Raw genomic sequence first — 113,932 nt, 5'->3', positions numbered from 1 at the left:
CTCGGCGGGCGGGCCGAGTGCTAGGTGAGCACCGACGTCGTGATTTCAGTCAGTTCAACCACTGCGGGACGTGCGGTCGTGCTCTTGATGGCCACTGCCTGCCCGCTTTTGGCCGACTCCAGCACCGATTCCATGACGTCCAGGGCATGGAAGGCCAGTTGACCGCCGGCGCGGGGTTCCTGCCCGGCGGGCGTTGCTGCGAGGTCGGCAATCCCGAAGCCACGGCCCGAGTCCACGTAGCCGGCCGAGACGGGGAGCGTCTCCCATTCCTCCGCGCCGAGTGCGAACAACTGCACCTCGCCGTCGAAGTGATTGGGGTCAGGCACGATCAGCGAACCCGTTTCCCCATGGATCTCAATGTTTGGGCTCTTGGTCTTCACGGCGTCGAAGCTCATGAACAGGGTGGATAGTGCACCGGAGGCATGGACCAGAACCCCCGTGACGTGCGAGTCGATGTCCACCGGGACTTTTTGGCCTTCCCGCGGGCCTGAACCGATGGTGCGTTCGGTTCGGGTGTGGCTGGCAGCGCCCACCACCGAAACCACGGGCCCCAGCAAGGTGACCAGCGCGGAGACGTAGTAGGGACCCATGTCCAGCAAGGGTCCACCTCCTGGCTGGTAGTAGAAATCGGGGTTGGGGTGCCAGCGCTCATGGCCCGGTGTGGCCATGGTGGCTGTTGCGGAAACAGGCGAACCGATCAGTCCGTCGTCGATCGCCTTGCGGGCTGTCTGAATTCCCGTGCCCAGCACGGTGTCCGGCGCGCAACCCACACTAACTCCGGCCGCGGCGGCAGCGGCCAGTACCTGTCGGGCCTCTGCCGTGGTGGCAGCCAGCGGCTTTTCACCGTAGACCGACTTGCCTGCTGCGATGGCCCTGAGTGCGATGTCCGCATGGGCGGCCGGGATGGTCAGGTTCAGGACGAGGTCAACGTCGTCCGCGGCCAGGAGCTCGTCCACGCTCAGCGCACGGACGCCCTGGTACGAGTCAGCGACGGCCTGCGCCCGTGATGGATCAAGGTCCGCGACCGCCACCAGGTTGATCGAATCGAGCCTTCGGAAGTTGGTCAGGTACTGGGCGATGATTGCCCCGCAGCCGACGACTCCCACGGTAAGCGGCTTGGCCTCATTTATCGGGATGCCCACAGCATGCCCCTTTCAATGATGGTGCGGACGTTGCTGTCCTCGAGAATTTCAACCCGGTGGCCCGGCGTGCAGACAAAAATCTTGCCGTTGCCCCATTGACGGGTCCAGATGGCCGGCGATGTGACTTCGCGATTCCACGGGTCCCACTCGCGGACCTTCTGGGTAGTGGTGGCCAGGACGTCGATGTAGTCATCGGACAGGACCCAGTACTGCTCCGTGACGAGGTCGAAGTCGCCGATTCCCTGCGTGATGGGATGCCCGGATGCAGCCGGGAGCATGTTGACCGTGTAGGGAACGTAGTTATCGGACTGCTCGCCGATCCGCTCGTCGGCGTGCTTGCCCGGGTGGCAGGCGAACTGGCCGCCGATCAGGTGCAGGTAGTCCGAATTGTTGCGGTAGGAATCAGCGATCCCGCCGTGCCATCCGGCCAGGCCTGTGCCATTTTCAACGGCAGCGCGAAGTCCCTCGAACTCATCCTTCTCAATGGTGGTCATGGTCATGCATTGCACGATCAGGTCCACGCCGGCCATATAGTCGGAGTCGGCGTAAATCTTGGGGGATTCCTCCACACGGACGTCGTAGCCGTTGTCCTTCAGGTAGGGAATGAAAAGCTCTGTGGCTTCCGTCGGTTGGTGTCCGTCCCAGCCGCCGCGAACCACCAGCGCTGTCTTGTTGTTGCTTGTCATGGTTTCCTTCGTTTCGGGCGTATTCATGTCTGTCACACGTTTTGCCAGCGGCTTGCGTTGCCTGCACTGGCCTCCACTGCGGCCAGGACTTTTTGCACCTGCAAAGCGTCAGCGAACGACGGCGAGGGCTGCTCGCCTGCGCCGATGGCAGTCACGAGGTCCACCACCTGATGCGTGAAGCCGTGCTCGTAGCCGAGGCCGTGACCGGTAGGCCACCAATTGCCGGTGTAGGGGTGGGACGGCTCCGTGACCATGATTTTTCGGAAGCCCGCGTCGGGTTCCAAAGCGGAATCGTAGAACTGAAGGGAGTTCATGTCCTCAAAATCGAACGCAATGGACCCCTTGGTGCCGTTGAGTTCCAAGCGCATGGCGTTTTTACGTCCCAAGGCGAATCGGGTGGCTTCGAAGATACCGATGGGCCCGGAGGCGCTGCCGACGCGAGAGCCTGCGTCAGCGCCGTCGTCGTGCTTGGCCTCAAAACGGGCGGTGAACAGGGCGGCGTCGTCCACGGTCACGGGACCACGCGGACCGTCAGCGCCACCGTGACCGCCCAAGCCTACAAAATCGCCTCCCACGGGGCGCTCCTTCACGAAGGTCTCCAGCAGCGCCGAGACCCCGGTGATGTTGAGCCCGGTGATCCATTGTGCCGCATCGATGCTGTGCGCGCCGATGTCACCGAGTGAGCCGGAGCCCGACTTGGACTTATCCAGTCGCCAGGTCAGTGGCGCATCGGCGTCGCTCAACCAGTCTTGAAGGTACTGGGCGCGCACGTGTCGGATCTCGCCCAAACGGCCATCGTCCACCATACGCTTGGCCAGTGCCAGGGCAGGCGTGCGTCGGTAACTGAAGCCGCACATGGAGAACACACCCCGTTCGGTTGCGTCTTGAGCCACCAGTGTCATCTTTTCGGCTTCCTCCACTGAGTTGGCCAACGGCTTTTCGCACAGGACGTGTTTGCCGGCTTCGAGCGCTGCAATGGCTATTTCCGCATGGGTGTTGCCGGGGGTGCAGATGTCGATCAGGTCGATGTCGTCGCGCTCAATGAGGCGGCGCCAATCAGTCTCGGTGGAGGCCCAGCCATATTTGCCGGCCGCTGCCTGCACGCCTTCCGCGTTTCGGCCCGCCACGGCGGTCAATTCCGGAGCGAGTGGAAGGTCGAAGAAGCGCGGCGCGGTCCGCCACGCGTGGGAGTGCGCGGCACCCATGAAGGCATAGCCCACCATGCCCACACGCAGGAGTCGAGGAGCTGTCATCGGGGAGTCCTTTCTGGTTGTGTGGGTATCCCGTTACTTGCTGAAGCCCGCGGTGAGGCCACTGAGCAACTGCCGACGTGCCACCACGTAGATCACCAGCAGCGGGAGCGTAGCCAGGACCACGGAGGCGAGCACCGCCGGGATGTTGACGCTGAATTCACCTTGGAAGGTCCACAGTGACAACGGCAGCACCCGGGTGTCGGGGCTTTGCGTAAGAATCAGCGGGAACAGGAACCCGTTCCACACGTGTAGTGCGTTATAGATGCCTACCGTGATGACAGCAGGTTTGGTCATGGGTAAAGCGAGCCGCCACATCATGGCCCAGTCCGAGCAACCGTCCAGCCTCATCGACTCAAACAGCTCGTTGGGGACATCCCGCATGAAGTTGGACAGGATGAGCACCGATACCGGGATCGCGAACGCAATGGAGGGCAGGATCAGTGCCAACAGGGTGTCGTACATGTGGGCCTTGGTGATCATCCAGTAGATCGGGATGATGGTTGCGTGCAGCGGAATGGCCAGGCCCAGGAGGAAGACGTTGTTGGTCCAGCTAAGGAACCCTCCCTTGCCCCGCACAATGGCGTAGGCGGCCATGAAAGCGACAAAAAGTGCCGGAACCACGCTGCCAACGGTGACGATGAGGCTGTTGGTGAAGTACTTGGCGAAGTCGTTCTCCAGGACCAGCTTGTAGTTGTCCAGGGTCGGCTCGGATGGAGGCAGCATCGGGTTTGACGTGAAGAACCCTGCCTGGTTCTTCAGGCTGGTGATCACCACGTAGTACACCGGCACAATAATGATCGCCAGCCAGAGCCAGCCGCCCAGGCCACCCAGGAAGTTCGGCCGGGAACGGCCGGTTCCTGGAGGCCGACGGCGGGTTGTCACCGGTTGGGGCGGGGCCGCCGGCGTTGTGGGGAGTTGGGTTGTGGAAGCCATTACGCACCTTCCAATTGGCTGGCGTTGCGGTTCTTGCCGCCGAGTCGTTGCAGGAACAGTGCCAGGGCGAGGCCGATGACAACGAGGATCACGCCAAGGGCGCTCGCCGCTCCCATGTCGTTGGCTTTGAAGCCGGTGAGGTACATGTGCAGTGGCAGCAGCCTGGTGGAGTAGCCCGGTCCGCCGGCCGTCAGCACGAAGACCAGGTCGAAGTAGGCGAGGGAACCCACCACCATGAGGGTGGAGGAGGTGATCATGGTGTACTTCAGCTGCGGCAGGGTGATGTTGAAGAACTGCTGGACACGGCCGGCACCATCAATCTGTGCGGCCTCGTACAGCGAAGCAGGGATCTGCCGGACGCCGCCTTGATAGATCAGGGTGTGGAACGGCACGAACTGCCAGGCAATCACGAAGACCACCACGAACAGAACCAGATCCGAATTGCCCAGCCAGTCCTGGGCCAGGATTGGCAGTCCCAGGCCAGGGCCGAGGCCGAAGTTCGGATCCAGCAGCGCCTTGAAAGCAATGGCCACTGCCGCGGAGGACAGGAGCAGGGGCACGAAGTAGAGGACAGCCAGTGCCGCACGGTACTTCTGGTTGGCGGCTGTGAAGACACCGAGCAGAAGGCTGATGGGTGCTTGGACAATGAACGAGAAGAACATGATCTTGGCCGTCACCAACAATGCGTTACCGGTGACCGGATCGGCCAGGACCGTGTTCCAGCTGGAGAGCCCGTCGAGTTTGATTTCGCCCAGGCCGTCCCAGCGGGTGAAGCTGAGGAACAGGACTCCCAGGAGCGGGAGAATAGCGAAGAGCATGAAGAACGCGAGGGCAGGGACGGCCAGCCAACCCGACGGACCCTTTTCCAGGGTCCGCCGGGTGCCGCGCTTGGCGCCCACTGCCCGCTGTGGAGTCGTAATTGCGGACACAGGATTACTTCCCGATCGTTGCGTTCATGGTGGAAGCAAACTGCTCCGGCGTGATCTTCTTCAGGAAGATCTGGTCAAGGTTGGCCAGCATGGCATCTCCCTGTGCGGGGCTGAGCGCCTGGTCCCAGGACAGCGTGAAGTCCGGGGCGTCCTTGGCCATGCCATATACGTAGGTCAGGAAGTCCTTGTCGGGGGAGGCGGCGAGTTTGTCTTCGATGCCCGTGACCACGGGTACGGCTCCTGAGTCGATCAGGCTTTGAACGTTCTCATCATTGAACATTCCGTCTTTCACATACGCCAGGGCTGTCTTCTTCTGGTCCTCGGTGGCCTTGGACGAGACGGACCAGAAGTTGGACGGGTTGCCCACCACGTTCGCCGGGTCACCCTTGCCGCCCTCGACCGTGGGGAAGGGGGTGTAACCGAGCTTGCCGCTGGAGACGAAGTCGGCCGCGTCCTTCTTCATGCCCTGGTAGATCCAGCTTCCCTGCAGAATCATGGCGGCCTTGCCGGTGTACAGCAGGGCCTGGTCCGCGTTGCTGTCAGCGGCAATCGAGGAGAAGCCGTTGATAAAGCCACCGGCGTTTACCAGTTCCTGGATTTTGGTCAGTGCCTCGATCACTGCGGGATCGGACCAAGCGTCAGGCTTGTTGGCTGCAATATTGGCGAAGACCTCAGGGCCGCCGATACGGTCCACAAGGTATTCAAGCCACATCAGGTCCGGCCACTTGGACTGTCCGCCCAGGGAGAAGGGCGCCACGCCGGCAGCCTTGAACTTTGGTACGAGCGCCATGAGCTCATCCCAGGTCTTGGGCGGTTCTGCTCCGATCTTCTCGAAGACTTCCTTGTTGTAGTAGAGGACTACGGGCTGCACCTTGTTGTTGGGCAATGCGTAGGTCTTGCCGTCGATCACACCGCTCTCGAGGATGGAGGGAAGGTAGCGGCTTTGGACGTCGGGGTTTTCTTTGAGGAATCCCGTCAGATCATCCACCTGGCCGGCATCGACGTAGGACTTGAGAACCCCGCCGCCCCAGCCGTAGACCAGGGTGGGCCCCTGGCCGGCGCCGACGGCGGTGCGGACCTTGGTCTTGTAGGCGTCGTTGGCGAAGAAGTCGAGCTTGATGGCGGTGTCCGGGTGTGACTTGTTCCAGGAGTCAACGGATGCTTGGAACACTGGCTGGTCTCCACCGGTGAGTCCCCACATGGTTGCCGAGTCCGCCGAGGCTCCCGTTCCGGCCGGACCCGAGGACCCGCAGGCTACGAGCGAGATCGACAATGCGGCTGCAGAAACGGCCATTCCGGCGGTGAGCAACTTGAGATTATTCATGTGCAGTTTCCATTCGTCCTTCGGGCTCGACGCTGATTGCCCGGTTGTGCGTGTAAAAAGCCACACTCCGTGGTGAGGAGATCGACTGCGATCATCCAAATCCGTTAGAGTTTCGAAATATTTCGAACATCCTTTCGGAAGTGCCAACCAAACTTAGCCGTGACCTGCATCACCGTCAAGACGTTTATTCGCTCATTATGAAGAGTTTTAATGCGTCATTGACGAATGGGCGTGTGATCGAGGAGACTGCAATGAACCGAAATATTTCGAAAGCAGGAACGTTGTGGAACGAGATCTCCGCCCCTCCAAGCTCACCCTGGCCGCGGTAGCAGCTGAAGTTGGTGTCTCCGCGCCCACAGTTTCCAAGGTTGTCAACGGCCGCGAGGACGTGGCAGAAGCCACCCGTGCCAGGGTCTTGGCAGCATTGCAGCGCACCGGCTACAAATCGCCGTTACAACGCAAAAGCATCCCCGAACACCGTGCGGTGGAAGTCGTCTTCGACTCCCTGAATTCGGCGTACGGGGTGGAAGTCCTCAACGGTGTGATGGAGCACGCGGCAGTATCGGACATGGAAGTGATCCTCTCCATCACAGGTCGGCAGGCCGGCTCTCCGCTGGGGCCCGAAGGACGGGCGCAGCGCCTGGTGGACGAGGGCCGTGCCGGCATGATTGTAGTGACCTCGGCCTTCGGTTCCGCTCAGTTGGAAGCGTTCAAGCGTCGCCGGATTCCCATCGTGGTGGTGGATCCGCTCAATCCGCCGCCCGCAGACGTCTTCAGTGTTGGCGCCAGTAATTGGGCAGGCGGCAAAGCTGCGGCATCCCACCTGCTGGAGTTGGGGCATCGAAGAATTGCCTATATTGGTGGTCCCTCCACGGCGGAATGCAGCCAGGCCCGCCTGCACGGTTACATGGCTGCCCTCATGGCAGAGGGCGTGGCCGTGGAGGATGAGTACATTTCCGATGGTCCGTTCAGGCCCGAAAATGGAGTGCGCGCCATGAAGGCCTTGCTGGCACTGGACGATCCGCCCACGGCGATCTTCGCCGCCAGTGACAGCATCGCGCTGGGGGTGCTCGCTGAAGCACGGCGCCAGAATGTGCGCATTCCGGAGGAAATGAGTTTGGTCGGCTTTGACGGCACCCACCAAGCGGAGGAATCCGTGCCACGGCTGACATCGGTGTCCCAACCGCTGCAAGAGATGGGGCGCTCAGCCTTAAGTTTCATCCTCCGCCAGAAAAACGGCGAGGAAATCGACTCGCGAAGGGTGGAATTGGCCACGCACCTCGTAGTCCGCGAATCCACAGCTCCGCCTCGGGCGTCGAGCGCTAGGGCAGGCGCCGCCGTCGGGGACTAAGCGAGAGTGGCGGGACCGCGTCATACAGCAGCACCCGCACCCAACGTTCGCCGGACTCGCGGAACTCTGCACGGCTGGCGAAACGGTAAAGGTAGCTGCGCGCCCGCACCCAACGGGGGCGCTCGCCGTCGAACGGGTCGTGGCGCAGCAGTCCAAGCGTTGCCTGGTCGGCTTCCAGCAGCTTGCCCAGGAACGCGTAAAACCAGTCCTCGTGGACGGTTCGCAGCGGCAGGAACCACATGAGCCAATCCAGGCGCAGATGATAGGGCGCCCATTGCGGCGGGAGCCTGCGAACATCGCCGGGCTTGCCCTTGAAGCCATACTCAAACCAGTGTTCCTCAGCGGCGTCCGGCTCCTCCGCCAGTGTCCCCTCCACTACGATCTCGATCCGCTGCTTGGTCACCGTCCCGAAAGCGCCGTAAGCGTTCACCAGGCGCCATCGGTTGAAACTGGCGTTCATCAACTGCTGACTGGAGAAGAGGTTGAGGAGCGGCCTGTAGCTGAACACGAGCAACAAAACGGTGACAAGCACGACGACGGCCAGCCACCACGCCGGGGTTTGGGCGCCTCGGTGCCACTCCAGTGGTATGAACGGAAAGACCGCATGGGCAACGGGGTCGCTGACCGCAGCAAAGGCCAGGATGATCGCCACCCAATTCAGCCACGCAAAGTTCCCTGTTGCCACCAACCACAGCTGCGTCACGATGATGACCCCGGCTGCAATGCTGGCCAGCGGCTGCGGCCCGAACAGGAAGAACGGCACCACCAGCTGCGCAAAATGATTTCCCACCACTTCCACCTTGTGCAACGGACGCGGCAGGAGGTGCGCCTGCCTGCTGAGGGGGCCGGGCATCGGCTGTGTTTCGTGGTGATAGAACATGGCTGTCATATCTCGCCATTCACGGCCGCCCCGGATCTTGATCATGCCCGCACCGAATTCAAGTCGGAAGACCAACCACAGAATGAGGATAAGGATAGTAGTGGGCGGCGGCGTCTGATCCGAGCCGAGGAACGCCACCACGAATCCGGCCTCCAACAGCAGGATTTCCCAGCCAAACCCATAGAACGTCTGGCCGACGTTGACGATGGACATATAGAGGAACCAGAGGGCAAGGAACGCCATCATGGGCAGCCACGGAGGGCCGGTTTGGGGGAGGCCAATGACCAGTAGGACGGACACGGCAATACCTGTCCAGCACACGGCCCTGAGCAGCGCGTCGGTGTAACGCCACAGGAACAGAGTGGGCCTGGCCAGTTTGCGGGCCATATCCAGGAAAGCCGGGACCGGCAGCAGTCCGCGTTCGCCCAGGAGCGCCGGAAACTGGTTCAACGTGGAGAGGAACGCAATGGCGTAGAGCACGGCTATGCCGCGCTGCAGCACCTGCCGGGCAAACTCGTAGTCCCGCGCATCGAACCAGGACAGCCATTCCACGATTCCACGGTACGCGCGGGAGAGTGGTGGTCAAGCGGTACCGGTTTTCCACTTACGCCCGAGTTCGTTCGCGGCCCCCGGCGGCGACTGGGATACTTAAGCAATGCAGCCGCGCAAGATCGTCATCCTCGGGTCCACCGGTTCCATCGGCACACAAGCGATTGACGTCGTAGACGCTGCCCCGCACCGTTTCGAGGTGGTGGCTCTCAGCGCAGGCGGCGGGAACCTTGACCTCCTCGCACGGCAGGCAGTCCACACGGGGGCGCAAGCCGTAGGCATTGCCCAGGGTGATCCGGCAGCCCTGAGGCAATTGATCAACGCCGCGGCAGCCGCTGCGGGCGTGCTGAACTTCACTCCGGAGATCTTTGTCGGTCCCGACGCCTCAACAGTCATCGCGGCCATTGACTGCGACGTCGTCCTGAACGGCATCACCGGTTCCATCGGATTGGCCCCAACCTTGGCCGCGCTCGGTACGGGAGCCACGCTGGCACTTGCGAACAAGGAATCGCTGATTGTCGGCGGCGCCCTGGTCAAAGCCGCCTCCGGCCCCGGCCAGATTGTCCCCGTCGACTCCGAGCACTCCGCCATCGCCCAGTGCCTCCGTTCGGGCACGGACCAGGAAGTCGAAAAGCTGATTCTGACGGCGTCCGGCGGACCCTTCAGGGGCCGCACTCGAGAACAACTTCACAATGTCACTCCCCAGGAGGCGCTCGCCCACCCCACGTGGGATATGGGCCTCATGGTCACCACAAACTCAGCCAGCCTGGTCAATAAGGGCCTTGAAGTGATTGAGGCTCACCTGCTGTTCGACGTTCCCCTGGACAGGATCGACGTCGTGGTCCACCCGCAGTCTGTGGTCCACTCCATGGTCCAGTTCGTGGACGGATCCATCATTGCCCAGGCCTCGCCCCCGGACATGCGGCTGCCCATCGCGCTCGGGTTGGGCTGGCCGGACCGCGTCCCCCGCGCTGCCCGGGCCTGCGACTGGACCCAGGCAACCAGCTGGACCTTTGAACCCTTGGACACCGTGGCATTCCCGGCCGTGGACCTGGCCAAGGACGCAGCCAAGCAGGGGAGTACTTTCCCTGCAGTGTTCAACGCCGCCAACGAGGAAGCCGTGGAGGCCTTCCACGCCGGACGCATCCGCTTTACGGACATTGTGGATACCGTTGAGTCCGTCCTCAGCGAACATTCAGGCTCCTCCGAGCTAACGGTGGAGTCCGTGTTGAATGCTGAGAAGTGGGCACGTGCCCGCACCCTTGATCGTTTAGCCAGCAGCGCCCTGTAGCTCACAACCCTTACGGAAGCAGTCCCACCGGCATGAGTCCCGTCCTTCTCTTCATTCTCGGAGTCATCTTCGTCGCTATCGGCGTTGCTGTTTCCATTGCGCTCCACGAGGTGGGCCATCTGGTTCCTGCCAAACTGTTCAAAGTGCGCGTCACCAAGTACATGATCGGCTTTGGACCCACCCTATGGTCCAGGAAGAAGGGCGAAACCGAGTACGGCTTCAAGGCGCTTCCGCTGGGCGGCTACGTGTCCATGATCGGCATGTACCCGCCGAACAAGGAGGACGGCGCCGTCCGACCCTCCAGCACAGGCATGTTCCAGACTCTCGCCACTGAGGCACGCTCCATGGCACACGAGGAAGTGGGACCCGGAGACGAAAACCGCGTCTTCTACAAGCTCCCCGTCTGGAAGAAGATCATCGTGATGCTTGGCGGACCGGCCATGAACATGCTGATCGGGTTGATATTGCTGGCTGTCCTGCTCATGGGTTTCGGCATGGCCACGGCCACCACCACCATTGCGGACGTTTCCAAATGCCAGGTAGCCGCAGGGGAAACCGTGGACCCGGACTCCGCCGATTGCAAACTGACTCCGGCCGCGGCAGCCGGCCTCCAGCCGAACGACACCATTACGTCCTTTGATGGAAAAGCCGTTACCAGCTGGGACGAACTCACCAGCTGGATCCGTGCGTCCGCCGGAAAAGAGGTTCCCATAACTGTGGAGCGCAGTGGATCCACCGTGGAAACCACCGTGACGCCCGTACTCTCTTCGCGGCCGGTGGTCGGCGCCGACGGCAGGCCTGAGCAGGACGCCAACGGGGTGCTGAAATACCAGGAAGTCGGGTTCCTTGGGATCGGCGCCCAAAGCGAGCTGGTGCCCCAACCGGCGTCGGCCGTCTTGCCCATGGCCGGAGAGAACATCAAGCAGATTTCCGGTGTGATCTTCAACCTGCCCGCCAGGGTGGTGGGGGTTGCGAAAGCAGCTTTCAGTGAAGAGCCCCGCGATCCGAACGGGCCTATCAGCGTGGTGGGAGTGGGCAGGGTAGCCGGCGAAGTCGCGGCCATGGAACAAGTACCCATGCAAGCCCGCATCGGCACCCTGATCGGGTTGCTTGCAGGCCTCAACTTTGCCCTCGCCATCTTCAACCTCATACCTCTCCTGCCCCTCGACGGCGGCCATGTAGCCGGCGCGCTCTACGAAGGGGCACGACGCCGGGTGGCTAAGTTGCTGGGCAAACCGGACCCGGGCGCGTTCGACATCGCCAAGCTGTTGCCGGCTACTTATGTGGTCGCAGCGCTGCTGATGGCTATGGGCGCACTCCTGATCTACGCGGACATCGTGAAGCCCGTGAACATTTTCGGCTGAGCTGTGAACATTTTCAGCTGAGCCGTGAACATTTTCAGCAGAGCAGGCGGGATAGGCTAGCCCCATGACTGTTTTCGCTGTTGAGTATGTATACGTCGCCGATTCCGGCACCCTCCGCGATGAAGCCCGCCCCGCACACCGTGCCTGGCTCGGCGATCTGGCCGAGGAAGGCAAACTGCTTGCCAGTGGGCCTTACGGTGACGGCGCCGGCGCTCTGCTGATCTTCAAGTCCGCTGACGAGGCCGAACTCAATGAACTCCTCAAGCAGGATCCGTTCGCTGAAGCCGGAGTAATCGCCGGGATCCGCACCACGGAATGGGCCCCCAATACCGGCGTCCTGGCAGCCCACGCGTCCTAGTCCGGACGTCCTCCACCACAACGATCCACCCCAACCCAAGGAGTCCACGTGACCTCGGTCAGCCTGGGAATGCCAGCAGCCCCACCCCCCGTCCTTGCCCCGCGCCGTAAGACGCGGCAGATCAAGGTAGGGTCCGTTGGCGTCGGTTCCGACTCGCCCATCAGCGTGCAGTCCATGACCACCACCCCCACCACGGACATCAACGCCACCCTCCAGCAGATTGCCGAACTGACGGCCTCCGGCTGTGACATCGTTCGCGTTGCCTGCCCGTCTGCCGACGATGCCGAGGCATTGCCTATCATTGCCCGCAAGTCCCAGATTCCCGTGATCGCGGACATCCACTTCCAGCCGAAGTACGTGTTCGCCGCCATCGAAGCCGGATGCGCCGCGGTTCGCGTCAACCCGGGCAATATCCGTAAGTTCGACGACCAGGTCAAGGAAATCGCTGCTGCGGCCCGAGACCATGGCACGTCCATCCGGATCGGCGTCAACGCAGGCTCACTTGAACCCGGCATCATGAAGAAGTACGGCAAGGCCACTCCGGAGGCGCTCGTTGAGTCAGCCGTCTGGGAAGCCTCGCTGTTCGAAGAGCACGGATTCCACGACTTCAAGATCTCCGTCAAGCACAACGATCCTGTGATCATGGTGGCCGCGTACGAGATGCTTGCCGAGAAGGGCGACTGGCCCTTGCACCTCGGTGTGACAGAGGCCGGGCCGGCATTCCAGGGCACCATCAAGTCGGCAACGGCTTTCGGTGCACTCCTGTCCCGGGGCATCGGTGACACCATCCGTGTTTCCCTCTCGGCCCCGCCGGTGGAGGAGATCAAGGTGGGCAACCAGATCCTGCAGTCCTTGAACCTGCGCCCGCGCAAGCTCGAGATCGTCTCCTGCCCATCCTGCGGCCGTGCACAGGTGGATGTGTACACGCTGGCCGAGCAGGTAACCGCAGGTTTGGAAGGCATGGAGATTCCTTTGCGCGTAGCCGTCATGGGTTGCGTCGTCAACGGACCCGGTGAGGCCCGCGAAGCGGACCTCGGCGTCGCCTCCGGTAACGGCAAGGGCCAGATTTTCGTGAAGGGTGAAGTCATCAAGACTGTTCCTGAGAGCGAAATTGTTGAGACACTGATCGAAGAGGCCATGCGCATCGCCGAAGAGATGGGGGAGGCCGATGGCGAAGATGCTGTCAAGGGTAGCCCCGTGGTTAGCGTCTCGTAACGAGAACGGCTTGGGAGTCAGGGTGCTCGGCAGTGCCGACACCCTGGCTCTCCGCGCCTTGGCCAGGGAAGACGTGGTGGCAAACGTCTTCATCCTGGCCCACTTGGAAAGTACAGGGACAGCGGCGCCCACCAGCGGCGGTGCCTGCATTTTTGGAGTTTTCGACGGCGCCACCCTCCTTGGTGGGTGCTGGGCTGGAGCCAATCTGGTCCCCGTGCAACTCGATCCCGGCCTCGCCGGTTATGTGGCCACTGCAGCCCACGAAACGGGTCGTCGCTACGCGTCCATCTTTGGGCCGGCGGAAACAGTCATGGCCCTCTACGCGCGGTTTGAACAATTGGGTCATAGCGCCCATGAAGTCCGCTCCCGGCAACCGCTTCTCACCATTTCAGATCCACCGGTCATCGGCGCCAATCCCGCCCTGACATTTGGCACCATGGCGGACTTCGATCGCATCCTGCCCGCCTGCGCGGCAATGTTCGAAGAAGAAGTCGGCTACTCACCCTTCCTCGGAGGGCAGGAGTTCTACAGCAGGCGTGTCGCCGGCCTTATCCGTGAGGGCCACTCGCTGGTCCACATAGATGCAGACGGCACTGTGGTCTTCAAAGCCGAACTCGGGGCAGTCACGCAGGACGTCACCCAAGTCCAAGGCGTCTGGATGAACCCGGAGCTACGGGGGCGTGGCCAAAGCAGTGGTTACATGGCCGCCGTCGTAAATCTCTCGCGAACCTTCGCCCCCGTGACCAGCCTTTATGTGAACGACTACAACGCCAAAGCCCGTGCCACCTATGAACGGGTCGGCTTCGAACAAGTGGGCACGTTCGCAACGGTCCTGTTTTAGGCGCTGCGCAGTTTTGCCGCATGACGTCCACTCATCAAGTACCCCAACTGACTGGCAGTTGTAGCTCTTTTCAGCGCTGGGAAGAGCCACAAAGGCAAGCTACTCGGGGAAGTCAAGGTTCCCCGTGAGGTAGCGCTGAATGTTTGGTGCCACGTAGCGGACCACGTCTTCCTGATCTGCCGATGCCAGGGGCTCGAGCCGGATCACGTAGCGGACCAGCATCAGTCCCACTACTTGCGTTGCCACAAGGTTGCCGCGCACACGTACTTCTTCGGCAGTTCCGGGCAGCCCTGCCATGATCCTGGACAGGATGGTGCGGTTTACCATTTCGCGCATGAGTGCCGTCTTGGCGTCGGAGCCGATGGTTCCGCGGAAGAAGGCCACCAGCCCGTGCTGTGCCGGGCTTTCCCACAGCCGCAGTACAGCCCGGACAATCGCCTCCGCCCGCACGGCCGGGTCCAGGGTCTCGACGCCGGCAAGAACCTCGGCCGGGTCGGCGGGCAACTCCACGCTGGCAGCAAAGAGCTCGTCCTTGCTCCCGAAAAAGTGGTGCACCATGGCCGCATCCACGGAAGACTCCCTGGCGACCTGGCGCAGGCTTGTTCCTTCAAATCCCTGCTCAGCGAACAGTTTCCGTGCCGCTGCGAGGATGGCTTCGCGTGAATGATCCCCTGCGCTTCGGCGGCCCCGACGCGCTTGCGGGAGGCTCATCGGGTTTGCCGCCGAAGAGTCAGCGACGCCAGGACCAGGACCCCAACAACAATTCCGCCCATGATCAGGGCGTCCTGCCACATCGCAGCGGTGGCGTCGGCGTTTTCCGCGATCTCCTTCAGCGCATCCACTGAGAACGTGAGCGGCAAAACGCTTGATATCGCTTCCAGGACCTCGTTCATATCGGCCCGAGCGACGAACAAACCGCACAACAGGATCTGCGGTACCACCACCACGGGCATGAACTGCACGGCTTGGAACTCGGTGCGGGCAAACGCGGAACACAACAACCCCAGGGCGACGCCGAGGACGGCATTGATAACAGCGATCATCACCACGAAGCCGGGACTTCCTTTGATGTCGAGGTCGAAAATCCAGTAAGCCACAGCCGTCGCTATCAAGGACTGCAGGGTGGCCATGATTGAGAAGGCCAAGGCATAACCGAACAGCAGATCTGCCTTGTGGATGGGTGTGGTGAGGAGGCGCTCGAGGGTCCCGGAGGTGCGTTCCCGCAGCATGGTGATGGAGGTGACCAGGAACATCACTACGAAGGGGAAGATGGCCAACATCATCAGGCCCACGCGATCGAAAGTACGCGGGAGTCCTGGTGGGAGGGTTTCGTTCTCGAAGAGGAAATAGACCGCCGTCAACAGCAGCGCGGGGACCACCAGGATCAGTGCGACGCTCCGGTGGTCATGCCGCAGTTGCCCCAGGACCCGGGCGGTCGTGGCAAGTGTCATGCGGAGATTCATGGTGTCACCTGGCTTTCTTCCTGGCCCCGATCAGCGCCAATGGTGCCGGCTTCAGCAGCTTTGATGATGGTCAGGAAGGCACGCTCCAGATCGTGGCTCCGGCCGCGTTCGGCTAGTTCGGCAGGAGACAGTTGTGCCAGCAGGAGTCCGTCCCGCAGCAGCAGCAGTGACGAACAGTGTGATGCTTCCTCCATGACGTGGCTGGATATCAGCAGGGTTGTTCCGGCGTCAGCCATGGCCGCGAAACGTTCCCACAGTTCGGCGCGGAGTACTGGATCCAGCCCCACAGTGGGCTCGTCAAGAATGAGTAGTTGTGGATGGGCCACCAGCGCGCATGCGAGGGAAACACGGCTGAATTGTCCGCCGGACAGGTCCGCCGCCTTTTGTCGGGCAAACTCTTGAAGTCCGACGGCGGCAATCGCCTCCGCGGCGTCTGCCGCCGTCGCGCCGTGCATGGCGCCGAAGTACCGAACGTTCGCTTCGACGCTGAGGTCGCCGTAGACGCTGGCGCCCTGGGTGACGTATCCGACGTCGTGCCTGAGCGGTGCGCTCCCTGCTGGCCGGCCGAGGACGGTGACGGTTCCCTGAGTAATCCGCTGGACGCCGACGATAGCGCGCATGAGCGTTGTCTTGCCGCTGCCGGAGGGGCCCAAAAGTCCGGTGATTCGTCCGGCATCAATTCTGAAGTCCAGGCCTCGGAGGATCCTGGTACGTGAACGCGAGACATGCAGTCCCGTTGCCTCGATCGCCGCTGGAAGGGGTGTCATACGGGCCTCCGATGGCTCCATTAATTCACCAAGTGATGAATTAAAAGTAGATCGGTCCAACATGCTGGTCAAGGGTCGGAACCCCGGCAGCGCAGGCAATCCTTGAAAATGTGTCAGCTATCACATAGGTTCTTCCCAAGCCGTGTCGTTGGGGTGCGGGTGGTACAGGGGGAATCATGACCAAGACCTTCAAGGGCGCCTTTGGCGGCCATACCATCCGTATGTTCGGCAGTGACCAATGCCTCCCAGTCGCAGGTGATCACGTTCCGCTGGAGGGAACGGCGATCTAGTCTCCGGACAGAGTCTGCGGCCGGCCGGCCGCTGAGCCACGCCATCGCAGGATGACCAGCCGGTTGCGGCCAGGGGCTTCCAACCGCGATGGCGTGGCTCTTCTGTGTTTCAGCTACCCGGAAGCCGGGCGCCCCGTTCAAGCGGCCCTGCTGTCAGCCGGTAGATTAGTAGGCAGTTGTTTTTGCCACATCTGCCATAGAAACGGATACGTACCCGTGGTCCTTCGCCTTTCCCAGCTGTTCCTGCGCACCCTGCGTGAAGATCCCGTCGACGCCGAGGTCGCAAGCCACAAGCTCCTGGTCCGCGCCGGTTACATTCGCCGCGCTGCGCCCGGCATCTACACGTGGCTACCGCTGGGGCTGAGCGTCCTCCGGAAGGTAGAGGACATCATCCGCCAGGAAATGTCCGCCATCGGGGCCCAGGAAGTCCACTTCCCGGCGCTGCTTCCCCGCGAGCCTTATGAGGCCACCAACCGTTGGACCGAATACGGTGAGGGCCTGTTCCGCCTCCAGGACCGCAAGGGTGCGGACTACCTCCTCGCCCCTACGCACGAGGAAATGTTCACGCTCCTGGTCAAGGACCTGTACTCCTCGTACAAGGACCTTCCTCTGAGCCTCTACCAGATCCAGAACAAATACCGCGACGAAGCACGTCCGCGGGCAGGACTCCTCCGTGGCCGCGAGTTCATCATGAAGGACTCCTACTCGTTCGACATTGACGACGCCGGCTTGGACGCAAGCTACGCCGCCCACCGCGGTGCCTACCTTAAGATCTTCGCGCGCCTCGGCCTGGAAGTCGTTCCTGTTGCTGCCACTGCCGGTGCCATGGGCGGGTCCAGGAGCGAGGAATTCCTGTTCCCCACCGAGATCGGCGAGGACACGTTCGTGCGCTCTGCCGGCGGCTACTACGCCAACGTCGAAGCCGTCACCACCGTGGTTCCGGACGAGATCGACTTCAGCAACGCTCCGGCCGCCGAGGTCCTGGACACCCCGAACACCCCCACCATTGATACTTTGGTGGACGCCGCCAACCAGCTGGCTTCACGCAGCAAGGCCGACGGCGGTCCCTGGACTGCCGCTGACACGCTTAAGAACGTTGTCCTGGCTGTCACGCTACCCACGGGTGAGCGCCAGATCGTGGTGATCGGCGTCCCCGGCGACCGCGGAGTGGACCTCAAGCGCGTGGAAGCCAACATCGGCGCCCACCTGCCTATCGGCGGTGAAATCGGACTCGAAGCTGCCAACGAGGAAGACCTCAAGAAGCTGCCATGGCTGGTCAAGGGCTACATCGGGCCCGGCCTGTCCCTCGATGAGCCTGTCCTTGGCCTTGAAGGATCCTCCAAGGTGCTCTTCCTGGTGGATCCCCGCGTCGTCTCCGGCACCAGTTGGGTTACCGGAGCCAACGCTGAAGGCAAGCACGTCTTCGGACTTGTGGCCGGCCGCGACTTTGCCTGGGACGGTGTCATCGAGAGCACCGAAGTTCGTGCAGGCGACCCCGCCCCCGACGGCTCAGGACCCTTGGAAACCGCGCGTGGCATCGAAATGGGCCACATCTTCCAACTGGGCCGCAAGTATGCGGCAGCCCTGGACCTGAAGGTCCTGGACCAGAACGGCAAGCAGCAGGTGGTCACCATGGGCTCCTACGGCGTGGGTGTGACGCGTGCCGTCGCAGCTTTGGCCGAAGCGAACCATGACGACCGCGGCCTCGTATGGCCGCGTTCCGTGGCCCCGGCACATGTCCACGTCGTGGCCGTCGGCCGTGGCGATGAGATCTTCGAAGCCGCTGAAAAGCTCTCCGCAGAGCTTGAAGCTGCCGGGCTTGACGTCATTTTCGATGACCGTCCCAAGGTATCTCCCGGCGTGAAGTTCGGTGACGCCGAACTGGTAGGCGTACCCACCATCTTGGCCGTCGGCCGCGGCCTCGTTGACGGCGTGGTTGAAATCAAGGACCGCCGCAGTGGCGAAGCCGAGAACATTTCGGTGGACAAAGCCGTGGACTACGTGGTCAACGCTGTACGAAACCGGTGATTTCAGGCTTCGAATCCATCCAGCTCACCACGCTCATCCTGATTGTGGTGGCTGGATTCGCAGCCGGCTGGGTTGACGCCGTCGTCGGGGGCGGGGGACTGATCCAGCTCCCCGCCCTGTTGCTGGTTCCCGGCATTACGCCGGTCCAGGCTTTGGCCACGAACAAGATGGGGTCCATCTTCGGCACTACCACCAGCGCGGTCACGTTCTACCGTCGCGTGGGACCGGATCTCAGGACCGCGATTCCCATGGCGATCATCGCCTTGGCCGGGAGCTTCGGAGGGGCCATACTCGCCGCATCCCTTCCGGCCACCGTTTTCAAGCCCATCATTGTGGTGGCTTTGATCGCCGTGGCAGTATTCACCGCTTTGCGTCCCAGCGCCGGCGAGCTGACGGCGCTGCGCCACGACGGCCATAAGCACTATGTGGTGGCGTGCGTCATCGGCGCAGTCATCGGTTTCTACGACGGCCTGATCGGTCCCGGTACTGGCTCTTTCCTGGTGATTGCCCTCGTTTCGGCGATGGGCTATGCCTTCCTCGAGGCCAGCGCCAAGGCGAAAATCGTCAACATGGCCACCAATGCCGGAGCCTTGATCTTCTTCCTTCCACACGGCTCATTGCTCTGGGGTGTTGGGCTGGTCCTTGGCCTGGCAAACATGGCGGGCGGCTACCTCGGAGCGAGAACCGCGGTGGCCAAGGGAAGCAAATTCGTGCGTCTCGTTTTCCTGATCGTGGTAGCGGCACTGATCATCAAACTTGGCATGGACGTCTGGAATGAGAACTTCGCAGCCTGGAACGTAACGTAGTCAGATGAAGCTGCCGTTGGCGTTGGCCAACGTCCTCAAACCGCGGACGACGGCGTGTGGCACCAAAGCGCTCGACGCCGGGTTGTCGGGGGAGGCGTGATTCGTCACGTGGATGTCGAAGGTCCCCAGGCTCGTCTCGGCCACCACGTGATGGGACGTTTGCTTGGCTGCCGGGTCGGCAATCAGTACGGCCTCCACCACCTCCCAGTTGCCCGCGGCCAAGGCCAGCGCGGACACCACGTTGGTGGATTTGGGGAAAGCCCTGATCAATTCGGCGGGACCACCCCGCAGGAGCTCCACCGGCCGGGTGGCGGCAAGAATCCCGTCCTTGGCTTCGCCATCCATCCATGGCTGTACCAAGGCTGCAGGCAATTTCCGCGATTCCACGGTGATGCGGTGGATGGTTCCCCCTGCAGAGGCTGCGGTGATCGCATCCAGTCCGCCCAGCGCACCGGTTGTCAGAAATGTTCGGCCAGGGCCGCCGTCGAGCAGTGTTTTCCTCAAGGAGGCCTCACACAAGGCTCCGACCGAGGTGACCAGCAGGTCCTTTCCGGCCGAAACAATCCGGGGACCGAATTCGGCAACGGCTCCAACTCCGGCGCACTCCACCACCACATCAGCCAGGTCCATGGCTTCTTCGAAACTGAAGCCTGTCCCTGCATCACCATGGGGCACCACTCCGGTGAGTTTGACGCCGGGGGCGGTCCCGGCGTCGAGCAGTTCCGCCACTCGTGATCCGATGGCACCCGAGCCAATCAGCGCGACTGTGAGGACCATGCTGTCAGGCCGCTCCGCCGGGATCGGGAAGATCATGCGCGCGGGGCAATCCGTCCAGCGTGCTGCCGGCCAGGGTGCTGGCGACCCACAGGGAACGGGCAAGGTCGCCGCCGTGTCCGGGTTTCGCGGCGTACCACAAAGCGTTCTGCACTTCGCGGGCGATGCTCCACTGCCGGGCAACCTCCGGATCCAATCCAGCGGCTTGGCTGAAGTCATGGCATCGCTCCAGCATCCCGGCCTCGGGATCCGTCCGCGGGAGGTCGTGCATGCGGTTCCACAGAATGGGGGCCACAGCGAACTCGGCCTCGCCGATCTGTGGCTGAGGATCTATGGCCAGATAATCTCCTCGGAGCGAAGTGTCCGGTAGGGTGGCAAGGATATTCATGAAGTGAAGGTCCGTATGCACCAAGACATCCGTACCTGACCGGCGTCCCACGGCTCCGCGGGTCTGGCACACCTCCAATGCGGCCTCAAGCAGCCACCTGGGGAAGGGGCGTTCCAGGCGCTCCCACTCGGCAGGGAGTTCATCGCTCCACCGCTCGGCGGTTGCAGCAACGTGGTCCAAAGCCCGCCACTCAAGTCGGTCATCGGGCTGGATCGAGAGCTCGCGCATGAGGGCGCCCCACACGTCCCTGGCTTCGTCCAAGGGGGTGTCCTGTAGCCAACGCGAGGCATCCAGACGTTCCAGGAGCATGGAGCAACGTGCGTCGTCGGAGGCCAGGAGACGGACCGCACCGCGGCCGTCCCACAGTGCCAGGGCGTGGCGCTCCACCAGTGCTTCTTCATGGGGGAAGGCGATCTTCAGGGCTGCGGGTGTGCCATTCCGAAGAACAGGAACCACCAAGGCTCCATGACCGTTCCAAGGCTCAGCGCCTGGCGCAAGGTCCACCGAGAGCTGCCAGCGGTCCAGAGCCACGGAGATAAGCCCTGGGAGGCTGGCCAGCCAATCCCTGCCCGCGGAGTCGCGGTTGTACCGGGCGTGGAGGTCGCCCGGAATGGGAATCATCGCGTGAAGGGTCACGCCAACAGCCTAACTCCGTGTCAACGCGAGCCCCTTAGAAAACGCCGCTCGCCCCCAAGAGGGTTCCTATCGAGAATGTTGCGGCCAGCGCCAAAGCGCCGCCGAACACCACCCGGACAGCGGCGGGGAAGCGGGAAGCACCGCCGATCCATGCACCAACCGCACCGGTGATTGCCAAGGCCAGCAGGACAGCAACGAACGTCAAAGGCACTCGCAACTCCGGGGGAGGCAGCAGAATGGCCAACATGGGAAGTGCTGCTCCCAAGGTGAATGCCACAGCGGAAGCCAGGGCGGCGTTCCAAGGGCTGACGATGTCATCTTCCTGGATGTTGAGCTCGGCCGAGAGGTGGGCGGCCAACGCGTCATGTTCGGTCAGTTCCTCGGCGACTGCCCGGGCTGTCTTGGCGCTGAGTCCTTTGGACTCGTAGATCGCGGCCAACTCGTTGAGTTCGTCCTCCGGCTGCTCCGCCAGTTCACGCTTTTCCTTCTCTATCAGCGCTTTCTGGGTGTCGCTTTGGCTACTGACGGAGACGTATTCACCCAAAGCCATGGAGATGGCGCCACCTACCAGTCCCGCGGTGCCGGCAGCAAGGATACTGCCCGTGCTGGTGGTGGCGCCTGCTACGCCCACCACGATCGCGGCGACGGACACGATGCCATCATTGGCGCCCAGGACTCCGGCCCGCAACCAGTTCAACCGGTGGGCCAGATCATCCCTGTGGGGTTCGTTCTCATGCGTGGTGGCAGTTTCCGTCGAAGCCATGCATCAAGCCAAGCACTGCCGGTCCGCGCTGACCAGCATGGCTAGGCTGGCCTATCCCCCGGTAAACCGCCGTTATCAGCCGTTATCAGCTGTTATCCGCCGTTGGAAGTGGGCATCGGCAGCGATGGCAGCTCGTCGGCGTCGAGCATCAATCCCGGCAGTGCAGGCAGCGGCGCACCCCAGGCCGTGCTTCTGCGGGCAGCGGCCAGGAGGCCTTCAACGGCCCAGGCCCGGGTCTCCTCGGTAGACAAGGCGACAAGGTCACCGAATCGGGGCAGGGAGGCAAGTTCCACGGAACCCAGGAAAGTAGCCGGGCCTTGGGAGAACTCTTCAGGCAACCCGTAGCCGGCCTCGCTGGGAGGCACATCTGCGCAGTTGGCGCTGGTGAGTGATTCTGCCTGCTCGAGGAGTGCCTCGTGCTCTTGTAAATACTTGGCAGCGGCCGCCGAAGTGGAGTTGTCCAGGCGTTTGAGCGCCACCTGGTAAACGTAGATTGCTTCGTGCTGCGAGCGAACCATTGCCGCCAGGGCGGTGTCGGTTGTCGCTGACGTCGGCTGCGGGGTGGGGCTGGCTGATGGGCAAGAGGCCGCCAACGGTGTCGCCTCAGGAGCTTTGGTGTTCGACGCAGTTGCCTGCGGTGGCAGAGGCAATTGCCATTCCGTGGCCAGCCTTTCAGCCTGCAGCAGCTGGGCTGATCCGACGGCGGCAAGCAGGCGGGCGATCCCGCCGTCGGCCTTGCGGGCGTCGTCCAGGCGTTCGCGGCCGCTGCCGGCCAGCCCGGTCAAGAACGAGGCGCGGCTGGTTGGCGTGGTTGCGCTGATTGATGTAGTTGCATTGGCCTGAACTGCCGCTGCCGGCCCGCCGGACGCGGTGGCATTGGATGCTGCGCCATCAGGGATAAGCAGGGCCTGCGCGTGGGTTGTCAGCAAAGTCACAGCGTTGCCGAGCGCCGGCTTTCCGGCGTCAGGAGCCGCTGTGTCCGCTAACCAGGCGGCTGCTTCCCGTAGCAACAGAGCGTCCTCCATGGCTGCAAGGCGGGCGGTCTCGGAGTAGGGGACGTCCGGGGGAGAGGCGGAATCACGGGGAATAAGCACCATTCCGGTGCCGGCGACAAGCAGCGCCACCACGGCAACCAGTAGAACCCGGCCCCAGGGTTGTCTTCGTCGTTTTTCGCTTGTCTGCCCGTTCACAACAGACCATGGTGTCACGTGGACGGGGAACTCCGTGCACCATGTTCCCCGGAAAATCGTTAGGCTAGTAGTCACAACAACATCTATCGGGAGGCGGCGGGCAACGTGAGTGACTCGGAAGCCACGACTTCAACAGACCGTTCTGAATCGAACTCAACGGCCACCATCCACAACCCGGAAGAGAGCAGGCTCAAGGCGCTGCTCGAACCGGCTGTCCTTGCCAGCAGGCTGTACCTCGAGGATGTTTCCATCCACGTTGCCGGTTCACACCGCACGGTCCACGTCGTCGTGGACCTTCCGCAGGAAGAGACCGGGGGCGTCAGCCTTGACGCCATCGCGGAGGTCTCGCGCGGACTGTCCGACATTTTGGACAACGATCCCCATGACGACGGCCGTCCGTACGATCTCGAGGTTTCTTCCCCTGGAGTCGGCCGACCCCTTACTGAACCGCGTCACTGGCACCGGGCCCGCGGACGCATGGTCAGGGTCAACGTCATCCAAGGGGACAACCTCTTGGGGCGCATCGCCTCTGTGGGGGACGACGCCGTGACGCTCATCCCGGAACACGAGGTCAAAAAGGGCATGAAGCCCAAGCAGGGCGAACCCATCACTATTCCTTTCGACAGGATCCGCCAAGGAAAAGTCGAGATTGAATTCAGCCACCTCCACGAGGCTGCGCTGGAAGACGAGCACAACGGACCTTCCGAGGAGGCCTAATGGATATTGACATGAGCGCACTGAGACTCCTGGAGCGTGAGCGTGAAATCCCGCTGGATCTCCTGATTCCCACCATCGAGCAAGCGCTGCTGGTGGCGTACCACAAGACGCCCGGTGCCTTTGAGAAGGCCCGTGCTGAACTGGACCGCAAGAGCGGTCACGTGACCATCTGGGCCACTGAAATTGACGACGACGGCGAGCCCATCGGGGAGTTCGAGGACACCCCGGCCGGTTTCGGCCGCATCGCTGCCAGCACGGCCCGCCAGATCATTCTGCAGCGCCTTCGCGACGTGGAAGATGACAACGTGCTGGGCGAGTTCAAGGGCCGTGAAGGCGAGCTCGTGGCCGGCATGATCCAGCAGGGCAACAACCCCCACATGATCCAGGTCAACCTTGGATCCGTGGAGGCATTGCTGCCGCCGCCCGAGCAGGTTCCGGGCGAAAAGTACCTCCATGGAAGCCGTTTGCGCGCCTTCGTGGTGGATGTACACCGCGGCGCGAAGGGACCGTCCATCACGTTGTCCCGCTCGCACCCCGGCTTGGTCCGGAAGCTGTTCGAAATGGAAGTCCCGGAAATCGCGGACCACTCCGTGGAGATCGTTGCGCTGGCACGCGAAGCCGGTCACCGTACCAAGATCGCCGTCAAGGCAAATACTCCCGGCGTCAATGCCAAGGGTGCCTGCATCGGTGAAATGGGTTCCCGTGTCCGGGCAGTCATGACTGAACTCAACGACGAAAAGATCGACATCGTCGACTTCAGCGATGACCCCGCGACCTTTATCGCCAATTCGTTGTCGCCCTCGCGAGTGAATTCCGTCACTATCACCGACGAATCCACCCGTTCGGCCCGCGTGGTTGTGCCTGATTACCAGCTTTCGCTCGCGATCGGCAAGGAAGGCCAGAACGCACGGCTCGCTGCCAAGCTGACCGGCTGGCGTATCGATATCGTCTCGGACGCTGCTCCGGCCAAGACGGACTAGCGGTTCAACCGGCGGCTCGCGCCGCCGGTTCCGCGCCGCGCTGGCGGCGTACTTGGTTTCGGGAGACCGGGGCCGGGGGGCTAGACTAGATGGAACCGGGCTTACGTCCGGTATCCGCGCGCTTTGGCGTGCCTCAGCTGCATCCGCAGGACAGGGGCCCGTCGGGTGCCAGTAGCGTAAGGCAGGTTGGACACGTCGTGGCTGAACTGCTTGAACATGGCCATGGGCCTGTTCGCACGTGCATCGGATGCCGGAAGCAAGGCTCCCGGTCCGAGCTTATCCGGCTGGTCGCCCAAGGCGGCGGTTCGTCCGCTGTCCTGGTCGATGTTCGACGTCGGATGGCCGGCAGGGGCGCGTGGCTGCACCCCAGCGAAAAGTGCTTGGCATTGGCGATCAAGCGGCGAGCTTTTGGAAGGGCCCTTGCGGGTGCATCCGATGCAGGCGCCGTAGAACGATTCCTGATGCCCGGTACGCCACTTGTGGAGGCCCAGGCCGCCGCAGGAAAACCGTCCAAACCTGAAAGCGGGTCAGAAAACTGATGGAAACCCGATGAGTTCCCAGCGATGAGTGCGTAACGATGACAACTTTGTTGCGCTCTGCAATGGGCCTTTCAATCGCGCAAGCGGCGAAGGCCCGCAGTAAGAAGTAGACGGTTCGTGCCTGGCTCGGTGCGGACCGAGACAGGAGAAATGTGGCCAAGGTCCGCGTACATGAGCTCGCCAAAGAGCTCGGTATTACTTCCAAAGATGCAGTAACCAAACTGCAGGAATTGGGCGAATTCGTTCGCTCAGCCTCTTCAACCATTGAGGCCCCCGTCGTGAAGAAGCTTCGCGACGCCTACCCGGGTGCCGGCGCTGCCAAGGCCGCCGCTCCCGCTGCAGCCCCTAAAGCACCCGCAGCATCCCGTCCGGCAGCTCCGGCGCCGGGTCCTGCAGCGCCGAAGGCCCCGGCCCCGGCGCCTGCAGCTCCCGCTCCGGCAGCTCCGGCCGCCGCTGCTCCGGCGGCCCCCGCCGCCGCTTCACCGGCTGCCCCGGCAGCCCCCGCAGCTCCTGCTGCGTCCACCCCGGTCTCGGCCAAGCCCGGTGCCCGTCCTGCTCCCAAGGCAGAGACTCCGGCTCCGGCGCGTCAAGGTGGTCAGGCTCCGCGTCCCGGCGGTCCCCGTCCGGGTAACAACCCGTTTGCTACGTCCCAGGGCATGCCCCGCGGCCGTGGTGGCGATGGAGATCGTCCGCCCCGTCCGGGTAACAACCCGTTTGCACCGTCCCAGGGCATGCCCCGAGGCGAACGCCGCAATGACGGCGAACGCCCCGGTGGTCCGCGTCCCGCGGCCGGAGCAGGCGGACCCCGTCCCGCAGCAGGTACCGGTGGTCCCCGTCCGGGCGCACCGCGTCCCGGTGCACCTCGTCCGGGCGCACCGCGTCCCGCCGGCGGTCCCGGTGCTGGAAACCGTCCTACTCCAGGCATGATGCCCAACCGCACTGAGCGTCCGGCTCCCGGTGGCGCAGGCCGTCCGGGTGGCGCAGGCCGTCCCGGTGGCGGACCCGGTCGTCCCGGTGGTGCACCTGGTGCAGGTACCGGTGGCGGAGCTCCCGCCGGCGGTGGCTTCGGCAAGGGTGGCCGCGGTCGCGGTGGCACCCAGGGTGCCTTCGGCAAGGGCGGCGCCGGTCGTGGCAAGCAGCGCAAGTCGAAGCGTGCAAAGCGCCAGGAACTGGAGCAGATGAGTGCTCCGTCGCTGGGCGGCGTATCAGTACCCCGCGGTGACGGCGAGACCATCATCCGCCTGCGTCGTGGCTCGTCCATCACGGACTTTGCCGAGAAGATTGATGCGAACCCCGCATCGCTGGTGACCGTGCTGTTCCACCTCGGTGAAATGGCAACGGCTACGCAGTCCCTGGACGAAGACACCTTTGGCCTGCTTGGCGCCGAACTCGGTTACAAGCTCCAGGTTGTTTCCCCCGAGGATGAAGAGCGCGAGCTGCTGGACCAGTTCGACATCAACATCCAGGATGAACTCGACGCCGAAGGCGACGACGTTCTCGAGGCCCGCGCACCGGTTGTCACCGTTATGGGTCACGTTGACCACGGTAAGACCCGTCTTTTGGATGCCATCCGCAACTCGAACGTTGTGGCCGGCGAGCACGGTGGCATCACCCAGCACATTGGTGCTTACCAGATCAGCCACGTCCACGAGGGCACGGCCCGCGATATCACCTTCATTGACACCCCCGGTCACGAGGCCTTCACGGCCATGCGTGCACGTGGTGCCAAGGTCACCGATATCGCGATCCTGGTTGTCGCAGCCGACGACGGCGTCATGCCGCAGACGGTGGAAGCGCTCAACCACGCTCAGGCAGCCAACGTGCCGATCGTCGTCGCAGTGAACAAGATCGACAAGGAAGGCGCCAACCCTGACAAGGTCAAGGGCCAGCTGACCGAGTACGGTCTGGTTCCGGAAGAATATGGTGGCGACACCATGTTCGTTGAGGTCTCTGCACGCCAGAACCTCAACATCGACGAACTGATCGACGCCGTCCTGCTGACCGCGGATGCCGCACTGGATCTGCGCGCCAACCCGGACAAGGACGCTCGAGGCATTGCCATCGAAGCGAACCTGGACAAGGGCCGCGGTGCTGTTGCAACCGTCCTGGTTCAGTCCGGAACGCTGGCAGTGGGCGACACGATTGTGGCCGGTACGGCTCACGGCCGCGTCCGCGCCATGTTCGACGAGAACGGTGAGGCACTCGATGTCGCACTGCCGTCCCGTCCGGTCCAGGTCCTTGGCCTTTCCAACGTGCCGCGTGCAGGTGACACCTTCCTGGTGACCCCTGACGAGCGTACGGCCCGCCAGATCGCTGAGAAGCGTGAAGCTGCCGACCGCAACGCCGCACTGGCCAAGCGTCGCAAGCGCATCAGCCTGGAAGACTTCGACCAGGCCGTTGCCGAAGGCAAGATCGACACCCTCAACCTCATCCTCAAGGGTGACGTGTCCGGTGCCGTGGAAGCCCTCGAAGACGCCTTGCTCAAGATCGACGTCGGAGACGACGACGTTCAGCTCCGTGTCATCCACCGCGGTGTTGGTGCCATCACGCAGAACGACGTCAACCTCGCCACGGTGGACAACGCCATCATCATTGGCTTCAACGTCAAGCCGGCCGAGCGCGTTGCTGAACTGGCTGACCGCGAAGGCGTGGATATGCGCTTCTACTCGGTCATCTACGCAGCAATCGATGACATCGAGATGGCTCTCAAGGGCATGCTCAAGCCGGAATACGAAGAAGTCCAGCTCGGTACCGCCGAGGTTCGCGAAGTCTTCCGTTCTTCCAAGTTCGGAAACATCGCCGGCTCGATCGTCCGCACGGGCATCATCCGCCGTAACACCAAGGCACGTGTCAGCCGCGACGGCAAGGTCATCGGTGACAACCTCACCGTTGAGACGCTCAAGCGCTTCAAGGATGACGCCACCGAAGTCCGTACCGACTTCGAGTGTGGTATCGGTCTTGGCTCCTTCAATGACATCACTGAAGGCGACATCATCGAGACCTTCGAAATGCGCGAAAAGCCGCGCAGCTAGGTTCCGTTTGGAACGGGTCCGTCGGGTAGCCCCGGCGGACCCGTTCCGTCCCTTTTTCTACTTTCCAGGAGGAAGTCATGGCTGATCCCGCACGCGCTGCCAAGCTGGCACAGCGGATAAAGGTGGTCGTCGCTGAGGCCCTCGGGCGACGGGTCAAGGATCCGCGCGTCGAGTCCATCACGGTCACGGACGCCCGCGTCACCAACGACCTTCAGCACGCCACCATCTACTACACCGTCTTTGGTGACGACGTAGCACAGGCCGATGCCGCCAGGGCGCTGGAGAAGGCCAAGGGTGTCCTGCGGCAGGAAGTCGGCCGCAACATCACAGTTCGCCTCACTCCCACCCTCGAGTTCGTGGCTGACCAGATTCCGGTCAATGCCTCCAACCTTGAGGAGTTGCTCCGTGAAGCCAAGCGTCGCGACGCAGAGGTAGCCGCTTTGGCTGCCCGCGCCAAGCACGCCGGCGAGGCAGACCCCTACAAGGGCGATTCCCCGGAGGACATCGAAGAGGACGATTTCGACGAAGAGGACACTGACCTCTCCGGAGACAACGAACTCGACGAAGACGCCCACCGCTAGTTTTCTACAGCAAATGCCCCTAATGAGCCTTCTTAGGGGCATTTGCTGCATTCAAACTCGCTATGATCGGGAGCATGTCGGTGCACAGTGCTCAGCAACGTGATGAATACCTGAACCTGGCCATCAAGCTGGCCGTGCAGAACGTTTCCGACGGCGGCGGCCCTTTCGGCGCCGTCGTGGTCACCCCGGACGGAACTGTCCACGAGGGAGTCAACCGGGTCACTCGGGACCACGACCCCACGGCACACGCGGAAGTAGTGGCGATTCGTCGGGCCGCCGCGGCAATGAAGAGGTTCGACCTCACAGGTTCGGTCCTCTATGCCAGCTGCGAGCCTTGCCCGCTGTGCCTATCCGCCACGCTCTGGGCCCGGATAGGTCACGTCTATTTCGCTGCAGACAGGCATGGCGCTGCAAGGGCAGGCTTTGACGACGCTGTTTTCTATGAGTATTTCGCGGGCGCCCGGCCGGAACTGCTGCCCGTGGAGCATGCCGGGTTGGCCGGTTCCGATGAACCCTTCGACGCTTGGCGGAACCACGCACGCCGCACAGCCTACTGAGGGTCCGCCAAGACTAAACCTTGGCCGGGAGGCGGTTGACGCCGTCGAGCAGGTTTTGTTGTTCGCCGCAGAGGGCGATCCTGATCCATCCCTCGCCGATCGAACCGAATGCCGTACCCGGAGCGAAAGACACACCAGAGTCAGCCAGGAAGGCCCGCACCCACGCCCTCACGTCCCCGCCGCTCACGTGCGAGACGTCAGCCCAAAGGTAGAACGCCCCTTGGGCGCCCAGGAACGGAATTCCCTTCTTTGCCAGCACAGCTGAAGCTGCATCCCGATTACTCCGGTAATGGTCGCGCGCCTGGGAAACATAATCCTGTGGTCCCGTCAGGGCAGCCACGGCGGCGTACTGCGAAGGAGAAGCGACGCAGGACACGATGGACTCCATCACGTTGTTCATCTTCCGCTCCAGGCCTGGCGGGCAGATCAACGCCCCGATGCGCAGACCCGTCAACCCGTAGGTTTTGGACAGCGTCAAGGATGTGAAGACCCGGGCTTCGCCGGGGACATCGCTGTCGAAACGGGCAGGACTGACATGGGGGACATCGAAGGTAAAGGCTTCGTAGCACTCGTCCGAGATGATCCAGAGGTCGTGGTGGACGGCCAGTTCCAGCAGTTGGCGGGTGGTTTCCTCGCTGAACACGGCTCCCAGGGGATTGGACGGCGAGTTCATCATCAGCACCCTGGTCCTGGGCGTGATGAGGGCCTCGATGTCCTCAATGCGGGGCTGGAAGTCGTTCTGCGGGTAGAGCGGATACTGAACAGGCACGGCGTGCAGCAGCCTGCTGGTCATGGCGAAGGTGGGGTAGCCGGGGTTCGGGATCAGAATCTCGTCGCCGGGGGAGAGGAGGAGGCTCATGGCAAAATGCAACCCCTGCTGGGCGCCGTCCACAACGTAGACGCGTTCCGCGCCGATATTGACGCTTTGCTGCTCCCGGAAGCGCGTGGCAAAGGCTTCACGGAGGGCCGGAATCCCGGCGTTGGGTGTGTAGTTGGTCTCATCACGGTCCAGGCACTCAATGCCGGCGTCGAGGACGTGACGGGGTAGGGCGAAGCCCGGTTCGCCGATGCTCAGGACGATTGCTCCGGGGGTGGACCAAGCAGCTTCGGTGATCTCGCGGATCTGGTTCACGGGGACGTCTCGGACGTGGGCGGCAAGCTCAGGCATGGGAGCCATCCTAGCCACCCATATACTGGTAAGCGTGCTTTCCGGACTGGTAATCGTTGACAAACCGCAGGGATGGACCAGCCATGATGTGGTTGGCCGGATGCGGCGGCTGGCCGGCACCCGGAAAGTGGGCCACGCGGGCACCCTTGATCCCATGGCAACCGGGGTCTTGGTGCTGGGTATCAACAAGGCCACGCGCCTGCTGACCTACATCGTGGGAACGTCCAAGACCTACACCGCCACCATCAGGCTGGGCGAAACCACCATCACCGATGACGCCGAGGGTGAGGTTACGGAAGCCCGCAACGCGGCGGAGATTACCGACGACGCCGTCGCTGCCGGTGTTGCCGCGCTCACCGGACCCATCCAGCAGGTTCCCAGCAGCGTTAGCGCCATCAAAGTCAACGGCGAACGCTCCTACGCCCGCGTCCGCTCGGGCGAAGAGGTCAAGCTTGCTGCCCGTCCGGTCACCATCCACCGCTTCGACATCCACTCCATCACCAGGATCGACGGCGGCAGGGTAGTCGACGTCGATGTCACCGTTGAATGTTCTTCCGGCACGTACATCAGGGCGTTGGCCCGGGACCTGGGCAACGCCTTGGGCGTCGGCGGGCACCTCACAGCGTTGCGCAGGACCCAGGTTGGCCCCTACTCCCTTGACCAAGCCCGCACGCTGGAGGATCTGGCAGAAGAGCTCGAGGTTCTGGAGATGTCCTTGGCAGCACGTGCACTGATGCCCAATCGGGAGCTGAGCGAAGAAGAAACCACGGAGATCTCCTTCGGCCGCCGTATCACTGCCGGGCCGGCAGCGGGAACGCCCGAGGCGGCCACGGCCGAAAAGCCTGCCGCCGCCTTCGCGCCGTCGGGCGAACTGGTGGCATTGTTGGCAGATGCCGGCAGCTTCGCGAAACCCGTGCTGGTTTTTGCGCCGGGAACTGGAACCGGGCAGGCAAAATAAGCATGGACGGATACTTTTACGCCATCCTCATCGTCGGACTGGTGTCCACGGTCATGTGCATCGTGGCCGGCTTGATGAAGAAAGCCCCGAACGACCCCACCATCTTCTCCGTTCTTGCAGTTGAGCTTGTACTCGTGGTGTATCTGGTGGGTTCGATCGTCCGGGTAGCCATGGGAGAGCAGATGGCCGGTGAACCCTGGGAGTTTTGGGGCTACCTCATCGTTGCCCTGATGATTCCTCTGGGCGCGGTCTATTGGGCCATCCTTGAACGGACCCGCTGGAGCAACTTCGTCCTTGCGGCCGTGGGCGTTACCGTGCTGGTGATGGCGGCCCGCATGAACCAGATCTGGTACTGACCATGAAGGAAGAACACAAAGTGACTGGAACCGAGACCAACCCGGCGAACCGGCAACCGCAGCAGAAGGACACCCGGAACACGGGGCCCGGGCGCTTGTTGATTGCGGTTTATGCCGTGTTCGCGTTGTCGGCAACGGCACGTGCCGGCTACCAGATCGCCACCAAGTTCGCGGAAGCCCCCTTGGCGCACATACTGTCGGCGTTCGCCGCCGTCGTTTACATAGTGGCCACCATTTCGCTCGCGAAGCCGGGCCGTACCTGGTTCAAGGTTTCCGTTGCCGCCGTGCTCACTGAACTGGTGGGGGTGCTGGTGGTAGGAGCGATCAGCCTCTTCGATCCCGTTGCTTTCCCGCACGACACCGTGTGGTCCCTTTTTGGCCGCGGTTATGGCTTCGTCCCGCTGGTCCTGCCGATCCTGGGCCTTCTGTGGCTCAACAAGCGCCGACCGTCCTGAGCCAAACACCCCAGCGGGTAACCTTAGAATGTTCCGGCGCCGGGAGGTTGTCGGACACAACGAACATCTGCAGTAAAAGGCGAGGTTGATGGTCCACATCTGGAACGATCCCACCGAAGTCCCCAAGGACTTCGGACCTACTGTCGTTACCATCGGGAACTTTGACGGCGTCCATCGTGGCCACCAGCATGTCCTGTCGCAGTTGACGGGCGCGGCCAGGCGTCACAACATACCGTCGGTTGCCGTGACGTTCGATCCCCACCCCGCCCAGGTGCACAGGCCGGACTCCGCCCCGGAACTCATCATGGGGCTTCAGGACAAACTGGAGGCCCTCGGCGATACCGGTGTGGATGCCGTACTGGTGATGAAGTACACCCTGGACCTCGCTGCGATGACGCCGTTGGAGTTTGTCCGCGAGGTCCTTCTTGAAGGGCTTCATGCCGCACACCTCGTTGTAGGGCACGATCTCCGTTTCGGTGCAGGCAATGCAGGCGATGTCGTGACCATGCAGGAACTGGGTGATCAACTCGGGTTTGGTGTGCAGGTCGTCAACGAATACGGCGCGGGAGGCTTCCCGGTCCACGACGACGGCGATGCCGACCGCCGCTGTTCCTCCACCTGGGTGAGGGAGGCTTTGTCCGAAGGAGACGTTGTCACCGCTGCCGCAGTGCTGGGCCGGCCCCACCGCATGCGCGGGGAAGTGGTGCATGGGGCTGCCCGTGGGCGGGATCTCGGATTCCCCACGGCAAACCTTTCCCACGACTCCACCGGTTATGTCCCGGCTGACGGCATCTACGCCGGGTGGCTGATCGACCAGGCCGGCACGCGATGGCCCGCCGCCATCTCCGTTGGTTCCAACCCCACGTTCGATGGCGTCAGCCGACAGGTTGAGGCCCACGTGATCGACCGTCCCGAAGAGAACGTGGAAGATTTCGACCTCTACGGGCAGATCGTCGCCGTCGAATTTACGCAACGGCTGCGGGGCATGGTGGCTTACCGGGGACCGGAAGCGCTGGTCGAACAAATGTGCCTGGACGTAGCCCAGGCGCACGAGCTGTTGACCCGGCACTAGGGGCATTTCGACAACACTGCTGACGTGCCGGTAAACTGATAAGTGGATCCGGCTGCAGTCCGTGGCGGCTGGACCTGTTTTTGTGTACGGCAACGTACCAAGGGCAACCCGTCAGCGAGGCGCTGCACCGGGAGGCACGGCACAACTCTAGGAGTTCACGTGGCACTTGACGCCGCTGTAAAGCAGTCCATCATCAAGGAATACGCAACCTCTGAAGGCGACACCGGTTCGCCCGAGGTCCAGGTTGCAGTCCTGACCCAGCGGATCAAGGATCTGACTGAGCACATGAAGGAGCACAAGCACGACTTCCACACCCAGCGCGGTCTGCTGGCCATGGTTGGTCGTCGCAAGCGCATGCTTTCCTACCTGAAGAACACTGACATCGCCCGCTACCGTGCGCTCATCGAGCGTCTCGGCCTGCGCCGCTAGTCTGCCTTTAGGGGCGGCCCGCTCCTTGCGGGAGCGGGCCGCCTTCTTCACCAACAACTAAAAACAGGAATCAACCGCATCGCGCATTCGCGGTCCTCGGTAGTGATTCCCGGGAAACCATCTGTGACGATGCCGCCCGTGGATCTCGATCGATGACCGGGTGTCGTACAGGCCAGGAAAAAAGAAGAGGCCTGGGTTGATGCGGCGGACTTCCGCTAACAGAAACGGAGGTGACTCTCTATGGAGGGTCCCGAAATCCAGTTCTCCGAAGCCATTATCGACAACGGTCGTTTCGGCAAGCGCGTCATTCGCTTCGAAACCGGCCGCCTTGCCAAGCAGGCAGCCGGCGCGTCCATGGTCTACATCGACGAAGACACCGCACTGCTCTCGGCAACCACCGCAGGCAAGCAGCCGCGCGAAGGTTTCGACTTCTTCCCGCTGACGGTCGATGTCGAAGAGCGTATGTACGCTGCCGGCCGTATCCCGGGTTCGTTCTTCCGCCGCGAAGGCCGTCCCTCCACGGAAGCCATCCTGGCTTGCCGCCTGATGGACCGCCCGCTGCGCCCGGCCTTCGTCAAGGGCCTGCGCAACGAGGTCCAGATCGTGGTCACCGTTCTGGCCATCAACCCTGATGAGCTCTACGACGTCGTCGCCATCAACGCTTCCTCGATGTCCACCCAGCTGTCCGGCCTCCCGTTCTCCGGCCCGATCGGTGGCGTCCGCGTTGCCCTCATCGCCGACGAACAGGGTTCGCAGTGGGTTGCTTTCCCGAAGCACTCCCAGCTTGAGAACGCCGTGTTCAACATGGTTGTTGCCGGCCGCATCGCCGGTGACGACGTCGCCATCATGATGGTTGAAGCCGAAGCCACGGACAACTCCTGGAACCTCATCAAGGAACAGGGTGCAACCGCTCCCACCGAAGAGGTTGTTTCCGAGGGCCTCGAGGCTGCCAAGCCGTTCATCAAGGCACTCTGTGAAGCACAGGCAGACCTGGCAGCCCGCGCTGCCAAGCCCACGGTTGAGTTCCCGGTATTCCTGGACTACCAGGACGACGTCTACGCCGCTGTTGAAGCCGCTGCCGCTGACAAGCTGGCCGCTGTCTTCCAGATTGCTGACAAGCAGGACCGCGACAACGCCTCAGACGAGCTCAAGGACGAGGTCCTTGGCGCCCTTGCCGGCCAGTTCGAGGGTCGCGAAAAGGAGCTGTCCGCTGCTTTCCGCTCGGTCACCAAGCACGTTGTGCGCCAGCGTATCCTCAAGGACCAGGTCCGCATCGACGGACGTGGCCTGACGGACATCCGCCAGCTGACCGCCGAGGTAGAGGTTCTGCCCCGCGTTCACGGTTCCGCAATCTTCGAGCGCGGCGAAACCCAGATCATGGGTGTCACCACGCTGAACATGCTCAAGATGGAGCAGCAGATCGATTCGTTGTCGCCGGTAACGCGCAAGCGCTACATGCACAACTACAACTTCCCGCCGTACTCCACCGGTGAAACCGGCCGCGTCGGTTCCCCGAAGCGCCGCGAAATCGGCCACGGCGCCCTCGCTGAGCGCGCCTTGGTACCGGTTCTGCCCACCCGTGAAGAGTTCCCGTACGCCATCCGCCAGGTATCCGAGGCACTCGGTTCCAACGGTTCGACGTCCATGGGTTCGGTCTGTGCCTCCACCCTCTCCATGCTTAATGCCGGTGTTCCGCTGAAGGCAGCTGTTGCAGGTATCGCCATGGGCCTGGTGTCCGACCAGGTTGACGGCCAGACCCGCTACGCAGCCCTCACCGACATCCTCGGTGCCGAAGACGCATTCGGTGACATGGACTTCAAGGTTGCCGGTACGTCCGAGTTCGTCACGGCCATCCAGCTGGACACCAAGCTCGACGGCATCCCCGCTTCCGTGCTGGCAGCAGCACTGAAGCAGGCCCGTGAAGCCCGCCTGCACATCCTCGAGGTCATCAACGCAGCGATCGACACCCCGGACGAGCTCTCCGAGTTCGCACCGCGCGTTATCGCCGTTAAGATCCCTGTGGACAAGATCGGCGAGGTCATTGGCCCCAAGGGCAAGATGATCAACCAGATCCAGGAAGACACGGGCGCGGACATCTCCATTGAAGATGACGGCACTGTCTACATCGGCGCCACCAACGGTCCGTCTGCAGACGCAGCACGTTCCGCAATCAACGCCATCGCCAACCCGCAGGTTCCGGAAATCGGCGAGCGCTACCTGGGTACGGTCGTCAAGACCACCACCTTCGGTGCTTTCGTTTCCCTGACCCCGGGCAAGGACGGCCTGCTGCACATCTCCGAGCTCCGCAAGCTGGCCAACGGCAAGCGCGTAGACAACGTTGATGACGTCGTCTCCGTGGGCCAGAAGGTCCAGGTTGAGATCACCAAGATCGATGACCGCGGAAAGCTTTCCCTCTCCCCGGTTGTTGCCGAGGAAGAAGGAGCAGCCTCCGAGGACGCTCCGGCCGAGGTCGTTCAAGAGTCCGCAGAGTAGTCTGTAAGCAGTACACCCGGCAGGGCCGGTGGGCTTGAAAAAGCTCCACCGGCCCTTCCGGCCTTAACCCGAAAACCTTGAAAGGCCTTGATGACTGTCGTACCCCTGCCACTGGAGCAAACCCTTCCCGGTGGCGAACTGATCCATGGTGCCGAGGGCGGTTCCGTCGTGCGGCGCTCCGTCCTTCCGGGCGGCGTGCGCGTCCTGACCGAGGCGATGCCCGGCCAGCGTTCGGCCACCATCGGCTTCTGGGTGGCAGTGGGTTCACGCGATGAAGCGGACGGCCAGCACGGTTCCACACATTTCCTCGAGCACCTGCTGTTCAAGGGCACCAAGCGGCGCACAGCCCTGGAGATCGCCTCGGCGTTTGACGAGGTGGGCGGTGAATCCAACGCGGCAACGGCCAAGGAAAGCACCTGCTACTTCGCCCGGGTCCTTGACACGGATCTTCCCATGGCGATTGATGTCATTGCGGACATGATCACGGGCGCGGTGCTCGATCCTGCCGAATTGGAGCAGGAACGCGACGTCATCCTTGAGGAAATCGCCATGGACAGCGATGACCCCACGGACGTCGCACACGAAAAGTTCGTAGCAGCTGTGCTCGGCAACCACCCCTTGGCGCGCCCCATCGGGGGAACGCCCGACGCCATCAAGGCCGTGGCAAGGGACTCGGTGTGGGCGCACTATCAGCGCTACTACCGCCCGGAAGAACTGGTCATCACCGCTGCCGGCGGACTGGATCACGACGTCGTCTGCCAACTTGTGCTCGATGCCCTGAAGGCGGCGGGCTGGCAGCTTGACGCAGAGGCCGCGCCAGTGAACCGCAGGGGTACTGACCGGGCGGTTATCACGGGCACCTCAGGACTGCACGTGGTCAAGCGTCCCGTGGAGCAGGCCAACATCATTATGGGGTGCCCGACGATCGTTGCTACGGATGACCGCCGGTTCGTCATGAGCGTGCTGAACGCCGTACTGGGCGGCGGAATGTCCTCCCGCCTGTTCCAGGAAATCCGTGAGAAGCGCGGCCTCGTGTACTCCACCTACTCATTCACTGCAGCGTACGCGGACGCCGGATACTTCGGCATGTACGCCGGTTGCACGCCTTCCAAGGTTCGCCAGGTGTTGGAACTCCTGGGCCTTGAGCTGGATAAGCTCGCCAAGGAAGGCATCACCGACGAAGAGCTTCGAAAGGCCGTGGGACAGCTCAGCGGCGGGATTGTCCTTGCGCTTGAGGACACCGGCTCGCGGATGTCGCGGCTTGGCCGGGCAGAACTGGTGTCGGGAGAATTCCAGGACATCGACGAGACCCTGGCCCGCATCAAGGCGGTCACGGTGGAAGACGTTCAGGAACTTGCCCGCGAACTCGCAGCGGCGCCCCGAACCATTACCGTTGTTGGCCCGTTCGAGGAATCCGAAACCTTCGGCCTTTAGGTTCACGTCCGGAATCTCTGGACTCCCGCACTGTAAACAGGGCAGCATGATCACACGATGATGCTGCCCTGACTACATTGGAGACCTGATGGATCTGCCTTCAAGCGGCCATGCTGCGGAGATGCTGCGGGATTTCATCGGTCACTGGCGGGGCATCACGGAGATCGCTGCGTCCCCTTGGGGAACGGCGAGGACTGCTGAGGCCGAAGCGGTGTTTACCAAGGCCGCGGGCGGCTATGCGGTGGTCCAGAGCTACAGGCACCGCGAAGCCGACGGCACGCATTTCGAAGGCCATGGCATGTTCACCGTGGACCGCGACCACGGCGACACACTCTGGTACTACGTGGACAGCATGGGCCGGCCGCCGGCCAGCCCCGTCCGGGGAACCTGGCATGGAGGAACCCTGACACTGGACCGGAGAACGTCCGACGGCGTAGCAAGGCATACGTTCCGCGTTGAAGACAACGTATTGGTGCACACCGCTGACTTGAGGCTGGAGGGAACCGCCGAGTTCAGCCCATTGTTGAAGAGCGTGTTCCGGAAGGCATGACCCTGTAGGCACGCCTGACCAGTACTAGTGCAGGCGTCCCAGCATGTCCTCGGCTTTTTCGAGGCTCTCGAAGTCCAGTTCCACAACACCCCCCGGAGTCTTCTGCGGGCCTGCTGACGCGGAAATGCCGGACACCGGAACCGGCTCTGTCCCGGTCTATGTCCTAGCCCCCGGCGAAAGGGGGGAGGACGTCAATGACGTCCTCACTTCCCAGGGGAGCCGTACGATCCCGGACAGCCACCTCATTGCGGAGGAAACTGCTGCGGGCCACGATCCTGGCGAGTGGTGGGGTGCCTTCGGGAGGCAGCGGACGTTCGACGGCGAGGGCAGCTTCCAGCAGCGCTTCAAGGCTGGTGCCTTCCGGGAGGACGTGGAGTTCTTCCTCGACCCCGGCGGCCGCGCGTGCGGCAGCGAAGTAACGGACAAGCAAGGGTTCAGCCTCCGATTGCGCTCATGCTGCGGTCCGGCTGGACGAAGTCCGCGGCGCCGAGACCGGTGTGGTCCATGCCGTGTGCTTTGGGCTTGACCCACATGGCATCCTGCCACCGCGATGCCAGTTCCTCATCCGTGGCGCCCTCACGGAGGAGGCCCAGAAGATCGAATTCTTCGCGGGAGAAGAGGCAGCTCATGATCTTGCCTTCAGCGGTAATGCGGGTACGGCGGCAGTCAGAGCAGAACGGCTCAGTGACCGAGGCGATGATACCCACTGTACCGAGGACCGGACCAGTGGCAGCGCCCGTTGCCGCATCCCGGCGTCGTACTTCAAAGCGTTCGGCCGGAGCGCCGTCCCTCTCGCGGGGGTCGGCGCCGAGCACGAAGTCGCGGGAGAGCAGTTCACGAATTTCGGCAGCGGTGATCATGTTGCGCCGGGTCCATCCGTGGTCGGCATCCAAGGGCATTTGCTCGATGAAGCGGAGCTCGTAGCCGCGGCCCAACGCCCAGGCCAGCAGATCCGGCGATTCGGCGTCGTTAATCCCACGCATCAGGACAGCATTCAGTTTCACAGGGCCCAAACCGGCTGCCCAGGCGGCATCCACGCCTGCCAGGACGCGGTCCAGGAAGGGGCGTCGGGTGAGCTTGGTAAAGGTCTCCTCGTGCAGGGAGTCGAGCGAGACGTTGATGCGGGTCAGGCCCGCAGCCTTCAGCGCCGCTGCCTTCTTATCCAGTCCCACACCATTGGTGGTCATGGAAATAGGGAGGTCCGGGTGGTCGTCCCGGATGCCGGCAATTATGTCCACCAAATCGGCGCGGACCAAGGGTTCGCCGCCGGTAAGCCGGAGCTCCCGTACGCCCAGGGCGTTGACGCCGACGCCCACAATGCGGATGATTTCGTCCTTGGTCATCACGGCTTGTTTCGAGAGCCATTCGAGCCCCTCGGCCGGCATGCAGTAGGTGCAGCGAAGATTGCACTTGTCCGTCAGGGACAGGCGCATATCCGTGGCGCGCCGACCATAGCGGTCCCACAGCCCGGCGGGCGTACCCGCGGGACGTGCGGGCGGAATTGCCGCGCCGCTTTCCGTGCTGCCCACGGCTCCGCCCGAAGGGGGAACCGGCATGCCCAGCTGAACACTCATAAATTCAGGCTACGCCACCATGGCTGAATCAGTGACACCGATTACAGTCATACAGTTCTTACGGATTCCATACACTTGTGCCCTTGGTGCCCGGATCAGGTGCTGAGTACCGTCAGCAAACCTATGCTGAAAGCGTGACCACCAATACGGCATCATCAGCGGAGCCCGGAAACCGTCGCATCCTCTTGGTAGAGGATGAACAAACCATTGCCGACGTCGTCAGGGACTACTTGCTGAAGGCGGGCTTCCAAGTGGACACGGCGGGGGACGGCTTCACCGCCCTTGGCTTGGCAGCCACGCGCCAACCCGATCTTGTGATCCTGGACCGCATGCTGCCGGGCCTGGACGGTGTTGAAGTGTGCCGCCGGCTCCGCCAAACCATGAGCGTGCCCGTCATCATGGTCACGGCCTTGGGCAGCGAAGACGACCGGATTCTCGGATTGGAGATGGGAGCGGACGACTACGTCACCAAACCCTTCTCACCCCGGGAACTGGTCCTACGCGTGAAGTCGGTATTGCGCCGGAGCATCAAGGAATTCACGCCGGAACCGCCAATTGAAGCAGCAGGACTCGAACTCGATCCCGCCTCACGGACCGTCACGCATCGTGGTGTTCCCCTGGCCCTCACGGTCCGGGAATTCGATCTCCTGGCTTTCATGATGCGAAGGCCCAACCAGGTCTTCAGCCGGGAAGAACTTATCAAGGCCGTGTGGGGCTGGGATTTCGGCGACCTGTCCACAGTCACGGTCCACGTCCGGCGGCTTCGGGAGAAAATCGAAACCAACCCCACCAAACCCGAACTGCTCAAGACCGTATGGGGCGTCGGCTACCGCTTCGACGGCAGGCGATCGGACCACGGCAGTGGATCGGACGCCGGCCACGTCAGCCTGGACCCTAAGGAGGGTGAGGATGGAGGGCAGTGAGCTGTGGACCATCCTCGCGTGGGTCCTGTTCTGGGCGGTCCTCATCGGGGCCGCCACGTGGGTTCTTCTCCGGCTCCTTCGCCGCGCCTCAATACTTGCCCAGATCTGCCTGGTAGTGGTAGCCACCGTTGCTGTGCTGGTGGCTGGCATGGTCAGCGCTTTCAATGCGATGTTCATATCCGCAAGGGACCTCGAAGTCATGTGGTACATCCTGGCAACTGCCTCGGCTGTTGCCGTTGCGCTCTCCCTCATGCTCGGTGCCGGAGTCTCCCGGAACGCGGCCCGGCTGGTTGACGCCGCCCGGCGCCTGGGGCGTGGCGAAACACTGGAACACACCGTTGCGGAGGGGCGGGGAAGCGCTCCAGCCATGACATCCGAGCTCGCGGAACTGGCTCAGGAACTCGAGGCCAGCAGCCGGAGACTTGCCGAATCCCGGGAACGGGAAGCGGCCATTGAGACTGCCCGGCGCGAGCTGGTGTCGTGGATATCCCACGATCTCCGGACACCCTTGGCCAGCATGCGCGCCATGACTGAAGCCCTTGAGGACGGCATGGCATCAGATGTGCAGGGCTACTACCGAAAGATCATCGGGCAGACCGAACAAATGACGGCGATGGTCAACGACCTCTCGGAACTGTCCAAGATCCAAGCAGGAACCCTACGCCTGCGCGCTGAACCCCTGGACCTCTACGACCTCGTCAGCGACGCACTCTCGGACCTCGCGCCCCTGGCAGCGAAACGTGGCATCAGGCTCGACGGCGGCGGGGACCGTGAGTGCATGGCCGTAGCCGACGGACCAAGCCTCGCCCGGGCCGTGCGGAACATACTCCTCAACGCCATCATCTACAGCACGCCGGACAGTGAAGTCCACATCAGCGTTGGACGGGAAAGCGCTGGACGGGAGAGTGCTGGAGGGGACAGCGTTGGGCAGAACGCCGGAAACACAGTCATCGCAGTACACGATCAATGCGGCGGCATTCCGGACGAGGACCTACCACACTTGTTTGAAACCGGCTGGCAGAAAGACCCCGCCCGCCGCACCAGCGAAGCATTCCAAGGCAGCTACAGCGGCGCCGGGATCGGACTTAGCATGGTGGCCGGCATCGTCAAAGCCCATGGGGGATGGGTCACCGTGGACAACGTCGACGGCGGTTGCCGCTTTGCGTTGTCACTCCCCGCTGGAGCACCCCCATCGGAGTCATCCAGCCCTGCGATGCCTCCCCATCAATCCGTCTCAACTGATAACCGCCCTGGAGGCACGTCATGAGTACGCTCGCGCCCGGCACCACCAAGCAGCGACGCCCCATGGGGAAGCCTGCGCCGTGGGCTGCTGCCGCCGGGGTGGCCGCCGGCGCCGCCGGGATCGCGGCAGGCGAACTGACGGCCGGCCTCCTGAGCCCCTTGGTTTCTCCGGTCACGGCCCTTGGTGGAGCGGTGATCGACGCCGTGCCGCCGGTGGTCAAGGACCTGGCGGTGCAGCTATTCGGTACCGCGGACAAGATCGTGCTGGTTGCTTGCATCGTAGGTGTGGCAGGGATTCTGGCAGCGCTGGCCGGCATCCTGGAGCGCCGCCGCAGCGGTTGGGGCCTGGCACTCGCTGGACTGGCAGGCGCGGCGGGTCTGACCGCCGTCGTGACCCGCGCGCAGGCCGGCCCCCAAGCGGCAATTGCACCCATTGTCGCTGCGATCGTCACTATGATGCTCCTGCGAACGCTCGTGCGTCGGCTTGCCATATGGGCTCCCTCGGAAGAAACTCCCGGCCGGGGGGAAGCACCATTGGCCCGGCGAAGCTTCCTGAACGCCTTGGCTGGAACCTCCCTTGCCGCCGTGGTGGCCGGAACAGTGACCGCCGTCCTCACCAGGGCCACAGCCGTGGCGTCCGGTTTCCGGGGCTCCATGACCCTCCCGGAACCTGCCACACCGCTGCAAGCCATCCCGGCGAATGCGTCCCTGTCCGTGGATGGCATCAGCCCTTTGGTTACCCCGAATGCCGATTTCTACAGGATTGACACTGCATTGACCGTTCCGGCCATCGACCCTCCTGCATGGAAACTGAAAGTCACCGGCATGGTGGAACGCGAGATTGAAATCGACTTCGCCGCCCTCCTCGCCAAGCCCATGACTGAACGCCATATCACCATCGCCTGCGTGTCCAACAATGTAGGTGGGGACCTCATCGGCAACGCCCTCTGGCTTGGGTGGCCTGTGAGGGAACTCCTGGCGATGGCAGGGCCCAAAGCCGGGGCGGACATGGTCCTGTCCACCAGTAATGACGGCTGGACGGCCAGCACTCCCTTGGAGGCCCTCACCGATGAGCGTGATGCACTCCTGGCCGTAGGCATGAACGGTGAGCCTCTTCCCCTGGAGCACGGATTCCCTGTCCGGATGATCGTGCCGGGACTGTACGGCTTCGTCTCGGCCACCAAATGGCTCACAGAACTGAAAGTCACACGCTTTGCCGACGACACCGCGTATTGGACTCCCCGAGGCTGGAGCGATCGTGGGCCCATCAAGACGCAATCGCGCATCGATGTCCCCCGAAGTGGCCGAAACGTACAAGCCGGCACGGTTCAATTCGGCGGTGTGGCGTGGGCCCAGCACCGGGGCATCAACCGCGTGGAGCTCCGCGTCAATCGAGGACCATGGCAGCAGGCTGCGCTGGCCGGCGCAATCTCCACCGATACCTGGTACCAGTGGCAGCTGGGCATCGACCTGACTGCAGGCGAGTACGAGGTTCAGGTCCGGGCCACCGATTCCACGGGTACACCCCAGACCGAAGACAAGGCGCCGGTAGCCCCAGATGGCGCCACGGGCTATCACACCATCAACGTCAAGGTGGGCTGAGGCCCTAGTCTGGGTACGTCCGGAGAATTCCCCGGAACCCAGCGTGTCCACACAGGAGGATGTCCGTGCCCAGATCTGTTGCAGCCCACCGCCAGGCAGTAGTGGAACTGCTGACCGGCGTCCTTGCGGGCAAAGGGAACATCACCCTGCCACTGCTGGAGGCGCTGGGTAAGGCGCTCGCCGTCGATGTTCACGCGCCACTCTCCTTGCCCCCGTTCGCCAACTCCCAAATGGACGGGTTCGCCGTCCGCTCAGCAGAAATTCCCGACGGCGGCGCGGAGCTGAGGGTAGTGGAGCCAGTCCCCGCCGGCGCTGCGCCGGCAGCACTCAAGCCCGGCTGCGCCGCCCCGATCATGACCGGGGCCATGATCCCGGAGGGGGCTGACGCCGTCGTGCCCATTGAAAAGGCGACGCCGAACACTTTCCCGGACCCTGCCGCAGCGGATGCCACAGTCCGGCTGCCTCCCGTCACTCCCGGCACCTATGTGCGGGACAGTGGCAGCGACATTGGGAAGGGCGCACTGGCGCTGCCCGCCGGTACCAGGATGGGCCCCGCACAGTTGGGGCTTTTGGCGGCGTTGGGACTAACAACAGTGGAAGTCCGCGAACCCTGGAGCGTCCTCTTGGTCACAACCGGCGATGAGGTAGTGGAACCGGGGGAAGAACTCACGGCCGGCAGGATTTTCGATTCCAACGGGACACTGCTCGAAGCCTCCATGCGACAAGCCGGCCTGGATGTAGTCCGCACCGGAATTTCCGGTGACGATCCTTCCAGGCTGCTCGAGGTTCTCCGCCGTCATACGGTGCCAGGGGATGGTCGCGTAGATCTCATCGTTACCACCGGCGGAGTGAGTAAGGGCGCCTACGAAGTTGTCCGTCAAGCCATGGCGAACCAAGCAGTGGATTTCCTGCCGGTGGCCATGCAGCCCGGTGGGCCGCAGGGACTGGGCGCCTTTGAGGGTGTTCCTTTCCTTGGTTTTCCGGGAAATCCCGTCAGTTGCCTGGTCTCGTTTGAGATGTTTCTCCGGCCGGCCCTTTCACAGGTATTGGGAACGCCCGCGCCAAGGCCGGTGCTGAGGGCGCGCCTTGCTGAAGCGCTGGGCTCGCCGGACGGCAAGCACCAGATCCGTCGTGGGACCGTGGCCGCGGACGGAACAGTCCGGATGGAAGGTGGCGCGGGTTCGCACCTGGTCCATGCCTTGGCCCGGGCAAACGCCCTTGTGCAGATCCCCGGCGACGTCACGGAACTCGCACAAGGGGACGAGGTGGAAGTATGGATGCTGTGAAGCAAACTCCCGCGACTACAGAACACGGCGGCGGCCTGACCCACCTCAGGCAGGACGGTACTGCCCAGATGGTGGACGTCTCCGAAAAAGCCGTCACCACCCGGGTTGCAACTGCCGCGGCCACTGTCCGCAGCACTCCCGAGGTACTGGCCCTGCTTGGCGCCGGCGAACTGCCCAAGGGCGATGCCCTCGCCGTGGCGCGCGTAGCAGGAATCATGGCGGCGAAGAAGACGCCCGAGCTGATTCCGCTGTGCCATCCACTGCCGATTTCCAAGGTCACGGTGGACTTCGATCTGCGCACTGACTCGGTTAGAATCCTGGCCACCGTCAAGACCCGGGGTGTGACCGGCGTCGAAATGGAAGCACTGACGGCGGCATCGGTGGCGGCCTTGAGCGTTTACGACATGATCAAGGCCGTGGACAAGCACGCAGTGCTGACCGATATCCGCGTGCTGGCCAAGAGCGGCGGGAAAAGCGGCGACTGGGACATCTCCGGAGAAGCAACCGAAGGGGAGGCGGGCGCATGAGCGCATGCGAGCCTAATACGCCGCGAAAGGCCGGCGTCGTCATCGCCTCAACCCGCGCAGCCGCAGGCGTGTACGCCGACGAAACGGGCCCGATCATTCTCGATTGGCTCAGCGAGCATGGATTCGATACTTTCCCCACCATGGTGGTGCCCGACGGGGAGCCGGTTGGCGCTGCCCTGAGGGCGCTGCTGACACAGGAACCCGCCGTGGTCATCACCAGTGGCGGAACAGGACTTAGCCCCGACGACCGGACACCCGAAATGACTCTGCCGCTCCTTGAACGCGAGATTCCGGGCATCATGGAGGGCATCCGGCGCGCCGGTGCCGCCAAGACCCCCATGGCCATGCTGAGCCGTGGACACGCCGGGGCAGCGGGGAAGACGTTTGTCATCAACCTGCCCGGCTCCCCGAAGGGCGTCATGGACGGCTTGGCTGTCCTGGACCCTGTGATCGGGCACCTCTGCGAGCAATTGGAAGGAAGCCATGGGCACTGAAACAAATTTTGAGGTGGTCAGCGCTGTCCTCAGCGCCGAGCCCATTTCCGTGGACCAAGCCATCAGGGCTGTCGAATCGGAGACCGCCGGGGCAGTGGTCAGCTTCAGTGGCGTCGTTCGAAACCACGACGCCGGCAAGGCAGTGGACCGGCTGAGCTACAGTGCGCACCCCACGGCGCATCAGGTGATGTCAGAGGTCGTGGCGCAGTTGGTGGCCGAGCACTCCGGGGAAGCTGCACAACCCGTTCGCATTTGGGCTGCCCACCGGATCGGCATGCTGGAGATCGGTGATCCCGCCCTGGTATGTGCGGTGGCTGCTGCCCACCGCGGCCAAGCATTCGCTGTGTGTTCGGAGCTCGTGAACCGGGTCAAGGAACAGGTCCCCATTTGGAAGGAACAGTTCTTCACTGACGGCACCGTGGAGTGGGTCGGAGCAGGGGAGTAGGCCGGAGTAATGGTTCCTGCCGGGCTCCGGCACGGCGGTAGTGTTAACGGCATGACCGAACAACTTGCTGTTGCAGTGCTGGGCGCCCAAGGGCGTATGGGAATTGAAGCCGTTAAGGCTGTTGACGCCGCCGAAGACATGGAGCTCGTAGCCGCTCTGGGCCGCGGCGATTCCCTGGAGAAACTGCTCGACGCCGGTGCACAGTACGTTGTAGACCTCACCGTTCCGGACATCACTGAAACCAACGTCCGATTCGCCGTGGAGCATGGTATCCACGCCGTTGTAGGTACCACTGGTTGGGATGACCGCCGGCTTGATTCCTTGCGGAGCCTCTTGGAGCAGAAGCCGGACACCGGTGTGCTGGTCGCCCCGAACTTCGCCCTCGGATCGGTGCTCGCCTCCGCCTTCGCCGCGAAGGCGGCGCAGTATTTCGAGTCTGTGGAAATCATCGAATTGCACCATCCCGACAAGGTGGATGCTCCGTCCGGAACGGCAGTGCGTACGGCGCAGCTGATCGCTGAAGCCCGCCAGGAGGCCGGGGTCCCGGCGAGCCCGGATGCCACTGAAACCTCAATGGACGGAGCCCGGGGCTGCGACGTGGACGGGGTTCGTGTGCACAGCGTTCGCCTCCGTGGCCTGGTGGCTCATCAGGAAGTGCTTCTCGGCGGTCCCGGTGAGCAGCTGACGTTACGTCATGATTCCTTCGACCGTGCCTCCTTCATGCCCGGCGTCCTGCTGGGGCTCCGGAGAGTTGCAGCAAACCCCGGCCTCACTGTGGGCTTGGACGGCTACATGGACCTGGGGCTCTAGCACCATGGGTAACTTCTGGACTTCGCTGAAGAAGAACCGCACCAAAATTTGGGTCGGGGCCATCACCCTGCTGCTGGTGCTTTACCTGGTGGTTTCCGTGCAGCGCTCGTTCCTCTTGCTCGGTGACCCCAACTGGGTAGCTAAGGGGATCGGGGCGGCTTACCTGGTGCTGCCAGTGGTTGGAGCATGGGCCCTGATTCGCGAGCTTCTTTTTGGTGCCCGTACCGAGCAGATGGCCAAGGTGTTGGAGGCTGAGGGCGGATTGCCGGTGGATGACCTTCCGCGCACCCCGGGCGGGCGCATTGTCCGCGCGGCCGCTGACGCGGAGTTTGAGAAGTACCGCGCTGAGGCCGAGGCTGCTCCGGAGGACTGGCGTTCCTGGTTCCGACTGAGCTGCGCCTACGATGCCTCAGGCGATCGCAAACGTGCTCGTGAGTCCATGCGTGACGCCGTGAAGCTCTTCCGTTCTCAGCCCACTGCAGCAGGCCGGTGACGGCCCACGCCTGATGCTGTGTGGGTAACCCATTCCAGCGGCCCGCGGCGCCGGAGTATGGCGAAACAGGCGCCGATCGCGACGGCCGTGAGTGCCTGGGCCCAGTACATTCCTTCGTTCGTCCACCCCGCCGGCAAGGGTTGGTTGGTGAAGCTGGAGACAACCCACACGTGCGCTGAATAGAGGCTCAGGGTTATGGCCCCCGGGCCGCTCAGCAGGATCAGGAAGTTGACCTTGATCCGTTCAGCCAGGGCGCCAAGAATAAGGAACAATCCCACTACGGCCGCCGCCACACCGCCGCTATGGAGTAAGTCCAGGGTGGTTCCTGCATGTGGGGCCGCCGTGGCCAGCCACCACCAGGATCCTGTCTGTTCCAGGCCGGTGACATTGACCTGAAGCATGCTCTCCAACGGATATCCCCTGGTAACGGGGAGGAGTGAAAGTGCTGCCCGTCCGCCCCACGCCTCCATGGCCAGGATTCCAACGACTTTTGCCAAGACGGCCACAGCGATTCCGTATGTCAGCAGCAGCACCTTGACCCTCGCCGTCGTCAGCGCCAGCCTGCCGATCACCAGTCCGATCAGCAGATACGAGATCCACTGGAACACCGGGTAGTAGCCGGTGAAGAAGAGGTCGGCCAGGAGGCGTGCAGGGGTCCCTACATCCTCCCAGTTGGGGTTGTGACCCAACTGCAGGGGAGGATTGGCGTCCAGAAGCAGAGGCCTGACCAGAAATGCCAACACCGGGGAGATGAGGATCCAACCAAGCGCCCAGAGGCAGAGCGTTTTGAGCCGGAGCCCGAGGAAAGGCAGGATGCACAGGAACAGGACGGCGTAATGGACCAGGATGATGGCGACGTTGACATCCAGGCCTCCCAGTATCAGTCCAACGACGGCGATCACCAAGGCGCGCATGGCGACTCCACCTCGTGCCGCCCATAGTTCGGTGCCGCTGCGGGGCTCCTGCTTGCCGGTGCTGAGCGCTAACCCGATGCCGGCAAGCACGGCGAAGAGGGCTGCCGACCGTCCTGAAAACACCAATCCAACAACCGTTGGTTCCCACTGCGGGGAGGGGCCGAACGTGGGCATCAAGTGCGTGGCCATCATTCCCAGCAAGGCGGCACCCCTGGCGGCATCTATCCCCGTAAGCCGGGAGGAGACCGGTCGGCCGTCGGGTGCTTTCCGCGTCGGGGCCGTCTCTTGCGAAGTCATGCAGCGATCGTCTCATAAGCCTTTGTGCGATGAATGTGATGTGACACAAACCCCTTGTATTCGAATATATGTTCGAATAGCATTGCCGCATGAACGATGTCCCAAAGCCGCCCGAAGGCCTTCAAGGACCCATGAAGGCGATGAGCCCCGGCGTGGTCGATTTCCTGTTCAGGCAGCTCGTGGCCGGCGAGCCTCCGGAAGACACCCACTGGCGCCGTGAAGGTACCTCCTTGGCTGAGCAAGTACCGGGAGCCGAGCTGGCCCGCCGGTTATCCGAGACGGACCTGGCATCGTTGACGCCTCTTGAACTCTTTGACTATGTCCGTGCCTCGCAGCGCCTGGTGGCGTGGGCGGAGCAACTCAAGGAGCGGGCGGTGGCGCATTACTGTGCGGAGGAGCCCGCGCGGGCTCCAAGACCCGCGTGAGGGTTGCCGAATAAGATGCGGGGTAAGCCAGCCACCCCAAACGGCCCGGCATCCCGTTGACGTTGGAGCGGTTCCGCCTTGGCCGCTACGGCTCGACCACCGCTGAATGAGGACCACCACGCGGGACTCATTCTTCCAACACGGCCGTCACAGGGTAACGTTTTTCGTATGTCTGACTTGCGCGCCCCCGTTCCCGCCCTTGGTACCCTGCTGACCGCCATGGTCACCCCGTTCACTGAGGACGGCAAGGTGGACTATGACCAAGCCGCAGCGCTGGCAGAGAAGCTCGTTCAGGATGGTTGCGATGGACTCGTGGTCACGGGTACCACTGGAGAAACATCAACCCTCACGGACGACGAGAACCTCGGCATGTTCCGGGCGGTCAAAGAAGCCGTTGGAGGCAAGGCTGCCATCATCGCCGGCACCGGCACCAATGACACCGCCCACTCCGTGCACCTCTCCCAGCGTGCAGCCGAACTCGGCGTCGATGGTCTCCTGATTGTCACCCCCTACTACAACAAGCCCAGCCAGGCAGGCGTCCGTGCTCACTTCGAGACGATCGCGTCGGCCACGGACCTGCCCGTCATGCTCTATGACATCCCTGGCCGTTCCTCCATTGCTATTGCTCCCGAGACGATGATTGCGCTGGCCAAGCACCGGAACATCGTGGCCGTCAAGGACGCCAAAGCGGACTTCGCTGCCGCAACACGCGTCATGGCTGAGACTGATCTGCTCTTCTACTCCGGTGATGACGGACTGACCCTGCAGTGGATGGCGCTGGGCGCCGTCGGCTTGGTGGGCGTCACCACCCACGTCGCAACGAGCCGCTTCCGTGAGCTGATCGACGCCGTCAACTCCAGCGACCTCGCCAAGGCAAGGGCCATCAATTTTGAACTGGAACCCGTCATCCGTGCAACCATGACGCGGGTCCAAGGCGCAGTAGCCGCCAAGCAGATTCTCAAGTGGCAGGGAGTCCTGCCCAACTCGGTTGTCCGTTTGCCCCTCGTGGAGCCGGACGCGGCCGAGATCGAAATCATCCGCGGGGATTTGGCGGAAGCCGGAATGGACTTCGACGTCCAGGACGGTTCCGCCGGAAAGTAGCAAAACATGACCCAAACCGCCCTTCCCGGACTGGTTACTCCGCCTAAACTGCCCAAAGGCACGCTGCGGATTGTCCCGCTCGGTGGACTGGGAGAGATTGGCCGCAACATGGCGGTCTTCGAAATCGACGGCAAGCTGCTGGTGGTTGACTGCGGCGTGCTCTTTCCCGAGGAGACCCAGCCCGGCGTCGACTTGATCCTGCCTGATTTCTCCTACATTGAGGACCGCCTGCAGGACATCGTAGGCGTCGTGCTGACCCACGGACACGAGGACCACATCGGTGCAGTTCCCTACCTTCTGCGCCTCAAGGCCGATATCCCGCTGATCGGGTCCCAGCTGACCCTTGCCCTGGTGGAAGCCAAGCTCCAGGAACACCGGATCAAGCCGTACACGCTGACTGTCACCGAGGGGCAGGTGGAGCAGTTCGGGCCGTTCGAGTGCGAATTCGTGGCCGTCAATCACTCCATTCCGGATGCCTTGGCAGTTTTCATCCGTACGGAGGGTGGAAATGTCCTTCACACCGGCGACTTCAAGATGGACCAGTTGCCGCTGGATGGCCGGATCACCGATCTTCGACACTTCGCCCGCCTGGGTGAAGAGGGCGTTGATCTCTTCATGGCAGACTCCACCAACGCGGACGTACCAGGCTTCACCACTGCGGAGAAGGAAATCGGCCCCACTTTGGACCGGTTGTTCGGACAGGCCCGGAAGCGCATCATCGTAGCTTCGTTCTCGTCCCACGTGCACCGTGTCCAGCAGGTTCTGGACGCAGCAGCCAAGCATGGCCGCAAGGTGGCCTTCGTGGGCCGTTCCATGGTCCGCAACATGGCCATCGCAGCCAAGCTCGGCTACCTTGACGTCCCCGACGGCATTCTTGTGGATATCAAGAACATCGACAATATGCCGGACGACCGCGTGGTCCTCATGTCCACAGGCTCGCAGGGCGAGCCGATGGCTGCGCTCTCCCGTATGGCCAATGGCGACCACCGCGTCATCGTTGGCAAGGGGGATACGGTCATCCTCGCCTCCAGCCTTATCCCGGGCAATGAGAATGCCGTCTTCCGCATCATCAACGGCCTCCTCAAACTCGGTGCCGATGTGATTCACAAGGGCACTGCAAAGGTCCACGTATCCGGGCACGCAGCCGCCGGAGAGTTGCTCTATTGCTACAACATCCTCGAGCCCCTCAACGCGATGCCGGTCCACGGTGAAACCCGCCACCTGATCGCCAACGGCAACATTGCGCTGGAATCCGGCGTTCCATCCGAGGGCATCATCCTCAGCGACAACGGCACAGTCATCGACCTCAAGGACCATAAGGCGAATGTAGTCGGCCAGGTAGAGGTCGGCTTTGTCTACGTAGACGGTTCCAGCGTGGGCGAAATTACCGACGCCGACCTCAAGGATCGTCGAGTGCTGGGGGATGAGGGGTTCATTTCCGTCATCACGGTCATCAGCCGCACCACCGGCAAGATCGTGTCCGGACCGGAAATCCACGCCCGCGGCGTGGCAGAGGACGACTCCGTCTTTGACGAGATCATTCCGAAAATCAACGCCGCGCTTGAAGAGGCTGTGCTTAACCACACAGATCACACCAACCACCAGCTGCAGCAAGTGGTCCGAAGGATCATCGGGACGTGGGTCAACCGCAAGCTCCGTCGCCGCCCCATGATCATCCCGGTAGTCCTGGAAGCGTAACCGGACAGCAACATGAATGCCCAAGGGGGCCTGAAATCCGCGGATTTCAGGCCCCCTTGGGGTAGCGTGGCACTTATGGCGACCCGTACTACCTCCACGCCACGAGGCAGCTCCAGCAGTAAATCCGGCGGCACAGGCCGGAGCACAGCCGCATCCAAAACCAGCGGCGCTGCATCCAAAAGCAGCGCAGCGGCGAGCAAAAGCGGGCGGGGCAGCACTGCCCGCACCAAGCAAGCGGCCGCCGTCGAGCCCCAAGCTCCGCTGCCGCTGCGCATGCTCTCAGGCTTCTGGCAGGGGATCGGACATGTGGTCGGTGCCGGCGTACGGCGAATCGGCTACGATGTCAGCGATCTCCACCCCGATGAGCGCCGGGACGGCGCAGCCCTGTTCAATCTGGTGTTGGGAATCGCAATCGCCACCTTCGCCTGGTGGGGCCTGACCGGGTGGCTCCCGGACATGGTGTACAGCGTGGTCAACGGGACGTTCGGATGGATGTCCCTGATCCTGCCCTTCATGCTGTTCGTCTGTGCTTTCCGCCTCTTCCGAAAGCCACAGGACGGCCGTGGAAACAACCGCGTGGGCATCGGCTTCATGATCATGACCCTGGCCGGTTCGGGCCTGGCCCATGTCATCGGCGGCCTGCCCACCGTGGCGGATGGCTTCGACGGCTTGCGCAAGGCGGGCGGAATGCTGGGATTCCTTGCCGCCGCTCCTTTGGCTGCCATCCATGTGGCCGTTCCCGTTGTCCTCTATGGGCTGTTGGCGTTTGTGTCGGTGCTGATCGTCACGGCAACGCCGTTTGGTGCCATTCCAGCCCGGATCAGGGGCGCTTATGAGCACCTTATGGGCGTCGACCTCATGGACGAGTCCGGCAAGGACGCCCACGACCGCAGCTATCTTTATGAAAATGACGCTGCCGCCAAGCCCAAGAAGAAGAAGCGCATGCGTTTCTTCGGCAAGGACGAGGAAACTGACACCACCCTGGAGGGCTACGTCGGGGACGAAGCCTTCGAGCACGCAATAGTCGACGACGACGAAGCTCCGGATGCGTCCGCACCGCGCGTACCGCCGGGCGTTCGTCGTCCAACCCAGGCAGAAATCGCAGTCGGGAAGATCAAGGCCGCCCAAGGCCTGGGCGCAAACCCGGGGATCGAGAACCCCACCGAGGCCATTCCGATTCTCACTCCGGAGATGACCGCACCTGCAGCGCCCGTTGCCCAGGTTCCCGCTAAGCCGGCAGGGGCACCCCTCCCGCAGACTCCGATCCCGCAGCGCACCGAGCAACTGTCCCTGGCGGGCGACGTTACCTACACACTGCCCGCATCGGACTACCTGACGCCGGGCTCCATCCCCAAGGAGCGCACGGAAGCAAATGACGCCGTCGTCGCTGCACTGACGGACACTCTCACGCAGTTCAATGTAGAGGCGGCCGTAACGGGCTTTAGCCGCGGTCCTACCGTGACGCGCTACGAGATCGAGCTGTCGCCGGGCACCAAGGTGGAGCGAGTCACCGCTCTGTCCAAGAACATCTCTTACGCCGTGGCATCGAGCGATGTTCGCATCCTGAGCCCGATTCCGGGCAAGTCCGCCATCGGCATCGAGATTCCCAACACTGACCGCGAGACCGTGTCACTGGGCGATGTACTGCGTAGCCAGAACGCACGCCGGACCGACCACCCGATGGTCATGGGCGTCGGCAAGGACGTCGAGGGCGGCTACGTCGTGGCCAACCTCGCCAAGATGCCTCACTTGCTCGTCGCCGGTGCTACCGGTGCCGGTAAGTCGAGCTTCGTGAATTCCATGATCACCTCCATCCTCATGCGCGCCACCCCGGACGAAGTGCGCATGGTCATGGTGGACCCCAAACGTGTGGAACTTACGGCTTACGAAGGCGTTCCGCACCTCATCACTCCCATCATCACCAATCCCAAGAAGGCCGCTGAGGCCTTGCAATGGGTGGTCCGGGAGATGGACGCCCGCTATGACGACCTCGCAAACTACGGCTATAAGCACATCGACGACTTCAACAAAGCGGTCAGGGCAGGCAAGGTTGTGCCGCCGGTGGATTCCAAGCGCGTCATCAAGCCCTACCCGTACCTGCTGGTGATCGTTGACGAGCTCGCCGACCTCATGATGGTGGCCCCGCGCGACGTTGAAGACTCGATTGTCCGCATCACCCAGCTCGCACGTGCAGCCGGCATCCACTTGGTACTGGCCACGCAGCGCCCGTCCGTGGATGTCGTGACAGGCCTGATCAAGGCGAACGTTCCATCCCGCATGGCATTTGCCACGTCCTCCGTGACGGACTCCCGTGTTGTGCTGGACCAGCCTGGCGCTGAAAAGCTCATTGGGCAAGGTGACGCCCTGTTCCTTCCGATGGGTGCTTCCAAGGCCATGCGTGTCCAAGGTGCCTGGGTTACCGAATCCGAGATCCATAAGGTTGTGGAGCACGTCAAGGGCCAGCTGCAGGCTGTCTACCGTGACGACGTCGCTGCCGAGGCGCCCAAGAAGCAGATCGACGACGACATTGGAGACGACCTCGAGGTCCTGCTCCAGGCAACAGAGCTTGTGGTCACCACGCAGTTCGGTTCAACGTCCATGCTCCAGCGGAAGCTTCGTGTGGGCTTTGCCAAGGCCGGCCGCCTCATGGACCTTCTCGAGTCCCGCGGCGTTGTGGGTCCTTCGGAGGGTTCCAAGGCGCGCGATGTTCTGGTCAAGCCCGACGACCTCGCCGCGGTGCTTGCCGCGATGAAGGGACAGGAATCACCCGCAGCGCCCGACGCGCACACAGCGGCCTTGAGCGATAACGCTAACTCGAACATCGCCGTCGGAGGCTATGCCGAAGACCTTGTCCAGGCGGACCTGGACAACCGGACGCAGGCCATCGAATACTATGACGGCGCTGACGGCCCGAATGACGACGAAGAGGGCGGCGAGGACGCTTGGTCGCTCACGGGAAGGTAGCCCCAAAGAAGGTAGCCTAGTGGGGTGACTACAGCCGAGGGTGATAACGCGACTTCCAGCAGCTCCGACGTCTGGAACCTGCCCAACATCCTTACGATGCTCCGCATCGTCCTGGTTCCATTTTTCGTATGGTTCCTGGTGGCTGACGACAACGAGTACGGCATCTGGCGCTGGGCGGCTGTTGTCGCCTTCGCGGTCGCCATCTATACCGACAAGCTCGACGGCGACATCGCACGGGCAAGGGGCCTGATCACCAACTTCGGTAAGATCGCCGATCCCATCGCGGACAAGTTGCTGATCGGCTCTGCCCTGGTGCTCCTGTCCATCCTGGGAGAGCTGGCGTGGTGGGTCACCATCCTCATTCTCGTTCGCGAGTGGGGGATTACCGCCCTTCGGTTCGTCGTTATCCGGTACGGCGTCATGCCGGCTTCCCGCGGCGGCAAGCTGAAGACAGTTGTCCAAACGGTGGCCATTTTTCTCTACATCCTTCCGCTGAAGGCGATCGCCCCTTGGCTGGGCGACGTCGCCTTCTGGGTCATGATGGCGGCCCTTGCCATCACCATGTGGACCGGAGTCGAATATGTCATCCAAGCGCTGAAACTGCGCGCGGCCGGGCGACGCGCATGACGCTCAATGACGGCGCATCGGCCGCCGCGCAAACGGCGACGGCGGCAGTTGCTGTCGCTATTGGGAACAAGCTCACCGTGGCTACGGCTGAGTCACTCACCGCGGGGATGGTTGCGGCAGCGCTGGCCAACACGCCGGGAGCTTCCGGGATGTTGCAGGGTGGCGTGACTGCCTACCAGAACTCCGTCAAGGCCGGTGTCCTGGGTGTTTCGCAGGAGTTGCTGGCGGACGTCGGTTCCGTTGACGGGCAGGTGGCCGAGGCAATGGCCGACGGCGCCAGGCGGGTCTGTGGTGCCGATCTTGGTGTTTCCACCACAGGGGTGGCCGGACCCGAGCCGCATGACGGCAAGGCAGTGGGCAACGTGTTCATCGGAATTGCCGGCAAATTCGGAACCGAGTCGTTTGAATACCAATTTTCGGGGGACAGGCATTCCATCAGGCAGCAGGCTTGCGAGGCAGCATTGGCCCGCCTGCTTGCTGCGCTTAGTGAGGTTGGTTACCGTTCGTAAAGTAGTCGGGAACAAAAACTGATTGCCAATAGTTGTGTCATTGTGTCGCTTCGGAAGAGCCGGGGCGCCTAGGATGTAAAAACCAACCCGGTCCGCCAGCCAGCGAACCGGATGAATGAGGGAGCAAGGCGATACAGATGGTAAAGCAGCCCGTATCCGTAAACGGCGTTGTCCGCTGGAAGGATGTGGGCTTGGCTGATCAGACACAGAGCGAGCAGAAGGAGCGCAAAATGGTTGTACTACGCCACGAGATCGGTGATGTACTGCGCGATGTCCGCCAGCGTCAGGGCCGGACCCTCCGCGAGGTTTCGCACAGCGCCCGCGTGTCACTCGGTTACTTGAGTGAAGTTGAACGCGGCCAAAAGGAGGCTTCTTCCGAGCTCCTGTCTTCTATCTGCACAGCCCTGGATGTTCCGTTGTCCCACATGCTTCGCGAAGTCAGCGATCGTGTGGCCGTCGCAGAAGGTGTCGCAGTTCCGGACACCGTTCCGCAGGAATTCTCCCAGCGTTACGGTCGTGATCTGGACCTCACGGGCGACTTCCCGCAAGGAATGCTGTCCGGAGCCCGGTAACCGTTCCAACAGAACCGTGGAAAAGGTCCCCAGCCTCAGGCTGGGGACCTTTTTCGTCGAACTCGCGGGATGTTGGCCGTGGGCGGCTGCTGCTCAGGCGCCGGCGGGCCTGTCCTCGACGTCGGCTCCTGGTTCCTTCACGTTGAGTACGCCGTCGCCGTAGATGGCATTGAGGCGGCCCATGTAGTCAGCCAGCGTCTGGACGTCCTCCAGTGGCCATTCGCCGAGCCGTTCCCGGAATACCTGCCTGCGGGCATCTTGAACCTGGTGCATTTTTTCTTCGCCCTTGTCCGTCAAGCGGATGGACTGGGCCCTGCCGTCCTGGGGATCCGCCTCCTTGTAAACAAGGCCTACGCTTTCCAGGAAGGCGATCTGGCGGCTCACGGAAGGCTTGCCTACTCCAATGCAGGTGGCGAGGTCAGTGAGCCGGATGGGCCCTTCCCTGCGGATAACCGTCAGGAGCCCATAAGCGGCAGGTTCCATGTCCGGGTGGACTTGGCGCGACAACTGATGGGAGATGGAACGGGCGCGGCGCCAGAGCAGGCTCAGCTGGTGTTCCACCTGCTGGAGGGCGTCGTCCACGGCGTCGCCTGGCACGGCCGGACGCGGCGTGCTCTGGAGAGGATTGCTCATGGCAACCATTCTAGAGTCCGGCGCCATGAGAGACTCTATCCGTGAGGGCAAGTGACTTTTGGCGATTGATGGACGACGAATTCGGGGCAGGCTACTCCCGGGTCCTGGCCAACTCCCTGGTACTCGCCGGCGTGGGTGGGAGGACTGCCGTTGAGGCTTTGGCCTCCGGTTATCAACCCCGCGAAGTGTGGTTAGCGGTGTGCGAGGTCCAGGATGTTCCGCCCGAGCGAAGGCTTGGCCGGGACATCAAACCCGCTTCCAGCTGAGCTCCAACACGTTCTGGACGGCCCCTTGGGTGGGACACGCCGGGGTGTTGTTCGAATATCTGTTCGGATGGGGATATGCTCCTGTGAGAGGAAAATTGTTCTCGAAGGACCCATTCCAGAGCTTCCGGCAGCCCGGGTTATCCACATAGCCAATGTCGGCTACTAAAAATGTCAGAGCACCGTAATAGCGTCTGACATGACAGGAAAGCGGCCCTTCGGGCCACTCCACAGCGAGAAAGCATCAGAGGTGTGAACCATGGCGGCAACCCCGGATCGTGAGAAGGCGCTCGAAGCAGCGCTTGCCCAGATCGATAAGCAGTTCGGCAAAGGCTCCATCATGCGCCTGGGTGATGACACCCGCGCCCCGATTGAGGTCATCCCCACCGGCTCCATTGCACTGGATGTCGCCCTTGGCATTGGAGGCCTGCCCCGAGGCCGCGTGGTGGAAATCTACGGTCCGGAATCCTCGGGTAAGACCACCGTGGCACTTCACGCCGTCGCCAACGCGCAGCGTGCCGGTGGCATCGCAGCGTTCATTGACGCCGAGCATGCACTTGACCCGGACTACGCCGCCAAGCTTGGCGTGGACACGGATGCACTCTTGGTCTCCCAGCCGGACACCGGTGAGCAGGCGCTGGAGATTATGGACATGCTGGTGGGCTCCGGCTCGCTGGATATCGTGGTCATCGACTCCGTTGCGGCCTTGGTGCCCCGCGCCGAAATCGAAGGCGAAATGGGCGACTCCCACGTTGGCCTTCAGGCTCGACTCATGAGCCAGGCCCTGCGTAAGATCACAGGCCGCTTGAGCCAGACCAAGACCACCGCGATCTTCATCAACCAGTTGCGCGAGAAGATCGGTGTGTTCTTCGGATCCCCCGAAACCACCACCGGTGGCAAGGCCCTGAAATTCTACGCCTCGGTGCGAATTGACGTACGTCGTATCCAGACCCTGAAGGAAGGTGCGGACTCCGTTGGTAACCGCACCAAGGCCAAGATCGTCAAAAACAAGATGGCGCCGCCCTTCAAGATCGCCGAGTTCGACATCATCTACGGCCAGGGCATCTCCCGCGAGGGCGGCATTATTGACATGGGTGTCGAGCACGGCATCATCAAGAAGTCCGGCTCGTGGTTTACGTACGACGGCGATCAGCTAGGCCAGGGCATGGAGAATTCACGTCGATTCCTGCGTGACAATCCTGAGCTCGCCCAGGAATTGGAGCGCTTGATCAAGGAAAAGCTTGGCGTGGGCGTTGTGAAGGCTGAAGAAGATTCTCCGAAGCTGAAGGCCGTTGACGGCTAGGAGAGGGCCGGATCCGGATTCTTCCGTCGCGGCCGATCCCGAACCTGATCCGGAATCCGTGGCGCGTGCCATCGTCCTAAGGCAGTTGACGATGGCGCCGCGGAGCCGGCTGCAGTTGTCTCGGAAACTCGCTGAACGGAATGTTCCCGAGCACGTGGCCGAGGCAGTTTTGGATCGCTTCGAGGAAGTTCAGCTGATCGATGATGCTGAGTTCGCCAGGATGTGGGTCCGAAGCCGCTCGCAAAGCAAGAAGCTTGCCAAGGGTGCGATTCGTCGTGAACTGGCGGACAAAGGCATCGAGCTGGAGGCTGCAGAAGAAGCCCTGTCGCAGCTCAGCGACCAAGACGAGGAATCGGCTGCCCGGGAGCTCGTTCAGCGCAAGCTGCGGCCCGGCGTGGACTTGTCGGATCGGGCCGAGAGGGACAAGTACACCCGCCGACTTGCATCCATGTTGGCACGCAAGGGGTACGCGCCCTCCATGGCGTTCAGGATCGTCGGTGAGGTGCTTGCAGAAGCCGGTACCCTTGAGTAGTGAGTTTGACCATTCCCTCCCCAACAGCCGCCATCATCCCTTCTGCCGCGTCCATGACTGCTGCTGAGCCAGGGACTGCCGCTGAGCCCAAGACTTATCAGGTTCGGACTTTTGGCTGCCAGATGAACGTCCATGATTCAGAACGCATGGCGGGACTCCTTGAAGAAGCTGGTTACGTGCCTGCTGAAGGCGAAGTGGCCGACGTCGTGGTCTTCAACACGTGTGCTGTCCGGGAGAGCGCGGACAACAAACTCTATGGAAACCTTGGCCAGTTGCGGCAGGTCAAAGAGGCAAACCCTGGAATGCAGATTGCCGTTGGTGGTTGCCTGGCCCAAAAGGACCGGGAAACCATCGTGAAGAAGGCGCCGTGGGTTGACGCCGTTTTCGGAACGCACAATGTGGGTGCGCTCCCGGCCCTGCTGAACCGTGCACGGCACAACAATGAGGCACAACTCGAGATTCTCGAATCCTTGGATGTGTTTCCGTCAACGCTTCCCACCAAACGCGACTCCGTGTATGCAGGGTGGGTTTCAATCTCCGTGGGCTGCAACAACACCTGCACGTTCTGCATCGTGCCCTCGCTCCGTGGCAAGGAGAAAGATCGGCGCCCCGGTGAGATTCTGGCGGAAATCCAAGCTCTCGTGGATGACGGGGCTGTGGAAGTCACTTTGCTTGGCCAGAACGTGAATTCGTACGGCGTGGAATTCGGCGACCGCCAGGCTTTCTCCAAACTTCTGCGTGCTTGCGGTGAAATCGAAGGTCTGGAACGTGTTCGTTTCACCAGCCCGCACCCTGCTGCGTTTACCGACGATGTCATAGATGCCATGGCCGAGACACACAACGCCATGCCTCAGTTGCACATGCCGCTGCAGTCCGGTTCGGACAAGGTGCTCAAAGACATGCGCCGTTCCTACCGTTCCAGCAAATTCCTGGGCATCCTGGACAAAGTGCGCGATCGCATTCCACATGCGGCCATCACTACGGACATCATTGTCGGCTTCCCGGGTGAAACCGAGGATGATTTTCAAGCGACTTTGGATGTAGTGGAGAAGTCGCGGTTCGCGTCAGCCTTTACGTTCCAGTACTCCAAGCGGCCCGGCACACCGGCTGCAGAGCTTCCGGAGCAACTTCCCAAGGCCGTGGTGCAGGAGCGCTACGAACGACTCACTGCACTGCAGGACCGTATTGCCGCGGAAGAGAACGCCAAGCAGGTGGGAAGGAAAGTGGAAGTCCTGGTGACAGCGCAGTCTGGCAGGAAAGCCGGCGAAACACACCGCCTGTCAGGGCGATCCAAGGACCAAAGGCTGGTGCACTTCTCCGTGCCGGCCGGTGCTGAAAGCCCGCGGCCGGGCGACTTCGTCACGGTAACCATTACCGAGGCCGCTGCCTTCCACCTCGTGGCTGATCCGGCAACTTCAGAGGACTACTTTTTGCGCCGCTCCCGTGCAGGTGACGCCTGGGATCGTTCACAAGCTGATTCCTGTGGCATCCCTGCAGCAGCGTCGGCGTCCGGCAAAACCGGTGTGTCTTTGGGCATGCCGTCGCTGCCGATTCGTCGCGCCTAGAGCCGGGACACGGATCATATGTCGTTCCCCAGCGAGGAACGTCCTCAGCCCGTCATTGCCGTTGTAGGACCCACGGGTTCGGGAAAGTCGGATTTGGGTGTCCAACTGGCTCTGGCTTTGAACGGCGAGGTTGTCAACGCCGATGCCTTGCAGTTTTACCGCGGCATGGATGTCGGGACTGCCAAGATCACCGAGGAAGAGCGCAAGGGTGTTCCACACCATTTGCTGGACACCTTGGATGTCACGGAGGAAGCCAGCGTGGCGGACTTCCAAAAGGACTGCCGCGCAGTCATCAATGACATCCACTCCCGCGGAAAGCGGGCCATCCTTGTGGGCGGGTCGGGCCTGTATGTGCGCGCTGCCTTGGATGTGTTGGAATTCCCGGGGACCAATCCGAACCTCCGTCAGCAGCTGGAAGAAGAGTGCAAAAGCAAAGGGCTCGCTTCGTTGCGGGCCCGCTTGGAGGAAGTCGATCCCGTTTCAGCCGCCCGTCTTGGTGACGCCCGGCGGGTGGTCCGTGCTCTGGAGGTCTACGGTCTCACCGGCCGTCCTTTCAGCTCATTCATGCCGCAGCGCGAGTATTTCCAGCCTGCCCTCCAAATCGGCCTTGGGGTGGATCGGGAGCAACTGAGGGAACGCCTCGCACTGAGGGTGCATCGGATGGTGGAAGCAGGGCTCCAACAGGAAGTCGAACGGCTCGACGCCGTCGGGTTGCGAAGTGGCAAGACCGCCTCACGCGCTTTGGGCTATGCGCAATTCCTGAAGGTTTTGGACGGGAAGTTGACGGAGGATGCGGCCGTAGAGGAAACCATCGTGGCCACCAGGCAGTTCGCCCGGCGCCAGCTGACGTGGTTCCGGGCGGATCCGCGAATCACGTGGCTTGACTGGCAGGACCCGGAACTTGTAACCAAAGCAGTCGGAGCGGCTGCGACGTAACCATTGCAATTTCTGGCCAAAGAGGCGCGGCAGGTAGCCTAGATCCATGGATGAAACCGCCGCAGTTCCCGCCCCGCAGCCCTCAACTGCCGGCACTTCAGTAACCCCTTCCAGCCTCGCTGGCTTGGAGTTCTCCAAAGGTCATGGAACGGGCAATGACTTTATCTTGATCGCTGATCCGGGTGACGCCCATGAGATCACCGCCGAGCAGGTGGCGCAGTTGTGTGATCGCCATGTGGGCATTGGTGGCGATGGCCTCATCCGGGCTGTCCCCTCCCGGTTTCTTCCGGAAGGGCGTGCCGCATTGGAGCAGGACGCGGCAGCGGAGTGGTTCATGGACTACCGCAACGGCGATGGTTCGCTCTCCGAGATGTGCGGCAACGGCGTCAGGGTCTTCGTGCATTTCCTCATCGCAGAGGGCTTGGTGGACCTGGGGCCCGGCCAAACCCTCACCATCGGCACTCGAGGCGGCGTCAAGAAGGTTGTGCGCACGGTCAACGGGTACGCCGTGGATATGGGCCCCTGGGAGTTCATTTTCCCTGAGGAAGCCACCAGCAAAGCCATGGACGCACTGGTCAGCGCCGACGGACTTGAAGTGGCAAGGCCCGGCCTGTCGGTCAGCATGGGCAATCCGCACACGGTAGTCGCCCTTGCCGAACTCAGTGAGCTTTCAGCCACACAGCTGTTCAAAGCCCCCGTGGTGGATCCCAGGCCCGCGAATGGAACGAACGTTGAGTTTGTTGTGCCGGCCGAGCCCCTGGTGGAAGACGGCATAGGAACCATCACCATGCGCGTGCACGAGCGTGGCGTGGGGGAGACACAGTCCTGTGGCACTGGTGCGTGCGCTGCCGCCGTCGCGATTCGTCACTGGGCGGGAGACACCGCCCCCAACGACTGGCATGTCAAAGTACCGGGTGGCGTGGTGGGTGTGAAGTTCTTCCCCGGCGCAGGGGGCCGCGAGCATGTGGAACTCAGTGGCCCGGCCGTCATAGTAGCTACCGGGACGCTTTCCTGACACGGATGATCCTGAACGTTTTGGACGTGCTTTCACGGGAGACCGTGTAGGAGCTGTCCAACTCTGCTGCGAGCCACCTCTGTAAAGAGTCGGAGCCCAGGTTCTTCTGCACTACCAGCCAAGCGTTGCCGCCCGGCGCCAGCCGAGGCAGCCACGTCAGCAGCAGCGAGTGAAGTTCGTCCTTGCCGATGCGGATGGGCGGGTTGGACCAGATGGTGTCGAACTCGACGGCGGGATCCACCTCGTGCGGGAGGCTGGCGGTGACGTTGTTGAGGCCGAGTGCGGCCGCGTTCTCGTTGGTCAGCGCGATGCAACGCTCGTTGACGTCCACGGCATGGACCTGCGCCTGCGGAGCCATTAGACCCAGGGTGAGGGCGATCGGACCCCACCCGCAGCCAATATCCAGCAGATGGCCAGTCGGCGACGGCGGCGGAACCTCGGAAAAAAGTACCGCCGTGCCCTTGTCCACTCCGTCGGGACTGAAGATGCCGGACGAGGTCTGCAGCTGGCGCGTGGCTCCTGCGAGCTCCACTGTTAGTGGCTTGCGCGTGAACGGTCCGGCCGGTTGGGCGGTGAAATAGTGTGCAGACTCCATAATTTGCCAGATTAGTTGGCTATCGTCGGCTTGGGAAACTGCCTCGTTCCACAGTGGGTTTGACAGCGGCTGCTAAAGTGGAACGCATGTTCTTGATCTTCGAGTAATCAGCCGAAACACGCCTGGGTCATCAGGCGTCGTACGGTACCGCCCGCGATGCAGGTCCGCTCGGCCAAACAGCCAAGCCCGGCCTTTCCGCCCGGCAGGTCCCCCTGGCTTAGTCCGTAACTCCTCATTCCGGAGCCGGACGCTCCGAAGATACCGCCTCACCTGTCATCGCAGTGGACCGCCATATCCCAATTGGCCCACCCGTACAGGAGGCAAAGCATCCTCACGCAGGCCATGGGACCCTCCCCGCGGAGTCAACCACGCCAAACAGCAGCCCCGCCTCCGAAAGGCACCGGCTGCCAGCACACAGGAGGCCCCTTTTGGCCGATGCCCGTCAGCCGAGCGCGAAGAGCGCCCCATCGAGCACCAAACAGCACTATTCTGGAATAGCCGAACAGTCTAAGGAGACCATGACCACCCAGAAGCACTCCGGATCCGATTCCGACGCCCAGGACATGAGTCCTGAACAAATCCAGGCCGTCATCGACCGGATTCTTTCCAAGGATGTACCTGCGCAGGCATCCGACGACAACGATGCCAACGGTGTGTTCGGCAAAGCGCAGGCGATTTCCACGCTGGACCAGGAACACAGCATCTACGATGGCGACCAGGAAGATCTGGCCGAACGCCGCGCCCTTCGCCGTACCGCGGGACTGTCCACCGAACTTGAGGACGTCACGGAGGTCGAGTACCGGCAGTTGCGCCTCGAGCGCGTTGTCCTGGCCGGCCTGTGGACCGAGGGGACTCTTGCTGATGCTGAGAATTCCCTCCGGGAATTGGCGGCACTTGCCGAGACAGCCGGATCCGAGGTGTTGGACGGTTTGGTTCAGCGTCGGCAGAAGCCCGACCCCGGGACTTTCCTTGGTTCCGGTAAAGCCCAGGAACTCAAGGACATCGTCGCCGCCACGGGCGCAGACACCGTGGTGGTGGACACTGAGCTTGCGCCCTCGCAGCGACGCGGCCTTGAGGACATCGTGAAGGTGAAGGTGGTTGACCGCACAACGTTGATCCTGGACATCTTTGCGCAGCACGCCAAGAGCCGCGAAGGAAAGGCTCAGGTGGAGCTCGCGCAGCTCGAATACCTGCTGCCGAGACTCCGTGGTTGGGGTGACTCCATGTCCCGCCAGGCCGGCGGCCAGGTGGGTGGAGCGGGCGCCGGAATGGGCTCTCGTGGCCCTGGTGAAACCAAGATCGAACTCGATCGGCGTCGTATCCGCACCCGCATGGCCAAGCTGCGTCGCGAAATCGCCGCAATGAAGCCTGCGCGCGAGACCAAGCGTGCCAACCGCCGTCGTAACGCTGTTCCGTCCGTTGCCATCGCCGGATACACGAACGCCGGTAAGTCGTCTCTTCTCAACCGCCTCACCGACGCTGGTGTCCTGGTGGAGAACGCCCTGTTCGCCACCTTGGATCCCACGGTCCGTAAGGCGCAAACGCCGGACGGAATCGGCTATACCCTGGCAGATACTGTTGGCTTCGTTCGTTCACTTCCAACCCAGCTCATTGAGGCCTTCCGGTCCACGCTGGAGGAAGTTGCGGATGCGGACCTGATCCTCCATGTCGTGGATGCATCGCACCCCGATCCTGAGGGGCAGATTGCGGCAGTCAGGGCCGTTTTCACTGAAGTGGACGCCCGCAAGGTTCCTGAGATCATCGTCCTCAACAAGGTTGATGTCGCGGATCCCTTCGTGGTGGAGCGGCTTAAGCAAAAAGAATCCCGCCATGCTGTGGTGTCCACCCGCACAGGTGAGGGCATCGCGGAATTGCTCGAAGACATCAGCCGGTCCATTCCCCGGCCCGGCGTGCGCCTCGAACTGCTCATTCCTTACGACCGTGGGGAAATGATCAACAAGTTGCACAGTTCCGACTCGGAGATCCTCAGCATTGAACATGAGGAAAACGGGACACGCGTGGTTGTCATGGTCCGCGAAGGCCTGGCCGCCGAACTGGAGTCATTCGTCAGCAATGGTTGAGAAGGTGGCGGCGGACGCCGTCGAGTCGGTAGTGGAGAAAGCCACCCTTGAATTGTTGGATCGGGCTGTTGCCGGCATGGGCGGACAAAGCCGTGCCGGCCAGCACGAGATGGCGAAGCATGTCACCCGCGCCATTGAGACCGGGGAGCATCTGCTGGTCCAGGCGGGCACGGGAACAGGTAAGTCCTTGGCTTACCTGATTCCGTTGATCGCTCATTCCATGGACAGCGACAAACCGACTTTGGTGTCCACCGCCACCTTGGCGCTCCAGACCCAGATCGTTGGCCGGGACCTTCCCCGGCTCCTGGAGACCATCAACCCCGCCCTCGAGCGTCCGGTTAACGTGGCGCTGGTCAAGGGCAGGGCGAACTATGTCTGCCTGCAGAAGCTCGATGGCGGGTTCCCCAGCGAAGAGCCCTCCGAAGGGCAGTTGTTCTCCCTGGGCGAGGACACCAGTGTGCCGCACTTTGCTGCTTCCATGGGCGGGCCGCAATCCCAGCTGGGTAAGGAGGTCGTCCGTCTTCGGGAATGGGCGGAGAAAACCGCTACCGGCGACCGCGATGAACTGATGCCCGGCGTCACCGACCGGGCTTGGCGGCAGGTATCCGTAACCTCCATGGAGTGCTTGGGCGCGCAGAAATGCCCCATGGCAGAAGAGTGTTTCAGCGAGCTGGCGCGCTCCAGGGCCGGCGAGGCCGACGTCGTGGTCACCAACCACGCCATGCTGGCCGTCAGCGCCTTTGAGGGCCTGGCTGTCCTGCCAGAGTACGACGTCGTGGTGGTTGACGAGGCCCACGAGCTTCAAGACCGCGTGACCGGCGCCGTTACAGGCCAGTTGTCGGTGGCCATGGTCCACGCAGCGGCGTCGAGTGCCCGCAAACACACGGCCATCACGGTGGACGCCCTTAACGTTGCTGCGGACCGCTTGGACATGGCCATTGCCGGAGTGCCCAACGGGCTGTTGCCCAACGGTCTCAACGACGAACAACTTGATTGCCTGGACCAGTTACGGGACGCCACGCGTGCTGCGCTCTCGGACTCGAAGACGGATTCATCAAGCGCAGTCGACGGCGGACGGCAGCTCGCGCGTTCACGGCTCCTGCTCATCCTGGAATTGTGTGAGCGAATGCTGGCCGCCAAGGAGAACCGCGAAGTCCTCTGGTTCTCGAGGAACAGTACATTCGATCCCCAGCAGGGCTATTCTCAGCCGGACGAGACTGCTCCGGCTTTGATCAACATCGCGCCGCTCAGCGTAGCGGGACGGCTCCGCGAGGGACTCTTTGCCGGCCACACGGTGGTGCTGACCTCGGCAACGCTGGCCATCGGCTCAGCCTTCGAACCGGCAGCAGGTGGCCTCGGCCTGATTGGCGAGGGCGCCCCTGGCTGGACGGGAATTGATGTGGGTTCGCCCTTCGACTACCCCAAACAGGGTGTCTTGTATGTGGCGAAGCATCTGCCCAAACCCGGTCGTGGCACTTCGCCTGAAGCGCTCGACGAGTTGGAAGACCTCATCCGTGCCTCCGCCGGGGGAGCCCTTTGCCTGTTCTCCTCGCGCCGCGCGGCCGAGGAAGCTGCCGATGCCATGCGGCTCCGGCTGGACGTGGACATCCTCTGCCAAGGCGAATCCACCATGGCGGCCCTCGTGAAGCAATTCGCGGATGAGCCTGACACTTGCCTTTTTGGGACCATGTCACTGTGGCAGGGCGTGGACGTCCCGGGCGGCTCATGCCGCTTGGTGGTTATTGACCGCATCCCCTTCCCGCGACCTGATGATCCCTTGATGACTGCCCGGTCCAGGGCAGTAGCCCAATCAGGTGGGAACGGGTTCATGGCCGTATCAGCCACTCATGCTGCCATTCGCCTTGCCCAGGGTGCGGGTCGCCTGATCCGCTCGACGGGCGACAAGGGAGTAGTAGCGGTACTTGATCCGCGGCTCTCGACCGAACGCTACGGAGCCTTCCTGCGCGCCGCCCTGCCGCCGTTCTGGGCGACGACGGATCGATCAGTGGTGCGTGGCGTTTTGGAGCGTCTGGGGTCGACTAAAACCCCGTAGGGCGCCTGTCGGCTCCTAGAGGGAGCGCAGTACTGAAACTACCTTGCCCATGATGGTGGCTTGGTCGCCCAAGATGGGTTCGTACTGGGTGTTCTGCGGAAGCAGCCACGTATGGCCGTCCCGCTGACGGAAAGTCTTGACGGTTGCTTCGTCATCCAGCAGGGCGGCGACGATGTCGCCGTTGATGGCGTCGTTCTGACGGCGGACCACCACCCAGTCACCGTCACAGATGGCAGCATCAATCATGGAATCGCCGGCAACTTTCAACATGAACAGTTCGCCGTGCCCCACAAGTTGCCGGGGGAGTGCAAGCACGTCTTCCACCGTCTGGTCGGCCAGGATCGGGCCACCGGCTGCAATGCGGCCCACCAGTGGAACCATTGCCGTATCGCTGGCACTGGCCAGCTCCGTGACGGCAAGGCCGCCCGCGCTGCGAAGGGTGGTGGGTGCCTCGACGCCTGGAATAGGACCGCCATCGAGGGTCAACGGCATCAGGACTTCCATGGCACGGGGACGCTTCGGATCCCTGCGGAGGTAGCCGAGCTTCTCAAGTTGGGATAATTGATGGGTGACGCTCGACAAACTGGCCAGACCGACGGTGTCGCCGATTTCGCGCATGCTCGGTGGGTAACCGTTGTCATTGACAGAGCGCTGGATGGTCTCCAGGATCTTTTTCTGCCGGACAGTCAGGCTCTTGGGACTCTTTTGAGGCTGTTGGCTCCGCAGGGGTGCCCCGCCGCCTGTGGCTTTCGCTGCCATGTTCGCCAATGCCTTTCCATTCCGCCCGAAGCGTGTCCGGGGTTGTCGGGTCTGCAAAAAATGTCAGACCCTCCTGTTCCACTGAAACAGTGCTGTTTCTTCACTCAAACGTAGGGCAGGCACAGGCGTTTATCAAACATTTGTTCTAGCGAGTCTCGACACCGTTCGTTGATAAGTGCTAAAAATGTCATAGCAAGGTTCGAATATGTGTTCTATAAACCTGCTGCTGGGGTCGATTGTTCGAACATCGCGTTCGAACATCCGGGTTCACGGCAGGGGAACACAAAGAATTGGCAGCCAAACACCGGGCATTCCGGAGCTTGGCAATAGCTCAGAAGGGCTCAGCTCATGTCCGCAACAACCACGTTCGCTGATTTCCGCACCACCCAGGCACCCGTTCGCCTGCGCCTCACCCGACGGGGGCGGATTGTCTTCTTCGGCATCCCGGCCATGCTGTTGGTGGCTGCACTGCTCAGCCTCGCCGGTTTCATCAACTCGCCGGCAAAGGCCTCGGATTCGTTAGCACAGCTTCAGCCGCCCGTCGCGGTGACGGTTACCGTCCAGCCTGGCCAGTCCCTCTGGGGTATTGCCGGTGCTGCCGCGCCCGAGCGGGACCCCCGCGATGTCATCGCTGAGATTATCCAGCTCAATGACCTCCGTGGTGGCCGCATCCAGCCCGGTCAGCAGCTGTTCGTCCCCGCCAATTAGCTCATTCAAGCGTTGGACCCCTCATGGCCGGGCGTCACAGTTGGTCGGCGGTCCCGGCCGCCCGTTAAACTGAGTTGGTGAGTGACCAGCTTGAGCGACTTGACCGACTTCCCCTCCGGACCAACCTGCGTGGACTGAGCCCCTACGGCGCACCGCAGCTTGATGTCCCCATCCTGCTCAACGTCAATGAGAACACTCATGGCGTGCCCGCGGATGTCCAGGCCGCCATCACCGAGGCCGTCGCCGCTGCGGCCACAGGACTGAACCGCTATCCGGACCGCGAGTTCACTGAACTTCGCGGAGCCTTGGCTGAGTACCTGGGCCACGGACTTTCTCCGGACAACATTTGGGCCGCCAACGGATCCAACGAGGTTTTGCAGCAGATCCTCCAAGCATTCGGTGGGCCGGGTCGCAAGGCGCTCGGCTTCCCTCCCACGTACTCCATGTACCCCCTGCTTGCCAGTGGCACGGACACCGAGTATGTCCGCGGAGTGCGTGCCGACGATTACGGGCTGGACGCCGAATCGGCGGCTGCGCAGGTCCGGGAAACGGGAGCAAACATCGTCTTCCTCTGTTCACCCAACAACCCCACGGGTACGGGGTTGGGCCTGGACGTCGTCGAGGCCGTCTACGAGGCAGGCGAAGCGAGCCAGGCCATCGTGATCGTGGACGAGGCCTACCACGAGTTCGCGCACGACAACACTCCAAGCGCCTTGACCTTGTTGCCGGGCCGCGAGCGTTTGATCGTCTCACGCACCATGAGCAAGGCGTTCGCACTGGCGGGTGCCAGGCTCGGCTATATGGCGGCAGCGCCGGAAGTTACAGACGCCATCCGGCTTGTTCGCCTTCCCTACCACCTCTCCGCAGTCACGCAGGCAACGGCCCTGGCTGCGCTCAGTCACCGCGAAGCCCTTATGGCCGACGTCGAGGACATCAAGGTCCAGCGGGACCGCATCGTTACTGAGCTGCTGCGCCTGAACTTGAAGCCTGCTGCGTCCGACTCCAACTACGTCTTCTTTGGCGGGCTGGAGGATCCTCACAAGATTTGGCAGGGCCTGCTCGATGCCGGAGTGCTCATCCGCGATGTGGGCATCCCCGGACACTTGCGTGTCACTGCCGGAACCGAGTCGGAAACCACTGCCTTCCTTGAAGCCCTGGAAGCTCTGCTGGACGGCGCGGCGTCGCAGCGCGCCTAAACTTGTCTGTAGACCCAAACCACCCCTCCGCGTATAAGGACGTCCCAATGAGCGAAACCGGCGCCACGCCGACCGCTGCCCGCACCGCGCGCATGGAGCGCACCACCAGTGAGTCCTCCGTGCTGGTGGAGATCAACCTGGACGGTTCCGGTGTCTCGGACATCAGCACCTCGGTCCCGTTCTATGACCACATGCTGACTGCCCTGTGCAAGCACTCCCTGATCGACATGACGGTCAAGGCCACTGGCGATACCCACATTGACGCGCACCACACTGTGGAAGATGTTGCCATCACCTTCGGCGAGGTCCTGCGCACTGCCTTGGGCAACAAGGCCGGTATCCGTCGCTTCGGTGAAGCCACGGTTCCTTTGGACGAGGCCTTGGCGCACGCGGTCGTCGATGTTTCCGGACGTCCGTACCTGGTGCACGGTGGTGAGCCGGCCGGGCAGGAGTATCACTTGATTGGTGGACACTTCACGGGATCATTGACGCGCCACGTTTTTGAAGCCATCACGCTGCATGCCGGAATCTGCCTTCACATGAATGTGTTGGCCGGCCGGGATCCGCACCACATCGTTGAAGCCCAGTTCAAGGCCTTTGCACGCGCATTGCGTGCTGCTGTTGAGTCTGATCCCCGGGTGGAAGGCATCCCGTCAACCAAGGGTGCACTATGAGCGGCCAGGTCCTGAAGAATGGTGCGGTGGTTGATGCCAGCGCCTCGGTGAAGCCGGAGTCCCCGGAAGGCAAGCCCACCGTTACAGTGTTGGACTACGGATCGGGCAATGTTCGGTCAGCCGTCCGCGCGCTCGAGCGCGCCGGCGCCCACGTGGTGCTGAGCTCCAAGCCGGAGGACGTGCTCAACGCCGACGGCTTGGTGGTCCCTGGAGTAGGCGCTTACGAGACAGTGATGAAGGAACTTAAGTCCGTTGATGCCATCCGCATGATCGGACGCCGGGTTGCCGGCGGCCGTCCTGTGCTGGCCATCTGCGTAGGGTTGCAGGTCCTCTTCGAAGCCGGCGTTGAACATGGCACCGAATCCGAAGGCATGGCCGAGTGGCCGGGCAAGGTTGAACTCCTTCCTGCTCCCGTTGTGCCGCACATGGGCTGGAACACCGTGGACGTGCCGGAGGGCTCCAAGCTCTTCGCGGGCGTTGAGGAGGAGCGTTTCTACTTTGTGCACTCCTACGGTGTCCAGGAGTGGAACTTCGACGTCGTCCAGCCCCGCATGGCTCCTCCCATGGTCACGTGGTCCGAGCACGGTGCACGCTTCATTGCTGCTGTGGAGAACGGCCCGCTCTGCGCTACGCAGTTCCACCCGGAGAAGTCAGGCGATGCCGGCGCCCGGCTCCTGAGAAATTGGGTGGACAGCCTCCGTAAGCCCGCTTCGGAAGCATCCGAAAACGGTACCGCCTAGATGTGGGGTTCGGTATTGCTGATGGCCCTCGCCGGCCTGCTGATCGGTGGGGGTATCTCCTTCCACCAGCAGAAAAAACCGCGCTGGGTTTCCATTTCTTTCTATGTGCTGGCCGGGATGTCCCTGCTGGCTGCCTATCTCTTGACGCTGGGTAACTGAACCAACCGTTCAACAACCACGTCACCTCTGAACTCCAAGGACACACATGACCACCACCGCCCACTCCGTTCTGGAACTCCTTCCCGCCGTCGACATTGTTGACGGCCAGGCAGTCCGCCTCCTGCAGGGAGAAGCCGGCTCCGAAACCAGCTACGGTACACCGCTGGAAGCAGCATTGAACTGGCAGAACGCCGGTGCCGAATGGGTGCATATGGTGGACCTCGACGCCGCTTTTGGCCGTGGAAACAACGCCGCGCTGATCAGAGATGTGGTTTCGCAGCTCAACGTCAAGGTAGAACTCTCCGGCGGCTTGCGGGACGACGAGTCCTTGGAGCGTGCGCTTGAACTGGGCGTAGCGCGCGTGAATCTTGGAACGGCAGCATTGGAGAACCCCGAGTGGACGCGAAGGGCAATCGACCGCTTTGGTGACAAGATCGCCGTCGGCCTTGACGTCCGCGGTACCACTCTCGCCGGACGCGGTTGGACCAAGGAGGGCGGCGATCTTTGGGAAGTTCTGGCGCGCCTTGAGGACGCTGGTTGTGCCCGCTACGTGGTCACCGATGTCACCAAGGACGGAACTCTTCAGGGCCCCAACGTGGAACTCCTTCGCCAGATGGTGGAGAAGACCGGCAAGCCTGTTGTGGCTTCGGGCGGTATCTCAAGCCTGGAAGATCTCCGCGTTCTCCGGGAACTGGTGCCGCTGGGTATTGAAGGTGCGATCGTGGGCAAGGCTCTCTACGCCGGTGCCTTCACGCTGCCCGAAGCGCTGGACGTAGCCGGGCGCCGCTGATGCCCCACGACCCAGGACAGCAGGACGCGGGACAGCACGACCCAGCACAGCAGGACGCGGGACAGCACGACCCAGCACAGCAGGACGCGGGACAGCACGACCCAGCACAGCAGGACGCGGGACAGCGGCATGGTGATCAGGGCCAAGTCAGTCGGGAGCTTCCCGGCCACATCGCGGCTGCATTGGCCGGCGCCGGGGGAGCGACCGACTCTGCCGGCCAGCCTTGGTCCGGTAGGAGCCTCAGTGGTGACGATGCCAAGATCCACAATTTCGAGGATGACGACGGCTCGGCAGATCCTGGCTATGTAGCCGCCCTCGGGGCGTTGATCAACGGTACCGGCGGCGAGGCGGACGTTGTGGCGTCACTGGCTACGGCGCGGGTTTTTGTTCCGGTTGTTGCCCGGTTGGCTGAAGAAGCGCAGGGCGTCGACGGCCTCCATGCCGACAAGCAAGCCGATATGGCGTTGGTCACACTCAAGGCTCCCGATGGCCGTACGGCCATGCCCGTGTTTACCTCCGCTGCTGCCCTGGAGGCGTGGCATTCGGAGGCGCGCCCCGTGGCCGTCTACGCTGCGCGCGCAGCACTTTCTGCGGTATCCGAGGGCGCGCAGCTGCTTGTCATGGACCCCGGCTCCGACTTCGCGTTTGTTGTGAGGCGTCCGGCGATGTGGGCCCTGGCCCAGCAGAAGGACTGGACGCCGTCATACCTTGATGATCAACTGGAGGCTGCTCTCGCTTCAACGGTCTCGGCGTTTCGGACGGTCCGTCGCCTGGAGACGCACCCCGGTGGCGGTGTTGCGTCCCTGACGGCCGATGGTCGTCAGGTATCCGGTGGCGGCGCGGGCCCTGAATTGCGGGTGGTGCTCTTTCTCGAAGACGGACTCGACGCCGCGGCTGTTCAGGCGCTCGTTGCACAACTGAATGATGCATGGGCGAGGATGGATTCTTTCGCCGAGGGTGTTGATTCCATCGAAGTAAGACTGCAGCGCGCAGCACAGGAGCCCGAGCGGCATTAATGGCAGTGCCGGTTCCCCGGGGCTGCCCTGGGGAAAAGAGGATTAAGCCAGTGAACTTCGCTCTCTACAAAGAGATGCTGTCCATCCGCCCTGTCCGGCGCCTACTGGTAGTTGGCATGATAGCCCGCATTCCACACTCGGCGGCCGGCGTGCTCCTCACCCTCCACATAGTGCTGACGCTGGGCCAAGGCTATGCAGCCGCCGGCGCTGCAGCGGCCGTTATGACCATCGGCATTGCGCTGGGTGCCCCATGGCGTGGTCGCCGGGTGGACATGGTGGGCCTCAGGAAAGCCCTGATCCCTTCGGTTGTTTCCGAAACCGTCATCTGGTCCATAGTTCCGCACGTTTCGTATGAGTGGTTGCTGCCGCTGGTCTTCGTCGGCGGGCTTTTCACGCTGCCGATCTTCAGCGTCGTGCGTCAGTCACTGGGCGTGATGGTCGACGGCGAACAGCGGCGTTCGGCGTTCGCGCTCGATTCCATCGCCACCGAGCTTGTCTTCATGATCGGCCCCGCTGTCGGCGCCATCGTTGCCACCAGCGGTTTCTCGGCGATCGGACTCACTGCGGTGGGAATCTCCGTCTCGGTCGCCGGGTTGTTCCTTATGTGGTTCAACCCGCCCACTCGGAGCGAAGTGGTCTTCACCCCCCAGGAGTCCGCGGACCGGGCCGCGGCTGACCTCGCGGCCGCGGAGGCGGCCATGGTGGCCTCAGCGCCTGCCCATGTCCAGGAGGCGGCGTCGGAAATGGCTTCCGCAACGTCGCGTACGGCGGCCCTGCGGAACCGCGTCGCCCGGAATTTCACTTGGTTCACGGTCTCAGTGGCGGCACTCTTCGCAGTAGCTGCGGGATCAGGAATGGTGCTTAGCGGATCCGATGTCAGCATCGTAGGACTGTTGGAACGCGGTGGGCACGAGAATGAAATCGGCATCGTGTTCTTCTTCTGGTGCGCAGCGTCCGTGGTCGGCGGACTGATCTATGGGTCCATGAAACGGACCATTTCGCCCATGCTCCTGTTGCTGGGCATGGCCGCGCTTACCATTCCGATGGGCTTTGCCCAAGACACCTGGACCCTCGCGTTCCTGTCGCTCCTGCCAGGCCTGCTGTGTGCCCCTGTTCTGTCTGCCTCGTCTGAAAAGGTGGCCGACCTTGTGGACGAGGAACGCCGGGGTGAAGCAATGGGCTGGTACGGTTCGGCGCTGACTGCAGGGGTTGCGCTCGGCGCGCCCCTGGCGGGGGTCTTCATCGACACCGTGGGTCCTTCCGGCGGCTTTGCGGCTGTCGGAATCGCCGGCGTCATCCTCTGCGCGGCGGGCCTCCTCCTGACGTCCTTGCGCCGACGCGCTGCGCGTGTCTGAAACACACAGGAAACGACGACGGCGGGTCCACCACATGTGGTGGACCCGCCGTCGTTAATTCTTGCCGAAGCCGGGGCTAGTTCACCGGGCCGGTGAACTTTTCGCCCGGACCCTTGCCAGGCGCGTCGGGAATGAGTGAAGCTTCGCGGAAGGCCAGCTGCAGGGAGCGCAGGCCATCGCGCAACGGGCCGGCGTGCTGGGAACCGATTTCCGGGGCGGCTGCTGATACGAGGCCGGCGAGGGCTGTGATCAGCTTCCGGGCTTCGTCCAAGTCCTTGAGGTCCTCGGCGTTGGGGTCATCGGCAAGGCCCACCTTGACGGCCGCGGCACTCATGAGGTGCACTGCGCCGGTGGTGATAACTTCAACGGCCGGAACTTCGGCGATGTCGCGGATCTGTTGGGACACCCCGGCGTCGACGGCGGGGGCGGCGTCTTCGCCATAGGAGTTACGGGAATTGCTGTCTTCAGTGCTCATACTGGTAAGCTTGTCACAGACCGACTGGAAGTCGTTATTCACAGTCAACATCTGCAGTTCTTGCTCCCGCCTTCCGCAATGTGCGATTGGCGGGTTGTTTCTGTAGAATTGATTTTCAGTTTGCAAGCGGAGTTCTCTCCCACCCGCGTCAGCCGTTCCCGTACGGGACAAGATCCCGTTTCGGGGCAAGAGGTTGCCGGGTATTTGGTCGGACACTGTTGGAGGCATTGCCTCCGGGAGTGCGTACTTCCCATAGGGGAGGTGCAGCCGATCTTCGAGGCCTTCGATTGCACCAGCAATTGGGGGCCTTCTCTATTTGCCGGTGACATCACCACAACCACAGGAGCTTTAACATTAGCGAGCCAAGAATCAATGAGCGTATCCGCGTCCCCGAGGTGCGGTTGGTCGGTCCTGCCGGCGAACAGGTAGGAATTGTCCGCATCGAGGACGCACTGCGTCTTGCTGCCGAGTCCGATCTCGATCTCGTTGAAGTTGCCCCGCAGGCTAAGCCTCCTGTTTGCAAGTTGATGGACTTCGGCAAGTACAAGTACGAAGCCGCCGTCAAGGCCCGTGAAGCCCGCAAGAACCAGACCAACACGGTTCTGAAGGAAATTCGCTTCCGCTTGAAGATCGACAAGCACGACTACGAAACCAAGCGCGGCCACGCACTTCGGTTCCTGGGTGCAGGCGACAAAGTCAAGGCCATGATCCAGTTCCGCGGTCGTGAGCAGCAACGTCCCGAGATGGGTATCCGCCTGCTGCAGCGTTTCGCTGAAGACGTTGCCGAGGTTGGCATCATCGAGTCCAGCCCGCGCATCGACGGCCGCAACATGGTCATGGTGATCGGACCCCTGAAGAACAAGGCTGAGGCCAAGGCCGAAGCCCGCCGCGCAACCCAGCGAGCTGAAGCCAAGGCTCAGAATGAGGCCAAGGCCTCGGGACGCGTTGACACCACGGGAGAGCAGGCTCCGCTGACGCAGAGCCTCGCGGACCTTCTGCCCGAGGGCTTCAAGGTCAGCGAAGAGGAGACCACGCAGGAAACTGCCGAAGCCCCCGAGGCTCAGGCAGCGGTTGCGGAAGAAGCTCCGGTTGAGGAAACCGCGCCTGCTGCTGAGGAAGCTCCGGTCGTGGAAGAGGCTCCGGTTGTTGAGGAAGCTCCCGCTCCGGTTGCTGAGGAAGCACCCGTGGTTGAGGCTCCTGCCGCCAAGGCAGTACCGGCCAAAGCAGCCCCGGCACCGGCTAAGGCAACACCTGCCGTAAAAGCCCCGGCCGCCAAGGTCGCAGCTCCGGAAGCAGCTCCGAAGCCAGCTGTTCCGGCAGCTGCCCCGAAGCCTGCAGTTCCCTCGGCTCCGAAGCCCGTCGCCAAGCCGGCAGCTCCCAAGCCGGCGGCTAGGCCCGCAGCCCCCAAGGCTGCTCCGAAGCCTGCATCACGCAAGACCAACTAGTTCAACGCCGCGGAGGCCCCGCCTCCAACGGCAAGCAACCAGCACGCCGGCCCTCGTAGGCCGGCTGCGCGAAAGAATCGCGGACTCGTCCGTGGATACGTAAGGAGATCGGTTCCCATGCCGAAGATGAAGACCCACAGCGGTGCTAAGAAGCGCTTCAAGCTGACCGGTACCGGCAAGCTGAAGCGTCAGCAGGCCAACCGCCGTCACTACCTGGAGCACAAGTCCTCCAGGCTGACCCGTCGCCTCGCCGGCGACAAGCTCGTCTTCAAGGGCGATGCCAAGGTCATCAAGAAGATGCTCGGCGTCTAAGTTCCAAGTTCTTTGGTTACTGCCATCCGGCAGGGACCGACTACACCAAAAGCCTTCTCAGGCCGGCCGGGTTTCCGGCAGTAGCAGCTTGGGATAAAGATTTCTGAAGGAGTACGCACGTGGCACGTGTGAAGCGGGCGGTAAACGCCCACAAGAAGCGCCGGGTTGTCCTCGAACGCGCAAAGGGTTACCGCGGACAGCGTTCGCGCCTGTACCGCAAGGCCAAAGAGCAGCTGCTGCACTCGTTTGTGTACAGCTATGGCGACCGTCGCAAGAAGAAGGGTGACTTCCGTCGCCTCTGGATCCAGCGCATCAACGCTGCATCCCGCGCCAACGGCCTCACCTACAACCGTCTGATCCAGGGCCTCAAGGCCGCTGAGGTTGAGGTTGACCGCCGCATGCTGGCCGAGCTTGCCGTCTCCGACGCCAACGCTTTCGCCGCCCTGGTGAACATCGCCAAGGCTGCACTTCCGGCTGACACGTCCGCTCCGGCTGCTGCTGCAGTTGCTCCCAAGGCTGCCAAGGTTGCTCCGGCTGCTGCCACCGCAACGGCTGTCAAGGCTGTCGTTTCCGAGAAGCCGGCCATCGACGGCGCAGTTGCTGCTGATGGCGACGAGGCTCCGGAGGGCTACGCCATCAAGGGCAACGCCGAGTCCAAGAAGTACCACGTTCCGGGTTCCACCTGGTACAACACCACTGCTGCTGAGTACTGGTTCTCCACCGTTGAGGCTGCAAAGGCTGCCGGCTTTGAGCCTGCAGGCGGCGAAGCCCGCCAGCAGATCAAGAACTAGTCGCAACTGCCACTAAAGTTCTTTATATGAACGAAACCGGGCGCCCGCAAGACTTTCCGATGACCAACCCCCGAGCTGATCGGGTGAGGGACGTCGCCAAGCTTGCCGGGCGCCCGGCGCGTTTAAAGCGCGGACGTTTTCTGGCAGAGGGTCCGCAAGCGGTGCGGGAGGCATTGACCCTCCACCGTGACCGCACTGCGGTTGGAGGTCCCGCCGTCGTGCATGAGGTCTTTGCCAGCCAAGCGTGCCTGGGGCGCTTCCCCGAACTTGCCGACCTGGCGCAGGAAACTCAGCTCCGGCTTGCAAGTGACGAAGTCCTCGCCGCCATGGCGGACACTGTGAATCCCCAAGGGATTGTGGCCGTCTGCAGTTTTGTGGACGTCAGCCTGGATTCAGTGCTCGACGCCGGTCCCCGCCTGATCGCGGTCATGTGCCAGGTGCGCGACCCCGGTAACGCCGGGACGGTTCTCCGTGCAGCAGATGCCGCCGGTGCTGACGCAGTTATCCTGACCGGGTCCAGCGTGGACATTTACAACCCCAAGGCCGTCCGGTCAACAGCTGGCTCCCTCTTCCATCTGCCGGTGGTGCTGGGCGCCGATGTTGAGGAGTTGGTATTACGTTGCCGGGAGCTCGGTATCGGCGTCCTGGCGGCTGATGGTTATGGGACCGTCAACCTCGATAAACTCCAGGACGAGAATGCGGCACGGAGGCTTGGAAACGGATCTGTAGGTTCCGATTATCCGCTTGAGTCTCCTACGGCCTGGTTGTTCGGTAACGAGGCTCAGGGTTTGTCGGATGCTGAGCTTGCACTGGCTGATCATCGGGTGGCGGTACCGGTCTATGGTGCGGCCGAGAGCCTGAACCTGGGTACGGCCGCCACTGTGTGCCTTTATGCCAGTGCGCGTTCCCAGCAGGGCGCCCGAGTGGAGAATGTGTAAACAGCGCGTCGGCGGGTACGGCATTGGATGCAGTAGCTTTCATTGCCGCTAGTGGCGCTACCTAAGCGATCGTGGCGGCCCTTGCCGCCAACCTGACCATCGCTGTATTGAAGCTCGCTGCCTTCATCCTGACGGCGTCATTGTCCATGCTCGCAGAAGCCATTCACTTAGCGGTGGACTCAGGCAACCCGATCCTGCTGCTCGTGGGCGGAAAGCGCGCCAAGCGGGCAGCCAGCCCGGAGCATCCGTTCGGCTACGGCCGGGAGCGGTACATTCATGCGTTCATCGTCTCCATTGTGCTGTTCAGTGTCGGTGGCCTGTTTGCCCTCTACGAGGCTTGGGAGAAGTTCCATCACCCGCATGGTATCGAGGGTTCATTCTGGTGGGTTCCGCTGGCTGTACTGGTAGGTGCCATCATTGCTGAATCGTTCTCCTTCCGATCGGCGATCATTGAGTCGACCCACATCCGGGCAAGCAATCGTGGGTGAAGTTTGTCCGAAACGCCAAGCAGCCTGAGCTGCCGGTTATTCACTTGGAAGACTTTGGTGCTTTGCTTGGCTTGATCTTCGCACTCTTCGGCGTGAGCATGACGCTGGTCACCGGTGATGGCGTCTGGGATGCCCTGGGTACGGCAATGATCGGTTTTCTGCTGGTGGCCATGGCAGTGGTCCTGGCTTTGGAAACCAAGTCTTTGCTTCTGGGAGAGTCCGCAACCAAGGAAGATGTCCAGCCAATTACGGAGGCCCTGCAGGCTGACGGCACTCGCATCATTCACCTCAAGACACTGCACCTTGGCCCGGAAGAATCGTTGGTCGCCGCGAAGATCTCCATGGAGGCGTCTGCGATGGGTCAAGAGATTTCCAAGGGGATCGACGACGCCGAGCAGCGCATCCGCGCGGCTGTTCCGATTGCGCGGGTCATCTACCTTGAACCGGACATCGAGCGTGTGCAAGCACCGCAGCTCTAGCTATTCGGCGTTCTGTCACCACTCCCGTTTAACTGATGATGGGCTCCGCTATGGCGGAGCCCATCATCGTTTTAGGCGCTCGTCCGGCCACCCGGTGCCTTTTTTGGGGCTCAGGAGACCAGCGGTTTCTTACGCTCCAGCAGGCCGCTGACTAAAGCCACTCCGAGGCCCAGGACGGCCAGCACCGCGCCCACCAAGGCGGGAGCCACGTAGCCCCAGCCCCAGGCAATCACCGTGCCGCCCAGGAAGGCTCCGAGCGCGTTGGCGATGTTAAGGGCTGAGTGGTTCAGCGAGGATGCCAGGGAGGCGGCGCCCGGTGCGGCGTCCAAAAGTCGGGTCTGCAACGCAGGCGTCAGCATTGAGCCGACGCCGCCCACCACGAACGCCATGATGAAAGCAGCCCAGGCCCAGTGCGCAGCAATGGCGTAGACCACCAAGGCAACGGCAATTCCCGGCATGACCCAGTAGATGGTGCCCATCACGGACTTGTCAGCAAGGCGCCCACCGATAATGTTGCCTACCACCATGCCCAGCCCATAGAGGGCCACGACTGCGGGGATCAGGGTTTCAGGTATTCCGGCCACGGACGTCATGGTGTGGGCAATGTAGGTGTACACAGCGAAGAAACCACCAAATCCGATGATACCGATCAGCAGCGCAAGCCAAACCTGGAGCCGTTTGAGAGCCCCAAGTTCGCGCCGGATGCTCGCCTCGGGGTGGGCGGCCTCGAAGGGGACGAACTTCCACACCATGGCGACAGTAAGCAATCCGATGGCACCAACAATGACGAAGAGGAGCCGCCATCCGAAGGTTTGCCCAACCCACGTGGCCAATGGAACCCCGATGACGTTGGAGACGGTAAGGCCCGCCATGACCATGGAGATTGCCCAACCCCTCTTGGTGGGGGCAACGAGGCCGGCTGCGATGACCGCGGCCACCCCGAAGAAGGCTCCGTGGGGTAGGCCCGAGGCAAAGCGCGAAAGCAGCATGAACCCGTAATCGGGTGCGATGAAGGACGTCAGGTTCGCTAAAGACAGGAACAGCATGAGACCCAAGGCAAGGTGCTTTCTGGGGAGCTTTGCCCCGAAGGCGGCGAAGAGGGGAGCACCGATAACGACGCCCAAGGCGTAAGCGGAGATCAGGTTGCCGGCTTCGGGGGTGCTGATGCCCAGCCCTTCTTCGATTTCCTTCAACAGGCCCATCATGGCGAATTCGGTGGTACCGATGGCGAACCCGCCCATGGCCAAGGCCAGGATGGCCAAGCCAAGGTGTTTCCTTGTTGCTTTGGCGGTGGCGGATGGGGACACGGTGGTAGTCATAAGCCTGCTTCTTGAGGGTGCCTTGTGGGCTGGGGAACGCGGAGAAAATCCGATAACAAGTTTAGTCCCAGGCCTAGCGTCTTGACGTTGCTATGTGACGATGCCCATTCGCAGTGCCGCCTAGACTGTTTTGGTGACTGGACTGATTAATGTCGTAGGCGCCGCCGTCGTCGACTCCTTGAATGCCCCTACCCGCCTCCTTGTGGCGCGCCGCACGGCACCGCCCCAGTTTGCGGGCATGTGGGAATTTCCGGGCGGGAAGGTGGAAGCCGGTGAGGCGGCAGAGGCGGCCCTGCACCGTGAACTCGTCGAAGAACTGGGCATTGAAGTCCATCTGGGGCCGGAGTTGGAATCCGGTGACATCGCCGGGTGGACGCTCAATGAGCGCGCGTCCATGCGTGTCTGGTTCGCCGAAGTGACCGAGGGGGAGCCTCGGCCGCTGGAAGATCACGATGAACTGCGTTGGGTGTCGTTGGCTGGCCGCGACGAAGCTCTCAGCCTTCCCTGGATTCCGGCGGATCTTCCGATTGTCCAGGCGTTGCTTGATCGGGTAGCCGCACCTGCGTGAAGACGGGTGCTTAGAACAGCGGTTGTTGACCGGGGAGGGGGGCCGATGCATCAACAACGGCAGGTACCGACCCAGAGGCAAGGCGGGCATTCCTATGGCTGAATCCCGATGTCCCGGTGAAGCCGTACTTGGCTTTGAAGTAGCTGATCCTCCCGGTGAGCCAGGTGCGGTACTCCTTGGAAGCGTAGGAGCCCTGGCCGTAGAGCCTCCGGTATTTACCCACCAGCTCGGGGTGCTGGTCGGCCAACCATTTCATGTACCACTCGCGGGTGCCGGGCTTTAGGTAAAGGGCGCCAGCGGTAACTCCCGTGGCGCCCGCTTTTGTCAGCTCAGCGAACAGGGAATCGAGGGCTTCGTCCGAGTCCGTGAGCCAAGGCAGGATGGGCATGGCCATAACGCCACATCCCAAACCGGCGTCGCGGAGCCGGGCTATGAGCTTCAGCCGGGCCTTGGGCGAAGGGGTGCCAGGCTCTATGAGCTCTGCAAGGTCCTGGTTGGTCATGGCCAGCGAGATGCCGAGATCCACGGGGACCTGGGTGGCGGCGTGCTTGAGCAGGGGAATGTCCCTGGCCAGCAGCGTGCCCTTGGTCAAAATGGAGAAAGGCGTGCCGGAATCTGCCAGGGCCCGAATGATCCCGGGCATGAGGGCGTAGCGTCCCTCGGCGCGTTGATAAGGGTCTGTATTGGTGCCCAGGGCAACTTGGGCGCGTTCCCACGAGGGCTTTGCCAGTTCTTTTCGGAGGACCTCGGCGGCGTTGATCTTGACCACCACCTGCGAATCGAAATCCCGCCCGGCGTCGAAGTCCAAATAGGTGTGGCTCTTGCGGGCGAAACAGTACACGCAGGCATGGCTGCATCCGCGGTAGGGATTCACGGTCCATTCGAAGGGCATGTTGGAACCGGAAGGCACCTTGTTGAGCACTGACTTTGCGGTGACCTCGTGGAAGGTGACTCCGGAGAATTCGGGTGTCGAGATGGAACGCACAAGCCCGGCAAGCGGCAGCAAGGCCTCCAAAGCCGGGGCAGGGCCTGGAACCTTGGTGCCACTGGTGTGTGACGGTCCACGCGTAGGTGAAAGTGCTTGTGCGTCCCATCTCATGAACTCCATTCGAATGTATGTTCGAATGAATGTCAAGGCCTTCGAAGGCAAAACCCCGGACACCAACGGCTGGAGCATTACTAAAGTTGGCCCATGATCCGCGGCGGTTTCGTCCATCTTCCCTATATGTCGGAACAACTGCCGGAGGGCAGCCCAATGCCATCAATGCCTTTGGACGTGATGGCAGAAGGTATTGCCGTCATCGTCCGGACAGCGCTTCACGCACAGGCCGATGTGAAAATGTCAGCCGGGGCTATCCGCTAGACAAGTTCCCATTCCACCTTGATGCTGGCTGAGACTGAGGACTCCCCGGTTTCCACGGGCATGGACTCTGCTGTAAAGGAAGCCCTCACCATCCCGCCCAAAGGAATGGGTCCCCCGTGAAGGGGTTCCTGGGAAATGGAAATCACCTGCCCCAACCGGGCCGAAGCCAGCGAAGCGTACTGTTCGGCTCGGGTCACGGCATCCTGCCACGCGGCCTCCTGGGCCTGGGCTATGACAGAGGAAGCATCCGTAAAGCCTTGCTCGATCCCGTTGATGCGGATGTCGTCTCCGCCGGCCTCGACAGCGGCGGCAATAGCTCCCGGAGCATCCGCCTGGGAACGTATTCCCACCTGCAGGTTCGTCGTGGCCACATAGGCCGTTACCTTCTGCCCTTGCCCTTCCACCCAGGCCACGTCGGCACGAAGGTTTAATCCGCTGGTTCGAAGGTCTACGTCCGATACGCCGGCCGCCCGCAAACTGGCCGCGACGGCGTTAGCCGCCTTGCCGGCGTCGTCGTAGGCTTTCGCGGCTGTGTCCCGGCGGGTCTCCACGCCGAGCGTCAACGTCACCAGGTCAGGAACGGCCTTTGCGCTCGCGGTCCCGGTAACAGTGATGGTTCGGTTCATGTTCAGGCCTCGATTCGCTTGCCCGCAGGGCCGTCCTGCCGGCGTTGATGGGTGTCAATGTAACCACCGGCCACGAGGCCGGCCTGCCGTTCAAAGAAATTCCTCGACGCCGGATCCCCGCTGCGGAGCATGGACCAACCGGCGGCGACGCCGTAGAGGGCAAGGAAGGGAAGTCCCAGGCAGTACGCGTATTGGGTGCTGTGTCGTTCCTCGTGCCCCAGGAGCACTTTGTTGGTTCCGGCCACACCGCGTGGTGCCCGATACAGGATCACGTTCCCCAGCGTGAAAGCGCCGGCATGGGGGAGTTTCCAGCGATACCCGGCAGCGATCAGAAGCCCACGCGGCCCGGGGGACACAATGGAACGGGACGCGACCGCTACCGCAAGTCCAAGCGGCGTGGACAAGTTCAAAACGTTTGCGATCTGCCGTAAGCGTTGCGCCGGAGTCATGAAGCCATGCTAGCGCCGTTGGCCGCTCCCGGAGTTTTTGTACAACTGCTGCCCGCATACGGTGCTCATAAGGTCATGGGCTGTAGAAAAACTCCACGGTTAAATCCCGCCAGTGAGGTTCAACTAGACTGAAGGGTAGTGCCTGCTGTCCGCGGCAAGCGCTGCCCTTTCGTTTTGCAGGCCTGCCTTGCCGGGCCGCTCCCTACTCGTAGCTAAGAACAGTAGATGACTGAAACTTTGCCAGGTGCTGCCATCCCGAATCCGCTGGATGAAGCCGCCATCACCGCCGCCGTCGACGACGCCATTGCCGCCATTTCAGCTGCTTCCTCCCTCGAAGAACTCAAGGCTGTCCGCCTCGCCCACACGGGCGAGAAGTCGCCGCTGAGCCTGGCCAACCGTGAAATCGGTGGCCTGGCCAAGGAGCACAAGGCAGCCGCCGGCAAGCTCATAGGTTCCTCCCGTGGCCGGGTCAACCAGGCGCTCGCAGCCCGGACGGAAATTCTCGAGGCCGAGAATGATGCCCGCATCCTGGTGGAGGAAACCGTTGACGTGACGGCCGCTCCGCGCCGTCGCAAGGCGGGTGCCCGCCACCCGCTGTCCACATTGCAGGACCGCGTCTCGGACATCTTTGTTGGCATGGGCTGGGAAATTGCCGAAGGCCCCGAGGTGGAGTCCGAGTGGTTCAACTTCGACGCTTTGAACTTCAAGCCGGACCACCCGGCCCGCGAAATGCAGGACACGTTCTTCGTGGAGCCCCCCGAAGCCCACCTGCTCATGCGTACCCACACCTCGCCAGTGCAGGTCCGCTCCATGCTGGAACGCGAAGTCCCCATCTACGTGCTGTGCCCCGGCAAGGTGTTCCGCACGGATGAACTGGACGCTACGCACACACCGGTCTTCCACCAGTTCGAGGGTCTTGCGATTGATAAGAACCTGAGCATGGCGGACCTGCGCGGCACGTTGGAACACTTCGCCCGCCAGATGTTTGGCGACGAAGCCTCCATTCGTCTCCGCCCCAACTACTTCCCGTTCACGGAGCCTTCCGCTGAGCTGGACATCTGGCACCCGGGTGCCAAGGGCGGACCCCGCTGGATCGAGTGGGGCGGCTGCGGCATGGTCAACCCCAACGTCCTCCGGGCGGCCGGGATCGATCCGGACATCTATTCAGGTTTTGCCTTCGGTATGGGCATTGAGCGCACGCTCATGTTCCGCAACGAGGTTGGAGACATGCGGGACATGATCGAAGGCGACGTACGTTTCAGCGAGCACTTCGGGATGGAGATCTAACAGTGCGTATCCCACTTTCCTGGCTGCGTGAATTCGCGCAGGTTCCGGCCGATGCTACGGCCGAAGACGTCATGGCTGACCTGGTCAAGGTCGGCTTTGAAGAAGAAGAAGTCCACCGACCCACCGATGAACTGACGGGCCCCGTAGTGGTTGGCCAGGTTCTGAGCCTGGTCAAGGAACCACAGACCAACGGCAAGACCATCAACTGGTGCCAGGTCCGCGTGGTTCCCGAGGGGCAGGAGCAGACCCTTACCGGCAAGGGCATTGATCCGTCCGGTGTACAGGGCATCATCTGCGGTGCGCACAACTTCGTGGAAGGCGACAAAGTTGTTGTCACCCTTCCCGGCGCCGTGCTGCCCGGCAATTTCCAGATCTCCGCACGGAAGACCTACGGTCACCTGTCCGCGGGCATGATCGCTTCCGTTCGCGAGCTGGGCATCGGCGATGACCATGACGGCATCCTGGTGCTCTCGAGCATCGGCCTGGATCCGGAAATCGGCACTGACGCGATGGAACTCCTTGGCCTCTACGACCAGGCAGCGGAAATCAACGTCACACCGGACCGCGGATACGCGTTCTCCATCCGTGGCGTAGCGCGCGAGTACGCCCATGCCACCGGAACCACCTTCGTGGACCCGGCGTCGAAGGTCTCGGCTCCAGCAACCCTTCAGGGCGGCTACGGCGTCAAGCTCAACGACGACGCTCCCATTTACGGCAAGCCGGGCTGCGACCGGTTCGTGGCCCGCACGGTCCGTGGCGTGGATGCTTCGCGACCCACCCCGCCGTGGATGTCCGCGCGTCTTCGGCTGGCCGGCGTTCGTTCCATCTCACTGCCGGTTGATATCTCCAACTACGTCATGCTTGAGCTCGGACAGCCAAACCACTGCTACGACCTGGATAAGCTCTCGGGCGACATCGTGGTGCGTCGTGCCGTGGCGGGGGAGAAGATCACCACCCTCGATGACAAAGAGCGCACGCTCGACGTCGAGGACCTGCTGATCACCGATGACTCCGGCGCCATCGGCATCGCCGGTGTCATGGGCGGTGCCCACACTGAGGTGTCCGATTCCACCACCAACATCCTGGTGGAAGCCGCACACTTCGACGAAGTCTCGATCGCCCGTTCCCGTCGCCGCCACAAGCTGCCGTCCGAAGCTTCCAAGCGCTTTGAGCGCGGCGTTGACTGGCACGTTGCCAACATTGCCGCCCAGCGCGTCGTGGACCTCCTGGTTGAGCTCGCCGGTGGCATCGCAGATGAGGCCGGGACCGACGTCGGAACCGCCCCTGACGCTGTCACGATTGAGCTGCCTGCAGAGTTCGCAGCCGCTCGCATTGGCATCGACTTCACTGACGAGCAGATCACCACCTCGCTGGTGGACCTGGGTGCAACTGTGGAGAAGACCGCTACTGGCTACCTGGTGACCGCTCCAAGCTGGCGCAATGATCTTGAAACCAAGGAAGACCTCTCCGAGGAAATCGCGCGGCTGGTGGGCTATGACAACATCCCCGCTACTCTTCCCGTCGCGCCTCCGGGCCGTGGCCTGAGCCGCAGCCAGCAGCAAAGGCGCAGGGTTGTCCAGGCGCTGGCGGATGCAGGGCTCACCGAGGTGCTGTCCTACCCGTTCGTCTCCAAGGCAGCAAACGATACTTTCGGTGTTGCCGCCGAGGGTGAAGCGCGTCCTGCCTTGAAGCTGGCGAATCCCATCAGCGAGGAAAACGGCTTCCTCCGGACGTCCATCCTGCCGGGCTTGATCGAGGTTGCCCGCCGCAATCACTCACGCGGCTTCCGCGATCTGGCTCTTTATGAAGCCGGTTCGGTCTTCCTTCCAGGCGAGAAGCTGGGCACGGATTCCATCCCGCCGCTGGGCGTCAAGCCTTCCGACGAGGTACTGGATACCCTGTACGACGGCGTCCCGCACCAGCCGCTGCATATCGGCGCAGTTCTTACAGGCCATGATTCTCCCGCTGCTGCCACTCACACGCCGCGTGCGTGGGATTGGGCGGACAGCTTGGACGTTGCGCGTCTCATGGCAGATGTCCTCGGTGTGGAACTCGTCGTCAGCCAAGGAAGCCATCAGGCATTCCACCCGGGACGGGCTGCCCAGCTGGCGCTCCGCAACGGTGACGTGGTGGGTTACGCCGGTGAGCTTCACCCGAAGCTCCTTGCCGCCCACGATATGCCTGCCCGGTCCGTAGCGGTTGAGGTCAACGTGGAAGCGCTGTTTGAGGCTGCCGCTGACGTGATCGTGGCCAAGCACATCTCCGGATTCCCCGTGGCTACGCAGGATGTTGCCTTGGTTGTGCCGCAGGACGTTCCGGCGGACCAGGTTCTGGCTGCCCTCCGCGAAGGAGCAGGAGCACTTCTTGAAGATGTCGCGCTGTTCGATGTCTATGTTGGTCCGGGCATCGAAGACGGCAAGAAGTCGCTGGCTTTCGGCTTGCGTTTCCGTGCCGAGGACCGCACGCTGACCGCTGACGAGGCTTCCGAAGCACGCGCAGCGGCCGTGGCCGTGGCGACTGAGCGCTTCGGAGCAGTCCAGCGCTAAGCCCCCAGCGCTAAACGACCCAGCATCAGGGTGAATCCCCGGGACCAAATGGTTCCGGGGATTTTCCCTTTATTGAGATTCGACTCCCAGCATCTTGACAGATCATTCACACATGTATGACAGTTTTGTCATACACATGTGAAACATGTGTATCACATCCCTCGCACGGTTCGCTGAGAGCCGTCCCTTGAAAGGTACCCATGAAAAAGCAGAATGTTGCTTTGCTGTTCGGGGCTGCAGTAATGGCTTTGACGTCCTCCCTTGGCGGAGCTGCAGTAGCCTCAGAGTCGACGCCGCAAGCAACCACCGCCGAGGTCCAGCCTGTATCCCACACAGTAGACAAGTCGCAGGTTTCCGGTTCTGCGGCCTCACCACTGGCTGACAAATACACCATCTCTGCGCCCACCAAGAGCGGCGGCGCCTCCACGGACTCCGTCATCGGCGCTGATGGCCGCGTTCGGATCACCAACACCACGGCGGCACCGAACAAGTCCATCGTTCAGATCGAATTCAACGGCGGCTACATCTGTTCCGGCGCGCTGATCTCCGATGACACCGTGCTGACGGCTGGACACTGCGTGCACGAGGGCGGCACGGGTTCAACGGCAGATTATTCATGGGGCGTTAAGGTGGCGCCTGGCCGCAATGGAACTACGGACCCGTACGGTACCTGTGGAGCCACGCAACTCCTGACGGACCAGCGTTGGATCGACTCGGCCAACACCAATGCCGACTGGGGCGTTATCAAGCTCGACTGCACCATCGGCAACACCACCGGATGGCTGAACTACACCGGCACCACCGCAAGCCTGAACGGCACCAACGTGGCCGTTCGTGGCTACCCGGGGGATAAGGCGTTCGGCACCATGTGGTCCATGACCGGACCCATTGAGAGCACCACCACCGAGAAGGTCTACTACAAAATGGACACCTTCGGCGGCCAGAGCGGAGCGCCTGTCTACAACAGCTCCAACACCATCATGGCCATCCACACCAACGGTGGCAGCTCCAATTCGGGCACCCGCATCACTCCAACCCTGGCGAACTACCTGACTTCGGTGAAGTAGCCCGGCTGGGTTAATCCAGATATCAGTGTTCCCCGCAGCGAGTGTGGCTGTGGGGAACACTGGCGTCGGGAGCGAGGCATATCAACATCAGGCTACAGTTTGCTGGGGACACAGCCGTGAGAGGGGTCGTGATGCACAGCCCGGTGCTTGATCTGCGCAGGCTCGATGATGCGTTTCATGCGGGCGCCGGCCTCAAGCAGCTCGATGAGCCGGCCCAGGCGCGTGCACTTCGCTACGCCAAGCCTGCGGACCGGGATGAGTTCATCGCCGGCCGGCTGGCCTTGCTGGACTTTGCCGCCTCGCTCCTCGACGTGCCTCTTGAACGGCTCGTCCCTGACTATCGCTGCCCACAGTGCGGTCCAGGGCAGGACCATGGCAGGCCAGCATTCACGGTCGACGGCGGCCCCGCACCTCTGGCGCTGAGCGCGTCCCGGGCGTCGGGCTGGGTGCTGCTGGCCGCCGTCGTACATCCAGCGGACGGCGTCCGGCTGGGGGTGGACCTTGAGGCTATAGGCCAGGCAGGATTCGAGGGCTTCGACGACGTTGCGCTGACAGCAAACGAGAAGGACTTTCTGGCATCCATCCCGGAACAAGATCAAGCCAGTCAACGGGCCCGCCTGTGGGCGCGCAAAGAGGCGTGGCTGAAGATGACGGGGGAAGGCCTGAGGCGGAACCCCGCAGAGCTGGACGTGCTGGAACTGCCCGGACTGAGAGATGTCACCGAAAGAGAACTGCCTGACGGACTGGTTGCCGCGCTGGCCCTCGGTTAGCGAGCGGAAGGCAGCGGCGGCAGCGACGTTTCGTACAGCCACGGCCGGAGGATCGAGGCACAATCAAAGCCGGGAATGAACGAATCCGCTGCCTCAATGAATGCCTCCGTTGACACTGAGCCATGCCGGTTGGTGGCAGTCCAGTGCTGAAGGAAACCAAAGAACGCTTCATCCCCGGCGGCCATCCGCACAGCATGCACGGCCAGGGCGCCGCGCTTATAGACGCGGTCATCAAACATCAGCTCGGGACCGGGGTCACCCACCAGCAAGTCCTGCGGTCCGGCGTCGAGCCTTTTCCATGCGGCCGTTGCCCGCGCAGCAACGGTCATGGTGCGGGATTCCTCGGACCACAACCACTCGGCATAGCAGGCGAAGCCTTCATGCAGCCAGATGTCTTTCCAACTGCTGACCGTCAACGAGTTACCAAACCACTGGTGGGAAAGCTCGTGCGCGATCAGGCGCTGGGCATCCCAGGTGTCACGCATGTGGTTTCGCCCGAAGATGGAGACGGTCTGGGCTTCGAGGGGAATTTCCAGCTCGTCTTCGGTAACTACCGAGGTGTAGTCAACGAAAGGATATGGGCCGAAGCAGTCCTCGAAGGTCCGCATCATGTCCGGCTGCCGGCGGAGGCCCTGGAGCGCGTCCACTGCCATTTCGGGAGTGACTGCCACGAACTGGGGGACCCGGTGATGGGTATCGTCCACGTGCAAGGGAACCTTGACGTAGCGCCCGATCTGCACGGTCGCCAGGTACGTGGCCATGGGTTCGTCCTGCTCGTAGACCCACGTTTCCCGACTGGATTTCCGGGAGTGCGAGACGAGCCTGCCGTTGCATACCGGCCGGTAGTTGTCGTCCGTGGTTACCGAGATGCGGTAGGTCGACTTGTAGCGGGGATGGTCGTTGCAGGGGAACCAGGACGCCGCACCGTTTGGCTGGCCGGCCACCAGTACGCCGTCGTTCAATTCTTCCCAGCCCACATCGCCCCAAAGGCCGCGGCGCGGCTGCGGATTGCCGTCGTAGCGGACCTCAAGGGAGAACTGCTGGCCCGCCTTGAGCGGGGCGGCAGGGGCCAGTACCAGGTGCTCCGCGCGGTGGCTGAACTTCTGCAGCTTCTTGCCGTCCAGCTGAACCTTGCTAGCCCGCAGGCCCACCAGGTCAAGGACGATCTGGGTCAGCGGTTCAAGGGCCGTGCATCGCAGGACCGCCTTGCCGATCAGCTTGTTGCTGCCCAGCCTGACATCGAGGTCCAACTCGTACCTGTCTACCCGGTAGCCCGTGCTGCCGTGGTCCAGGGTGTAGGGGTCGGCTTTGGTCGTGGGGGTAGTGATTGGTGCGGTCATGATCCGTCCAATCTACTTGAGGCGCGGTGCTTGTGCTGACGGACCCACCCACGGGCTCACGGGGTTGCCCATCCAATACGTCCCGGCCGGGACAGTTTCGCCGCGCATGACCAACGACGCCGGCCCAACAGTACCGCCGTCGCCGATGCTCGCTGCGGGGAGAATGACGCCGTGCGGGCCCATCGTGGCACCGTTGCCAAGCGTCACGGTGTCAAGGCTCATCACCCGGTCGTGGAAGAGGTGCGTTTGGACCACGCAGCCACGATTGACTGTGGAGTTCTCGCCCAAGGTCACGAGGTCAGCTTCGGGGAGCCAGTAACTTTCGCACCACGTCCCGCGTCCAATCTTGGCGCCGAGTCCGCGCAACCACCACACCAAGGCGGGAGTTCCGGCAGCAGACCGGGCAAACCATGGGGCACTGACCATTTCGATAAACGTGTCCACCACCTCATTGCGCCAAATGAACGAGCTCCATAGCGGGTGCTCGCCGGAGCGGATGGTCCCTACGAGGACCCATTTGGCCACGATGGAACTGAGCGCGGCCACAGCACCCGCTGCCAACATCACCACGCCTCCCAGAAGCGCAGCTACCCAGTAGCCCCACCCTCGGGCGATCCCGTCCAACACCAGCATTACAGCAGCAGCGATAGCCACTGTGAGGATCACGGGAATTAGTCGGCACAATTCCCACAAGGCCCTCGCGATCTTCAGTTTGAGGGCCGGGCGGAAGGTTCGTGTTTGGTCAGCGTCGACGGCGGTGCGGCGCAACCTGACGGGGGGACTGCCCAGCCATGAGGTGCCGGACTTTGCTTTGGCGGGCGTGGCTGACAGCACCGCGACCAGGGAGTTCTTGGGCACGTTCCGTCCTGCGGCCGTCATGCCGGAGTTGCCCAGGAAGGAGCGCTTGCCGATCTTGGCGGGCGCGATTTTCATCCAGCCCCCGCCAAGCTCGTAGGAGGCAACCATGGTGTCGTCCGCCAGGAAGGCGCCGTCGCCGATGGTGGTCATCTTCGGAACAAGCAGCACCGTTGAGGCTTCCACGTTCTTGCCCACCTTGGCCCCGAGGAGTCGCAACCAGAGCGGCGTGAAGAGGCTCGCGTAGACGGGGAAGAGGAGGTCCCGGGCCATGTCCAGGAGGCGTTCGGTGGCCCAGACCTGCCAACCGATGCGGCTGCGCACCCGGTAGTAGCCCTCTTTCAGGCCCAAGCCCAGAAGCCTGGCAACAATGAGGATGAGAACCAGGTTGCCGAAGAACCACACCAGGGCGGCAAGTGGGAGGGCCAGGGCGATCTGCGGAAGTGCTGTTTGCAGAGACTCGTGGCCTTGGATGAAAGCCAGGACCACCAGCGCGCCGGCGAATGCAGAGATATAGGGGATGAGGGACAGCAGAGCCGAAGCGCTGGCGAAGGCGGAGAACCAGAGCCGGTCAACCACGGGCCGCCGGCTGACGGTTTCCGGCCATTCGTGCTTGGCCTTACCGCGGCGCTCCGCGGGAGAGCCGGCCACGAGGTGCCCGGCTTTGACTTTGCCCAGTACCGCAGAACCCGCATCAACGTGAGCACCTGCCCCGATGGTAGCTCCGGGCATCAAGGTACTTCGAGCGCCGACGACTGCGCCTGCTCCCACATGGATTTGCCCGATATGGACGGAGTCACCGTCCACCCACCAGCCGGAAAGATCTACTTCGGGTTCGATGTTGGCTCCGCTGCCCAAGGACAGCAGGCCGGTCACCGGGGGCAAAGAGTGCAGGTGGACGTCCTTGCCGATCTTCGCGCCCAAGGCACGGGCGTAGTAAGGAACGAACGGGGCACTGGCGAGTCCTATGGCACCGGAAAGGTCCTGAATCTGTTCTGCGAGCCATAACCGCAGGTGAGTCTTACCGGATCGCGGGTAGGTGCCAGGTTGAATCTTGCCAAGCAGCACCTTGGCTGCAACTACGGAGATCGCCATCCGGCCCAAGGGGCTGACAAAGATGAGCCAAGATGCCGCGATCCACCACCAGGACACCACGGGGGCTGCAGCAAATCCGGCGAAGTCTGCCAGTAGCTTGTTTGCAGCCATAAGGTAGGTCAGCCAACGCATGCCCACCAGGATGTGCAACGGCACTCCCATGAGTACCTGGAAAATTTGGGACTTCAACGCGGTAGGACGGACGGTGCGTTCAGCGGCGGGCCCCGGCGAACCGCCGTCGGGGAGTGACTGCCGGGCGGCGTCGATCAGCGCGCCGATGCGCGGCGTGGCATAGATATCGGCGACCGTAATGGTGGGGTAGCGGACGCGGAGGGCTGAAACCAGTTGGGCCGCCGCCAAGGACCCACCGCCATAGGCGAAGAAATCCGCGTCGAGCGAACTGACGGGACTGCCCAGTACTGACTCCCACTGCTCCACCACCCAGCGGGCGTCATCTGGAAGATTCAGCGGGGCGTTGCCCGCCTCGGTTGCGCCTGCACCAGCCAGCGGCCAGGGGAGTGCGTGGCGATCCACTTTGCCGCTGGTCTTGGTGGGAAGTGAATCCACCACGGTAAGCAAAGGGATCAAAGCCGCCGGGAGGCTCTCGCCCAGAAGACGGCGGGCCTCGTCCATGCTCAGCTCGTAACCGTCAACGGGCGCGAGGTATCCAACAAGGATCTGGTTACCGGCCGCCGTCGTCTGTACTGCAGCGGCCGCGCCTGCGACACCAGGCAGGGCCTGAAGCGCTGCATCTACTTCCCCCAGTTCAATCCGGCGTCCGCCGAGTTTGACCTGTTCATCGGCCCTGCCCATGAAGATCAGGCCCTCTGCCTCAAAACGCACCAGGTCACCTGAACGGTACGCACGATCCCATCCAAGGGTGGTCATGGCCGCGTACTTCTCGGCGTCCTTGACTGGATCCAGATAGCGCGCGAGTCCCACCCCGCCGATGATCAACTCACCGATCTCACCTTCGGCCACTGGAACGCCCTGCGAATCGACGACCGCGAGGTCCCACCCGTCCAGCGGCAGGCCGATGCGGACAGGGCCGGGAGCGCCCAGGGGAGCGGCGCACGCAACGACGGTCGCCTCCGTGGGCCCGTAGGTGTTCCAGACTTCACGCCCGTCGACTGCCAGCCGCTCGGCCAGTTCGGGCGGGCAGGCTTCACCGCCGAAGATGAGGAGCCGAACATTCTCCAGTGCCTCGGCCGGCCATAGCGCCGCAAGGGTGGGCACGGTGGAGACAACAGTGATTCCATGGTTGATGAGCCATGGGCCCAAATCCATGCCGGTCCTGACCAATGCGCGTGGTGCAGGCACCAGGCAAGCGCCGTGGCGCCAGGCCAGCCACATCTCCTCGCACGAAGCATCGAAAGCTACGGAGAGGCCCGCAAGCACGCGATCCTGCGGGCCGATGGGCTCAGCCTGGAGGAAGATCCGGGCTTCGGCGTCAACGAATGCTGCCGATGAACGATGCTTGACCGCAACGCCCTTGGGAGTACCGGTGGATCCGGAGGTGAAAATGATCCAGGAGTCATCGTCCAATCCGGGCCTGGCAGCTGTGGAGACAGCTTCCCGAGCCGGACCGGAGAACCGTACGTTGAGGCCGGCAGCGATAACTGCCCCTACCTTGGCTTCGTCGAATACTAATCGAGCCCGCTCATCGGGGTCATCCGCATCCACGGGAACGTAGGCGGCGCCGGCCATGAGAATTCCCAGGATGGCGATGTACAGCTCATTGGTGCCGGACGGGATCCGGACGCCGATTTTGTCCCCTCGGCCAAGCCCCGCACTATTCAGTTCCGCGGCAAATGCGCGGACGGCTTTGAGCAGCTCCGTGTAGCTCAACGACTTGTGCCCATCGTCCAAGGCTGACGCCTCGGGGAACGATGAAGCAGTCTCTTCCAGGATGTCGACGAGAGTACGCTCGGCGGGGGCCGCGGGGCCTCCCGGTAGCTGGGGACGGTACGTCATCAGGGCAGGCGTAGTACCGGCCCCAGCGGGATGTTCTGTGCTCACGAGGTCAGCTTTCCGCAGAAAGATGAACAAAAGGTGTCCGGCGTTTCCTGCGCGTCAGGCGATGTTGCCCGGCTGTTCGCTTTTTGCACATCTTGCGTTCAACCAAGGGTCAGGGAACCAGCAGCACTTTTCCGGTTGTGCGCCGGCCTTCCAGGTCCCTGTGAGCCTGGGCGGCTTCTGCTAGCGGGTACGTCGCGCCTACCCTCACAGCAAGGGTGCCGTTGGCGGCGGCGTCGAAAATCTCAGCTGAGCGCCAACGGCGTTCCTGGGCGTTCTGAACAAAGTGCGCCATGGTGGGCCTTGTCAGTGTCAGCGAGCCTCCGGCGTTCAAACGCTGCGGATCGAAGGGCGGCACCGGGCCGGAGGCTGCCCCGAAGAGCACCATGGCCCCGCGAATGCGCAGGCTCTTCAAGGAGTCATCGAACGTGTCCTTGCCCACTCCGTCGTACACCACGTTGACGCCTTCGCCATCGGTCAGCTCCCGGACCCGGTCAGCGAAACCTTCGTAGCGCAGGACTTCATCGGCTCCGGCCAGCGTGGAGAGATCGGCCTTCTCATCGGAGGAGACAGTGGTGATGACGCGTGCCCCGCGGGCCTTCAGCAGCTGGGTCAGCAGGAGGCCGACGCCACCCGCTCCTGCATGCAGGAGCACCGTGTGCCCTGGCTCCACCCGGAAGGATGAATTCATCAAGTAGTGAGCGGTGATTCCCTGCAGCGGCAAGGCCGCCGCGGTGTGGTCGTTGACGCCGTCAGGAACCGGCAGCGCCTTGCCCGCCTCCACGAGGGCGTACTCTGCGTACGTCCGGAGTCCCTCGGCCGTGGCAATGCGTTGACCGACGGAGAATTCCTCGACACCTTCTCCCACCGCCTCCACGGTGCCGGCAGCTTCGGCGCCCGGCGTGAAAGGGTATTCCACTTTGTATGTGCCGCTGCGTTGGTAGGTCTCAATGAAGTTGACCCCGGCAGCTGCGACCTTGATCAACAGCTGGCCGGGGCCAGGCTTCGGTATTTCCACAGATGCGTACTCGAGGACCTCAGGTCCTCCGGACTGCTGTGCAACGATAGCGTGCGTCATGGTGGCTCCTTACTCCGGGGCGGTCCTTCCGGTGCCCGGTTTCAGAATCCATCCTAGGGAGGTTGGGGCCTCCGGTGGTGAACGCCTAGAAGCGTCCGTGCGTCGAGACGACGGGGCAGTCGAAGCCGCGGCCTGCTGCCAGGCCTACTTCGTTCAGATACCTGACCACGATGCCGTAGGACTGAATGAGCGTGGTTTCGGTATAGGAAATGGAATGCTTGGCGCAGAACTCTCGCACGATTTTTGTGGCTTTATACAAGTGGGGCCGAGCCATGTCCGGGAACAAGTGGTGCTCCACCTGACGGTTCAGTCCGCCCAGGAGGAAGTCCATGAAGATGCCACCGGAGATATTCCGCGAGGTGAGGATCTGGCGGTTGAGGAAGTCCACCCGACTGTCCTTGGGGAGGACCGGCATGCCTTTGTGGTTCGGGGCGAACGAGGCGCCCATGTAGAAGCCGTAAACCATGATCTGCACGCCAAGGAAAGCGAATGCCATACCGATGGGCAGGAACGTGAACGCCAGAACCGGGAGGGCGGCAAGCCTCGCTACGAGGATGGGTGTCTCTACCCAGCGGTGACGTACTTTCTGCTTTCCGAAAACGAAGCGAAGGGAGTCAAACTGCAGGCTCAAACCGAGGAGCGTCAGGAGCGGGAAGAAGAACCAACCCTGCTTCTTGGTAAGGAACGCCAAGCGGCCCTTACGTTCGGCGGCAGCATCTTCATGGAAGACCAAGGCGTTGTTCCGGATATCCGGGTCCTTGGAAATGACGTTGGGGTGGTTGTGGTGCGCTCCGTGCTTCTGTTCCCACCAGGAGTAGCTGATGCCGGCCACGCCGGTGGCAAGGAGGCGGGCGGACCAATCATTGGCGCGTCGGGAAGCGAAGATCTGCTTGTGGCCTGCCTCGTGGGCAAGGAAGCTGAGCTGCGTGCACAGGATGCCCACGGCCGCTGCGATCAGAAGCTGGTACCAGGAATCGCCAATGAGGGCGAAGCCGAGCCAAGTGCCTGCCATGAGGAGTACCAAGGCCACGAAGACCCAGATATAGAAGCCGGTACGACGTTCGAGGAGTCCGGCTGCCTTGACGGTCTTGAGGAGCTCTGAGTAGCTCTGGACCACGGGATTTGGTTGAATTGCGCGAGCTTTGGGGCGCTCAGCGGTGGACGTGGGTGACATTTATGTGCCCCGTATCGCTAACGGGCAACGCTGCAGCCGACGTTCGGACTGCACGGTCTGGATCACCCTCCACTAAGCATACGGCTAATCTCCAAAATAATGAGACTGCTCACAACGGCATGCATAAATATCGGACAGCATGAATATTCTTGCTGTACAGTGGAGTCATGACTATTTCTGTTGCCGTCTCCGGTGCCAGCGGCTACGCCGGCGGAGAAGTGCTGCGCTTGCTGGCAGGCCATCCGAACGTCACCATCGGTGCCATCACCGCTCACAGCAACGCCGGTTCCAGACTAGGGGAGTTGCAGCCGCATCTCCACGGTTTGGCCAGTCGGATTCTGGAAGACACCACCGTGGAGAACCTTTCCGGCCATGACGTGGTGTTCCTGGCGCTGCCGCACGGCGCTTCGGCCGAGATCGCTGCGCAGTTGCCGGAAGGCACTGTAGTGATCGACGCCGGTGCTGACCACCGTCTGCAGGACGCCGCAGCGTGGGAAAAGTTCTATGGCTCCGCCCATGCGGGCACCTGGCCTTATGGCCTCCCGGAACTTCCTGGTCAACGCGAGGCCCTCAAAGGTGCCACCCGCATCGCCGTTCCCGGGTGCTACCCGACGTCGGCTTTGCTCGCCCTGACGCCGGGGTTCGCCAGCAATCTCCTCCTGACGGACGACGTCGTTATTGTCTCCGCCTCGGGCACCTCAGGCGCCGGCAAGGCCGCCAAGGTCAACCTGATTGGCGCTGAAGTCATGGGTTCCATGAGCCCCTACGGCGTGGGCGGTGGACACCGGCACACGCCGGAGATTGAACAAGGGCTGTCCAATGCGGCCGGGGAGCCAGTGACGGTATCGTTCACGCCCACGCTGGTTCCAATGAGCCGGGGAATTCTCACGACGGCCACAGCAAAGGTGCGGCCACAGGCAGGGCGCAGTGTCACTGAGGCAGAACTCCGCCAGGCATGGGCGGATGCTTACGACGACGAACCGTTCGTACACCTTCTCCCCGAAGGCCAGTGGCCCACCACCAAGTCGGTCCAAGGCTCCAACCATGCCGTGATGCAGCTGGCCTTCGACGCCCACACGGGCCGCGTGATCGTGACGTGCGCTATCGACAACCTCACCAAGGGGACCGCCGGCGGAGCCGTGCAGTCCATGAACATTGCCCTCGGCCTGGATGAAACCGCCGGCCTGAACCTGCAGGGAGTTGCACCGTGACCATTACCGCACCCAAGGGATTCCGCGCCGCAGGCATCAAAGCCGGCATCAAGGCATCGGGCAACCCGGACCTGGCCCTTGTGGTCAACGACGGTCCGTCAAAGACTGCCGCAGCCGTCTTTACCTCCAACCGTGTGGCTGCTGCTCCGGTTCACTGGTCTCGCCAGGTGGTCAGCGACGGGCGTGTGGACGCCGTGGTCCTGAACTCCGGTGGAGCCAACGCCTGCACCGGTCCGCAGGGCTTCCAGAACACCCACGCCACCGCAGAAAAGGTGGCAGGGGTACTGGGAGTCTCAGCTTCGGACGTCGTGGTCTGCTCAACCGGCCTGATCGGCGAGCAATTGCCCATGGACAAGATTCTGCCTGGTGTCGAGGCTGCTTTCCGCGAGTTGTCCGAGGATGGCGGCTCCGCTGCCGCCACGGCAATCATGACCACGGACAGTGTGTCCAAGGAAGCCGTCTTCACCGGCACCGATGCCCAGGGAAAGCAGTTCACCGTGGGAGGCATCGCCAAGGGCGCCGGCATGTTGGCGCCGGGCCTGGCAACGATGCTGGTGGTTCTGACCACCGACGCCGAAGTTCCTGCAAATGAACTCGACGTCGTCCTCCGCGACGCCACGCGCGTCACGTTTGACCGTGCGGACTCGGACGGTTGCATGTCCACCAACGACACCGTGGTGCTGCTGGCGTCCGGGGCGTCCGAGGCTTTGCCCTCTGCAAAGCAGTTGAGCGAAGCCGTCACCCACGTGTGTGCCGACCTGGCACGCAAGCTCATCGGCGATGCCGAGGGCGCCAGCCACGACATCGCAATCCGGACGTTCAACGCCGCCAGCGAACGCGATGCCGAAATCGTCAGCCGTAGTGTTGCCCGTTCCAACCTGTTCAAAGCTGCCATCTTCGGCAAGGACCCCAACTGGGGTCGCGTGCTCTCGGCTGTGGGGACAACCGACGCCGTCTTCGAGGCCGACCAGCTCAACGTCGCCATGAACGGTGTGCAGATCTGCCGCAACGGCGCAATCGGCGATGACCGCAACCTGGTGGACCTGGAGCCGCGTGAAGTGCTGGTCGAAATTGACCTGCAGGCCGGCGACTCAGAGGCCACCATTTGGACAAACGACCTCACGCACGACTACGTGCATGAGAACAGCGCATACTCGAGCTGAGCGGATGACTATGACTGCGCAGACCCGCGAGACGACGTCCATGAGTGATGCTCAGGACAAAGCCGGCACTTTGATCGAGGCCCTGCCGTGGATCCAGCGTTTTGCCGGCACCACCATGGTGATTAAGTACGGCGGAAACGCCATGGTCAACGATGACCTTCGCCGTGCCTTCGCGGAGGACATCGTGTTCCTCCACCATGTAGGCATCCATCCCGTAGTGGTCCATGGCGGCGGCCCCCAGATCAACTCCATGCTCGGCCGCCTCGGCATCGAGTCCGAGTTCAAGGGTGGCCTGCGCGTGACCACCCCGGAAGCCATGGACGTGGTCCGCATGGTCCTCACAGGCCAGGTAGGCCGCGAGCTCGTGGGGCTCATCAATTCCCACGGACCCTACGCCGTTGGCATGTCAGGCGAAGATGGCGGCCTGCTGCGCGCCGTACGCACCGGCACGGTAGTTGATGGCGAAGAGGTGGACCTCGGCCTGGTGGGCGAAGTGGTGGGCGTCGATCCGGACGGCATCACAGACATTCTTGACGCCGGCCGCATCCCGGTGATCTCAACGGTGGCCCCGGAAATTCTCGACGCCGGCACCGGCTCGGGTCCCACCACGGGTCAAGTCCTCAACGTTAATGCTGACACCGCGGCTGCCGCCGTCGCATCGGCCCTGGGCGCCACCAAGCTCGTCATCCTGACCGACGTCGAGGGCCTGTACGCCAACTGGCCGGACAAGTCATCGCTGATCTCATCGCTGACGGCAACAGAGCTCCGCGCAATGCTGCCCAAACTCGAGTCCGGCATGATTCCGAAAATGGCGGCCTGCCTCAAGGCCATCGACGAGGGCGTGGAACGCGCACACATCGTGGACGGCCGCCTGGCTCACTCCATGCTGCTGGAAACCTTCACGACGGCGGGCATCGGCACCCAAGTTGTCCCCGACGAGGAAGTGAACGCATGAGTACCGAACTGAGCCATTCCGCCGAAAGCCGCAGCAGCGATGGGGGGCCGGGTGTGGTCGGGCACCGCGAAGCGGGCGGGGCCCCCATCGCTGCGGAGGCTGCCGCAACCAGGCTCGTTTCCCAGAGCTCAGGTGCCGACTGGCTTGCCCGTTACTCGTCCTCACTCATGGGTGTCTTTGGCACCCCTCAGCGGGTTCTGGTCCGCGGTGCGGGTTGCCTCGTATGGGACGCCGATGGCAAGGAATACCTGGACCTCTTGGGCGGTATCGCCGTAAACGCCCTGGGCCACGCCCACCCCTTCGTCACGTCAGTGATTTCCAGCCAGCTGGCCACACTCGGCCATGTCTCGAACTTCTTCACCAGCCCCACGCAGATTGCCTTGGCTGAAAAGCTGCTGGCCCTCAGTAATGCTCCGGCGGGGTCCAAGGTCTTCTTTACCAATTCCGGAACCGAGGCCAACGAGGCAGCGTTCAAGCTCGCCCGCCGGAACAACTCCGCTGGGACACGCACCAAGATCATTGCGCTGGAGGGTGCCTTCCACGGCCGCACCATGGGCGCGTTGGCGCTCACTGCCAAAGAGGCCTACCGCGCGCCGTTCGAGCCACTGCCCGGTGGCGTGGTCCACATCCCGTTCGGTGATATCGAAGCCCTGCGTGCCGCCGTCGACGGTTCCACTGCGGCAGTCTTCCTTGAGCCCATCCAGGGCGAAGCGGGCGTCCGTCCTTTGAGCGCCGAATACCTGCGGGCGGCCCGCGAGGCCACATCCGCTGTCGGCGCGCTGCTGATCCTGGACGAGGTCCAGACCGGCATCGGCCGCACCGGTAAGTGGCTCGCCAGCGAAGATGCAGGCATTGTTCCCGACGCCGTCACGCTCGCCAAGGGACTTGGCGGTGGTTTCCCGGTGGGTGCCTTGGTCACGTTCGGAAGTACGACGTCGGCCCTGCTCACCGCCGGGCAACACGGCACCACGTTCGGCGGGAACCCGGTGGCCACGGCCGCTGCGCTGGCCACGCTGCACGCGATCGAAAGCCAAGGTGTCCTGCAGAACGTGCTGACTGTAGGCGCCCACCTTCGCGAAGGCCTGGCTGCCATTGAGGCCGTCACTGAGGTCCGCGGTGAGGGCCTGCTGATCGGCTTCGATGTGAACGCTGACATCGCACCCGCCATGGTGTCCGCTGGTTTGGATGCAGGCTTCATCGTTAACAGCCCGGGCCCGCGGACCATCCGCCTCGCGCCACCGCTGATCCTGACCACGGTTCAAGCGGACCGTTTCCTGGACGCCCTACCCACCCTGATCGCCACGGCTACAGCCAACACCGCTAAGGACGCACAGTGACTTCTTCCACCACCACCCGTCACTTCCTCAAAGACACGGACCTGAGTCCCGCCGAGCAGGCCGAGGTCCTGGAACTCGCCGTCCGGATGAAGGCCGCGCCGTACAGTGTGCAGCCCTTCGCCGCAGAAGGCGACGGCCGTAAGACTGTGGCCGTGATTTTTGACAAGACTTCCACCCGCACGCGTGTTTCTTTCGCCACGGGCATTGCGGACATGGGCGGCAACGCACTGATCATCAACCCGGGTGAAGCGCAGATCGGCCATAAGGAATCCGTGGAGGACACGGCGAAGGTCCTTGAGCGCATGGTGTCCACCATCGTGTGGCGGACAGGCGCCCACTCAGGCCTGGTGGCCATGGCGGAGAACTCCAAGGTCCCCGTCATCAATGCCCTGTGCGACGACTACCACCCCTGCCAACTTCTTGCGGACCTTCTGGCCGTCAAGGAGCACAAGGGCGAGCTCGCAGGATTGAGCATGGCTTACCTGGGCGACGCCGCGAACAACATGGCCAACTCCTACCTCCTGGCAGGCGTTACCGCTGGAATGCACGTCCGCATCTCAGGCCCCGAAGGCTACCTGCCGGCACCGGAGATCGTGGCTGCTGCGGAAGAACGCGCGGCTGAGACTGGTGGGTCTGTGCTGATTACCAGCGATGCCGCGGAGGCCCTCAAGGGCGCCGATGTCGTGGCCACGGACACCTGGGTTTCCATGGGCCAGGAAGCCGAGAAGGAAGCCCGGCTGCAGCTTTTCCGAGACTACTCCGTGGATGAGGCCGCCATGGCGCAGGCCGCGCCGGACGCCGTCGTGCTTCATTGCCTTCCCGCCTACCGCGGCTACGAAATTTCCGCCGGCGTCATCGACGGCCCGCAGTCGATCGTCTGGGACGAAGCAGAGAACCGCCTGCACGCCCAGAAGGCACTCATGGCGTGGCTGATGCACCGCTCCGGGCTTGCTTTTGTCGAGGGCCTTTCGCCTGTCGAGGGAACCCCTGCCCTGGAAAGCTCTGTGGAGAGCACGTTCTAGTGTCCACCAACCCGTCCGTGCCGGGCGCAAGCCCGGCCACCAAGACTGCCCGCCAGGCGCGTATCACCGCGATCCTGACCGGCGAGTCCGTGCGTTCCCAGGCAGAGCTTGCAGCCCTGCTGGCGGACGACGGCGTCCAGGTCACCCAAGCCACGCTGTCCCGCGACCTCGTGGAGCTGGGCGCGGTAAGGGTCCGTGGCAAGGAGGGCGCGCTGGTTTACGCCGTTCCGGGGGAGGGCGGCGACCGCAACGCCAAGAGCGGCGTAACCCAGGAAATCCTGGATGCGCGGCTTGCGCGGCTATGCGGCGAACTCCTGGTAACGGCGGAGGCCTCCGGAAACATCGTGGTCCTCCGCACTCCGCCCGGAGCGGCGAACTTCCTGGCCCTGGCCGTCGACCACTCTGTGATGCCATCCGTATTGGGTACGATCGCAGGCGACGACACTTTGCTGCTGGTCGCACGGGATCCCGACGGCGGGGCTGAACTGGCAGCGCGTTTCCTGCGCATGGCCGAAGAAGCCGGCCCTGGCAACTGATTGATCTTTTTCAGCATTGATTCACACAGCATTGATTCGAATGAACCAAGCAACAACAAAGGAGCACTCTCGTGACTGAGCGCATTGTTCTGGCCTACTCCGGTGGCCTTGATACGTCCGTAGCCATCGGCTGGATCGGTGAAGCCACCGGCGCCGAGGTCATCGCTGTGGCCGTCGACGTCGGACAGGGCGGCGAGTCCCTGGAGACCATCCGCCAGCGCGCCCTGGGTTGTGGCGCCGTCGAGGCTTACGTGGCAGATGCCCGTGACGAGTTCGCCAACGAATACGCCATGCCCACCCTGAAGGCCAATGCCCTCTACCAAGGCCACTACCCGCTGGTTTCGGCTATCTCCCGTCCGGTCATCGTGAAGCACCTCGTGAAGGCTGCGCGTGAATTCGGTGCTACCACGGTTGCCCACGGCTGCACCGGCAAGGGCAACGACCAGGTCCGTTTTGAAGTCGGCATCCAGACCCTCGGCCCGGACCTGAAGTGCATCGCACCTGTCCGTGACCTCGCCCTGACCCGTGACAAGGCAATCGCCTTCGCCGAGGAAAAGGGACTGCCGATCGAGACCACCAAGAAGAACCCGTACTCGATCGACCAGAACGTCTGGGGACGCGCCGTCGAAACCGGTTACCTCGAGGACATCTGGAACGCTCCCACCAAGGACATCTACGACTACACCGCCACCCCGGAGTTCCCGCCGGCACCGGATGAGGTCACCATTTCCTTCCAGGCCGGTGTGCCGGTAGCGATCGACGGCGTCAAGGTCACCCCGCTGCAGGCCATCCAGGAACTGAACCGCCGTGCAGGCGCGCAGGGCGTCGGACGCATCGACGTCGTCGAGGACCGCCTCGTTGGCATCAAGTCCCGCGAAATCTACGAAGCCCCGGGTGCCATGGCGCTGATCACCGCGCACAAGCACCTCGAGGACATCACCATCGAGCGCGAGCAGGCACGCTTCAAGGCCACCGTCGGCCAGCGCTGGGCAGAATTGGTCTACGACGGACAGTGGTTCTCCCCGCTTAAGCGCTCCCTGGACGCGTTCATCGAGGACACCCAGCAGTACGTTTCCGGTGACATCCGCATGGTCCTCCACGGCGGCCAGGCGATCGTCAACGGTCGTCGCTCCGAGACATCGCTGTACGACTTCGACCTCGCAACCTACGACACCGGCGACACCTTCGACCAGTCCATGGCACGTGGCTTCATCGAGCTGTGGGGCATGTCCTCCAAGGTTGCCTCGGGCCGCGACCTGCGGGTTGCCGGCGAATGACAAGCCCAACAAACGAAGGTGCATTGTGGGGCGGCCGGTTCGCCGGCGGCCCCGCGGATGCGCTGGCCGCACTGAGCAAGTCCACCCACTTTGATTGGCGGCTTGCCCGGTATGACATCGCCGGTTCCATGGCGCACGCGCGCGTGCTCGCCAAGGCCGGGTTGTTGGACGATGCCGAATTGGAAGGCATGCTCGCCGCCCTCACGCAGCTGGACCAGGACGTCGCCAGTGGCGCCTACCTTCCGGCCGAGAGCGACGAGGATGTTCACGGTTCGCTGGAGCGTGGCCTGATCGAGCGTGCGGGAACGCAATTGGGCGGCAAGCTCCGCGCGGGCCGTTCGCGCAACGATCAAGTGGCCACTCTCGGGCGCATGTTCCTCCGTGACCACGCCCGGATCATCGCTGGCGGCGTACTGGCCACCATTGATGCACTCGTTGAGCAGGCAAAGGCTCATCAGGGCGTTGCCATGCCGGGTAGGACGCACTTGCAGCATGCCCAGCCGGTGTTGCTGAGCCACCACCTCCTGGCTCACGCCTGGGCGCTGCTGCGCGATGTGCAGCGTCTCCAGGACTGGGACAAGCGGGCCGGTGTTTCGCCGTACGGCTCAGGTGCCTTGGCCGGCTCCTCCCTGGGACTGGACCCCGAGGCTGTCGCCGCGGATCTCGGTTTCTTCTCTGCGGTCCACAACTCGATCGATGGCACCGCCTCGCGCGATGTCTTCGCCGAGTTCGCCTGGGTATGTTCCATGATTGGCGTGGACCTGTCCAGGATCTCCGAGGAAGTCATCTTCTGGGCAACCAAGGAATTCTCCTTCGTCACCCTGCATGACTCGTACTCCACAGGGTCCTCGATCATGCCGCAGAAGAAGAACCCGGACGTCGCCGAGCTCGCGCGCGGTAAGGCAGGGCGCCTCATCGGCAACCTGACCGGACTGCTTGCGACGCTCAAGGGCCTGCCGCTCGCTTACAACCGCGATCTGCAGGAGGACAAGGAACCGGTGTTCGACGCCGCCGACACCCTGGAGCTCTTGCTTCCGGCCGTGTCCGGCATGATCGCTACGCTGAAGTTCAACACGGAGCGCATGGAGTCGCTGGCCCCTCAGGGCTTCGCGTTGGCCACTGACATTGCCGAATGGCTTGTCCGTCAGGGTGTTCCCTTCCGCGAGGCCCACGAGCTGTCCGGCGCCGCAGTCAAGCAGGCCGAAGGCCGCGGCGTGGAACTGTGGGATCTGACGGACGAGGAATACTCCGAAATTTCGGAACACCTGACCCCCGAGGTTCGCAGCGTGTTGAGCACCGAGGGCTCGCTCAACAGCCGCAACTCCCAGGGCGGAACGGCGCCGGCCGCCGTCGAACGCCAGCTGAAGGCACTCGAAGCGGAACTGGACGCAGCGCGTTCCTACGCCGGCTAAACGCAAAACACTCCTGTGGGACGGCACGTCACGTGCCGTCCCACAGGCGTTTAAGGGTGCGTTAGCATGGCGCTATGACTCAGATCACTCCTGACGCGCTGCCGGCAGAGCTTCACAAAGCCGCGGGCACCGTCACCCGCCTCCTGTCCAAGATGGACGAATCGTCCGTCTCTGAACCGTCGGAGCTTCCCGGCTGGACCCGGGGCCACGTCCTCGCGCACCTTGCAGGTATTTCCAACGCCATGGCCCGGCAACTTGAGTATGCGCGCCGCGGCGAAACGATCGAACTGTACGACGGCGGCATGGACGGCCGTAACAAGGCAATCGAACTTGCCGCCGGGCACAGCCTCGCCCGGCACACGGCGTCCGTCACCACCTCCCTGGGCGCAGCGATCCCGGCGTTCGACGCCCTGGGGCCCGACGATTGGCAAGCACGCATCGCGTATCGGGACGGAACAGTGTTCGACGGCGGCTTGGCGCTGTGGCGTGAACTCACCATCCACGCCTCGGACCTGCGTCTGGGATTCGGGCCGGAGACCTGGAGCCGGATGTTCTGCGAGCACCTCATCGGCTTCCTTGAGGCACGAGTCCCGCACACCTACAAATTTGTCCTGCAGCCTACCGGCCTGCCGCAACTGAGCCTCGGAAGCGGCGGAACCTCCATAGCCATCACCGGCATGCTGACGGACATTGCCGCGTGGCTTGCGGGCCGCGAGGCCACCCTTGGAAGCCTCAGGGCCACTGCGGCCGCTGACGGAGTAGACCTGCCGGAGTTGCTGCCCTGGCCGGCCGCCCAAGCCGCAGCCCATTAGAACCCGCACGCTCTCTCACATCCCGCGGGCTTCCGGGTGACGCTCTCTCACTTCAGCGCCGCTGCCCGCCATATGTGCATGGTGGCGTACGAACGCCACGGGCTGACCTCCCTGAAGTCAGCGCTCAGTCCAGTCCCCGCGGGCAGGGCCTTCCTGCCGTTCCTTACTGCCGCGTCATTTGCAAGGAACACATCCGGAGCGCCGAGCACCCGCATGGCTACATACCCCACCGTCCAAGGCCCCACGCCCGGCAACGGAAGCAACTTGCTTTCGAGGCCGGCGGGGTCGTCGCCGTAGCCGAAATCGAGCGCCCCGCTGGCCATGGCTTCGGCCGCAGCCACAATGGAATCGATGCGGCGTTGTGGTCCCCGGAGAAGGGCATGGCCGTGTTCGGCGAGTTCAGTCGCCGTCGGAAAAAGTCTTTCCAATCCGGAGATGGCGCCATTCATCCGGGAGCCGGCTGCGGATAACTGAGTGAGTCCCGTTCGGGCAGCAGCGACGGTGATCTGCTGTCCGATCATGGCTCGGATGAGCAATTCGTGGGGATCCACGGCCCCCGGCACGCGCATCCCGGGGACTGCGGCGATCCTTGCCGTCAGCCTCGGATCCGTTGCGAGGGCGTCATCGATTGCCTGAGGATCCGCGTCCAGGTCGAACAGCCTCCGGACCCGGCTCAACAGTGCCGGGAGGTCGTGGAGGTCCACGGCCGTGGCTGTGAGTTCCAACGGCTTTCCGGAAGCTGAAGGGTCGTATGCCACAGAAAAAGAAGCGTGGCCTCGGGGGAGACGGAGCGTGCGCGCGTACGTCCTTGTTCCGTTGTCCGAAGTACTTGCCAGTTCGATTCCTGGCACTGCGCGAACTGCCAGGAAGTCGAAGATGCCCGGATCGAAGGGTTCCCTGTAGGGCAGGTTGAGTGTCAGCGCTGCCGGCGCCGCGGCTCCTGTACCGCGGCGACTACCGGACTTCGGTGCGGTGGCACGCACCGCCGTCGGGGTCATGGCGAACACTTCGCCGATGGTGTCGTTGAATTGCCGCACCCTGTTGAACCCGGACGCGAAGGCGACGTCGGCCAGGAGCATATCGGTGGAGACCAACAAGGTCCGGGCGGTTTGTGCCCTGCTTGCGCGCGCCAGTGACAGGGGACCGGCGCCGAGCTCGTTGCTGAGGATGCGGTTGAGCTGCCGAGCGGAGTACCCCAGGCGATGGGCGAGGCCGTCGACGCCCTCGCGGGTGATCACGCCGTCATTAATCAGCCTCATCGCACGGCCGGCGATATCGGAGCGGATGTTCCATGCGGGCGTTCCTGGGACAGCTTCCGGCAGGCACCGCTTGCAGGCGCGGTACCCGGCTTCGTGGGCCGCTGCGGAGGTTTCGTAGAAGGTGACGTTCTCGGCCTTGGGCGTCCGGGCAGGGCACGACGGCCGGCAGTAGATGCCGGTGGAGCTGACGGCGGTGAAGAATTGTCCGTCAAACCGGGTGTCACGGGCGTCAATCGCCCGGTATCGCTGCCAGAAGTCCATAGCTTCATCCTGCCAGCCGTCCGCGGCCCGGGCTAGCGGAAATCGGACATGGCCGTTTGTTGGTTTCTTGCTAGGGTCTGGTCATGAATTCCTCGATGGACAACGGAGTCAGCAACCCGGCAGAAGTACGCAAGTTCCTGGCTGGCGACCCCCGTGTCATCGCTCCGCTGATCCTGGGCGCGGTACTCACCCACCACTCGGAAGCCGGGCCGGTGTCCGTTAGGCTCACCGAGGTGGAGGCCTATATGGGCCCGCGCGATTCAGAGCACCCCGATCCCGGCTCCCACACTTTCGGTGGTCCTACCCCGCGGAATGCGCCAATGTTCGGCCCGCCCGGGTTCCTGTACGTGTACTTCACCTACGGCATGCACTACTGCGCCAACGTTGTCTGCGGTCCGGACGGCGAAGCGTCTGCCCTGCTCCTGCGTGCAGGCGAGATAGTAGAGGGGGAGGGGCTCGCTGCCCTTCGCAGGCCTGCATCCAAGGCACATAAGGACCTGGCCAGCGGACCTGCCAGGCTTGCTTCGGCACTGGGACTCACGACGGCGGACACCGGGCGTGACGCGCTCGCCGCACCGTTCAGCCTGTGGTTGCCGGAGACTCCGGCAGTTGCCGTAGCCAGCGGACCGCGGGTGGGCGTAGCGGGTCCGGGCGGAAGCACCGGGTATCCCTGGCGGTTTTGGATTGAGGACGACCCCACCGTGTCGAGATACAAGGCAGCACGACCCCGCACCCGCAACATTCCAGGGTGACGTACGGCGCTCGCGGCTCCGCGGAACATGAACTTGCGGTGACGCAGTCCGCCATATGACGCGTACCCCCACGTTTACCAAAATCGCTGTAGAATGGACGGTCTGTCTTTTGCGATAGGGGTTACGGTTCGATGCACGACGCTGATTTGGTCCACGAGCAGGAATATGTTGCCGGGCTGTACGCCAGGCTCGATGAGCTGCGCGCTGAAAAGCGCGCCCAGCTGGCGCAGGTGCGCAAGGCCGGCGCGGTGGGAACCATGCAGAACGTCTCGGAGCGGGACGCCTTCGCGGCCCTGTACGAAGACCGCCTGGCCCAGCTCGACGCCGTCGACGACCGCTTGGTCTTCGGCCGTCTTGACCTCGACTCCGGCGAGGCACAGTACATTGGCCGCATCGGTCTTTCCACTGCCGATCTGCAGCGTCTTATGGTGGACTGGCGTGCCCCTGAGGCTGGCCACTTCTACCAAGCCACTGCGTTCGACCGCCAAGGCGTCCGCCGTCGTCGCCACTTGATCCTTCAGGGACGCGACGTGAAGGCGATTGAAGATGACGTCCTGGACGCCGGGATGCTCGCTGACAACGATTCCCTCCAGGGCGAAGGAGCGCTGCTGGCAGCGCTTAATTCCAAGCGCACCGGCCGTATGTCGGACATCGTGGGCACCATCCAGTCCGAACAGGACCGGATCATTCGTTCCTCCATTTCCGGCGCGTTGGTGGTCCAGGGAGGGCCCGGAACAGGCAAAACGGCAGTCGCCCTGCACCGTGCCGCCTACTTGTTGTACACGCACCGCGAACGGCTTAAGAGCGCCGGCGTCCTGCTCGTTGGGCCGTCGTCGTCTTTCATGCACTACATCGAACGCGTGCTGCCTTCGCTCGGTGAGACCGGCGTGGTCATGGCCAGCCTCGGACGCCTCATGCCCGGGATTCACGCCATTCCCGAAGAAGATTCGGATGTAGCCGCGCTCAAAGGCAAGCTGGACATGGCAACTGTTGTGGCCAATGCCGTCGCTAACCGGCAGCGAACGCCCGCCGAGGACCGCGTCCTCGAAGTTGATTCCCGGAAGCTGACGCTGACGGTCCGCCAGGTGCGCCGGGCCCGGGAAAAAGCCCGTGCTACCGGAAAGCCACATAACGAAGCACGGCTCACGTTCGTCAAGATCCTTCTTCGCGAGCTCACGGAACAGCTGACCGACCTCGTGGAGGAAGGCAACATCGGAAACAACGCGGATCGCGCGTATCTGGCCGAGGACGTCCGTTCCGCCCGCGACGTACGCATCGCGCTTAACCTTTGCTGGATGCCGATGACACCCGAGAAGCTCATTTCCGAGCTCTTCAGCAAGCCGGCCATCCTTGAAGCCTGCACGCCGCACTTAACGCCGGAACAGCGCGCCCTGCTGCAGCGTCCCGTCGATGCACCTTGGACGGAAGCAGACGTTCCGTTGCTGGATGAGGCAGCGGAATTGCTGGGTGAGCTCGATCCAGCAGCCGGCAGGGGATTGGCACAGCAGGAAGCCGACCGTGCCCGTGATCTCGCCAACGCCAAGCAGACCCTCGCCAATATGGAAGCCATGGGCGTGGACGTCCTGGTGACAGCAGAGGAACTGGCTGAGCAGAACCAGGAACGGGAAGGACGCCTGACCGCCGCCGAACGCGCCACGAGCGACCGGTCGTGGGCCTTCGGACACATCGTGGTTGACGAGGCCCAGGAACTTTCGCCCATGCAGTGGCGGCTCTTGGTGCGGCGTTGCCCGCTGAAGTCTTTCACCATAGTCGGGGACATCGCCCAAACCAGTGCAGCGGCCGGCGCCAATTCGTGGCAGAGCGCGCTGGCGCCGTCGTTCGGTGATCGGTGGACGCTGGAAGAACTCACGGTCAACTACCGGACGCCGTCGCAGATTGCAGAAGCGGCCGTCCGCATGGCCAATCGCGCAGGCCTGGTTGTCTCGGCTCCCAAAGCCGTCCGCGAAGGCAAATGGTCACCCATCGTGGACCATGTGGAAGCGGATGGCATCGTCAAGCGCTTGGTTGAGGTCCTGCCGGAGGAAGTGGAAGCGATCGACGGCGGCCTGCTGGCTGTCATCGCCGACGGACCGTTGCTGCCGCAGGCCACTGCCGCACTGCGGGAGGTCTACGGACGCCGCATCGGCAGCGGCGCAGGCAGCTATCAGCAAGACATTGTGGTTATCAGTCCGAAGGAAGCCAAGGGCCTGGAATTCGACGGCGTTGTTGTCCTGGAACCGGCTGCCATGTTGAACCACGAGCACGGCAAGGTGGGCGACCTCTACGTTGCCATGACCCGTGCCACGCAACGTCTGCGGCTCATCGCGGCCGCACCTGTACCCGCCGGCATTGAGCGCTAGGAAAAACGGACCCTGCAATCCTGCTAACTTAGATCTCGTGTCACACGTAAACAACCTCGAGTCCCAGCACAACGATCCCGCCTTTGCCAACGTATGGCAGGAGCTCAAATGGCGCGGCCTTGTCCACGTTTCCACTGATGAAACTGAACTGGAAAAGCTGCTCGCCGGGGACCCGATCACGTATTACTGTGGCTTCGATCCCACCGCGCCATCGCTGCACCTGGGCAACCTGGTGCAGTTGCTGGTGATGCGTCGCCTGCAGCTGGCCGGCCACAAACCGCTCGGTTTGGTGGGCGGTTCCACCGGGCTGATCGGTGACCCGCGTCCTACGGCGGAACGTACCTTGAACACCAAGGACACGGTCGCCGAGTGGGTTGGCTACCTTCAGGGCCAGGTACGCCGCTTCCTCAGCTTCGAGGGAGAGAACCCTGCCCGCATGGTCAACAACCTGGATTGGACGGCGCCGCTTAGCGCCATCGATTTCCTCCGCGAGATCGGCAAGCACTTCCGCGTGGGCACCATGCTGCGTAAGGATGCCGTGGCGTCACGCTTGAACTCTGACGAAGGCATCAGCTACACGGAGTTCAGCTACCAGATCCTGCAAGGCATGGATTACCTCCAGCTTTTCCGCGATTACGGCTGCGCCCTGCAGACCGGCGGCTCGGACCAGTGGGGCAACCTCACCAGTGGTACTGAACTCATCCGCAAGGTAGAGGGCAAGAGCGTCCACGCCCTGGGTACGCCGCTCATCACCAACTCGGATGGCACCAAGTTCGGCAAGAGCGAAGGCAACGCCATTTGGCTGGACCCGGATATGTGCAGCCCGTACACGTTCTACCAGTTCTGGCTAAACACCGCCGATGCTGATGTGGTTGATCGGCTCAAGGTGTTCACCTTCCTATCGCGCGCCGAGATCGAGGCACTTGGTCAGGCTGTGGAGGAGCGTCCCTTTGCCCGGGAAGGACAGAAGAAGCTCGCCTTCGAAGTGACCTCTTTGGTACACGGCGTCGACGCAACCGAGAAAGTCATTGCCGCTTCGGCTGCACTTTTCGGCAACGGCGACCTCACCGTCCTGGACGAGAGGACGTTGGAAGCAGCAACTGCGGAACTTCCCTCCGCAACCATCGGGGCCGACGGCCTGGGCATCATCGACCTCCTGGTCGCGTCCGGTCTGTCCGACAGCAAATCAGCAGCCCGTCGCACGGTGGGGGAGGGCGGAGCATACGTGAACAACACCAAGGTCTCTGATCCCGACGCAGTCATTGCCCGCGACGAACTCCTTCACGGCCGGTACTTGCTCCTCCGCCGGGGTAAGAAAAACCTGGCCACCATCGAGGTCTCTGCTTAGGTCTTCTTTCCGACGCAGTTTCGAAAGGGCCGGCAACCGTTATGGTTGCCGGCCCTTTCTGCGTTTAAGCGTGCCTGTTCCTTCCGACGCTCTCTCATATCCCTCGGGTTTGGGCGGGTCGCTCTCTCATATCCCTCGGGTTTGGGCGGGTCCCTCTCACGTGGAACGTTCGACGGCGGTAGTGACGGTGGGCGCGGGGGCGGTGGGTCGGTGACGTGGATGGTCTTGTGACGGGGTTCACTTGGAATGATTTAGGCGGGTTCTGCGTGCTTTGAAGCATTTGTGGGGTTGTTTTCCTTGTGCTGTCTCTTATACACATCTGACGCTG

108 protein-coding genes and 1 pseudogene are annotated in these 113,932 nt (G+C 62.8%); 77 read left to right on the top strand and 32 right to left on the bottom strand.

Annotated elements, in window-relative coordinates:
• Positions 1-20: 20 nt before the first annotated feature.
• The 6 genes from ACLRGI_RS21075 to ACLRGI_RS21050 are packed head-to-tail and all read right to left on the bottom strand — an operon-like array spanning position 21 to position 6,267.
• On the bottom strand, positions 21-1,142 hold the full coding sequence (locus ACLRGI_RS21075; protein ID WP_419203404.1) for a Gfo/Idh/MocA family protein: 1,122 nt from the start codon (positions 1,140-1,142) through the stop codon (positions 21-23).
• On the bottom strand, positions 1,127-1,828 hold the full coding sequence (locus ACLRGI_RS21070; RefSeq protein WP_419203403.1) for a ThuA domain-containing protein: 702 nt from the start codon (positions 1,826-1,828) through the stop codon (positions 1,127-1,129). The genes ACLRGI_RS21075 and ACLRGI_RS21070 overlap by 16 nt, the downstream gene beginning before the upstream one ends.
• 32 nt (positions 1,829-1,860) lie before the next feature.
• Positions 1,861-3,081, bottom strand: a complete 1,221-nt coding sequence (locus ACLRGI_RS21065) for a Gfo/Idh/MocA family protein (RefSeq protein ID WP_419203402.1) — start codon at positions 3,079-3,081, stop codon at positions 1,861-1,863.
• Between the two features lie 33 nt (positions 3,082-3,114).
• On the bottom strand, positions 3,115-4,014 hold the full coding sequence (locus ACLRGI_RS21060) for a carbohydrate ABC transporter permease (protein WP_419203401.1): 900 nt from the start codon (positions 4,012-4,014) through the stop codon (positions 3,115-3,117).
• Positions 4,014-4,943 carry a carbohydrate ABC transporter permease gene (locus ACLRGI_RS21055; protein WP_419203400.1) on the bottom strand — a complete coding sequence of 310 codons (930 nt, stop codon included), beginning with the start codon at positions 4,941-4,943 and terminating at the stop codon, positions 4,014-4,016. The genes ACLRGI_RS21060 and ACLRGI_RS21055 overlap by 1 nt, the downstream gene beginning before the upstream one ends.
• 4 nt (positions 4,944-4,947) lie before the next feature.
• A complete protein-coding gene (locus ACLRGI_RS21050; RefSeq protein ID WP_419203399.1) occupies positions 4,948-6,267 on the bottom strand; it encodes an extracellular solute-binding protein in 1,320 nt (439 codons plus the stop codon).
• Positions 6,268-6,550: 283 nt separating this feature from the next.
• Here ACLRGI_RS21050 and ACLRGI_RS21045 point away from each other — a divergent pair, with 283 nt between their 5' ends.
• A complete protein-coding gene (locus tag ACLRGI_RS21045; RefSeq protein ID WP_419203398.1) occupies positions 6,551-7,618 on the top strand; it encodes a LacI family DNA-binding transcriptional regulator in 1,068 nt (355 codons plus the stop codon).
• Here ACLRGI_RS21045 and ACLRGI_RS21040 read toward each other — a convergent pair.
• The gene (locus ACLRGI_RS21040) at positions 7,590-9,050 is read right to left on the bottom strand and encodes a lipase maturation factor family protein (protein WP_419203397.1); all 1,461 of its coding nucleotides are present in this window, start codon (positions 9,048-9,050) and stop codon (positions 7,590-7,592) included. The two genes, ACLRGI_RS21045 and ACLRGI_RS21040, sit on opposite strands and share 29 nt — an antisense overlap.
• A 103-nt stretch (positions 9,051-9,153) precedes the next feature.
• Here ACLRGI_RS21040 and dxr point away from each other — a divergent pair, with 103 nt between their 5' ends.
• From dxr to ACLRGI_RS21015, 5 genes are all read left to right on the top strand, one after another.
• Positions 9,154-10,338 carry a 1-deoxy-D-xylulose-5-phosphate reductoisomerase gene (gene dxr / locus ACLRGI_RS21035; RefSeq protein WP_419203396.1) on the top strand — a complete coding sequence of 395 codons (1,185 nt, stop codon included), beginning with the start codon at positions 9,154-9,156 and terminating at the stop codon, positions 10,336-10,338.
• A 32-nt stretch (positions 10,339-10,370) separates the two neighbouring features.
• Positions 10,371-11,702: a M50 family metallopeptidase gene (locus tag ACLRGI_RS21030; protein WP_419203395.1), complete on the top strand. Its 1,332-nt coding sequence runs from the start codon at positions 10,371-10,373 to the stop codon at positions 11,700-11,702.
• A 64-nt stretch (positions 11,703-11,766) separates the two neighbouring features.
• Positions 11,767-12,060: a YciI family protein gene (locus ACLRGI_RS21025; RefSeq protein WP_419203394.1), complete on the top strand. Its 294-nt coding sequence runs from the start codon at positions 11,767-11,769 to the stop codon at positions 12,058-12,060.
• Between the two features lie 48 nt (positions 12,061-12,108).
• A complete protein-coding gene (gene ispG, locus ACLRGI_RS21020) occupies positions 12,109-13,275 on the top strand; it encodes a flavodoxin-dependent (E)-4-hydroxy-3-methylbut-2-enyl-diphosphate synthase (protein WP_011774258.1) in 1,167 nt (388 codons plus the stop codon).
• Complete coding sequence (locus ACLRGI_RS21015) at positions 13,238-14,116, top strand: GNAT family N-acetyltransferase (protein WP_419203418.1); 879 nt, start codon at positions 13,238-13,240, stop codon at positions 14,114-14,116. The genes ispG and ACLRGI_RS21015 overlap by 38 nt, the downstream gene beginning before the upstream one ends.
• A 99-nt stretch (positions 14,117-14,215) precedes the next feature.
• Here the strand turns inward: ACLRGI_RS21015 and ACLRGI_RS21010 are convergent, their stop codons facing one another.
• Genes ACLRGI_RS21010 through ACLRGI_RS21000 form a run of 3 tightly spaced genes read right to left on the bottom strand, consistent with a single transcriptional unit; the run spans position 14,216 to position 16,346 of the window.
• Complete coding sequence (locus ACLRGI_RS21010; protein WP_419203393.1) at positions 14,216-14,827, bottom strand: TetR/AcrR family transcriptional regulator; 612 nt, start codon at positions 14,825-14,827, stop codon at positions 14,216-14,218.
• Entirely contained in the window at positions 14,824-15,567 is a 744-nt protein-coding gene (locus ACLRGI_RS21005) for an ABC transporter permease (RefSeq protein WP_419203392.1), read from the bottom strand. Before ACLRGI_RS21005 ends, ACLRGI_RS21010 begins: the two co-directional genes overlap by 4 nt.
• A gap of 8 nt (positions 15,568-15,575) precedes the next feature.
• A complete protein-coding gene (locus tag ACLRGI_RS21000) occupies positions 15,576-16,346 on the bottom strand; it encodes an ABC transporter ATP-binding protein (protein WP_419203391.1) in 771 nt (256 codons plus the stop codon).
• A gap of 506 nt (positions 16,347-16,852) precedes the next feature.
• Here ACLRGI_RS21000 and ACLRGI_RS20995 point away from each other — a divergent pair.
• Both ACLRGI_RS20995 and ACLRGI_RS20990 read left to right on the top strand, forming a co-directional pair.
• The gene (locus ACLRGI_RS20995; RefSeq protein WP_419203390.1) at positions 16,853-18,664 is read left to right on the top strand and encodes a proline--tRNA ligase; all 1,812 of its coding nucleotides are present in this window, start codon (positions 16,853-16,855) and stop codon (positions 18,662-18,664) included.
• Positions 18,661-19,470: a TSUP family transporter gene (locus tag ACLRGI_RS20990; protein ID WP_419203389.1), complete on the top strand. Its 810-nt coding sequence runs from the start codon at positions 18,661-18,663 to the stop codon at positions 19,468-19,470. The genes ACLRGI_RS20995 and ACLRGI_RS20990 overlap by 4 nt, the downstream gene beginning before the upstream one ends.
• Here the strand turns inward: ACLRGI_RS20990 and ACLRGI_RS20985 are convergent, their stop codons facing one another.
• The 4 genes from ACLRGI_RS20985 to ACLRGI_RS20970 form a co-directional block, all read right to left on the bottom strand.
• Entirely contained in the window at positions 19,471-20,247 is a 777-nt protein-coding gene (locus ACLRGI_RS20985) for an aspartate dehydrogenase domain-containing protein (protein WP_419203388.1), read from the bottom strand.
• Positions 20,248-20,251: 4 nt separating this feature from the next.
• Positions 20,252-21,253 carry an aminoglycoside phosphotransferase family protein gene (locus ACLRGI_RS20980; protein ID WP_419203417.1) on the bottom strand — a complete coding sequence of 334 codons (1,002 nt, stop codon included), beginning with the start codon at positions 21,251-21,253 and terminating at the stop codon, positions 20,252-20,254.
• A gap of 49 nt (positions 21,254-21,302) precedes the next feature.
• Positions 21,303-22,031, bottom strand: a complete 729-nt coding sequence (locus ACLRGI_RS20975; protein ID WP_419203387.1) for a VIT1/CCC1 transporter family protein — start codon at positions 22,029-22,031, stop codon at positions 21,303-21,305.
• 92 nt (positions 22,032-22,123) lie between these two features.
• Positions 22,124-23,158 (bottom strand): DUF4439 domain-containing protein, encoded by a 1,035-nt coding sequence (locus ACLRGI_RS20970; protein WP_419203386.1) that lies wholly within the window; start codon positions 23,156-23,158, stop codon positions 22,124-22,126.
• 168 nt (positions 23,159-23,326) lie between these two features.
• Here ACLRGI_RS20970 and rimP point away from each other — a divergent pair, with 168 nt between their 5' ends.
• Both rimP and nusA read left to right on the top strand, forming a co-directional pair.
• On the top strand, positions 23,327-23,938 hold the full coding sequence (rimP, locus tag ACLRGI_RS20965; RefSeq protein WP_419203385.1) for a ribosome maturation factor RimP: 612 nt from the start codon (positions 23,327-23,329) through the stop codon (positions 23,936-23,938).
• Positions 23,938-24,918 (top strand): transcription termination factor NusA, encoded by a 981-nt coding sequence (nusA, locus tag ACLRGI_RS20960; RefSeq protein ID WP_419203384.1) that lies wholly within the window; start codon positions 23,938-23,940, stop codon positions 24,916-24,918. The genes rimP and nusA overlap by 1 nt, the downstream gene beginning before the upstream one ends.
• Before the next feature lie 101 nt (positions 24,919-25,019).
• Here nusA and ACLRGI_RS20955 read toward each other — a convergent pair whose 3' ends face one another.
• The gene (locus ACLRGI_RS20955; RefSeq protein ID WP_419203420.1) at positions 25,020-25,283 is read right to left on the bottom strand and encodes a hypothetical protein; all 264 of its coding nucleotides are present in this window, start codon (positions 25,281-25,283) and stop codon (positions 25,020-25,022) included.
• Between ACLRGI_RS20955 and ACLRGI_RS20950 the strand changes: the two genes are divergently transcribed.
• The 4 genes from ACLRGI_RS20950 (at position 25,197) to ACLRGI_RS20935 (ending at position 29,627) form a co-directional block, all read left to right on the top strand.
• Positions 25,197-25,457: a YlxR family protein gene (locus ACLRGI_RS20950; RefSeq protein WP_419203416.1), complete on the top strand. Its 261-nt coding sequence runs from the start codon at positions 25,197-25,199 to the stop codon at positions 25,455-25,457. The genes ACLRGI_RS20955 and ACLRGI_RS20950 overlap by 87 nt on opposite strands.
• Positions 25,458-25,609: 152 nt before the next feature.
• On the top strand, positions 25,610-28,489 hold the full coding sequence (gene infB / locus ACLRGI_RS20945) for a translation initiation factor IF-2 (protein ID WP_419203383.1): 2,880 nt from the start codon (positions 25,610-25,612) through the stop codon (positions 28,487-28,489).
• A 77-nt stretch (positions 28,490-28,566) separates the two neighbouring features.
• Positions 28,567-29,070 carry a 30S ribosome-binding factor RbfA gene (gene rbfA / locus ACLRGI_RS20940; RefSeq protein ID WP_419203382.1) on the top strand — a complete coding sequence of 168 codons (504 nt, stop codon included), beginning with the start codon at positions 28,567-28,569 and terminating at the stop codon, positions 29,068-29,070.
• A gap of 74 nt (positions 29,071-29,144) precedes the next feature.
• Positions 29,145-29,627, top strand: a complete 483-nt coding sequence (locus tag ACLRGI_RS20935; RefSeq protein ID WP_419203381.1) for a nucleoside deaminase — start codon at positions 29,145-29,147, stop codon at positions 29,625-29,627.
• Positions 29,628-29,640: 13 nt separating this feature from the next.
• On the opposite strand, the gene ACLRGI_RS20930 is transcribed toward ACLRGI_RS20935, so the two are convergent.
• Positions 29,641-30,795, bottom strand: coding sequence for a pyridoxal phosphate-dependent aminotransferase (locus ACLRGI_RS20930; RefSeq protein WP_419203380.1), 1,155 nt, complete (start codon positions 30,793-30,795; stop codon positions 29,641-29,643).
• A 34-nt stretch (positions 30,796-30,829) separates the two neighbouring features.
• On the opposite strand from ACLRGI_RS20930, the gene truB reads away from it, so the two are divergent.
• The 8 genes from truB to ACLRGI_RS20890 all read left to right on the top strand — a co-directional run bounded on the left by truB (position 30,830) and on the right by ACLRGI_RS20890 (position 38,542).
• Positions 30,830-31,753: a tRNA pseudouridine(55) synthase TruB gene (truB, locus tag ACLRGI_RS20925; RefSeq protein WP_419203379.1), complete on the top strand. Its 924-nt coding sequence runs from the start codon at positions 30,830-30,832 to the stop codon at positions 31,751-31,753.
• Positions 31,754-31,755: 2 nt separating this feature from the next.
• Positions 31,756-32,109 (top strand): hypothetical protein, encoded by a 354-nt coding sequence (locus ACLRGI_RS20920; RefSeq protein ID WP_419203378.1) that lies wholly within the window; start codon positions 31,756-31,758, stop codon positions 32,107-32,109.
• Positions 32,110-32,111: 2 nt separating this feature from the next.
• Positions 32,112-32,564 (top strand): hypothetical protein, encoded by a 453-nt coding sequence (locus tag ACLRGI_RS20915; protein ID WP_419203377.1) that lies wholly within the window; start codon positions 32,112-32,114, stop codon positions 32,562-32,564.
• A gap of 88 nt (positions 32,565-32,652) precedes the next feature.
• Positions 32,653-33,636, top strand: a complete 984-nt coding sequence (locus tag ACLRGI_RS20910; RefSeq protein WP_419203376.1) for a bifunctional riboflavin kinase/FAD synthetase — start codon at positions 32,653-32,655, stop codon at positions 33,634-33,636.
• Between the two features lie 159 nt (positions 33,637-33,795).
• On the top strand, positions 33,796-34,065 hold the full coding sequence (gene rpsO / locus ACLRGI_RS20905; protein WP_017198030.1) for a 30S ribosomal protein S15: 270 nt from the start codon (positions 33,796-33,798) through the stop codon (positions 34,063-34,065).
• A 240-nt stretch (positions 34,066-34,305) separates the two neighbouring features.
• Entirely contained in the window at positions 34,306-36,558 is a 2,253-nt protein-coding gene (locus ACLRGI_RS20900; protein ID WP_419203375.1) for a polyribonucleotide nucleotidyltransferase, read from the top strand.
• 90 nt (positions 36,559-36,648) lie between these two features.
• Positions 36,649-37,992 (top strand): M16 family metallopeptidase, encoded by a 1,344-nt coding sequence (locus ACLRGI_RS20895; protein ID WP_419203374.1) that lies wholly within the window; start codon positions 36,649-36,651, stop codon positions 37,990-37,992.
• An 88-nt stretch (positions 37,993-38,080) separates the two neighbouring features.
• On the top strand, positions 38,081-38,542 hold the full coding sequence (locus tag ACLRGI_RS20890) for a DUF1579 family protein (RefSeq protein WP_419203373.1): 462 nt from the start codon (positions 38,081-38,083) through the stop codon (positions 38,540-38,542).
• Positions 38,543-38,705: 163 nt separating this feature from the next.
• On the opposite strand, the gene ACLRGI_RS20885 is transcribed toward ACLRGI_RS20890, so the two are convergent.
• Both ACLRGI_RS20885 and moaA read right to left on the bottom strand, forming a co-directional pair.
• A complete protein-coding gene (locus tag ACLRGI_RS20885; protein ID WP_419203372.1) occupies positions 38,706-38,972 on the bottom strand; it encodes a MoaD/ThiS family protein in 267 nt (88 codons plus the stop codon).
• 4 nt (positions 38,973-38,976) lie between these two features.
• Positions 38,977-40,116 (bottom strand): GTP 3',8-cyclase MoaA, encoded by a 1,140-nt coding sequence (gene moaA / locus ACLRGI_RS20880; protein ID WP_419203371.1) that lies wholly within the window; start codon positions 40,114-40,116, stop codon positions 38,977-38,979.
• 134 nt (positions 40,117-40,250) lie between these two features.
• Here moaA and ACLRGI_RS20875 point away from each other — a divergent pair, with 134 nt between their 5' ends.
• The 9 genes from ACLRGI_RS20875 to ACLRGI_RS20835 are packed head-to-tail and all read left to right on the top strand — an operon-like array spanning position 40,251 to position 47,938.
• Positions 40,251-41,039, top strand: a complete 789-nt coding sequence (locus tag ACLRGI_RS20875) for a response regulator transcription factor (RefSeq protein WP_419203370.1) — start codon at positions 40,251-40,253, stop codon at positions 41,037-41,039.
• On the top strand, positions 41,026-42,306 hold the full coding sequence (locus ACLRGI_RS20870; protein ID WP_419203369.1) for a sensor histidine kinase: 1,281 nt from the start codon (positions 41,026-41,028) through the stop codon (positions 42,304-42,306). Before ACLRGI_RS20875 ends, ACLRGI_RS20870 begins: the two co-directional genes overlap by 14 nt.
• Positions 42,303-43,883, top strand: a complete 1,581-nt coding sequence (locus tag ACLRGI_RS20865; protein WP_419203368.1) for a molybdopterin-dependent oxidoreductase — start codon at positions 42,303-42,305, stop codon at positions 43,881-43,883. Before ACLRGI_RS20870 ends, ACLRGI_RS20865 begins: the two co-directional genes overlap by 4 nt.
• Positions 43,884-43,942: 59 nt before the next feature.
• Positions 43,943-45,169, top strand: a complete 1,227-nt coding sequence (locus ACLRGI_RS20860; protein ID WP_419203367.1) for a molybdopterin molybdotransferase MoeA — start codon at positions 43,943-43,945, stop codon at positions 45,167-45,169.
• Positions 45,157-45,696, top strand: a complete 540-nt coding sequence (moaC, locus tag ACLRGI_RS20855) for a cyclic pyranopterin monophosphate synthase MoaC (protein WP_419203366.1) — start codon at positions 45,157-45,159, stop codon at positions 45,694-45,696. The genes ACLRGI_RS20860 and moaC overlap by 13 nt, the downstream gene beginning before the upstream one ends.
• Positions 45,693-46,190 carry a MogA/MoaB family molybdenum cofactor biosynthesis protein gene (locus tag ACLRGI_RS20850; RefSeq protein WP_419203365.1) on the top strand — a complete coding sequence of 166 codons (498 nt, stop codon included), beginning with the start codon at positions 45,693-45,695 and terminating at the stop codon, positions 46,188-46,190. Before moaC ends, ACLRGI_RS20850 begins: the two co-directional genes overlap by 4 nt.
• A complete protein-coding gene (locus ACLRGI_RS20845) occupies positions 46,180-46,635 on the top strand; it encodes a molybdenum cofactor biosynthesis protein MoaE (protein ID WP_419203364.1) in 456 nt (151 codons plus the stop codon). The genes ACLRGI_RS20850 and ACLRGI_RS20845 overlap by 11 nt, the downstream gene beginning before the upstream one ends.
• A gap of 51 nt (positions 46,636-46,686) precedes the next feature.
• Positions 46,687-47,445, top strand: coding sequence for a 4-hydroxy-tetrahydrodipicolinate reductase (gene dapB, locus ACLRGI_RS20840; protein ID WP_419203363.1), 759 nt, complete (start codon positions 46,687-46,689; stop codon positions 47,443-47,445).
• Between the two features lie 4 nt (positions 47,446-47,449).
• On the top strand, positions 47,450-47,938 hold the full coding sequence (locus ACLRGI_RS20835) for a tetratricopeptide repeat protein (RefSeq protein WP_419203362.1): 489 nt from the start codon (positions 47,450-47,452) through the stop codon (positions 47,936-47,938).
• Here ACLRGI_RS20835 and ACLRGI_RS20830 read toward each other — a convergent pair.
• Positions 47,914-49,149: a heparan-alpha-glucosaminide N-acetyltransferase domain-containing protein gene (locus ACLRGI_RS20830; RefSeq protein WP_419203361.1), complete on the bottom strand. Its 1,236-nt coding sequence runs from the start codon at positions 49,147-49,149 to the stop codon at positions 47,914-47,916. The genes ACLRGI_RS20835 and ACLRGI_RS20830 overlap by 25 nt on opposite strands.
• Positions 49,150-49,238: 89 nt before the next feature.
• On the opposite strand from ACLRGI_RS20830, the gene ACLRGI_RS20825 reads away from it, so the two are divergent.
• The 7 genes from ACLRGI_RS20825 (at position 49,239) to ACLRGI_RS20795 (ending at position 57,045) form a co-directional block, all read left to right on the top strand.
• Entirely contained in the window at positions 49,239-49,574 is a 336-nt protein-coding gene (locus ACLRGI_RS20825) for a hypothetical protein (protein ID WP_419203360.1), read from the top strand.
• A gap of 168 nt (positions 49,575-49,742) precedes the next feature.
• Positions 49,743-50,675, top strand: a complete 933-nt coding sequence (dapA, locus tag ACLRGI_RS20820; protein ID WP_419203359.1) for a 4-hydroxy-tetrahydrodipicolinate synthase — start codon at positions 49,743-49,745, stop codon at positions 50,673-50,675.
• Positions 50,676-50,681: 6 nt separating this feature from the next.
• The gene (locus tag ACLRGI_RS20815; RefSeq protein ID WP_419203358.1) at positions 50,682-52,373 is read left to right on the top strand and encodes a ribonuclease J; all 1,692 of its coding nucleotides are present in this window, start codon (positions 50,682-50,684) and stop codon (positions 52,371-52,373) included.
• A 75-nt stretch (positions 52,374-52,448) separates the two neighbouring features.
• Positions 52,449-55,337 (top strand): FtsK/SpoIIIE family DNA translocase, encoded by a 2,889-nt coding sequence (locus ACLRGI_RS20810; protein ID WP_419203357.1) that lies wholly within the window; start codon positions 52,449-52,451, stop codon positions 55,335-55,337.
• A 24-nt stretch (positions 55,338-55,361) separates the two neighbouring features.
• Positions 55,362-55,964, top strand: a complete 603-nt coding sequence (gene pgsA / locus ACLRGI_RS20805; RefSeq protein ID WP_419203356.1) for a CDP-diacylglycerol--glycerol-3-phosphate 3-phosphatidyltransferase — start codon at positions 55,362-55,364, stop codon at positions 55,962-55,964.
• Positions 55,961-56,473, top strand: coding sequence for a CinA family protein (locus ACLRGI_RS20800; RefSeq protein ID WP_419203355.1), 513 nt, complete (start codon positions 55,961-55,963; stop codon positions 56,471-56,473). The genes pgsA and ACLRGI_RS20800 overlap by 4 nt, the downstream gene beginning before the upstream one ends.
• Positions 56,474-56,610: 137 nt before the next feature.
• Entirely contained in the window at positions 56,611-57,045 is a 435-nt protein-coding gene (locus ACLRGI_RS20795; protein ID WP_419203354.1) for a helix-turn-helix domain-containing protein, read from the top strand.
• A gap of 93 nt (positions 57,046-57,138) precedes the next feature.
• Here the strand turns inward: ACLRGI_RS20795 and ACLRGI_RS20790 are convergent, their stop codons facing one another.
• On the bottom strand, positions 57,139-57,678 hold the full coding sequence (locus ACLRGI_RS20790) for a MarR family winged helix-turn-helix transcriptional regulator (RefSeq protein ID WP_419203353.1): 540 nt from the start codon (positions 57,676-57,678) through the stop codon (positions 57,139-57,141).
• A gap of 41 nt (positions 57,679-57,719) precedes the next feature.
• On the opposite strand from ACLRGI_RS20790, the gene ACLRGI_RS20785 reads away from it, so the two are divergent.
• The 6 genes from ACLRGI_RS20785 (at position 57,720) to dapF (ending at position 63,292) form a co-directional block, all read left to right on the top strand.
• A complete protein-coding gene (locus ACLRGI_RS20785) occupies positions 57,720-57,944 on the top strand; it encodes a DUF3046 domain-containing protein (protein ID WP_419203352.1) in 225 nt (74 codons plus the stop codon).
• Between the two features lie 256 nt (positions 57,945-58,200).
• Positions 58,201-59,244, top strand: a complete 1,044-nt coding sequence (gene recA / locus ACLRGI_RS20780) for a recombinase RecA (RefSeq protein ID WP_017198006.1) — start codon at positions 58,201-58,203, stop codon at positions 59,242-59,244.
• Positions 59,234-59,776, top strand: coding sequence for a regulatory protein RecX (locus tag ACLRGI_RS20775; RefSeq protein ID WP_419203351.1), 543 nt, complete (start codon positions 59,234-59,236; stop codon positions 59,774-59,776). Before recA ends, ACLRGI_RS20775 begins: the two co-directional genes overlap by 11 nt.
• Before the next feature lie 53 nt (positions 59,777-59,829).
• Positions 59,830-61,341: a tRNA (N6-isopentenyl adenosine(37)-C2)-methylthiotransferase MiaB gene (gene miaB / locus ACLRGI_RS20770; protein WP_419203415.1), complete on the top strand. Its 1,512-nt coding sequence runs from the start codon at positions 59,830-59,832 to the stop codon at positions 61,339-61,341.
• Positions 61,342-61,359: 18 nt separating this feature from the next.
• Positions 61,360-62,277, top strand: a complete 918-nt coding sequence (gene miaA, locus ACLRGI_RS20765) for a tRNA (adenosine(37)-N6)-dimethylallyltransferase MiaA (RefSeq protein ID WP_419203350.1) — start codon at positions 61,360-61,362, stop codon at positions 62,275-62,277.
• Positions 62,278-62,323: 46 nt separating this feature from the next.
• Positions 62,324-63,292, top strand: coding sequence for a diaminopimelate epimerase (gene dapF, locus ACLRGI_RS20760; protein WP_419203349.1), 969 nt, complete (start codon positions 62,324-62,326; stop codon positions 63,290-63,292).
• On the opposite strand, the gene ACLRGI_RS20755 is transcribed toward dapF, so the two are convergent.
• Positions 63,273-63,887, bottom strand: a complete 615-nt coding sequence (locus ACLRGI_RS20755; protein WP_419203348.1) for a class I SAM-dependent methyltransferase — start codon at positions 63,885-63,887, stop codon at positions 63,273-63,275. The genes dapF and ACLRGI_RS20755 overlap by 20 nt on opposite strands.
• 518 nt (positions 63,888-64,405) lie before the next feature.
• Between ACLRGI_RS20755 and hflX the strand changes: the two genes are divergently transcribed.
• Entirely contained in the window at positions 64,406-65,968 is a 1,563-nt protein-coding gene (hflX, locus tag ACLRGI_RS20750; RefSeq protein WP_419203347.1) for a GTPase HflX, read from the top strand.
• Positions 65,961-68,021, top strand: a complete 2,061-nt coding sequence (locus ACLRGI_RS20745; protein WP_419203346.1) for an ATP-dependent DNA helicase — start codon at positions 65,961-65,963, stop codon at positions 68,019-68,021. The genes hflX and ACLRGI_RS20745 overlap by 8 nt, the downstream gene beginning before the upstream one ends.
• Before the next feature lie 15 nt (positions 68,022-68,036).
• Here the strand turns inward: ACLRGI_RS20745 and lexA are convergent, their stop codons facing one another.
• The gene (lexA, locus tag ACLRGI_RS20740; RefSeq protein ID WP_141283908.1) at positions 68,037-68,780 is read right to left on the bottom strand and encodes a transcriptional repressor LexA; all 744 of its coding nucleotides are present in this window, start codon (positions 68,778-68,780) and stop codon (positions 68,037-68,039) included.
• A 348-nt stretch (positions 68,781-69,128) separates the two neighbouring features.
• On the opposite strand from lexA, the gene ACLRGI_RS20735 reads away from it, so the two are divergent.
• From ACLRGI_RS20735 to ACLRGI_RS20700, 8 genes are all read left to right on the top strand, one after another.
• Positions 69,129-69,488 carry a LysM peptidoglycan-binding domain-containing protein gene (locus tag ACLRGI_RS20735; RefSeq protein WP_419203345.1) on the top strand — a complete coding sequence of 120 codons (360 nt, stop codon included), beginning with the start codon at positions 69,129-69,131 and terminating at the stop codon, positions 69,486-69,488.
• Between the two features lie 77 nt (positions 69,489-69,565).
• Positions 69,566-70,684, top strand: coding sequence for a histidinol-phosphate transaminase (locus tag ACLRGI_RS20730; protein WP_419203344.1), 1,119 nt, complete (start codon positions 69,566-69,568; stop codon positions 70,682-70,684).
• 47 nt (positions 70,685-70,731) lie between these two features.
• Complete coding sequence (gene hisB / locus ACLRGI_RS20725; protein ID WP_024820376.1) at positions 70,732-71,358, top strand: imidazoleglycerol-phosphate dehydratase HisB; 627 nt, start codon at positions 70,732-70,734, stop codon at positions 71,356-71,358.
• Positions 71,355-72,098 (top strand): imidazole glycerol phosphate synthase subunit HisH, encoded by a 744-nt coding sequence (hisH, locus tag ACLRGI_RS20720; protein ID WP_419203343.1) that lies wholly within the window; start codon positions 71,355-71,357, stop codon positions 72,096-72,098. The genes hisB and hisH overlap by 4 nt, the downstream gene beginning before the upstream one ends.
• Positions 72,099-72,257 (top strand): CG2302 family histidine operon protein, encoded by a 159-nt coding sequence (locus ACLRGI_RS20715; protein WP_503409105.1) that lies wholly within the window; start codon positions 72,099-72,101, stop codon positions 72,255-72,257.
• 46 nt (positions 72,258-72,303) lie between these two features.
• A complete protein-coding gene (gene priA / locus ACLRGI_RS20710) occupies positions 72,304-73,047 on the top strand; it encodes a bifunctional 1-(5-phosphoribosyl)-5-((5-phosphoribosylamino)methylideneamino)imidazole-4-carboxamide isomerase/phosphoribosylanthranilate isomerase PriA (protein ID WP_419203342.1) in 744 nt (247 codons plus the stop codon).
• A complete protein-coding gene (locus tag ACLRGI_RS20705; protein ID WP_419203341.1) occupies positions 73,047-74,063 on the top strand; it encodes an SseB family protein in 1,017 nt (338 codons plus the stop codon). Before priA ends, ACLRGI_RS20705 begins: the two co-directional genes overlap by 1 nt.
• Positions 74,064-74,113: 50 nt before the next feature.
• The gene (locus ACLRGI_RS20700) at positions 74,114-75,418 is read left to right on the top strand and encodes an MFS transporter (RefSeq protein WP_419203340.1); all 1,305 of its coding nucleotides are present in this window, start codon (positions 74,114-74,116) and stop codon (positions 75,416-75,418) included.
• Between the two features lie 76 nt (positions 75,419-75,494).
• Here the strand turns inward: ACLRGI_RS20700 and ACLRGI_RS20695 are convergent, their stop codons facing one another.
• The gene (locus ACLRGI_RS20695) at positions 75,495-75,893 is read right to left on the bottom strand and encodes a DUF1844 domain-containing protein (RefSeq protein ID WP_043471107.1); all 399 of its coding nucleotides are present in this window, start codon (positions 75,891-75,893) and stop codon (positions 75,495-75,497) included.
• A gap of 395 nt (positions 75,894-76,288) precedes the next feature.
• Here ACLRGI_RS20695 and infC point away from each other — a divergent pair, with 395 nt between their 5' ends.
• The 5 genes and pseudogenes from infC (at position 76,289) to ACLRGI_RS20670 (ending at position 80,346) form a co-directional block, all read left to right on the top strand.
• Positions 76,289-77,338: a translation initiation factor IF-3 gene (infC, locus tag ACLRGI_RS20690; RefSeq protein ID WP_419203339.1), complete on the top strand. Its 1,050-nt coding sequence runs from the start codon at positions 76,289-76,291 to the stop codon at positions 77,336-77,338.
• 117 nt (positions 77,339-77,455) lie between these two features.
• Positions 77,456-77,650, top strand: a complete 195-nt coding sequence (gene rpmI / locus ACLRGI_RS20685; protein ID WP_011774324.1) for a 50S ribosomal protein L35 — start codon at positions 77,456-77,458, stop codon at positions 77,648-77,650.
• Positions 77,651-77,769: 119 nt separating this feature from the next.
• Positions 77,770-78,441: a 50S ribosomal protein L20, sunset domain variant gene (gene rplT, locus ACLRGI_RS20680; RefSeq protein WP_419203338.1), complete on the top strand. Its 672-nt coding sequence runs from the start codon at positions 77,770-77,772 to the stop codon at positions 78,439-78,441.
• A gap of 26 nt (positions 78,442-78,467) precedes the next feature.
• The gene (locus ACLRGI_RS20675; protein WP_419203337.1) at positions 78,468-79,379 is read left to right on the top strand and encodes a TrmH family RNA methyltransferase; all 912 of its coding nucleotides are present in this window, start codon (positions 78,468-78,470) and stop codon (positions 79,377-79,379) included.
• A gap of 68 nt (positions 79,380-79,447) precedes the next feature.
• Positions 79,448-80,346 (top strand): annotated as a pseudogene (locus ACLRGI_RS20670) (cation diffusion facilitator family transporter).
• 110 nt (positions 80,347-80,456) lie between these two features.
• On the opposite strand, the gene ACLRGI_RS20665 reads toward ACLRGI_RS20670, so the two are convergent.
• Entirely contained in the window at positions 80,457-81,665 is a 1,209-nt protein-coding gene (locus ACLRGI_RS20665) for an MFS transporter (protein WP_419203336.1), read from the bottom strand.
• A 133-nt stretch (positions 81,666-81,798) separates the two neighbouring features.
• Here ACLRGI_RS20665 and ACLRGI_RS20660 point away from each other — a divergent pair, with 133 nt between their 5' ends.
• Positions 81,799-82,233 (top strand): (deoxy)nucleoside triphosphate pyrophosphohydrolase, encoded by a 435-nt coding sequence (locus tag ACLRGI_RS20660; RefSeq protein WP_419203335.1) that lies wholly within the window; start codon positions 81,799-81,801, stop codon positions 82,231-82,233.
• Positions 82,234-82,243: 10 nt separating this feature from the next.
• Here the strand turns inward: ACLRGI_RS20660 and ACLRGI_RS20655 are convergent, their stop codons facing one another.
• Positions 82,244-83,332, bottom strand: coding sequence for an Rv2578c family radical SAM protein (locus ACLRGI_RS20655; RefSeq protein ID WP_419203334.1), 1,089 nt, complete (start codon positions 83,330-83,332; stop codon positions 82,244-82,246).
• 93 nt (positions 83,333-83,425) lie between these two features.
• Between ACLRGI_RS20655 and ACLRGI_RS20650 the strand changes: the two genes are divergently transcribed.
• On the top strand, positions 83,426-83,596 hold the full coding sequence (locus ACLRGI_RS20650) for a pyroglutamyl-peptidase I family protein (protein ID WP_419203333.1): 171 nt from the start codon (positions 83,426-83,428) through the stop codon (positions 83,594-83,596).
• Here the strand turns inward: ACLRGI_RS20650 and ACLRGI_RS20645 are convergent.
• Entirely contained in the window at positions 83,593-84,222 is a 630-nt protein-coding gene (locus ACLRGI_RS20645; RefSeq protein WP_419203332.1) for an SIMPL domain-containing protein, read from the bottom strand. The genes ACLRGI_RS20650 and ACLRGI_RS20645 overlap by 4 nt on opposite strands.
• Before the next feature lie 2 nt (positions 84,223-84,224).
• Positions 84,225-84,671, bottom strand: coding sequence for a hypothetical protein (locus ACLRGI_RS20640; RefSeq protein ID WP_419203331.1), 447 nt, complete (start codon positions 84,669-84,671; stop codon positions 84,225-84,227).
• A 225-nt stretch (positions 84,672-84,896) separates the two neighbouring features.
• On the opposite strand from ACLRGI_RS20640, the gene pheS reads away from it, so the two are divergent.
• The 4 genes from pheS (at position 84,897) to ACLRGI_RS20620 (ending at position 90,341) form a co-directional block, all read left to right on the top strand.
• Positions 84,897-85,958 carry a phenylalanine--tRNA ligase subunit alpha gene (gene pheS, locus ACLRGI_RS20635; protein ID WP_419203330.1) on the top strand — a complete coding sequence of 354 codons (1,062 nt, stop codon included), beginning with the start codon at positions 84,897-84,899 and terminating at the stop codon, positions 85,956-85,958.
• A 2-nt stretch (positions 85,959-85,960) separates the two neighbouring features.
• Positions 85,961-88,504, top strand: a complete 2,544-nt coding sequence (gene pheT / locus ACLRGI_RS20630) for a phenylalanine--tRNA ligase subunit beta (RefSeq protein ID WP_419203329.1) — start codon at positions 85,961-85,963, stop codon at positions 88,502-88,504.
• A 200-nt stretch (positions 88,505-88,704) separates the two neighbouring features.
• Entirely contained in the window at positions 88,705-89,571 is an 867-nt protein-coding gene (locus ACLRGI_RS20625; RefSeq protein WP_419203328.1) for a trypsin-like serine peptidase, read from the top strand.
• Positions 89,572-89,702: 131 nt separating this feature from the next.
• Positions 89,703-90,341, top strand: coding sequence for a 4'-phosphopantetheinyl transferase family protein (locus ACLRGI_RS20620; RefSeq protein WP_419203327.1), 639 nt, complete (start codon positions 89,703-89,705; stop codon positions 90,339-90,341).
• Here ACLRGI_RS20620 and ACLRGI_RS20615 read toward each other — a convergent pair.
• The 4 genes from ACLRGI_RS20615 to ACLRGI_RS20600 form a co-directional block, all read right to left on the bottom strand.
• Positions 90,338-91,681, bottom strand: a complete 1,344-nt coding sequence (locus tag ACLRGI_RS20615; RefSeq protein ID WP_419203326.1) for a M1 family metallopeptidase — start codon at positions 91,679-91,681, stop codon at positions 90,338-90,340. The two genes, ACLRGI_RS20620 and ACLRGI_RS20615, sit on opposite strands and share 4 nt — an antisense overlap.
• A 12-nt stretch (positions 91,682-91,693) precedes the next feature.
• Positions 91,694-95,605, bottom strand: coding sequence for a Pls/PosA family non-ribosomal peptide synthetase (locus ACLRGI_RS20610; RefSeq protein ID WP_419203414.1), 3,912 nt, complete (start codon positions 95,603-95,605; stop codon positions 91,694-91,696).
• A 154-nt stretch (positions 95,606-95,759) separates the two neighbouring features.
• Positions 95,760-96,725, bottom strand: coding sequence for a quinone oxidoreductase family protein (locus ACLRGI_RS20605; protein WP_419203325.1), 966 nt, complete (start codon positions 96,723-96,725; stop codon positions 95,760-95,762).
• An 85-nt stretch (positions 96,726-96,810) separates the two neighbouring features.
• A complete protein-coding gene (locus ACLRGI_RS20600) occupies positions 96,811-97,899 on the bottom strand; it encodes a fatty acid desaturase family protein (protein ID WP_419203324.1) in 1,089 nt (362 codons plus the stop codon).
• A 167-nt stretch (positions 97,900-98,066) separates the two neighbouring features.
• Between ACLRGI_RS20600 and argC the strand changes: the two genes are divergently transcribed.
• From argC to ACLRGI_RS20555, 9 genes are all read left to right on the top strand, one after another.
• Positions 98,067-99,110 carry an N-acetyl-gamma-glutamyl-phosphate reductase gene (gene argC, locus ACLRGI_RS20595; RefSeq protein WP_419203323.1) on the top strand — a complete coding sequence of 348 codons (1,044 nt, stop codon included), beginning with the start codon at positions 98,067-98,069 and terminating at the stop codon, positions 99,108-99,110.
• Positions 99,107-100,273, top strand: a complete 1,167-nt coding sequence (argJ, locus tag ACLRGI_RS20590) for a bifunctional glutamate N-acetyltransferase/amino-acid acetyltransferase ArgJ (RefSeq protein ID WP_419203322.1) — start codon at positions 99,107-99,109, stop codon at positions 100,271-100,273. The genes argC and argJ overlap by 4 nt, the downstream gene beginning before the upstream one ends.
• 10 nt (positions 100,274-100,283) lie before the next feature.
• Positions 100,284-101,228, top strand: a complete 945-nt coding sequence (gene argB, locus ACLRGI_RS20585; protein ID WP_419203321.1) for an acetylglutamate kinase — start codon at positions 100,284-100,286, stop codon at positions 101,226-101,228.
• Positions 101,225-102,565 carry an acetylornithine transaminase gene (locus tag ACLRGI_RS20580; RefSeq protein ID WP_419203320.1) on the top strand — a complete coding sequence of 447 codons (1,341 nt, stop codon included), beginning with the start codon at positions 101,225-101,227 and terminating at the stop codon, positions 102,563-102,565. Before argB ends, ACLRGI_RS20580 begins: the two co-directional genes overlap by 4 nt.
• Complete coding sequence (gene argF, locus ACLRGI_RS20575) at positions 102,562-103,587, top strand: ornithine carbamoyltransferase (RefSeq protein WP_419203319.1); 1,026 nt, start codon at positions 102,562-102,564, stop codon at positions 103,585-103,587. Before ACLRGI_RS20580 ends, argF begins: the two co-directional genes overlap by 4 nt.
• The gene (locus ACLRGI_RS20570) at positions 103,587-104,123 is read left to right on the top strand and encodes an arginine repressor (RefSeq protein WP_419203318.1); all 537 of its coding nucleotides are present in this window, start codon (positions 103,587-103,589) and stop codon (positions 104,121-104,123) included. The genes argF and ACLRGI_RS20570 overlap by 1 nt, the downstream gene beginning before the upstream one ends.
• Positions 104,124-104,194: 71 nt before the next feature.
• Positions 104,195-105,400 (top strand): argininosuccinate synthase, encoded by a 1,206-nt coding sequence (locus ACLRGI_RS20565; RefSeq protein ID WP_091466547.1) that lies wholly within the window; start codon positions 104,195-104,197, stop codon positions 105,398-105,400.
• Positions 105,397-106,812, top strand: a complete 1,416-nt coding sequence (gene argH / locus ACLRGI_RS20560) for an argininosuccinate lyase (protein WP_419203317.1) — start codon at positions 105,397-105,399, stop codon at positions 106,810-106,812. The genes ACLRGI_RS20565 and argH overlap by 4 nt, the downstream gene beginning before the upstream one ends.
• Positions 106,813-106,886: 74 nt before the next feature.
• Positions 106,887-107,624, top strand: coding sequence for a maleylpyruvate isomerase family mycothiol-dependent enzyme (locus tag ACLRGI_RS20555; RefSeq protein ID WP_419203316.1), 738 nt, complete (start codon positions 106,887-106,889; stop codon positions 107,622-107,624).
• 47 nt (positions 107,625-107,671) lie between these two features.
• On the opposite strand, the gene ACLRGI_RS20550 is transcribed toward ACLRGI_RS20555, so the two are convergent.
• Positions 107,672-109,144 carry an AlkA N-terminal domain-containing protein gene (locus ACLRGI_RS20550; protein ID WP_419203315.1) on the bottom strand — a complete coding sequence of 491 codons (1,473 nt, stop codon included), beginning with the start codon at positions 109,142-109,144 and terminating at the stop codon, positions 107,672-107,674.
• Positions 109,145-109,239: 95 nt separating this feature from the next.
• Here ACLRGI_RS20550 and ACLRGI_RS20545 point away from each other — a divergent pair, with 95 nt between their 5' ends.
• The 3 genes from ACLRGI_RS20545 to tyrS all read left to right on the top strand — a co-directional run bounded on the left by ACLRGI_RS20545 (position 109,240) and on the right by tyrS (position 113,604).
• Positions 109,240-109,896 (top strand): DNA-3-methyladenine glycosylase, encoded by a 657-nt coding sequence (locus ACLRGI_RS20545; protein ID WP_419203413.1) that lies wholly within the window; start codon positions 109,240-109,242, stop codon positions 109,894-109,896.
• Between the two features lie 131 nt (positions 109,897-110,027).
• Complete coding sequence (locus tag ACLRGI_RS20540; protein ID WP_419203314.1) at positions 110,028-112,256, top strand: ATP-binding domain-containing protein; 2,229 nt, start codon at positions 110,028-110,030, stop codon at positions 112,254-112,256.
• Positions 112,257-112,293: 37 nt separating this feature from the next.
• Entirely contained in the window at positions 112,294-113,604 is a 1,311-nt protein-coding gene (gene tyrS / locus ACLRGI_RS20535; RefSeq protein ID WP_419203313.1) for a tyrosine--tRNA ligase, read from the top strand.
• The last annotated feature ends 328 nt before the right edge of the window (positions 113,605-113,932 follow it).

Origin of the sequence: Paenarthrobacter sp. PPS72, assembly GCF_048537125.1 — a bacterium.
Classification (GTDB): domain Bacteria; phylum Actinomycetota; class Actinomycetes; order Actinomycetales; family Micrococcaceae; genus Arthrobacter; species Arthrobacter nitroguajacolicus_E.
This window is presented reverse-complemented; position numbering and strand designations above follow the sequence as displayed.

Bases quoted from the DNA above. Each gene is read 5' to 3' on its own strand.
- ACLRGI_RS21070 (WP_419203403.1), bottom strand. From the start codon at position 1,828: ATGACAAGCAACAACAAGACAGCGCTGGTGGTTCGCGGCGGCTGGGAC.
- ACLRGI_RS21065 (WP_419203402.1), bottom strand. From the start codon at position 3,081: ATGACAGCTCCTCGACTCCTGCGTGTGGGCATGGTGGGCTATGCCTTC.
- ACLRGI_RS21060 (WP_419203401.1), bottom strand. From the start codon at position 4,014: ATGGCTTCCACAACCCAACTCCCCACAACGCCGGCGGCCCCGCCCCAA.
- ACLRGI_RS21050 (WP_419203399.1), bottom strand. From the start codon at position 6,267: ATGAATAATCTCAAGTTGCTCACCGCCGGAATGGCCGTTTCTGCAGCC.
- dxr (WP_419203396.1), top strand. From the start codon at position 9,154: ATGCAGCCGCGCAAGATCGTCATCCTCGGGTCCACCGGTTCCATCGGC.
- ACLRGI_RS21030 (WP_419203395.1), top strand. From the start codon at position 10,371: ATGAGTCCCGTCCTTCTCTTCATTCTCGGAGTCATCTTCGTCGCTATC.
- ACLRGI_RS21025 (WP_419203394.1), top strand. From the start codon at position 11,767: ATGACTGTTTTCGCTGTTGAGTATGTATACGTCGCCGATTCCGGCACC.
- ACLRGI_RS21015 (WP_419203418.1), top strand. From the start codon at position 13,238: ATGCTGTCAAGGGTAGCCCCGTGGTTAGCGTCTCGTAACGAGAACGGC.
- ACLRGI_RS21010 (WP_419203393.1), bottom strand. From the start codon at position 14,827: ATGAGCCTCCCGCAAGCGCGTCGGGGCCGCCGAAGCGCAGGGGATCAT.
- ACLRGI_RS21005 (WP_419203392.1), bottom strand. From the start codon at position 15,567: ATGACACTTGCCACGACCGCCCGGGTCCTGGGGCAACTGCGGCATGAC.
- ACLRGI_RS21000 (WP_419203391.1), bottom strand. From the start codon at position 16,346: ATGACACCCCTTCCAGCGGCGATCGAGGCAACGGGACTGCATGTCTCG.
- ACLRGI_RS20985 (WP_419203388.1), bottom strand. From the start codon at position 20,247: ATGGTCCTCACAGTCGCGCTGATTGGCTCGGGTGCCATCGGATCACGA.
- ACLRGI_RS20980 (WP_419203417.1), bottom strand. From the start codon at position 21,253: ATGATTCCCATTCCGGGCGACCTCCACGCCCGGTACAACCGCGACTCC.
- ACLRGI_RS20975 (WP_419203387.1), bottom strand. From the start codon at position 22,031: ATGGCTTCGACGGAAACTGCCACCACGCATGAGAACGAACCCCACAGG.
- nusA (WP_419203384.1), top strand. From the start codon at position 23,938: ATGGATATTGACATGAGCGCACTGAGACTCCTGGAGCGTGAGCGTGAA.
- rbfA (WP_419203382.1), top strand. From the start codon at position 28,567: ATGGCTGATCCCGCACGCGCTGCCAAGCTGGCACAGCGGATAAAGGTG.
- ACLRGI_RS20935 (WP_419203381.1), top strand. From the start codon at position 29,145: ATGTCGGTGCACAGTGCTCAGCAACGTGATGAATACCTGAACCTGGCC.
- ACLRGI_RS20930 (WP_419203380.1), bottom strand. From the start codon at position 30,795: ATGCCTGAGCTTGCCGCCCACGTCCGAGACGTCCCCGTGAACCAGATC.
- ACLRGI_RS20920 (WP_419203378.1), top strand. From the start codon at position 31,756: ATGGACGGATACTTTTACGCCATCCTCATCGTCGGACTGGTGTCCACG.
- ACLRGI_RS20915 (WP_419203377.1), top strand. From the start codon at position 32,112: ATGAAGGAAGAACACAAAGTGACTGGAACCGAGACCAACCCGGCGAAC.
- ACLRGI_RS20910 (WP_419203376.1), top strand. From the start codon at position 32,653: ATGGTCCACATCTGGAACGATCCCACCGAAGTCCCCAAGGACTTCGGA.
- ACLRGI_RS20900 (WP_419203375.1), top strand. From the start codon at position 34,306: ATGGAGGGTCCCGAAATCCAGTTCTCCGAAGCCATTATCGACAACGGT.
- ACLRGI_RS20895 (WP_419203374.1), top strand. From the start codon at position 36,649: ATGACTGTCGTACCCCTGCCACTGGAGCAAACCCTTCCCGGTGGCGAA.
- ACLRGI_RS20890 (WP_419203373.1), top strand. From the start codon at position 38,081: ATGGATCTGCCTTCAAGCGGCCATGCTGCGGAGATGCTGCGGGATTTC.
- moaA (WP_419203371.1), bottom strand. From the start codon at position 40,116: ATGAGTGTTCAGCTGGGCATGCCGGTTCCCCCTTCGGGCGGAGCCGTG.
- ACLRGI_RS20870 (WP_419203369.1), top strand. From the start codon at position 41,026: ATGGAGGGCAGTGAGCTGTGGACCATCCTCGCGTGGGTCCTGTTCTGG.
- ACLRGI_RS20865 (WP_419203368.1), top strand. From the start codon at position 42,303: ATGAGTACGCTCGCGCCCGGCACCACCAAGCAGCGACGCCCCATGGGG.
- ACLRGI_RS20860 (WP_419203367.1), top strand. From the start codon at position 43,943: ATGTCCGTGCCCAGATCTGTTGCAGCCCACCGCCAGGCAGTAGTGGAA.
- moaC (WP_419203366.1), top strand. From the start codon at position 45,157: ATGGATGCTGTGAAGCAAACTCCCGCGACTACAGAACACGGCGGCGGC.
- ACLRGI_RS20850 (WP_419203365.1), top strand. From the start codon at position 45,693: ATGAGCGCATGCGAGCCTAATACGCCGCGAAAGGCCGGCGTCGTCATC.
- ACLRGI_RS20845 (WP_419203364.1), top strand. From the start codon at position 46,180: ATGGGCACTGAAACAAATTTTGAGGTGGTCAGCGCTGTCCTCAGCGCC.
- dapB (WP_419203363.1), top strand. From the start codon at position 46,687: ATGACCGAACAACTTGCTGTTGCAGTGCTGGGCGCCCAAGGGCGTATG.
- ACLRGI_RS20835 (WP_419203362.1), top strand. From the start codon at position 47,450: ATGGGTAACTTCTGGACTTCGCTGAAGAAGAACCGCACCAAAATTTGG.
- ACLRGI_RS20830 (WP_419203361.1), bottom strand. From the start codon at position 49,149: ATGACTTCGCAAGAGACGGCCCCGACGCGGAAAGCACCCGACGGCCGA.
- ACLRGI_RS20825 (WP_419203360.1), top strand. From the start codon at position 49,239: ATGAACGATGTCCCAAAGCCGCCCGAAGGCCTTCAAGGACCCATGAAG.
- dapA (WP_419203359.1), top strand. From the start codon at position 49,743: ATGTCTGACTTGCGCGCCCCCGTTCCCGCCCTTGGTACCCTGCTGACC.
- ACLRGI_RS20815 (WP_419203358.1), top strand. From the start codon at position 50,682: ATGACCCAAACCGCCCTTCCCGGACTGGTTACTCCGCCTAAACTGCCC.
- ACLRGI_RS20810 (WP_419203357.1), top strand. From the start codon at position 52,449: ATGGCGACCCGTACTACCTCCACGCCACGAGGCAGCTCCAGCAGTAAA.
- ACLRGI_RS20800 (WP_419203355.1), top strand. From the start codon at position 55,961: ATGACGCTCAATGACGGCGCATCGGCCGCCGCGCAAACGGCGACGGCG.
- ACLRGI_RS20795 (WP_419203354.1), top strand. From the start codon at position 56,611: ATGGTAAAGCAGCCCGTATCCGTAAACGGCGTTGTCCGCTGGAAGGAT.
- ACLRGI_RS20790 (WP_419203353.1), bottom strand. From the start codon at position 57,678: ATGAGCAATCCTCTCCAGAGCACGCCGCGTCCGGCCGTGCCAGGCGAC.
- recA (WP_017198006.1), top strand. From the start codon at position 58,201: ATGGCGGCAACCCCGGATCGTGAGAAGGCGCTCGAAGCAGCGCTTGCC.
- miaB (WP_419203415.1), top strand. From the start codon at position 59,830: ATGACTGCTGCTGAGCCAGGGACTGCCGCTGAGCCCAAGACTTATCAG.
- miaA (WP_419203350.1), top strand. From the start codon at position 61,360: ATGTCGTTCCCCAGCGAGGAACGTCCTCAGCCCGTCATTGCCGTTGTA.
- dapF (WP_419203349.1), top strand. From the start codon at position 62,324: ATGGATGAAACCGCCGCAGTTCCCGCCCCGCAGCCCTCAACTGCCGGC.
- ACLRGI_RS20755 (WP_419203348.1), bottom strand. From the start codon at position 63,887: ATGGAGTCTGCACACTATTTCACCGCCCAACCGGCCGGACCGTTCACG.
- hflX (WP_419203347.1), top strand. From the start codon at position 64,406: ATGACCACCCAGAAGCACTCCGGATCCGATTCCGACGCCCAGGACATG.
- ACLRGI_RS20745 (WP_419203346.1), top strand. From the start codon at position 65,961: ATGGTTGAGAAGGTGGCGGCGGACGCCGTCGAGTCGGTAGTGGAGAAA.
- lexA (WP_141283908.1), bottom strand. From the start codon at position 68,780: ATGGCAGCGAAAGCCACAGGCGGCGGGGCACCCCTGCGGAGCCAACAG.
- ACLRGI_RS20735 (WP_419203345.1), top strand. From the start codon at position 69,129: ATGTCCGCAACAACCACGTTCGCTGATTTCCGCACCACCCAGGCACCC.
- hisB (WP_024820376.1), top strand. From the start codon at position 70,732: ATGAGCGAAACCGGCGCCACGCCGACCGCTGCCCGCACCGCGCGCATG.
- hisH (WP_419203343.1), top strand. From the start codon at position 71,355: ATGAGCGGCCAGGTCCTGAAGAATGGTGCGGTGGTTGATGCCAGCGCC.
- ACLRGI_RS20715 (WP_503409105.1), top strand. From the start codon at position 72,099: ATGTGGGGTTCGGTATTGCTGATGGCCCTCGCCGGCCTGCTGATCGGT.
- priA (WP_419203342.1), top strand. From the start codon at position 72,304: ATGACCACCACCGCCCACTCCGTTCTGGAACTCCTTCCCGCCGTCGAC.
- ACLRGI_RS20705 (WP_419203341.1), top strand. From the start codon at position 73,047: ATGCCCCACGACCCAGGACAGCAGGACGCGGGACAGCACGACCCAGCA.
- ACLRGI_RS20695 (WP_043471107.1), bottom strand. From the start codon at position 75,893: ATGAGCACTGAAGACAGCAATTCCCGTAACTCCTATGGCGAAGACGCC.
- rpmI (WP_011774324.1), top strand. From the start codon at position 77,456: ATGCCGAAGATGAAGACCCACAGCGGTGCTAAGAAGCGCTTCAAGCTG.
- ACLRGI_RS20675 (WP_419203337.1), top strand. From the start codon at position 78,468: ATGAACGAAACCGGGCGCCCGCAAGACTTTCCGATGACCAACCCCCGA.
- ACLRGI_RS20665 (WP_419203336.1), bottom strand. From the start codon at position 81,665: ATGACTACCACCGTGTCCCCATCCGCCACCGCCAAAGCAACAAGGAAA.
- ACLRGI_RS20655 (WP_419203334.1), bottom strand. From the start codon at position 83,332: ATGAGATGGGACGCACAAGCACTTTCACCTACGCGTGGACCGTCACAC.
- ACLRGI_RS20650 (WP_419203333.1), top strand. From the start codon at position 83,426: ATGATCCGCGGCGGTTTCGTCCATCTTCCCTATATGTCGGAACAACTG.
- ACLRGI_RS20645 (WP_419203332.1), bottom strand. From the start codon at position 84,222: ATGAACCGAACCATCACTGTTACCGGGACCGCGAGCGCAAAGGCCGTT.
- ACLRGI_RS20640 (WP_419203331.1), bottom strand. From the start codon at position 84,671: ATGACTCCGGCGCAACGCTTACGGCAGATCGCAAACGTTTTGAACTTG.
- pheS (WP_419203330.1), top strand. From the start codon at position 84,897: ATGACTGAAACTTTGCCAGGTGCTGCCATCCCGAATCCGCTGGATGAA.
- ACLRGI_RS20625 (WP_419203328.1), top strand. From the start codon at position 88,705: ATGAAAAAGCAGAATGTTGCTTTGCTGTTCGGGGCTGCAGTAATGGCT.
- ACLRGI_RS20620 (WP_419203327.1), top strand. From the start codon at position 89,703: ATGCACAGCCCGGTGCTTGATCTGCGCAGGCTCGATGATGCGTTTCAT.
- ACLRGI_RS20615 (WP_419203326.1), bottom strand. From the start codon at position 91,681: ATGACCGCACCAATCACTACCCCCACGACCAAAGCCGACCCCTACACC.
- ACLRGI_RS20610 (WP_419203414.1), bottom strand. From the start codon at position 95,605: ATGACGTACCGTCCCCAGCTACCGGGAGGCCCCGCGGCCCCCGCCGAG.
- ACLRGI_RS20605 (WP_419203325.1), bottom strand. From the start codon at position 96,725: ATGACGCACGCTATCGTTGCACAGCAGTCCGGAGGACCTGAGGTCCTC.
- ACLRGI_RS20600 (WP_419203324.1), bottom strand. From the start codon at position 97,899: ATGTCACCCACGTCCACCGCTGAGCGCCCCAAAGCTCGCGCAATTCAA.
- argC (WP_419203323.1), top strand. From the start codon at position 98,067: ATGACTATTTCTGTTGCCGTCTCCGGTGCCAGCGGCTACGCCGGCGGA.
- argB (WP_419203321.1), top strand. From the start codon at position 100,284: ATGACTGCGCAGACCCGCGAGACGACGTCCATGAGTGATGCTCAGGAC.
- ACLRGI_RS20580 (WP_419203320.1), top strand. From the start codon at position 101,225: ATGAGTACCGAACTGAGCCATTCCGCCGAAAGCCGCAGCAGCGATGGG.
- argH (WP_419203317.1), top strand. From the start codon at position 105,397: ATGACAAGCCCAACAAACGAAGGTGCATTGTGGGGCGGCCGGTTCGCC.
- ACLRGI_RS20555 (WP_419203316.1), top strand. From the start codon at position 106,887: ATGACTCAGATCACTCCTGACGCGCTGCCGGCAGAGCTTCACAAAGCC.
- ACLRGI_RS20550 (WP_419203315.1), bottom strand. From the start codon at position 109,144: ATGGACTTCTGGCAGCGATACCGGGCGATTGACGCCCGTGACACCCGG.
- ACLRGI_RS20545 (WP_419203413.1), top strand. From the start codon at position 109,240: ATGGACAACGGAGTCAGCAACCCGGCAGAAGTACGCAAGTTCCTGGCT.
- ACLRGI_RS20540 (WP_419203314.1), top strand. From the start codon at position 110,028: ATGCACGACGCTGATTTGGTCCACGAGCAGGAATATGTTGCCGGGCTG.